Raw genomic sequence first — 109739 nt, forward strand, 5'->3', positions numbered from 1 at the left:
GCCGTCGAGCAGGAGACCCGCCACTTCAACGAGACGCACGGCAACACCGTGTCGATGCGCTCGAAGGAAGAGGAGAAGGACTACCGCTACTTCCGGGAGGCCGACCTGCCGCCACTGCGGGTCAGCCACTGGACGGACGAGGTCCCAATCCCGGAACTGCCCGACGCCCGCCGCGAGCGCTTCGTCGCCGAGTACGGCCTGAGCGAGGAGGCGGCGTCGAAGCTCACCAGTACGAAGCAGGTCGCGGACTTCTTCGAGAGCGTCGCCGAGCGCTTCGACGCCGACCTCGCGGCGACGTGGGTCGCCGACAATCTGCTGGGCGAACTGAACTACCGCGACATGGCGATCACCGACCTCGACGACCGCTTCGACGAAGTAATGCGACTGGTCGAACTCGTCGCGAATGACGACATTACCGCCAAGAACGCCCACGAGACGGTCCTGCGGGAGATGCTCGACACCGGCGACGACCCCGACGCCATCGTCGACCGCGAAGGCCTCGGCAAGACCTCCGGCGACGAGGTCCAGCAGGCCGTCGAAGCCGCTATCGACGAGAACCCCGACGCCGTCGCCGACTACCACAACGGCGAGGACGGCGCGCTCAACTTCCTCGTGGGCCAGGTCATGCAGAAGACCGGCGGGAGCGCCGACCCCGGCGACGTGAACGGACTACTGCGCGACGAACTGGACGGGTAGCATCCGTGGCCGTCGGCCACGGTTCACGGTCGTGAGCGAGCGGGGCGAGCGAACGAGCGCCTTTTGGTCCAGATTTTTCGACGAGTGGCACGCGACCGGCGGGAGCGTACCCGAGGACGAAAAAGGTGGGGCGACGTGAACGGATTGCTCCGCGAGGAACGGGACGGCTATAGTAGCCATTGGCAGTCAATGCACACCCGATCGCACGATGGCAGTGCGATCGGTGTGTAAATCGTTTCAATTGTTACTATAACGGAAGTCGGTCAACCGAGGGTGTCGATGGTCCGCAAGCGGAAGAAAAGATAGGTGGCGACCGCAGGAACGGTTGACACGGTCAATCCGAGCGTGACGACGAACTGGGTGTTCGAAGAAATCGAGTAGAGGTCGACGGCGAACGTCCCCCAGAGGATACTCACACCGACGAGTACGGCGGTCGGGAGAGCGAGGCGCTCACGGCGGAGTCCCCGAATCCCGATCGCAATCAGCACCCCGGCCGCGAGCAGAAAGAACAGGAAGACGATTTCGGCTAGCAGTCCGAGTCGATGACTGGGTGGGTCCAGGGCGTACTGCACGTACGCCACAGTCCGCCTGACTCCAAGATAGAGGCCGACGAGAACGAGCGCGATGGACGGCAGTTGCGTTCTGCGTATGTCGATCATCGGGCACGAAATCAATCCCAACTGAACTGTAAATACTTTGTCTGAACCGCCGAGCGCGAACCCCGGAGAGAGCCAGTATCGAACTGCCGCAGTGGCTACGACTGCTATCGGGAACCCCACCTTTGGGACTCTCCTTGCGCTACGAGTCGCTGGGCGCGCTCGACTCCGCGCGGTCCCGACGCTCGGCCGGGAGTAACGCGGGGTCTCTCCACAGCAAGGAGACGAAGATCGCGGCCGCGACCGCCTCGATGGTCTTGATAGCCGTCTCGGCCGGTTCAGTGTTGAAGTGGTCCAGGATCAGCAGGACGGTGCTGCCGCCGTGGTGGTGGCCGCTGCCGCCCGACGAGGGCGCGGAGAAGCCGTCGACGAGGAACGCGCCGTGGCCGGTGGCGTGCCAGAACACCCACGCGGCGATGGACGCGACCATGAGAATCATCCCGGCGAGGTAGGCGTTTCGGAGGCCGACGACGCCGCGGGTGACGAGGTACGGGCCGGCCAGCAACAGCGCGGCGAAGGCGACGAACAGGAACGGGCGGGGGTCCGGCGGCAGTCCCTGCCCGAGGAGTCCCCCCATCGCCTGCGCGTAGATGATGCTCCGCGGAAGTCCCCACCAGAGGTGAAACGCGGCCGTCGCGAACACGAGCGCCGCGGCGACGGCGCGGAGGAGTTTGCTGGTCCGACGGTCCATACCAACCGTTCGGCCATCGGCGACAAGAGTGCGTCGAAGTCGGCGGTCGTGACGGCGTTAGCTCACGACCAGTTGATTGTCGATGACGCGCACGTCGGCTCGCTCGAACACGTCCCGTATCTCCTCGTCGAGCGCGACGTCCGTGATGAAGATGTCGATGTCGTCGATGGTGGCGAACTCGCGGAAGCTCTGCTTCCCGAGCTTGCTCCCGTCCGCGACGAGGATGACGCGGTGGCCGCCGTCGACCAGCAGCGACTTGATGCGCGCCTCGTCCTCGTTGGACACCGAGAGGCTCCCGTCGTCGTGGATGGCGTCGGTCTCCAGAAAGACGAGGTCGAAGTTCGTCTTCTTCAGGTAGGACTCGCCGCTAGGGCCAACGAGCGCGTCCGAGGTGGGCCGCAGCGAATCGCCGACGACCTTCACCTCGCCGCAGGACTCCCTGAGTTCGAACGCGGTCTCCGGTGAGTTCGTCGCGACGAGGAGCGACACGGAGTCGGGGATGGCCTTCGCCACCTCCATCGCAGTCTGTCCGGTGTCGAAGAAGACCGCGTCACCGTCCTCGAGTTCCTCGACCGCTCGCTCGGCGATAGCTTGCTTCCCGCTCGGGTTCTCGACCTCGTCCTTGACTCGCCCCTCGCTCCCGTTGTGGTCCGGGGCCGGCAGCGCACCGCCGTGGAACCGCTCGATGAGCCCGTCTTCGGCCAGTGACGCGAGGTCGCGCCGAATCGTCGCCCCCGAGACGCCGAACGCCTCCGTGAGCTCTTCGACCGTCACCCGATCTGACTCGTTGACTTTCCGCACGATCTCCTTCCGACGTTTGTCAGGCAACATAGTCACGTGTCAAACCCGGGCAGACGAGCCTGTGGTCTACGTCCACGTACGGGCGTGGAACGTATATTAGTAGTTATTCGTTTCATTCTGGTCACTCATAGAGCCGGCGTTCGTGCCGTCGGTCGCGGAGGGCGCGTTCGGCGGCCGGTGGGTGTCTCAGAGATATATTGCACGTATTCTGATTCCGTATTTATATTGGTTGTGACACACATAGCTGTGCGGTCCGCGACTTAGTCGACGAGCGTCCCCAGCAGCGTCGCGACGACCGTCCCGAGACTGCTGACGATCGCGCCGCCGTAAACCCCGGACGCGTAGTTGTATATCGCGATCACCGCCAGTACGGCGGCGATGGCGAACGCCGTCAGAGAGACGCGAGACGGGACGCGGACAGTCTCTGCTCGCATCGTCAGGCGGTTACTTTCTGTTCCGAGGTCGACTCGTAGGTCAGGGACTCGCCCGTCTGCGGGTCGAAGTACTGCAGCGAGTCGCGGTCGAACCGCAGATTGACGCTGTCGCCCATCTCGACCGTCGTGTCGGGGTCGACGGCGGCCTTGATGGTCTGGTCGGTGTCGAGGTCGAGTTCGAGGACCGTCTTCTCGCCCTGCGGTTCGACGACCTGGACTGTCGCCGGGTGGACGTTCGCGGCGATACCGTCCTGGTTGAGCGAGATGTTTTCGGGTCGGATGCCCAGGACGACGCGCTCGCCGACGTACCCCTCCAGTTCGTCGGCGAACTCGGCGGGCACGTCGTGGGTGTCCGTCCCGAAGTCGAGTTGCAGTTTCCCGTCGGCGTCCCGCCCGAGCGTGCCTTCGAGGAAGTTCATGCTCGGTGAACCGAGGAAGCCGGCGACGAACATGTTCTGGGGGTTCGAGTAGACGTGCGTGGGCGCGCCGACCTGCTGGATCTGGCCGTTGTCCATGACGGCGATCTGATCGGCCAGCGTCATCGCCTCGACCTGGTCGTGGGTGACGTAGACGGTCGTCGTCGACAGTTCCTCGTGGAGCTTGTTGAGTTCGGCGCGCATCTGGACGCGGAGCTTCGCGTCGAGGTTCGACAGCGGCTCGTCCATCAGGAACACGGCCGGGTCGCGGACGATGGCGCGGCCGAGCGCGACGCGCTGTTGCTGGCCGCCAGAGAGTTCCGCCGGGCGGCGTTCGAGCAGTTCCTCGATCTGCAGCAGTTCGGCGGCCTCGGCGACGCGGTCCTGAATGACGTCCTCGGCGGTGTCGTGCTGTTCGAGGCCGAAGCGCATGTTCTCGCGAACCGTCTTGTGCGGGTACAGCGCGTAGTTCTGGAACACCATGGCGATGTCCCGCTCGTAGGCGCGCTGGTCGTTGACGACTTCGTCGCCGATGCGGATCTCGCCGTCGGTCGCCCGTTCGAGCCCCGCGATGAGACGCAGGGTAGTCGTCTTTCCACAGCCCGACGGCCCGACGAGAACGGTGAAGCTCTCGTCGGGGATGTCGAGCGAGATGCCGTCGACAGCCGTGACGTCGTCGAATTCCTTTACGAGTTCGTTGAGTTCTACGTGTGCCATAGTGATTACTCCTTGACCGCTCCTTGGGTTAGTCCGCTCACGATGTACTGCTGGAAGAACAGCCCGAACAGGATGCCGGGCAGGGCCGCGATCATCCCTCCAGCGGCGAGGTGCGCCCAGTCGACGAAGTCGTCGGCGACGAACAGCGAGACGGCGATGGGCAGCGTCTGTGCCTGTTCGGAGGACGTGAGAACGAGCGCGAAGACGAACTCGTTCCACGAGAAGATGAAGGCCAGAATCGCCGTGGCGGCGATGCCCGGTTTCGCCATCGGAAGGATGATCTTGAAGAACCCTTCCCAGCGCGAACAGCCGTCGATGCGGGCCTGTTCGTCGAGCGACTCGGGGACGCCGTCGAAGTAGTTCTTCATGATCCAGACCGCGAAGGGGAGATTGAAGAACGTGTACGTCAGGATGAGCGCGATCCGGGTGTCGTAGAGACTGCCGGTGAGTCCGCCGATCAGCGGCGGGTTCGACATGATGGTGAAGAACGGGACGATGAGCGCGATCGGCGGAATCATCCGCGCGCCGACGATCGACAGCAACAGCGTCTTGTTGCCCACGAAATCGTACCGGGAGAACGAGTACCCGGTGACGGTCCCCAGCGCGACGCAGATGATCGTCGTCGTGCTGGCGACGATGAGGCTGTTGAGCGTGTACAGTTCGAACGGCCTGTTCTGGAAGATCTCGATGTAGTTGCTGGCCGTCGGCTGGGTCGGAAGGAAGGAGATCGGGATGTCGAGGACGGCCCCGGACGGTTTGATGCTGGTGATGAAGATGAAGTAGATGGGGAACCAGATGACGAAGACGTACAGGCCCAGTAGTCCGTAGGCGACGAGGCGCTCGCGGACGACGTGGGGCCACTCGTTGTCAGTGTCCAGTCCGAGCGCCGTTATCAGTTGGCCGAGAGTGGATTGTTTCGTGCTCATTGTCAGTAGGGGGATTCACCGAAGACGTTGTACAGCACGGCCACGATCATGAACGTGACCGCGAGCAGGACGACGCCGAGCGCCGCGCCCTCTCCGGGACGGTTGAAGACCTGTGCGGTGCGGTAGAGCCAGGAGGCCCAGACTTCCGTGGACTTGCCCGGGCCGCCCTGGGTCATCACCCAGACGAGGTCGAGCGCGCGGATGTCGAAGATGATGCGGATGGTCAGCGCGACCAGGATGGACGGCTTCAGGAAGGGGTAGGTCACGTTGACGAACCGCGAGACCCGTCCCGCGCCGTCGACCTCCGCGGCGTCGTAGAGCTGTTCGGGGACGTTCTGGAGCCCGGCGAGCAGGATGATGATGATGAACGGCGTGAACACCCAGATGTCCGCGATGATGAGCGCCATCATCGCCAGCGTCCCGTCCGAGAAGAACGCGATCTTGCTGGAGAGGAGCCCGGACTGGGTGAGCAGGCCGTTGATCGCGCCGTACTCGGACTGGAACATCCAGCGCCACATCAGGCCGCTCATCACGTACGGCAGTATCCAGGGGACGATGACGGCGGTTCGGAACCAGCCCCGTCCCTTGAGGTCCTTATCGAGCAAGAGCGCGATGCCCAGTCCCAGCGCGAACGAGATACTGACGCTGAGGCCGACGTAGACCGCGGTGTGCCAGGTGATCGAGACGAAGTCAGGGGCCAGTCCGAGGAACGCACCGCCCTCCTCTGCGAAGATGAGCCGCTGGAAGTTTCGAAGCCCGACGAACTCCCGCTGTCCGTTGATGGGGTTCGTCCAGAAGACGCTGCTCCAGAACAGCTTCAGGGTCGGGTAGACGATGATGGCGGCGATCCAGAGCATCGTCGGCCCGACCGTCAGCGGCACGAACAGCCGGTCGAGTGTGCGTCGAAGCGATTGTTTTTCTGTCGACATGTGGTGAAGTGATCAGTCGGTTGGATGTGGTGTTCAGCCCGCGATCAGAGCAGTCCGATGTCCTGGTACAGGCGCTCGATGTTGCTCTGGGCGGTTTCGAGCGCGTCCTGCGGGTCCTTGTCGCCTAGCAGGGCGGGCGTGATCTGTTCGGAGAGGTAGTCGTCGACCTGTGGCTGCGCGAGGTACGTCTCGCTTTTCGCGTGTTCGAGGTTGAACTTCATGTCCTCGAGCAGCCACGAGGGGTACTGGTCCTGAATCTCCGGTTCGTCGTAGACCGACGGGATGACTGCGGGGTTGCCCTCGACCTTCATGTTCGTCTTCGAGGACGCCGGCGTGGTCATGAACTGCGCGAACTTCTTGGCCGCTCGCTTCTTCTCCGAGAACGCCGAGACGCTGATGCCGTTCGTGTCCTGGAAGGTGGCGCGCGAGTCCGGTCCTTCGGGCGGCTTCGCGCTGCCGAGGCGGTCCGCGCCCCAGTCGTCGGCGTTAAGCGCGCGGGCACCCAGCGGCGTCCAGGACTCCACGGACGCCAGTTGGCCTGCGATGAACGTGTCGCCGGCCCCGCCCTCGCCCATGCTGGAGATGCCGTTGGGGAGGAGGTCGTTCTCGCGGAGTCGCGTGAAGAAGTTCATCACGTCCATCCCGGCGTCGACGAACGCCGGCTCGTTGCTGTCGTTGAACAGCTGGCCGCCGGCCTGGTAGAGGAACTGCTTGAAGGTGAACACGTCCTTGTTCGACCACGTGAAGGCGAACGGCGAGGTGTTCTCGGTGTTGAGCTGCTTGCCTTTGGAGACGACCTCGTCCCACGTCTGGGGCGGCTCGCTGACGCCCTGCTCCTCGAAGTGAGCGGTGTCGTAGAGGTAGGTCCCCCACTTGCCGAACTCCGGGGCCATGTACGACTTGCCGTCCAGCGTGACGAGGTTCTGGAGGTTCTCCGGGAAGTTCGACATGTGGCTGTCACTCAGTTCGAGCGGTTCGAGCCAGTCGGAGGCGACGAAGTCGGCCAGCCACCACGTCGGGCCGTTGAACGCGTCGACCGTGGCGTCCTTGTTCCGCCAGATCGTGGTGAGGCTGGTCTTGAGGTTGTTCCACGGAACCTCGTTGACCTCGACGGAGATGCCCGTCTCCTCCTCGAACCGGTTGATGTTCTCCTCGGTCCCGGGGTCGTACTTCAGGCTCCCGGCGTTGTAGAAGACGATGCTGTCGGCCATCGACTCCGAGCCGGTGCCAGTGCTCCCGCCGGAACCGTCAGAGCCGTCGGAACCCTCCGTTCCGCCCGACCCGTCTGAGCCGTCGGAACCGGAGTTCCCGCCGCAGCCCGCGAGTGCGACAGTGCCGATGGTTCCCGCGCCTTTGATGAACCGCCGTCGAGTGTGACTGTGGTCTCCCTGCATACAAATACTCACGATAAAGCCATAGCATATAAATCATGTGGAATTTTGTTCGAAATTGTTCACACAGAGTGATCGAATCGATTTCTTCATAGGTATCCCAATACGGAGAATTCTGGCTATTCAGGAGCCTAGGAGGACATATGCCGAATATATTCGAGATAGTTCCATTTCGATCGCATGATCGAATTCGCTCACAAGTAGTGGCTCGACCGTGCAACAGCGATGTCAGGTCGGAGTGGCTGGCGATCCATCGAACGAGGCTGCGTCAGCGAGGGCGAGACACGACCACTTCTGGAGACACTGTGCGATGCCTGACGAGATACCACTCCGAGGATCAGATGAGACCGATATCCGTGTACAGTCGCTCGATGTTGCTCTGGGCGGTTTCGAGGGCCTCCTTCGGATCCTTGTCACCGAGGAACGCCGGCGTGATCTGTTCGGAGAGGTAGTCGTCGACCTGCGGTTGCGCGAGGTACGTCTCGCTTTTCGCGTGTTCGAGGTTGAACTTCATGTCCTCGAGCAGCCACGAGGGGTACTGCTCTTGAATCTCCGGTTCGTCGTAGACCGACGGGATGACCGCAGGGTTGCCCTCGACCTTCATGTTCGTCTTCGAGGACGCCGGTGTGGTCATGAACCGCGCGAACTTCTTGGCCGCCGACTTCCGTTTCGAGAATGCCGAGACCCCGATGCCGTCTGACTCCTGGAAGGTGGCGCGCGAGTCGGGACCCGCCGGGGGCTTCGCGCTGCCGAGGCGGTCCGTGTCCCACCCGTCGGAATCGAGCGTCCGTGCAGCCAGCGGCGTCCATGACTCCACGGACGCCAGTTGGCCCGCGATGAACGTGTCGCCGGCCCCGCCCTCGCCCATGTTGGAGATCCCTCCCGGGATCAGTCCCTCCGTCCGAAGCTCGGTGAGGAAGTCCATCACGTCCATCCCGGCGTCGACGAACGCCGGCTCGTTGCTGTCGTTGAACAGCTGGCCGCCGGCCTGATAGAGGAACTGCTTGAACGTGAACACGTCCTTGTTCGCCCACGTGAACCCAAATGCCGAGGTGTTCCCCGCATCGAGCTGCTTGCCTTTGGAGACGACCTCGTCCCACGTCTGGGGCGGCTCGCTGACGCCCTGCTTCTCGAAGTGGACCTTATCGTAGAGGTATGTCCCCCACTTGCCGAACTCCGGGGCCATGTACGTCTTGCCCTCGAACGTGACGAGGTCCTGCAGGTGCTGGTTGTAGTTCGACATGTGGCTGTCACTCAGTTCGAGCGGTTCGAGCCAGTCGGAGGCGACGAAGTCGGCCAGCCACCACGTCGGGCCGTTGAACGCGTCGACCGTCTGGTCCTGGTTCCGCCAGATGGTGGTGAGACTGGTCTTGAGATTCTCCCACGGGACCTCGTTGACCTCGACGGAGATGCCTGTCTCCTCCTCGAAGCGCTCGATGTTTGCCTCGGTGCCTGGATCGTATTTCAGGCTCCCGGCGTTGTAGAAGACGATGCTGTCGGCCATCGACTCCGAGCCGGTTCCGGTGGTTCCGCCCGAATTGGCCGTCTCGTTGCCACCGCTCGTTCCTGCGTTTCCGCCACAGCCAGCGAGAGCGGTGGTGCCCACGAGACCGGCTCCTTTGATAAACGATCGACGAGTTCGACTTCGTTTCCGTTGCATGCAGGTTCCCCGGAGATATCCACCCAATATAAATTATGAGGATTGTTGTTCATTTTCGTGCACGTGAAATTCGCTCCTACTTCGGTCAGTCCCAGGGAGAGAAAGTTCGAATTCGAGACACACAGCACCTCAAACGCATTCTTTCATCGTATTAGCCGGTTCGTCGAGTAACGAAGGCATGAACAAATTCGCTCATCTGCGGTCCAGCGTGCTCACATCCTACGTGCACGGCGGCACACCCCGCGATTCTGGGGCAATGGAGACGGATCGGTTCGGAGCGAGCAGAGAACGGGTCGTCGCCCACGCAACAGTGGGATGGTGCTCTCGCGTGCGCTCACACGTGCGACCGTGCGACCGCGAATGCGCCCGCACACCCGCGCTGTCGGCCGATTTTGCCGAAAGCTTTTAGAACGTGTCGCGGCGTAGCGACCCATAATGACAGAGACAGGTGGTGTCCGATGAGACTGATCATCACCGAGAAGGACAACGCCGCGCGCCGTATCGCGGAGATCCTCTCGGAGGGGAGCGCCTCCGCGCAGCGACGCAACGGCGTCAACGTCTATCGGTGGGGCGACACCCGCGTCGTCGGTCTCTCCGGACACGTCGTCGGGGTCGACTTCCCCGCGGAGTACAGCGACTGGCGCGACGTAGAACCGGTCGAGCTCATCGACGCCGACGTGACGAAGGAACCGACCCAGGAGAACATCGTCACCACGCTGCAGCAACTGGCAGAGAAGGCCGACGAGGCGACGATCGCGACGGACTACGACCGCGAGGGCGAACTCATCGGCAAGGAGGCCTACGAGCTCATCCGTGAAGTGACCGACGCCCCCGTCGACCGCGTGCGCTTCTCCTCGATCACCGAGCGGGAGGTCCGCGAGGCGTTCGCGAACCCCGACGACATCGACTTCGACCTCGCGGCCGCCGGCGAGGCCCGCCAGATCATCGACCTGGTCTGGGGCGCGGCGCTGACCCGCTTCCTCTCGCTGTCCGCGCGCCAACTGGGCGACGACTTCATCTCGGTGGGCCGGGTCCAGTCGCCGACGCTGAAGCTCATCGTCGACCGCGAGCGCGAGATCCAGGCGTTCGACCCCGAGGACTACTGGGAGATCTTCGCCGACCTGCAGAAGAACGGCGCTGGCTTCGAGGCCCAGTACTTCTACGACGACGACGGGAAAGAGGCCGAGCGCGTCTGGGACGAGGGCGACGCCGAGGCCGCCTACGCCGACCTCCAGGGCGTCGACGCAGCGACCGTGACGAGCGTCCGCCGCCGGACCCGCACCGACAGCCCGCCGACGCCGTTCAACACCACCGCCTTCATCTCCGCGGCCGGGTCGCTCGGCTACTCCGCCCAGCGGGCGATGTCCATCGCCGAGGAGCTGTACACCGCCGGCTACATGACCTACCCGCGGACAGACAACACGGTGTACCCCGAGGACCTAGACGAGGAGGAGCTCCTCGACGAGTTCGTCGGAGCCGGCTCCTTCGGTGAAGACGCCGAGTCGCTGCTGGAACAGGACGAGATCACCGCCACCGAGGGCGACGAGGAGACGACCGACCACCCGCCGATCCATCCGACCGGCGAGATTCCGCCGAAGGTCGACCTCTCGGACGACGAGTGGGAGATTTACGAACTGGTCGTCCGGCGCTTCTTCGCGACGGTGGCCGAGGCCGCGACGTGGGAGCACCTGCGCGTGGTCGCCGAGGCCGGCGGTCGCTCGCTGAAGGCGAACGGCAAGCGCCTGGTCGAACCGGGCTACCACGAGGTCTACCCCTACTCCAGCGCCAGCGAGAACCACGTCCCCGACGTGGAAGAGGGCGAGGAGCTGTCGATGTCTGACGTGCGCATGGAGGCCAAACAGACCCAGCCGCCGCGTCGCTACGGCCAGTCGCGGCTCATCCAGACCATGGAAGACCGGGGTCTGGGAACGAAGTCCACGCGACACAACTCCATCGAGAAGCTGTACGACCGGGGTTACATCGAGGGCGACCCGCCACGGCCGACGACGCTCGCGATGGCCGTCGTCGAGGCCGCCGAGGAGTTCGCCGACCACGTCGTCAGCGACGAGATGACGGCCCAGCTGGAGGCGGACATGACCGCCATCGCCAACGGCGAGGAGACGCTGGACACGGTGGCCGACGAGTCTCGCGAGATGCTCAAGCGCGTCTTCGAGGAGCTTCGGGACTCCCGCGAGGAGATCGGCGACCACCTCCAGGAGTCGCTGAAGGCCGACAAGACGCTCGGTCCGTGCCCGGAGTGTGGCGAAGACATGCTGATCCGGCGCTCGCGCCAGGGCTCGTACTTCGTCGGCTGCGACGGTTTCCCCAACTGCCGCAACACGCTCCCCCTGCCGTCGACCGGCGAACCGCTCGTGCTCGACGAGCACTGCGAGGATCACGACATGCACCACGTGAAGATGCTGGCCGGCCGGGACACCTTCGTCCACGGCTGTCCCCGCTGCGAGGCCGAGAAGGCCGAGGAGAGCGAAGACGAAGTGATCGGGCCGTGTCCAGAGTGCGGTGCCGGCGTTGCTCCGGAGGAGCAACGAGGCGAAGGCGGCGAAGCCGCCGAAGCGCACGACGGCGAACTCGCGATCAAGCACCTCCGCTCCGGGTCCCGTCTCGTCGGCTGTACGCGCTACCCGGACTGTGACTACTCGCTCCCGCTGCCGCGCAACGGCGACATCGAGGTGACCGACGAGTTCTGCGAGGAGCACGACCTGCCCGAACTCGTCGTCGACCCCGACAGCGACGACCCGTGGGAACTGGGCTGTCCCATCTGTAACTTCGAGGAGTACCAGGCTCGCACCGCCGTCGAGGACCTCGAAGACCTGAACGGCATCGGCTCGGCGACCGCCGAGAAACTCGAAGACGCCGGCGTGGACTCGCTGGACGCGCTCCGCGAGGTCGACCCCGACGTGATCGCCACGGAGGTCCAGGGCGTCAGCGCCAGTCAGGTCCGCGAGTGGCAGGGCGAACTGGAAGCCTGAGGCCGGTCGGGCCGTCTCCCCTCCCGGCGGCGATACAGTTAATCGGCCGGCGAGAGTGTGTCGACGCGTGCCATCGATACCCGAGGAGTTTCACGACCTGTTCGAGAAGGCCACGTTCGCGCACGTGACGACGATGACACCGGACGGAACGCCACACACGACGCCCGTCTGGGTGGATTACGACGCCGAAGCCGACCGGTTGCTCGTCAACACCGAACGCGGTCGGCGGAAGGCGCGCAACGTCGACGCCGACCCCACGGTCTCCGTGAGCATGACCGACCCGGACAACCCCTATCGGTTCCTCTCGGTGACCGGCGAGGTGGACGAGGTGACGACCGAGGGCGCGCGCGAACACATCGATACGCTTGCGAAGCGGTACATGGGCGAAGACGAGTACCCGAACCCAATCGAGACCGAGCGCGTGATCCTCCGCATCCGCGCCGACGAAGTGCTCACCGGCGGATAGCCGGGCGAGCGAGCAGACCTCGCTGGTGGCAGGTCACAGTTGCAGGTGCGACGTGGAACTCGGGCCCCCGTCGTCGTCGATGCCGCCCTCGTGAGCGAACGCGTAGTCGTCGTCGGTGAGGTACACGTCGCCGTGGGTCACGGAGACGTCGACCGAGGGGAGCGTCGTGCCGGCCGCCTCGCCGTTGTCGCAGTCGCCGTCACACGCGTCGAACAGCGAGCCGTGCCGCGGACAGATGAGCTGATCGTCGCGCATCGGGACGCCACGACCGGTGTCGAAACGCTGGGCTTCGTGCGTACACCGATTGATCCAGGCCTCGACGCCGTCCTCGCAGGGGACGAGAATAATCTCCTCCGGGTCGCCGTGCGGGCCGTCGGCGGTGAACAGGTACGACCCCTCCTCGTGGACCGAATCGACCGTCGTCAGATTGTGCACGGCGGCTCGTTGGTCACCGGACGGCATCAGCCTTCGGCCGACCGCGTCAGTCCGCCGTCTCCTCGGCGACGAGGCGCGCGACCGCATCGACGAACACCTCGAACAGCCGCCAGGCCAGCACGCCGCTGACGACGAACGCCCCGACGACGATGGCCACGAACCAGAGGAGGAGGCCAAAGCGCAACTGCGTGACCAGTCCGGTCGCCAATCCGACGGCGAATCCGCCGAGAAGCAGGCCGGCGGCTCCCTGGAGGAAGCGCCACTGCCAGTGACCGAACCCGAACTTCTGGCCCGAGCCGAGCAGCGACGGCAAGACGATTCCCAGCCCGACGCCGCCGAGCGCGAGGAGGAAGAAGACGCTCCCGAACAGATAGGCGAGTCCGCGGACGAAGCCGCCGCTTTCGGCCGTCGACGCCGGCATCGTCGCGAAGGAGTACAGCACCGCCACCGTGACGACGACGCCGGAGAGCACGAGCACGCCCCGGATGGCAGCGAGGACGTACCGTCGACTGTCAGCGGTCATCGTCAGACGTTTGTAACATAACCGTCATAAACCTTCGGAGACGTATATAGTCGACTGTTAGCGTGTTGAGTGGTCTGGGCAGTCCGACGCAGGCCAGCATCGGCGTATCCGAAGCGGTTATACGGCCACGCGCAAGTCTGAGGGATATGAGCGACTGGGCGGACTGGGATCACATCGTGAAGATCGACCCGGACAAGACGCTGGTCGACGGCGAGACCTACGAGGACGTGGCCGCGACGGGGACCGACGCCATCGAAGTCGGCGGGACGACCGGCATGACCGAGGAGAAGATGAAGCGGGTCGTCGACGCCTGCGGCAAGTACGACATCCCCGTCTACATCGAGCCCTCGAACCCCGCCTCCGTCGTCCACAGCGACCGCCACGACGGCTATCTCATCCCCGTCGTGATGAACGCCGGCGACGTGACGTGGATCACCGGCGCGCACAAGGAGTGGATCCGCATCGACGACGACATCGACTGGTCGCGCACCTTCACCGAGGCCTACATCGTCATGAACCCCGACGCGTCGGTCGCCTCGTACACGCAGGCCAACTGCGACCTGGACGCAGACGAGGTCGCCGCCTACGCCGAGGCCGCCGAACACCTGCTGGGGCAGGAGATCGTCTACGTCGAGTACTCCGGGATGCTGGGCGACACCGAGAAGGTCGGCGCCGCGGCCGACATCCTCGACGACGCCACGCTGTTCTACGGCGGCGGCATCCACGACTACGAGTCCGCCCGTACGATGGCCGAACACGCCGACACCATCGTCGTCGGCGACCTCGTCCACGACGAAGGGGTCGACGCCGTCCGCGAGACCGTCGAGGGCGCGAAAGACGCCCAGACGGCCGCCACCGCCGACCGCTGAGTCGCCCGCGCTGGCCGGAGCTCGTTTTTACTGCAGTGCTCACGGGTCGTTCCTCCCCGTTCGCCATAGTCGAGGGCGCTCCCTACGGTCGCACCCCTCGCTGCTCGCGTGTCGCTACCGTTCCCGCTCGCAGTTCCGAGGCCCCTCCCTGCGGTCGCGCCCTCGCTGCTCGCGTGTCGCTACCGCTCCCGCTCGCAGTTCCGAGGCCCCTCCCTGCGGTCGCGCCCTCGCTGCTCGCGTGTCGCTACCGCTCCCGCTCGCAGTTCCGAGGCCCCTCCCTGCGGTCGCGCCCTCGCTGCTCGCGTGTCGCTACCGCTCCCGCTCGCAGTTCCGAGGCCCCTCCCTGCGGTCGCGCCCTCGCTGCTCGCGTGTCGCTACCGCTCCCGCTCGCAGTTCCGAGGCCCCTCCCTGCGGTCGCGCCCTCGCTGCTCGCGTGTCGCTACCGCTCCCGCTCGCAGTTCCGAGGCCCCTCCCTGCGGTCGCGCCCTCGCTGCTCGCGTGTCGCTACCGCTCCCGCTCGCAGTTCCGAGGCCCCTCTCTTCGGTCGGGCCCTCGCTGCTCACGGCTCACTTCGTTCACCGTTCGCTATACCGAGGGCCCTCACTTCGTTCGGCCCCTCGTTCTGAAAGACTGTCCTTAAGTCACACCGTCCAGAACGAACCCGCATGGAAAACCGCACTTACACGGCGGACGCAGAGCCGGGCGACAGCGTAACCGTCGCCGGCTGGGTCCACGAGATTCGCGACCTCGGCGGGATCGCCTTCCTCATCCTCCGGGACACCACCGGGAAGATCCAGGTCAAGTTCGAGAAAGACGAGATGGACGAGGACCTCGTCGAGACCGGACTGAACGTCCACCGCGAGTCGGTCATCTCGGTGACCGGCGACGTGGAGGAGGAACCGCGCGCGCCGACCGGCGTCGAGGTCACGCCGGAATCGGTCGACGTCATCTCCGAGGCCGACCCCGAACTCCCGCTCGACCCGTCCGGGAAGGTCGACGCCGAACTGCCGACCCGCCTCGACAACCGCACGCTCGACCTCCGCAAGGACGAGGTCAAGGCCATCTTCGAGATCCGGGCCGAGGTCCTGCGCTCGGTCCGCGCGGCGTTCCGCGAGATCGGCTGCACCGAGATCAACACGCCGAAGATCGTCGCGACGGGGACCGAGGGCGGCACGGAGCTGTTCCCCATCACGTACTTCGGCCGCGAGGCGTTCATGAACCAGAGCCCGCAGCTGTTCAAGCAGCTGATGGTCGGCTCCGGCCTCGAACGCGTCTTCGAGATCGGCCCGATCTTCCGCGCCGAGGAGCACAACACGCCCCGGCACCTCAACGAGGCGACCTCCATCGACTTCGAGTCGGCCTTCTACGACCACACCGAGGCGATGGACGCCTGCGAGCACGTCGTCCGCTCGGCCTACGAGGGCGTCGCCGAGAACTGCACCGAGGAACTCGAAGCGCTCGGACTCGAAGACGAGTTCGAGGCCCCCGAAGGCGACTTCCCGCGACTGTCCTATCAGGAGGCCATCGACAAGATCAACGCGACCGGCGAGCTCGACGAGCCGCTCGTGTGGGGCGACGACCTCTCGACGGAGGCCGAGCACGTCCTCGGCCAAGAGGTCGGCGAGCACTACTTCATCACCGACTGGCCCAGCGAGATCAAGCCGTTCTACATCAAGGACCACGACGACGACGCCGAGGTCTCGACGGGCTTCGACATGATGCACCCGTCGATGGAACTGGTCTCCGGCGGTCAGCGTGAACACCGCTACGAACACCTCGTCGCCGGCTTCGAACAGCAGGGTCTCGACCCCGAGGCCTTCGAGTACTACACCAAGATGTTCAAGTACGGCATGCCGCCCCACGCCGGCTGGGGCCTGGGCGGCGAGCGCCTCGTCATGACGATGCTCGGCTTAGAGAACATCCGGGAAGCGGTCATCTTCCCGCGGGATCGCCAGCGTCTGAGTCCCTAAGGCCACCCAGAGACCGACCGCGACTCACTCCGGAAACAGCTCTTCTTCGCGGTCGATACCCTCGATGCGCTCGATCTCGGCGTCGGTCAGGTCGATCTCTGCGGCCGCCAGGTTGGCTTCGAGGTGGGCCCGCGACGACGCCTTCGGAATGGTCACGACGGGGTCGTAGCTGGTCACCCAGGCGATGCTGACGGCGGCCGGCGACACGTCGCGGCGCGCCGCGACATCGCGAATGACCGGCTCGTCGAAGACGCGACCGCCGGCCAGCGGCGAGTACGCGACCAGCGGGTAGCCGTGGGTTCGCGCGTCCGCCAGCAGGTCCTCGCGCCAGTACAGCGGGTGGAACTCGACCTGGTGTGCGGCGATATCGACGTACTCGCGGGCCGCCGCGAGCTGGTCCGGCTCGAAGTTCGAGAGGCCGACGTGCCGCGTGAGGCCGGCGTCGCGCACCGCCTCGATGGCCGGGAGCGTCGCCTCGGGGTCGTAGTCGCCGCGCGGTCGGTGGACGTAGAGCAAGTCGACTGCGTCGAGGCCGAGTCTGTCGAGGCTGGCCTCTGTTCCGGGCCGGACCGCCGACGGTCCGAGGCTGTCGACCCAGAGTTTGGTCGCCACGGTCAGGTCGGCCCGGTCGATGGCGGCGGCGTCGATGCCCGCGCCGACGACGGCCTCGTTATCGTATATCTGTGCGGTATCGAGGTGCCGGTAGCCGGCGTCGAGGGCCGTCCGAACGACGCGCTCGTCGTCGATACCCATGGTTCCGAGACCGACCGGTGGCAGGTCCATGCGTCACTTCTCGCCTGCAGACCGCAAAGAAATGGTGGTCGGCCCCGTCCGTCCCCCCGGACGGTGCGCGGGCCGACCGTGACCCTGTCAGAACTCGTCGCGCCGCGTGACCGCCGCCGCGTGTTCGGCCCACTTCTCGACCGTGGGTGACCCCCAGTACCGCACCGCGCCGCTGCGCTCGTCGTAGTCGAGCAGGCCGATTCGGTGGAGCGTCGGCAGGTGCTCCGTTTCGAGTTGCGTCTGCACGGTCGACGGCGACACGTCCCCGTCGGCAGCCGAGGCCCTCGACCCCCGCTCCGCGACGGCGGCCGCCAGCGTCTCCACGTCGGTTCCGTTCCCGTCACGGGTCGCGAAGTGCAGACAGACCGCTCGCCGCCGCCAGTCCGAGAGGACCTGGAACACGTCGTCGATCGCCGTTGCCGAGAGGTCTCGGTTGTCCGGCGTCATCCCCTGCCACTGTTCGCTCTTCGGACTCCCACGTGCTTGATTACCCATTATCGGCGTGTTAAACTTATCCCCTACTGTAGTATCAAATGATCGCCTAGACAGCTAGGTAGTGACGGCACCGTGGAGCGGACGGCACGCGCCGCGACCTCAGAAGTCGAACACGTCGTCGATCAGATTCCGCTCGGCGCGCCGGAGGTGCTGGTGGAGCGTCGGCGACGCGATGCCGAGCGTCTCCGCGAGTTCCTCCGCGTTCGTGTCCCGGGGCCAGGCGTAGTAGCCGGAGAGGAAGGCCGTACGGAGGACCTCTCGCTGACGGTCGGTCAGGCTGTCGTGTGGCCTGTCGTCGCCGTCGAGGACCACGCGCTCTCGTTCGCGCTCCCGCCTCGTCGTCAGCGAGAGCGGCGGGAGACACTCGGAGAGCGTCTCCTGGATCGTCCGAGAGTCGGCGTCCGGCGGGGCCTCGACGGTGATCGTGAGCGTCCCGTCCTCGACCACCAGTTCGCTGGCGCGCGCGCCGACGTCGAGCAGGCGCGACTGGAACACGTCCTCGACCTGGAGTTCGACGACGCCACCGGTCTCGTCGCCGCGGACGACTCGTCCGTCGACGATGTCGGCGATGGCGACGAGGTCGTCGAGAACAGACGCCGGCGAAGCGCCCTCGACCGAGAGGTAGAAGAGATCCTCCGCACCGAGGTCGACGTGCCCCGCGGATTCGAACCGGCAGTCGTACTCGTCGGCGACGGCGACCAACTCGTGGTCGGTCGGCTCCGACTCGAAGGTCAGTTCCAGGACCGTATCGCGGGCCAGCAACCGTCTGTTCTGGGCGGCGGTGAATGCGAACCCGATCATCTCGCCGAGGACGGCGAAGCTCTCGGCCGCCCGTGGACTGAACGCGCTCTCCTGCGTGGCGCATACGCAGAGAACACCGTGTGCCACGTCGCCCTGGACGAGGGGGATCGCCGCCGAGGCCGCCAGGTCCCGCTCGCGGAGGGCGCGTTGCCACCGCTCGTCGTCGGTCTCCGCGGCCCGCACCGTCCGGACCTCGCCGGTCCTGAGCGCCTCTGCACTCGGGCAGCACCCGTCGCCGCTCTCGTCGACGAGCGGCGGGTCGGCACCGGAACCAGCCACCGTCTTCGCGACGACCCGGTCGTTCGCCCCCGTCCGCTCGCCGATCCACGCCACCGCGAAGAAGTCGGACTCGACGATCCGGTCGCAGATCGACTCCGCGATTTCGGCTCGAGTCGTCGCTCCCCCGAGCGCTCCGATGAGGTCCTGAATCAGCATGTTGATCCGGTCGAGCGTCGCCAGTTCGTCGCGCTGTCGCTCGATGGCTCGCTGGCGCTCCCGTCGCTCGGTGATGTCCTGATGGATGCCGACCGCCCGGACAGCTTCGCCGTCGTCGTTTCGCTCGAACACCTTCCCGATGTCACGGATCCACTTCCAGTCCCCGGACTTGGTCCGCATCCGGAACTCCGTCTCGTACAGCTCGATGTCGCCCCGCTTGAGCTTCCCGAGTTCGCGTTCCGCCTCCGGCAGGTCCTCCGGGTGCACCAGGTCCGTCCACGACTGATAGCACGGTTCGAGCTCGTCGGTGGAGAAGCCGAGCATTCCCGTCCAGCGCTCGTCGAAGGTCACCTCGTTGGTCTTCGGATTCCAGTCCCAGACGCCGAGTTCGGCCCCTTCGAGCGCGAGATCCAGCCGCTCGGTCGTCTCCCGGAGCTTTCGCTCGCGCTCGCGGCGCTCCGTGATATTTCGGACCACGCCCATCAGGCCGCGGTATCGGTCGCCCTCGCCGTAGATCAGCGTGTAGTGGATCGACACCGCCTGCTCCGTTCCGTCCTTCCGGACGAACGTCAGGTCGACTGTGGTGCTCTGTTCGCCCGGCGTTTCGAGGAGGCGCTGGATGGTCCGCTGGCCCCGCTCGAGTTCGCCGGGTGCCAGAATCGTCGAGGCGTGTCGGCCCTGCAGTTCCGACGGCTCGTACCCGAGGTGGGTCGCGAACGAGTCGTTGCAGAAGTCGATGACCCCCCGCTCGTCGAGCGTGTAGAGCCCGTCCTGAGCACGGTCGACGAGGAGTTCCAGTAGGGCCGTCCTCGCCTCCCGGGTCGCGGTGTCGGTCACGTCTTCGAGCACCACGAGCGTATGCCCGCCGGCGGCGTCAGGGAGGTCGTAGCCGCGCCGGAGCAGGTACCGGTCGCCATCGCCCTCGGTCACGCGGACGGTGAGCGGTGCCGTGGGCCGGTCCCGCAACTGTTCGAGTCGCCGCTCGCTCTTGGCCGTGTCCGGCATCGCAGCAGCCAGAACGGCGTACAGTCCCTCAGCCTCCGTGTCCACCTCGCCGTCGCCCGCGACGAAGGCCGACACGGACCCGTTGGCCCAGACGATATCGCCGTGCTCGTCGACGAGGGCGGCGATTTCACCGTCAGCAGTACGCGACTCGATGGCCGACAGCGCGTCACTCAGCGCGTACTCGCGCCGGTCGACGGGCGGCGAGACGACGCTCTCGATTTTCTGGGCCAGGAACTCCCGCCGGTCGTCGGCCTGCTTCTGGACGGTGGTAGCGACGACATCGCGCAGTGCCGCGTCGAGGTCGCTCGGGTCGCGTTCGGTGTAGAGAATTACGGGGAACCGATCGTTCGAGACGAGTGAGTCCGGGAGGGCGTCGAGGCCGGCCGGGTCGACGACGAGGCAGTCGACCGACGACGACGCCGCGGCCGCCAGCGCCTCGTCGGGCGTCGCGGCGGTCGTCACCTGTATCGCTGGGCGGTGGGTCGACAGCGCGTCGTGTGTGGTTCGTCGGGCCGTCTCGTCGGCGTCGAGGACCAGCACCGCGAGTTCGCGCGCCGCGTCGTCGGGCCGCGTCTCGGGTGGCGTTGGTTCGACTGATTCGTCTCCCATGAGGGGTTACCGATACAACACGCCACGCGATGCTTAAAACTGTTCTGTGGCCGCGCGGTCGCTCTCCTCGGCGACCGACAGCAGCGTCAGCCACGTGTTGATTCCGGCGCGGAGGGCAACGAGATCGTCTGCCGCGACGCGAACCTCGACGGTTTCGGCGTCTCGGGCGAGCGTCGCCGTGGTTCGGTCGCCGTCGATCGCGCCGATTTCGGGCCGGACGCTCTGCTCGACGATGCGGGCGCGCTCGGGGCTGTCGTACTCGACGGCGAGAAGCGTCCGGTGTGGCGCGGTCAATTGACGTCGATCTCTTTGACGTCGGGCGACCGCTCTTTGAGGAGGACGCGGTGTCCGCAGTACGGACAGCGGACGCCGCCGTACTCGTCCAGCGTCACGTCGCGCTTACAGCGTGAACACTTGTAGCTCATAACTGAGAGATAGGGGTGACGGTCCTTTATTCCTCGTCTTCGGACAGCGCGGCCCGAATCGAGCGACGGACGGTCTTGCCGCCGGGGGTCTCCGGCGTGTAGCTGCCGCCGGTGAATTTGTAGTCGCAGTAGCTGCACTGCCAGATGCCCGTTCCCTTGCGGTCGACGCGATCCTCGCCGCAGTTGGGGCAGGCGTGGTCCTCGTTCATCTCCGATTCGATCTCCGCGACGCGCCGCCGGGACACACGCCCGTAGCGAGCGCCGAACCGGCCGGCGCTCCCGGTGCGTCCTTTCTTCGTGGCCATAGTGGTCTGTTGTCCGCCGAGCGTCCACATAAGGCCTTCGAGATGCGGTCCCGACGATGCCCTCGAGCGTCCCGCCGCCGGGACCGGTCGCGTGGCCACAGAGACTAACAGCCTCCGTCGGTAATCCCCGGCCGCTATGGACGAGCTACTCGACGCACTCGACCTGCTGGCGGACTCCGGTCTCGAGGGGATCGTCACGTGGCTCGTGCGCATCGTCGGTCTCGTCGCCCTGCTCGCGGGGCTGGGACTGTGGCTGTTCACCGAGATGGGACTGCTCGTCGTGCCCGCGCTGTTGATTCTCGTCGGCCTCGTCCTGCTGGTCGCGCCGAGCGTCCTCCTGTTCGCGGCGGAACTGGCGTAACAACTGAAGGTGCGGGCGGGCGAAGCGCGTGCCATGACAGCGTCCGACGCGCTCCGCCGTCGCCTCCACCGGGTCGCCCCGGCCACCAGCGGCCGGCTGACACCGGCCGAGTTCCTGCTCTCGGGAGCCGCGGCCGGCGCGTTCGGCTGGGGCGGGACGCAGGCCATCGTCTGGTTCGACCTCGCCGACGGAGCCGTCCTCGCGACGGCGCTCTGGGTCGTCGTCGCCGGCGGCTTCGTCGGCCTGACGGTCCTGCACGCGCCCGAATCGATCCGGTTCTCGGACGTGCTGTTCGTGTGGGGGGCGGTCAACGGCGGCGCGATGGCGCTGACCGTCGGCGGCCTGCTCGGCGTCGTCCCAGAAGCGGTCGCGTTCTGGCACGCGTGGGTCGCCGCGACGGCCGCCGGCTACTGCTGGACTGGCGGGGTGCTGGAAGGAGCCGGCCAGCCCGTGCGGGGCCGCGGCTATCTCGGGGCCGGCGTCGTCGGCCTCGGTCTGCTCGTCGTCGGCGTCACCGCGTTCGACCGCGTCGCTCCGACGGGCTACCTCGCCCTCGGGACGCTGCACGCGCTCCCGCTCGTCCTGGACGTGCGGACCGCGCTGCCGGCGCGCTCGCGGGCGACAGTCGTTGGAGTCGTCGTGGCCGCCGCTGTCGGCACTGGCAGTTTCGTGTAGGGGGCGGCGACTGGCCGCAGGTCAGTCCTGTAGCTCGGCCTCGCGGAGCGCGTCGTTCAGGTCCGCCCGGACGTGCTCGCCGAGTTCGCGGTCGCCGGCCGTCGTGACGACGCGGTTCTCCTGGACGCTCGACCCGTCGCGGATGAGCACCCGGACGTTGCCGTTGTCGTCGGCGCGCGTCGCCTTGGCCCGGACGCCGGTGGGCGAACTCGCGCCGCCGGCATCGATGGGACCGGGGATGACCTTCTTGACGTGCGGGTGGCCGGCGACGGTGTGGACGACCCGCTGGCCCGCCCGGCCGCCGATGAGCGTGGTGTGGCTCCCGCCCAGTTTCTCCGACGGTGCGGCGTCGACGACCTCCAGGGCCGGTTCGCCCTGCCGGTCGATGACACGCTGGACGGGGTCGTCGCCCTCGACGCGGAAGAATTCGTAGTGCAGTTGCGGGCGGACGGCCGCGATGACGTCGCGGTCGCCAGTGACGTACACCTCCTCCGGGCGCTTGCGCCGGACCTCGTCGGCGACGAGGCCGGCGAAGTTACGGAGTTCGACGACGACGGACTCCTCGCTGCCCTCGCCCTCCGGGGTCGTCGTCACGGTCCGCTGACCGACGACCGAGCCGTCGTAGATTGCGGTCACCGTCGCCCGCTCGCGGCCGAGTTCGAGGACGACGGCGTCGGCGTTGGCAGTGTGACAGACCAGGCAGTAGTCGCCCGGTCGGTCCAGCGGCGTCGCACACTGCCGGCAGTCCATATCCGTGGCTACGCGTCGGCGCGGAAAAGGAAGACGGTTCGAGGGCGCTACGCGGTGGGCGACTCGTCCTCGACGGTCGCTCCCGCGGGGTCGACCGAGCAGACGCTCGCGTCGTAGCCGGCGTCGGTGAGGCCGGTCCCGAGCGCGAACACCGTCTCGCCGAGCATCGCCATCGCGGCGTCCCCGCCGGCCTCGGCCACGTCGTCGATGACCCCCTTCACCTCGGGCGTCAGCAGGTCCGCCTCGCGGGAGAAGCGCCGCGAGGCCCGCGTGAACGTCGCCAGCGTCGGCTCCTCGACCACGTCCGAGAGCGCGCGCTCGCCGGCGTCGGTCAGCGCGTCGGTGTCGCCGCCGACCACGTCCTGGGTCGACAGTTCACCCAGGGTTACGTACTCGACGCGGCTGCGGGCCGGAATCGCGTCGAGGTAGTTGTACTGCGGGCCGCCGGGTTCGAGGCGGAGCGGGACGCCGCCGCGGGCCTGTCCCACCACGTCGCCCAGTCCAGACCCCGACTGGACCTCCGCGCCGTGGGCGACCGTCACCAGTTCGTTGTACGAGAGCCGCCGGTCGAAGACGGCGTTGGCCGCGAGCGCGGTCCCGAGCGCCAGTCCGCCGGAGACGCCGAAGCCCGACCCCAGCGGGAGCGGTGTCTCTGCGGTGACTGTCGCCGTGGTCCGCAACGCGTCCAGTACGCGCTCGACGGCCTCGACCTGTATCGCCTCGCCGTTCAGCGTGACCCGCGTGTCGTCGCTAGGGCGGACCGTGACGGCGACCCCGTCCGACAGCGCGATGCCGCCGCCGCGCGACCCGGTCTCGATGGGGTCCTCACCCCGGTCGACGGTGAAGAAGCCGGTCACGTGGCCGGGAACGAACGCGTGTGCCTCCCTGCTCATTGGCCACCCGTCGGACCGGATGTGATTAAGCGTTGGCGGTCGCGGCGTCACCTCCGCCATCCGTGCGCGCCGAGGTAGCAGAGGACGCCACCCACGCCGTGAGTCAGAGCGAGCGCCATCCAGCCGCTTTTAGCAGTTCTCTCTCAAACGTTTCGCCGCAGGATAATTTCCATCTCGCAGACAGTCGCGTTGTCGACCCGTAGTTTGATGTGCGTTTACGCCACATCACTGTGCAAACATGCCCACTATCAGCGCTCGCCTCCCCGCCGAGGAGAAAGACGAACTCGACGACGTGGCCGAACTGCTCTCGGAAGACCGCTCGACGACGATTCGGAAGGCGCTCCGCGAGGGCCTAGAGACGCTTCGCATCCGCGTCGCGGTCGAACAGTACCAGTCCGGCGACGTGTCGGCGGCCGAGGCGGCACAGCTCGCGGACCTCTCCATCGCCGAGTGGCTCGACGTGGCCCGGGAGCGCAACCTCACGACACAGCTCGAACTCTCCGATATGGAACTCGACGCCGACACGGCCGCGGAGCTATGACCCGCATCTACGTGGGACCGACGGCACTGTACTCGCTGGGACAGGTGGGGGAACTCTCCCTGCTCGACGCCTTCGACGGGGACATCGTGATTCCAGAGCCGGTGATCGACGACGTGCAGGTGGAGCCGACCGCGACGAATCTGGCCGAGTACCGCGAGGGCGGCGTCGACACGTCCGTCGACGAAGACCGCATCGAACAGGCCGAAGCGCTGCTGGGCGAGAAAAACCTCGGCTCGGCCGTGACGGTGCTCGCCGGCGTCCTCGCACACCGGGACAGCGCCGACCGTGCGGCCGTCGCCGTCGTCTCCGAGGACCGCACTGTCCGCCGCATGGCCCAGGGACTTGGGGCCGAAGTCACGAGCAGTTTCGGCGTGGTGGTCCGCGCGGCCATCGAGGACAAGTACCTGAAACCGACGCAGGCAAAGCGCATCGTCAGGCGGATTGACCAACACGGGACACATTTGACCGGGGAGCTGCGCGAGCGGGCCGTCGGCGAAGTCGCCTGACATCGATCCGCCGCGAGCACGGCGAGCGGCGGCTTTTTCGCGTAGGTTTTTCGAGGAGGGTGTGCGGTGTCCACCCGACGACGAAAAAGGTACTCCGGCATGGGACACATCTGACCGAGGAGCTGCGCAAGCGCGCCGTCGGCGAAGTCGCCTGACACCGATCCGCCGCGAGCACGGCGAGCGCCGCGCGGGTGAGCGCGTCGCCGATAGTATCGAAAGCGTGGGTTTAACAGTGCGGGCCCCGACCCTCGGAGTATGCAGGGTAATCTTCCGCCTGAAGCACAGGAGAAGCTCGAGGAACTGCAGGACCTCCAGCAGACAGCACAGCAGGTCGCGGCCCAGAAGCAGCAGGCCGAGACGGAACTGCAGGAGTCCCAGACGGCCCTCGACGAGCTCGACGACATCGACGAGGACGCCACCATGTACCGCGAGGTCGGCGAGCTCCTCGTGAAGACGGAGTTCGACGAGGCTCAGGACGACCTCGAAGAGAAGGTCAGCAGCCTCGAAGTCCGCGTCGAGACGCTCGAGAAACAGGAAGAGCGCGTCCAGGAGCAGTTCGAGGACCTGCAGGGCGAGCTCCAGCAGATGCTCGGCGGCGCGGGCGGCGCTGGCCCGGCCGGCGGCCCCGGCGCTGGCGGCGCGTAAGGCGATGCCGACCGACGACGAGGTCGTCGAGACGGCCGCGCGGGCGGCCGAGGATGTCGTCTTCTCTCGGTTCGACGCCAGCGAGGTCGAGGACCTCGACGTGACGGTGTCCTTCGAGGACGACCTGCTCGAAGTCGACGTGTACCTCAACGCGCCCGACGCCAGGCAGGACGAAGACCGGGTCGCGGACGACGCCGCGCTGGCGGCACGGGCCGCGGTCGACGACCTCTTCGAGGAGTGAGGCGGTCACACACCGCCGTTTTCTGCGTTGCTCTGCCTAGCTGTTGCTCCGTGCGTTGCGCTCGTGGCTGTTGCATAGCGGTGTTCGAATCGAGCGTGCGATGTCGTGAGACAGAGTGAGCGGTCAGTCGCCGTCCGTTCTCGGATCGCCGGTCCGGTCGCTCGCGAAGCCGGTGCGAAACGCGATCCAGCCCAGCACCGAGACGAACAGGATGGGCGGCAGGATCATGAACCCCCACAGCGGGTCGAGGCCCCAGCCGAGCAACAGCGCGAGGTCGAACAGCCCGATGGCGACGAACGGCGCGATGTACTTCGTCGCCTGCCACCGGTTCATGCCCTCCGCGTCGAGCAGGCCGTCCGACGAGTCCGCGTCGTCGCCCGCGAGCAGGTCCGCTGTCGTGCGGGACCCGGTGCCGTCGTCGCTGCGGGTGCCGGGCTCGGCGGTGTCGTCCATGCACGTCTCTCGGAGTTCAGCGGGCAAAAAAACCGCGTTTGTGCGATCGGCTATGGGGAGAGCCAGCGCGTCAGTGGGTTACTGCTCGCCGTCGGTCGGGGTTGCGTCGCCCGTGGCGGCGGTGCCGTTCGCCGTGGCGTTCGTCGAGGCCGCGTCGTCCGCGGTCTCGTCAGCGTCGTCTTCGTCCGGCGTCAGCTCGCTGATCTGCGCGCCGAGGTCGCCGGTGAGGTCACCGGCCATCTTCTGGCGGATCAGGTCGTGGATGTCACCGACGAAGTCGGGGACCTGCGCGGGGAGATCAGTGGGCGGGCCACGCCGATCGGCCGCGCTCCCGGCGTCGGCCGGCGGACCGCGTCGGTCAGCCTGCTCGGACGCGGACCCGTTCGCGGCGGGGTCGGTAGCGTCGTCGGACGCGTGGTCGTCAGCCTGTGCGTTCTCCGCGTGGTCGTCGGCCTGTGCATCTGCCGCGCCGGGCAGCGCCGCCGCCGAGCCCGTGATGACGAGCACGGCCAGCAGCGCGCCGGCGATCTGTGTGAGCTTCATCGTGATCGATTCCTCCGCTCGGCTCTCTGTCCCGGTGGCATATCAAGGGGGAAAGCGAGAAAGACGGATTAAGCCGATTTTTGCCGATTTGGGCGCGCTATTGCCCGTTTTAATTCGGCTTAATCGGGATTTATCGTTGCCGAGACGCGGCCACAGCGGTCCACTGGCGTCGAGGACGGTTTCAGTCGGTGCGCGCGTTCGGCCACCGGCGTGTTCGAGCGGTGACACCGTGACCGAGGCCCGAGCGTGGGTTGGATCGGCGTCGGGGTAGCTTTTCATACCCGCGAGCCATACCCGGTGTCATGGAACACGATGCCACGGTTGAGGGAATCGGCGTCGGCGTCAGCGAGGAAGGTGCCGGGACGCCGGTCGTTCTCCTCCGTGCGCGCGAGGAAATCGTTCCGATATTCGTCAGCACGGACCAGGCCCAGTCCATGCAACTGGCGCTGTCCGGGGAGCCCTTCGAGCGCCCGCTGACCCACGACCTCATGGTCGAGATGATAACCGAGTTCGGGAGCGCGATCGACCGGGTCCGCATCGACGACCTGGCCGACGGCACCTTCTACGGCAAGATCGACGCGGAGCAGTACACCGAGGACCGCCGGAAAGACATGGTGTTCGACGCGCGTCCGTCCGACGCTATCGCAGTTGCCCTCCGGGTGGACTGTCCGATCATCGTCTCCGACGAGGTGATCGACGAAGCGGGCCGTCCGCCGGAGCAGTTCGACCACGAGGGCGGGGAAGACCTCGGGCTGTAACGGCGCGAAACGTTTCTCACTGCCGCCGCCGTAGGCACTCCCGATGGGCTACGAATCGGTCATCTTCGACAACGACGGCGTGCTGTTGACCCTGACGGACATGGACGCCCACTACGCCGGCGCGCGGCGAGCCTTCGAGACCATGGGCGTCGCGTCGCCGACGACGGCCCACGTCGAGGCGATGAGCATCGGCGTGACCGTTCCCGAACTCACCGCTGTCTGTGAGACCTACGACATCGACCCCGAGCGGTTCTTCCGGGCCCGGGACGAGGCGATGGCTGAGGCCCAGCGGTCGCTGATCCTGGCTGGCGAGAAACAGCCCTACAGCGACGTGTCTGCGCTGGACCGACTGGACTGTCCGCTGGGCGTGGTGTCGTCGAACCAGCGCGAGACGGTGGCCTTCGCCTTCGAACACTTCGACCTCGCACGACACTTCGACAGCGTGTGGGCGCGCGAACCGACCGTCGAGAGCCTGCACCGGAAGAAACCCCGGCCGTACTACCTGGAGCGGGCGATGGACGATCTGGGCGTCGAGGACGCGCTGTTCGTCGGGGACAACGAATCGGACATCGAAGCGGCCCACCGGGCCGGCGTCGACTCGGCGTTCATCAGGCGACCGCACCGGGTCGACGCAGACCTCGGGGTCGACCCCGACCACGACGTTCGGGGCCTCGACGACGTGGTCGACCTCACCGACTGACGTCGGCAGTTCGATAGCCAGTCGATGTATATCGGTGTTGGAAACGTAACTATCTGGAACGCATTCCTGGATCAACCTTTCAACCGGCAAGTGCCGTGGTGGGGTATGGAGAAGCCGGTCAGTGGAACAGACGGGAACGAACAGGAGGACCAGCCCCCGACGCAGCAGTCACCGCCCGTCCTCCTGGAGACGCTCGCGTCGCGGATGCCGGAACCGATCGTCGTGGTCGACGCCGACGGCCAGATCCTCACGGGCAACGACCACCTCTGTGACCTCCTCGACGAAGCGCCGGGGGACGTGTTCGGCACGCGACTCGGCGCGTTCTTCCCGGCTCTGGAGACACTCGACCTCGCCGAGCACTGCGAGGCTTCGGCGGGACCAGTCACCGCCGAGTACCGCGGCGGCGACACCGAGCGATGGGTCGAAATCGCCTTCGAACCACAGGAGTGGGACGGCGAGACGCACTACCTCGGCGTCGTCCACGACGTGACCGAGCGACACGAGCGGACGCAGATGTTAGAGGAGTACGAGCGCATCTTCGAGACCATCGAGGACGGGATCTACACGCTCGACGAGTCGTTCACGATACAGACCGTCAACAGCGCCGTGGAGTCGATGATGGGCTACGAATCGGATACGCTCGTCGGGGCAAACGCGGCGCTGCTGGCCGACGACGACGTCATCGACGGCGTGGCGGAGATGACACGGCAGTTCCTCGAAGGCGAGCGCGAGGTCGGAACGCTCACGACGGAACTCAGTACCGCCGACGGGGGGACGCTCCCAATCGAGACGCGGTTCACGATGTACGACCTCGACGACGGCGGCTACCGCCAGATCGGGGTCGTCCGTGACATCTCCGACCGGAAGCGTTTCGAGGAGACGCTCGAAGCGCTGCACAAGTCGACGCGGAAGCTGCTGCACACCGAGACCAAGGCGGCCGTGGCCCGACAGATCGTCGGGACCGCCGTCGACATCCTCGAACTCCCCGACGCGTCGATCTACCTCTTCGACCGGAGCGACAACGTGTTGCGCGCGGTCGACGAGAGCGGCGACGAGGGCGACCGCGAGCGGACCGTCGGGCCCGGCGGCGGGCAACTCTGGGACGTGTTCGTCGAAGACAGCGCCGTCGAGCTGGCGGCCGGCGACCCCATCGACCTCGGGAACGGGCCGACCGCCGTCGACGCCGAGCGGCTCTGTCTCCCGCTGGCCGACCACGGCGTGTTCTACGTCGAGACGGGCGAGAAGCACGACGACGCCCGGATTCGAGAGATGGTCGACCTCCTCGCCGCCAGCGCGGAGGCCGCGCTCGCCCGCGTGGACCGGGAGACGACGCTTCGCGAGCGAGAGGCCGAACGCCGCGAGCAGAACCGGGAGCTGCGGCGGCTCAAGCAGGTCAACGCGATCATCCGACGCATCGACCGGGTGCTCGTCGACGCCGACACCTGCGAGGAGATCGAGCAGGCGGTCTGTGAGGAACTGGCCGAGTCCCAGTGGTTCTCGTTCGCCTGGCTCGGCCGGCAGGACGCGACCGAACTCGTTCCGCGGGCCTGGGCCGGCGACACCGCGAGCTACCTGGACGCCGTCTCGCTGTCGCTCGAACGCGAGGGCGGACCGCCCTCGGTCCAGACCGCCCAGTCCGAGCAGATGACGGTCATCCCAGCGATCGCGGACGGCCTCCGCGGCGAGCACTGGCGGACGGAAGCCATCTCTCGCGACTTCCAGTCGGCGCTCAGCGTCCCGCTCCAGTACGACGAGTTCGTCTACGGCGTACTGACGGTGTACGCGTCCCAGGAAGACGGGTTCGACGAGATGCTCCAGGAGGTGTTCACCGAACTCGGCGAGACCATCGCGAACGCGATACGCGAGGTCGAGTCCAGGCAGCGCCGGGCCGGCGACGGGACCGTCGAACTGGAACTGACGCTTTCGGCGCGCCAGTCGTTCCTCTCGCAGTTCGCGGACCGACTGGGCGTCCCGGTCGTCTGCGAAGGGGCCGTGCCGCGGAGCGACGACACCGTTCGGCTGTTCCTTTCGATTTCTGACTGTGACCCGTCGCTCGTCGAACGAGAGGCGTCCTCGATGACGCGCGTCGAGTCCGCCCGCCCCATCTCGACCGACCAGCGCGACGGGCTCTACGAGGTCGTGGTCTCGGGGCGGACCATCGCCGAGACGCTCCTCGAACAGGGCGGCCGACTGACGACGCTTCGGACGACGCCGGACGGGATCGAGGTGACCGTCGCCGTCTCGGGCGAGACGGACGTCAGACAGTTCGTCAGCCGACTCGGGGAGCGCTACGCCGACGTGCGGCTCGTCGCGCGGCGCGACGGGACGGACTCGGACAGCCCGCACGGGGGGCAGGCCCGGTCGGCGCTCGAAGAGCGCCTCACCGACAGACAGCTCGAAGTTCTCCAGACGGCGTACCTGAGCGGCTTCTTCGACTGGCCGCGGGAGACGACAGGCCAGGAAATCGCCTCGATTCTCGAGGTGTCCCAGCCAACGGTCAACCGGCACCTCCGCGTCAGCGAGCGGAAGCTTCTGGAGTTCGTATTCGGCGACCGCTAGTGGCGCTATACTGTTAGTGACTGCGCTGATGGGCGCGTATCAGTGTAGCCACAATCACCTTTCGAGTATGGGGTCAAGAGACGACAGAGATCCCATGTCTCAGGCAAAACTGGTCTACCGACCGTCGCCGAACGAACCGCTGAGCGAGACCATCGTCCACGCGGTTGCGGACACGCTGGGAATCGATCCTGTCGACCTCGACGACCGCATCAGTGACTGTATCGACCCCGACGCCCTGGATCGGCTGTTTCGGGCCGGGGAGCCCGGCGAGCCGAGTCCAGACGGGCTGGTCGTCTTCAGCATGGCCGGCTGTCGGATCGAAGTCGAAGGGAATCGCTCCGTGTCCGTGACGCCATGTCACGACCGCTCAGGTACGTCCGGCGTCCGAGCGTAGCTACTTCTGCGATCGCTGTCGTCGTCCACACCGCTGTAATCATTGTCAGTCTGATAGGTGAGTGACGGAGTCGATCGTCACTCGCTACAGAACGATTGTCGTCGAGCCGTGTTTCTCAAAATTGGTAGTAAGGTATCATTTCTCTGAGCAGGGCAGAGAGGTATGGAAAGAAAAACTGGTACGTATTTCATGCCAAATTCTGTCAAAGCAGCCAGTTTCTGTGTCGTTATACGTATCTTACACGTCAGTACCACTTTAAGGACTACGTTACCTCTCGAATGTATGGGCCGCGGACAACAACGTGTGATACTCGCCTCGAAATCAGGTGAGGGGCGCGAATCGACTGGACGTGCGACCGAAGTAGACACCTTCAAAGATCAGTTAATTGAATATTACTCACCCGTAGTCCGGGCGCAGCCGCTCACAGGTGGTTCTCGATGAGCGCCGACGCAGCAGCCCCGGACACGGGCGACTTCCTCGAAGAGATACGGACCACGTCGCTGCCCGACCGGGTCGAGGTACTGGCAGACGAGTACGAGCGCGTCTGTGGCGAGCGCGACCGGTTCCTCTGGCAGTGGATCTACTCGCTGTTCCCCGAGTTCACCCTCTCGTCGGTCGACCCGGCGCACGCAGACCATGTCCGCACGCAGAAGACGATCCTCACGATGTACGTCACGATCCTCGACGACATCGTCGAGAACGACGGTGACCGTGACACGTTCGAAGAGGCCCGCCGCCTCGTTCAGAACCCATCGGCCGTGGACCCGCGCCGTGCCGCGGTAAGCGACGAATACTTCGCCTTCATCGAGCGCGTCTGGCGGGAGTTCGAGAGCGGCCTCGCGGACGCCCCCCGCGTCGACGAGTTCGCGGACATCTTCCAGTACGACATGCGCCAGACGCTCAACGCGATGGACTACAGCGCGGTCGTCAACGAGAATCCCCGCATCGCGAACCTGAGCGGTGCCGAGCGCTACGGCGCGCACAACATGGTAATGTTCCCTTACGCGGACGTCGATCTGATGTACTCTCCCGATTTCGTCCACTCGGACTTCGGGACCGTCCGGGACCTCCTCTGGGACCTCCAGGAGATGGCCCGCATCGGGAACTGGCTCACGACCTGGGAGCGCGAGGTCAAAGAGGGAGACTACACCGCGGGTATCGTGGTCCTCGCACTGCAAGAGGGACTCGTCTCGCCGAGCGACCTCAGCGGCTCTGACGACCGGAAGGCCGACATCATCGAGAAGATCAAGGCCGAGCAGTTCGAGCGACGCTTCCGTGACCGATGGGCCGACCGGTACCGCGCGGTCCGCGACCGAGAGTTCGACACGGAGAGCGTTGACCTCGACGCGCTGGTCCGCGGGATGGAGACGGTGTTCCAGTACCACGAGGCCAGTCGCGGCCACAAGTAATCCGTCGCCCGCGGCGGCGACCGCGCGACGTTCCGCTGATTGTTTTTCGATGCAGTCACACGTGCTGCCGAGCACTTTCGAGAAGCGGGGATTCAGGTGGTTCGGTCTGAACTGCCGACCGAGGCGCTACGAATTGCGGTGGTGTTCGACGACCGTCTCCCACGAGACGGGGCCGTCCTCGACGATGGCCTCCGGGTCCAGCGGAGCGGCCGTCAGCGCCTCGTGCGAACTCGGAACGTTCGGGTCGAACCCCGCGAGGATTTCGGGCAGGAAGGTCTCCTCGGCCGGCGGGCGCCCAGTGTTTTCGACCGAGAGCGACGGCACCGAATCGCCGTCGGAGACGACCACGCGCATGACCATCCCGAAGACCTGGTGAGGAGGACAGTAGAAATCGTACACTCCTTCTGCGCCGAACCGGTACAACCAGGATCCGCCGACCGGGATCTGCGGGGAGGTGATCGGGCCGACTGAGTCGGGAACCCTGTTCTGGCGCCCGTGCCGTTCGTGATACGCCGCGACGGCGTGATCCGGCGTCTCGGCGCTGAAGAGGACCACGTCGCCGGGGCTGACGTGGAGCCCGGCGGGGTCGTAATGGAACCCTATCGTCTCGGTGACGAGGGTGGCGATTTCGGCGACGGTACGGGTGACGGCCCCGTCCGGCGTCTGAATCTCGACCGTGGCGTCCGGCCGGTGAAGGTTCCGAGCGACGACGTCGCCGTCCGCAGCCTCCATGTTGATGGTGGCGGTCGTCGTGTCCGAGAAGCCGCCCTGCTCTGCCAGCGCCAGGAGCAGGCCGGGAATCTCGATGTGGAGTTCGACCTCGTGGTCAGGCCGAACTGGCTCCGGGAACGACTCGAAGCAGGACGCGTCCGCGTCACCGCTACACGGGTTCGGTCCCGCCGACGCGAGACCGAAGATCGGGTCAATCGCGTTCGATTGGCTGTTCTGGGCCGCGCTGTTGTCCCCGGCGACCGGTTCCGCTGCACCGGCGGTCGTTCCGAGCCCCGCACCGGCGGCCCCGACCCCGATACTCCGTAGCAGTCGTCGCCGTGTCGTTGGTAAGTCGGTTGGTATCATTGGCTGTGTTCACCTGAGTCCCGAACCGAGAGACGCGCGTCTCGACGGCGGCCCGGCCGTTCGAATCAGTAGTCGGCCCCCGTCGAACGGGCGCGTTCCCAGTGTCTGCCATGTCCACCGCGTCGCCGCCGCCCGCGCGGTGTCCGTGCCTCTCGCTACAATCGTGTCACGGACTGACCGCGAGCCCCGTACGCCCCGTTATCGCCCAGATCCGCCATGACACCGTGCGGTTGGACCGGGAGCCACAAAATAGTTGCCTGAATTATAATTGTGTTTATTCAACATTCGTCTCGCCGGTGAAACCCAGTCCGCGAGCGGAATGCGAGCGCAGGAAGCGACGTGTCAGATCAGTCGTCCGCGACGAGCGGTTCGTCGTCGTCGGCGACGAGGCGGTCCATCGCGTCGACCATCGCGCGCACCGAGGCGCGGGTGATGTCGGAGTCGCTCGCGGTGACGACGACGTGGTCGTCGCGCCGTGACATCTCGATCTCGACGGTGACGAGCGCGTCCGTCCCGCCGGTGATGGCGTCGACGTGGTAGTCTTCGAGCGTCGCGTCGGCGGTGTGAGACAGCGCCACCTCCGCGGCGTTCATCGCGGCGTCGACCGGCCCAGAGCCGACGGCCGCTTCCTTGCGTTCCTCGCCGTCGACCGAGAGCCGGACACTCGCGGTCGGCGTATCGGAGCCGGAGACGGCCGTCAGGCCGAGCAGTTCGACCCGGCGGTCGCGCGCGTCGCCGGTCACCTCGTCGGCGATGGTCAGCAGGTCGGCGTCGGTGACGCGCTTGCCGCGGTCGCCGATCTCCTTGACGCGCGAGACGATCTGGGAGAGTTGCTCGTCGGTGACCTCGACGTCGTGTTCGTCGAGGGCGGCCCGGACCCCCGCGCGGCCGGCGTGCTTGCCGAGCGCGAGGCGGCGCTCCCGTCCCACCTTCTCCGGCGGGTACGGTTCGTACATCGAGTCGTCCTTGAGCGTGCCGTCGGTGTGAATTCCGGACTCGTGGGTGAAGGCGTTCTCGCCGACCACGGCCTTGTTCGGGGCCAGCGGGATGCCGGTCCGGTTGGCGATGAGCTGAGCGAGGTCGTGGACCTCGGTCAGGTCCATCGTCTCGACCCCGTAGCCGTGGTCCAGCGCGATGGCGACCTCCTCCAGCGCGACGTTGCCGGCGCGCTCGCCGATGCCGTTGATCGTTCCGTGGACGAGGTCCGCGCCCGCCGCGATAGACACCAGCGCGTTGGTCACGGCCAGCCCGAGGTCGTCGTGCGTATGCGTGCTGACGGGACCGAGGTCGGCGAGACGGGAGACGCATTCGAGGGCGCGGTCCGGCGTCGCGTGACCGACGGTGTCGGCCCAGCAGACGCGGTCCGCGCCGGCGTCGAGCGCCGCCCCGAGCAGTTCCTCGAGGTAGTCCAGGTCGGCGCGGGAGCCGTCCTCGCCGATGACCTCGACCCACAGCCCGTGGTCGGTCGCGTACTCCACCAGGTCGACCGTGTTCTGGACGTTGTCGGCCTTCGAGGTGCCGACCTTCTCCTCGACGTGCTTGTCGCTGGCCGGCACGACGAGGTTGATCCCGTCGACGCCACACTCCAGCGCGAGGTCGATGTCGTTCTGGATGCCGCGACAGAAGCTGGTGACCGTCGCGTCGAGGTCGAGCCCCGCGACCCGCGAGATGGTCTCTCGTTCGCCCGGGCCGGTGCAGGCGCTGCCGGCCTCGACCACGTCGATACGCGCCGCATCGAGCTTCGCGGCGATGTCGGCCTTGTCGTCGGGCGTCAGCGAGACGCCGGGGGCCTGCTCGCCGTCGCGCAGCGTCGTGTCGAGAAACTGTACCTCACCGACGTCTGAGAGCGCACGCATCGCTGGGTGCCCTCCGAATAACGTATTCTGGCTCACAGAAGATCCACTTCCATCACACAGCGTCGCGAATTTCACGGCCAGCCGCCTCGCGGCGACTTCCTCTATCCTCCGTCGGGTGTTCCGACATAGTAGTGAGTACTCTAACCCTCACGGTCTAAAAGGTGGCGAAAGCGCGGCGAACGAGGACACCCGCCGACGGCGCGCCGGTCGCGGTCACGAGTCCAGCCGGACCGTATCGCCGGCGGACACGTCCGCGGCCGCGCCGCTGGGCAGTTCGACGACCGTGTCGGCGGTCGCGTAGTCGAGCGACAGCCACGGGCGGAGCGTCGATACCTGCTGGACCTCGTCGTCGACGAGCCAGAGCACGTCGAGGGGAAACCGGACGAAGAGCATGTGGATGAACTGCCGGCTTGGCCGGTCGAACGGGAAGACGAGCGCGTAGTCGTCGGGAATCGACGAGCGGAACATCAGCCCGCGGCCCTGCTCGAACGTCGACTCGGCGAACTCCACCTCCGTGGCGAGCGGGCGGGCCGCGCCCGACGGCTCGTGGACGAGCTTCATGGCCCCACGTTAGTCGAGCGGGGCTTATGTATTCTGCTGGGCGCGAGCAAGGCCTTTACTTCGCCGGCGTGTACCGCCCGACAGATGGTGCGGAAAACGTCGCAGGGGACCTCCGTCGGCGTCGACGACCCCTACGCCCACGTCGACCGGTGCGACTTCGTCACCGACGAGGGGAAGTGTCGGTGGGCGCGCGAACACGGACACCACGACCCCGAGTTCGCGAACGCCCGGAGCGCCGACGACTTCCGCTGTCCGGCGGCCGTGGGGCCCGACGACGGGGACGACCCAGAGTGGGACTGGGCCGACTGCCCGCACTTCCGGTCGCGCAACCACGACCGGGAGTGCGTCCGCTGTGGCCTCGACGAGCGGCGGATGGCCCACTCCGACGAGCGGCCGCTACTGGAGGAACACCACCTCTCCTACGACGACGACGCATCGCTTTCACACGAGATAACGGTCTACCTCTGTCGCTGGTGTCACGCCAAGATTCACCAGTCGTGGGCTCGCGTCGACGATGACGCCAATCCCGACCCTGAAGCGATCGCTGCGCGGGAAGAGCGCCGCTCCCGGGAACAGACGGAACTCGGCTTCGAGTCGGCCGCCGACAGGTACGACGGGACGTAACCTCCAAGTATCAAGTGAGATAACAGACGGGAGAGAACTAAGTGTTCGCTCGCGGTACTCTCGAACCATCGTGACCACGCCAGCGCTTTCCAAGCAATCGCTGGGGACGGGGTACGTCGTCGCTACAGGCGTGGCACTGTCGGTCGCACTGCTCGCACACGCCGTTTCGATGGCGCAGTTATCCGTCACAGACGGCGTGATACTCGCCGTTGGGCTGACGCCGGCGCTGACGCTCGTCACCGCGAACTACTGGCTCCCGATGAGCGGCCTCGACGGCGAACAGATCTGGACCGCCGCGGAGTGGTGTGGCGGCGGCGTCGCGCTGTTTACCGTCATCAACATCGTCATCCTTCTCTCCCCACTCCCGCACAGTTCGATGGTCCCCTCGATCCTGGCGAGCGCCGTCGCCGTCGGCGGGTTCGGCGGGATGCTCGTCGGGTGGCTCCTCGAACTCAGACGGAGTCGTCGGCGACTCAGACAGAGCAACGACGTGCTGTTTCGCGTGCTTCGTCACGACCTCCGGAACGACCTGAACGTCGCGCTCGGCCACCTCGGCGAACTCCAGCGAGAGCACTCGGACCGCCAGTCGTCGGTCGGTGCGCCGGGGACGCACGTCTGCAAACTGAGCGACTCGGTCGAGGCCCTCATCGACACCACCGAGAAGGCGAGACAGATCGCGTTCGCGTTCGACGCGGACAAGCGCGCACGGCAGCCTATCGACGTCGTTCCGTACGTCAGAGAGCAGGTGGCGACCGTCGAGCGGAACCACCCGTCGGTGACGATCAACACCGACCTCCCCGACCGAGCGCCGGCGTACGCGGACTGGATGCTCGGTGTCGTCTTCGAGAACATCTTCGAGAACGCGATCGTCCACTGCGACGACACGCCGGAACTGTACGTCACGGGCGCGGAGCGCGAGGGGCGCGTCGTCGTCCAGATCAGCGACAACTGTCCGCCGATCCCGCAACACGAACTGGAGGTCTTCGACAGCGGGACGGAGACGCCGCTGCACCACTCGAAGGGTATCGGCCTGTGGCTGACGACGTGGGTCGTCGAGAGCTACGGCGGCACGCTCTCCCTCCACTCCGCCGCCGACGGCAACACCGTGCGCCTCGAACTGCGCGGCCCCACCCGCCTCGACCGCCTGTGGGAGTGGCTCCAGTCACGGCTCTGAGACGGGGCCAGAGCGCGCCTCGAACCGCATCAGGAGATATATACGCCTTCGTGGCCTTCGCGTCAGTAATGACCCGAATCGACGTGATCGACAACCACGGCCAGTTCACCCACCTCGAGCAGCGCGCGCTCAGGGACATGGGCGTCGACGTTTCGCTCCGGGACAACTCGACGCCGCCGGCGGAGATCGACGCCGACGGCATCGTCCTCTCGGGCGGTCCCGATATGGACGACATCGGCAATTGCCCCGCGTACCTCGACCTCGACGTACCCGTGCTGGGCATCTGTCTGGGGATGCAACTGATCGCCGAGGAACTCGGCGGCCGCGTCGGCAGCGGCGAGTACGGCGGCTACGCGGACGTGACGGTCGAGATCCTCGACGAGGACGACCCGCTCATCGGGTCGCTGTACCCCGAGACGCGCGTCTGGGCCAGCCACGCCGACGAAGTCAAGGAGGTCCCGCCCGGCTTCGAACGGACCGCCACCTCGGACGTCTGCGGCGTCGAAGCGATGAGCAACGCCGACGAGGACATCTTCGGCGTGCAGTGGCACCCAGAGGTCGCCCACACCGAGGAGGGCGAGGAAGTGTTCGAGAACTTCCTTTCGGTCTGCGAGCGGCGATCCGTCGCCCGTCAGTGAGTTCCGATCTCGACAGGTGACGGGATTTATATGTCGGCGTGGGGAGTGATAGGTAAATGACGGCGACACAGGGCAACCTCGCCAGCCTCTCGCGGTTCATTTTCCGGGCCCCCCGGTGGTACCGGAGTCTGGCGTTCGCGTTGCTCATCGCGGCGATGACCGGCATCGCCGCGTTCGATTCGCGGTTCGTCCTCGACGACGCCTGGCAGGGCGTGTTCCTCGTCGGCCTCCCCACGTTCATCGCCAGCGCGGTCACGCCGTGGGTCGACCGGCAGATGGGCGGCCAATTGACGCCCAACCGAGCCACCCTGCTCGCCGTCATCTGCGAACTCGTCACCATCGCCATCCTCACCGTGGCCGGCGTCATCGCCCTGCTGAGCGTCCGGCTCGGCCAGAACTTCGTCTTCGACGCCCTGCTGGTCGCGCTGGCCTCGATCTTCGCCTTCCGGCTGCTGATTCTGATGGCCGTCTCGCGGCACTCGCTGCTGAAGGCCGCGGTGCCGGCGAGCGTCCAGACCGTCGCCGCCGCCCTCCTGCTCGCGGTGTACTCCGGCGCGACGGCGTTCATCCTCGAAGACCCGATGCTCCGGGAGTACCTCTCGCGCCCCGAGGAGGTCCCCCCGCAGGTACAGGGCTTCCTCCCCCAGGACTTCATCATCCTCGCGGTCATCTGCGTCATCTACGCGCTGGCCGTCTGGCTGTTCCTCGTCGTCATCGACCAGCCCTGGCGCTCCTCGCTCGGCGTCTCCGCGCTCGACTTCCTCCGGGGGTTCATCGGCCACATCGCCGAGGGGACCCGCGAACTGGAGGAGTTCTTCGAGGAGATCGGCGAAGAGGCCGTCGTCCCTGTCACCGTCCTGTCGGTGCGACAGCCCGGCGGCACGGAGAAGGCCCGGTTCGTCCTGCCGATGATCCACCCCGGACCGATGGGCGAGATCGGCGGCGGGAACCTCCCGAAGCGCGTCGCCGAGTCCGCCGACGGGCTCGCATTCCCGCCGCACGCGACGGCCGGCCACGACTTCAACCTCGTCACCGAGCGCGAGGTCGACACGATCCTCTCGACCGCGGAGGCGGCTTACCAGCAGCTCGAATACGACAGCGAGGCGACGATGGGCCACCGCGTGACCGAGGGCGAGGCCACGCTGACGGGGCAGGCGTTCGGCTCGGACGCCCTCGTCGTGAACACCTACGCGCCCGGCTGTGCCGACGACGTGGAGTACGCCGTCGGTCTCTCGGCGATGTCCGAAGCACGCGCTGACGGGCTCGACGACGTGCTGCTTGTCGACGCCCACAACTGCAACGACGGGCTGGAAGGGGACGACCTCGGCCACGTCGTCCCGGGGAGCGAGCGCTCGTTCGACATGCTCCACGGCGCGGGCAAGCTCGGCAAGCTACTCACCGACGCCGAGACGGGGCCGATCCACTGCGGCGTCGCCTGGGACGAGACGCCGTGGGGGCCGATGGAAGGCATCGGCCCGCTTGGCATCCGCGTCTGCGTCTTCGAGGTCGCGGGCCAGCGGACGGCCTACGTCCTCATCGACGGCAACAACATGGAGCCCGGGCTCCGCGAGCAGATCATCGACGCCGTCGACAGCGTCGACACGATGGAAGTGATGACGAGCGACACGCACATCGTCAACACCGTGGAGGCCGAGAACCAGGTGGGCCAGGCCATCCCCGAGAAGGAGATCGTCGCGCTCATCGCAGATCTCACGGAGCGGGCGGTCGCCGACCTCGAACCCGTCGAGGCGGGGATGGCCAGCGAGCGAGCGCGCGTGACGGTGTTCGGCAACGACCGCACCGAGACGCTGGCGTCGACGGCGAACGCGATGGTGTCGATGGGCGGCGCGCTGGCCGCGATGTTCATCCTCGCCGTGATGACCGTCAGCGTGCTGATCTTCCTGCTGACGTAACCGGGGGCTGTCGGCGGTGCCACGTCTGCGAACACTGCCGATTCGCTGCGCTCGTCGGTTGCGTCAGCAAAACGCCGAGGAGGAGATTTGAACCACGCCCAGACGGTCCGGGCGTGCGGCGCGGCGCGCCGTTCCGGGCTGCGACTGGTCTACCTCGAAACTCCACGTATTCGTCTGCTGACGCCGACGGCTCGCGACGCTCGCCATTTGCGTCAGCAAAACGCCGAGGAGGAGATTTGAACTCCTGAGTCCGTGAGGACAGTTGCTCTCGAAGCAACCGCCTTGGCCAGGCTAGGCTACCTCGGCTCACCCGAGAGTTTCGCCGTCTGCTCTTTAGGGGTTTCGATTTCCGAGGGCGGCCGAGAACCGTTTCCGTGCCGATGCGTCGCAGTGGCGTGCGAGACACCCTCGAACGGCCGACCGCCGGCGTTCGCAATAGCAAAGTGACCGGCCCGGAAGGGTGAGGTATGAAAGCGACCGCGAAGGCACATCCGATTCAGGGGCTGGTGAAGTACCACGGGATGCGCGACGAGGAACTGCGACTACCGTACCACGACAGCATCTCCGTCTGTACCGCGCCGAGCCACTCGAAGACGACCGCGGCCTTCGAACCCGACCGCGAGGAGGACGTGTACGTCATCGACGGCGAGGAGGTCACGGGCCGCGGGGCCGAGCGCATCGACGCCGTCGTCGACCACGTCCGGGACCTCGCCGGCATCGACCACGGCGTGCGCTTCGAGTCGGCCAACGACTTCCCGACGAACATCGGCTTTGGCTCCTCGTCGTCCGGCTTCGCCGCGGCGGCGATGGCGCTGGTCGAGGCCGCCGGACTCGACATGACGCGCCCGGAGATCTCGACGGTCGCGCGCCGCGGGTCCTCCTCGGCTGCGCGTGCCGTGACCGGCGCGTTCTCGCACCTGCGGACCGGGATGAACGACAGAGACTGCCGGAGCGAGCGCATCGAGACCGACCTCGAAGACGACCTCCGCATCGTCGCCGGGATGGTCCCCTCCTACAAGGAGACCGAAGAGGCCCACAAGGAGGCCGCCGAGAGCCACATGTTCGAGTCGCGGATGGCCCACATCCACGGCCAGATCTCGGACATGCGGGACGCGCTGTACGACGCCGACTTCCACCGGACGTTCGAGATCGCCGAGAAGGACTCGCTGTCGCTGGCCGCGGCGACGATGACCGGGCCCGCCGGCTGGGTGTACTGGCAGCCCCGCACCATCGAGATTTTCAACGCGGTGCGGGACCTCCGCAACAGCGAGGACGTGCCGGTGTACTTCTCCGTCGACACGGGCGCGAGCGTCTACATCAACACCACGGCCGAGCACGTCGACCGCGTCGAGGAGACGGTCGCCGACTGCGGCGTCGACACGCGCGTCTGGGAGGTCGGCGGCCCGGCGCAGGTCCTCGACGAGGACGAAGCGCTGTTCTGAGCGGACGGCCGGGCCGCGGCCGTGCACAGGGTTAACCACGCGCCGCCCCAAGTGACGGCCACAATGCGCGTCGCCGTCCTCGGAGCCGGATACGCCGGCCTGACGCTGGCACGGAGACTCGAACAGACCCTCCCCGACGGCGTCTCGCTCGTCGTCGTCGACGAACAGGACACCCATCTCGTCCAGCACGAACTCCACCGGGTGGTCCGTCGGCCGTCGCTGGCCGAGGAGATCACCGTCGACTTAGAGGAGGTGCTGGACTGCGAGATCAGACAGGCCGTGGTTACCGACGTGGACGCCGACGCCGGCGTCGCGACCCTCGACGGCTCGGAGACGCTGTCGTACGACGTTGGCGCGGTGTGTCTGGGCGCGCGGACGGCGTACTACGATCTCCCGGGCGTCCGCGAGCACGCGACCCCGCTGAAACGGCTCGACCACGCCCGCGCCATCCGCGAGCGCTTCCTCGACCTCGACGACGGCGACCGTGCGGTCGTCGGCGGCGCGGGCCTCTCGGGCGTGCAGGTCGCCGGGGAACTGGCCGAGATGCGCGAGGGGCGAGACATCGACGTCGTGCTGCTGGAACAGGAAGCCACCGTCGCCCCGTCGTTCCCGTCGGCGTTTCAGGACGCAGTCCACGAGGCGCTGGTCGACACGGGCGTGACCGTCCGCACCGGAACGGGCGTGACAGGAGCCGACGCCGACGCGATCGCGCTCGCCGACGGGTCGGAACTGGCGGCGGCCCAGTTCGTCTGGACCGGCGGCATCACGGGGTCGCCGGCGATGGGCGACGACCGCCCCGTGGTCCGGGCAGACCTCCGACTGGGCGACGCGACGTTCGCCGTGGGCGACGCCGCGCGGGTCGTCGACGGCGACGGTGAGGCGGTGCCGGCGAGCGCGTCGGCCGCCGTCCGCGAGGCCCGGGTCGCCGCCGAGAACGTCCGCGCGCTCGTCGAGCACCGGCGCGACGGCGAGGGGGAGTTCAGGCCCCGACTCGCGCGCTACCAGTTCGACGTGCCGGGGTGGCTCGTCTCGGTCGGCGACGACGCGGTCGCGAAGGTCGGCCCCTCGGTCGTCACGGGCCGGGCTGCACTGGCGCTCAAGACGACCGTGGGCGCGGGCTACCTCGGAACGGTCGGAGCCGTCGAGAACGCGGTCGACCTCGTTCGCGAGGAGTTGCACCTCGACGACGAGGCCCTCGAAGAAGAGTCGTAGGCGAGCGCGTCAGTCCGATTCGGTCTGGGTCGCGTCGGCGAGCACTTCGTTCGGCTCGACCCAGATGACGAAGTCGCTCTCGTCGTCGCGGTCGACGACGCCGTTGATGTACTCGCCGTCGACGGGCGCGGTGTTGACGTCCGACTCCGCGACGGGGACGACCTGCCGGACCTCGTCGACGATCCAGCCCATCGCGCCCTGTTCCTCGAACACGTCCGGGTCGAAGACGACGATGAGGTTCTGGGTCCCCTCGTCGTCGATGTCCATCATCTCCTTGGGGTCGAGGATGGTCGTGATCTGCCCGCGGAGGTCGACGACGCCCTCGACGTAGTCGTCCGTGTTCGGGACGCGGGTGACGGTGTCGCGCTTGACGATCTCCTCGACGTACTCGATGTCGATGCAGTAGTACTCCTCGCCGAGCGCGAACTCCAGGACGCGGACCAGTTCCTCGGTCTGCGTGCTCTCCTCGTCGTCCAGCGCGGCAGCGCGGGACGCCCCCTCGGCGGTGGCGGCGCTGCTCGACTCCATCGCCTCCTGGATGAGCTCCTGGTCCGGCAGTTCGACGCCGGTCGGTCCCTGCATCGGATTGGCCGATACCGAGAGGTCGTCGGTGGGCTGGTCGACGGCGGTGTCGCCGCTCGCGCCGGCCAGCTGTGCGGACGCCTCGGCCGCTCGCTGAGCGGCGGCGACTGCATCGTCGGTTCCGGCGTCGTCGTCGCCGTCACCGGACTCGGCCGGGTCGGCGTCCCCCGCGGCGTCGGCCGAGTCGGAATCACCCGTTGCATCGGCCGGGGCAGTGTCCTCGGCGTCGGCCGTGAGCAGGTCGCTATCGTCGGTGAACGAGTCGTCCGACTCGTCTCCGGCGGCCGATTCGTCAGCCGGTTCGTCGGCGGCCTCTGAGTCGTCGCCGGAGTCGGCGGCTTCGACGTCGTCCGTCTCGTCGGTGGTTTCGGCTTTGTTCCCCTCGCGCATCCGGCGGATGCGCTCCGCCCTGTCCATCCGTTCGTCGTCACTCATGCTGTTACCTCGTTCTCCGTAAATCCGAACTGCTCGTCCAGTTCCGCCGCGATGTCTTCGAAGACAGCCGCCATGTCACACGACTCCTCGGTCGCGAACACCGACTTCCCCGAACTGAAGGCCCGCTGCAGGGCGACCCGCTTGCGGACCTCCCAGACGGGGCTGTCTGGGAACGCCATGTCGAACCACTCCAGCATCGTCTCGTCCTCGGAGGTCGTCTCGACGCGGTTGGCGACGACGCCGAGCGTGCGGATCGACGCGTCGGTCTGGCGCTCCATCGCCGCCGTCTGGTCCATCAGCAGCTCGATGGCGCGCTCGGAGGTCGCCTCGGTCAGCGCCGGGATGAGGACGTTCTGTGCGGCGTACATTCCGGTATCGGTCAACTTCCCGTAGAAGGGCGGGCAGTCGATGACGACGTAGTCGTACGTTCGATCGAGCGTGTCGAGCGCCCGGTCGAGCGTGTCGAGCGCGTGGGTCCCCGTCACCATCTCCGGCGTGACGTTGATGGCAAACGAGGCCAGCGCCTCCGGGTCGACGCCGCCGCCGCGGGCGTTGACGCGGGCGATGAGGTCCGCGATCGTCAGTTCGTGTTCCGCCTGGAGCATGTCGATGCTCGAGGGGATCACGTCCATCTCCTCGCCCTCGGCGATGAGGTCGCCGAGGACCGCCGGGTCGCCGGTCAACGCGTCGAACAGCGTCGGGGGCTCGGCGTCGTACTCCTCGACGAGGCCGACGCCCTCCGTGGCGTTGCCCTGCGGGTCGAGGTCGATAAAGAGGACGTCCCGTCCGCGGTCGTTCAGCGCCCCGGCCACGTTGATGGCGATCGTCGTCTTTCCGGTCCCGCCTTTCGCGTTGGTCACGCAGAAGCGAGCCGGACCGGTTTCTGATTGCCGGTTCATCGTCTAAGTGCTCTCAGGTCGAGCCCGGGCCACTATAAAAATACGGTCCCGATTATCAACGGCCGCAATTCGGGGGCGGGTCGCGGGCGACCGCGGGAACGCCCGGGAACGCGCGCAAGACGGCTGTCTGACGGTGTGCAAGATTTAAGAACGTGTGCAGTGAAGGGACAGTATCATGACGATCAACCCACGCGATTACGACCTCGACGAGCTTCGGAAGATGGCTCGCGAGCGCGGGGAGTCGGGCAACGGGATGGGCGAGGACGTGCCCGATCCGACCGACCTCGACGTGGGCCTCGACGACGGCGAGGAGGAGGTGCTCGCCGGGATTTCCTTCCGCTCGGGGCTGTACCGCGAACTGCTCCCGTTCCTCGGCGGCGAGAGCCAGGAGAAGCCCTACCTCGAATCGCTCCCCGAGACGTACGCCGCGGAGTTCGTCGTCTTCGAGTGGCTGGAGTTCCTGTTGATGCACTCGGGGTATCAGGGGGCCGGCGAGGCGCTCGACTACTACGAGTCCATCGACTGGATCACGGCCGAAGTCCAGGCCGACCTCTCTGACTACCTGCTGGGCATCGACGAGTCCGCCACCAACGACGACAACGACCTGAGCGTCGACGACCACATGTTGAGCCTGGTGTACGTCGCGAAGCTGACGGCGATGACGTGACTGGCGCTCCGACCGCAGTGTCCCGACCTGTCTGAATATATCCGCTCTTTTGCAGACACTATATCAGCGCTGATATTTGAGGGGAGGATATATACCGGGCCGTCGATAACCACCACCGTACATGAGTGACGACGACGCGGACGACGCGGGGGACGACTCCGCCGCGCCGTCCGGTGGGAGCGCGGCAGTTCCGGTCGGGGTGAAACTCGGCAGCACGCGGACTGTCATCGCCCTCCCGGGCGAACACGGCACGGAGAATCGCATTATCAAGACCCTGACGTGTATGGCGACCTACGAGGACGCGCTGACAGGCGAGGAGAAGGTCCTCTACGGCGAGGAGGCGGCCCGCGAGTACCCTGACCGCGTCCAGTACATGCTCCGGTCGGGACTGCCCGAGGACGCCGACCGCGCCGAGATGACCAAGACGTTCTTCGAGGCGGTCATCGAAGAGAACGACATCCCGGCCAACAGCGGCGTCGTCTACGCCATCCCGACCATCGACAACCCGACCGGACTGGACAACCTCCGAGGCGTCATCGAGGACTCCTCGATCGGCCTGAACCTCGTCGAGAGCTATCCCGAGTCGCTCTGCGGTTCGATTCCGGCCTTCGGCAACGATCTGGAAGCCATCGACGAAATCTTCGTGGCCGTCAACATGGGCTCGACGAACCTCGAAGCGTCCGCCTACCGCCGGGGCGAACAGCTCGCGCCGTTCACGACGGGTGCCGTGACGGGTAACGAGGTCGACCGCATGATCGCGAACTACGTCGAAGAGGAGACCCAGGGCCGGGTCAACATCGACACCCAGACCGCCCGCGAGTACAAGGAGGAACACGCGGACTTCGTCGAGTTCGAGCCCTTCACCGACATCATCCAGCAGCCCGGCGGCGGCTCACACGAGTTCACCATCGAGCGCTCCGTGATGGACGCGGTCGACGAGTACGTCGACGACGCCGTCGACGAGCTCGCGAACACCTTCCTGCCGGAACTGGCCAACGACTACATGAAGGTCTACCAGCTCGCGCTGGACCGACCCATCGTCCTCACGGGCGGGATGGCCTGCATCCCCGGTATCGTCGAGGAGTTCGAGGAGCGTCTCAGCACGGAACTGAACCGGGAGATCGAGGCCATCGCCGCCGACGAACCGGACGTCGCGCCGACGGTCGGCGCCCAGCGCATCGCCGCCCGCCTCGTCGAGAACAGCTAACGGCTGCGCCAGCAGTTCAGCCAGCGCTCGATTCGTGGCCGGGACAGGGGGCTGTCGGCCCACGGTTTCTTCGAGAGGCTCTCGAACACGTCGGTGTCGATTCGCACGTGACGTTCTGTGGTCGGTGGGCGGCTCTTCGCTTGCCGGTTCGACTCCCCACCGAGTCGGACACGAGGCATGCGACGGGCTACGAACACCTGACACCTAAAGCCAAGTCAGACGTGCGTCCGTCGGCCGGCAGACGGCCGTTCTCGTCGGGGCGTCGGCCCCCGCGGGTGAGTCGACCACAGACGGGACATCGACGGTGCGATCGGGCTTATTTTACCCCCTCAGTATCAGAATAGATAAGTGAATATCAAGTCCTCAGACGTTTTCTGTCCAGATAATGGGCAATATTATCAATCTAGATAATTTTGATGGCGATCTCCCCGACGCCCTCACCGAGACGGGCACTGGCGGGCTCCTCTCGTCGGGCTATCTCCACGACGCGCCCGCAAAAGCGGCGCTCGACGACGGCGAGACGCCGCGGTTCGTCGTCACCAGCGCCAAGCGAGGGCTGGAGATCGAACGCGGCGAAGAACTCGAGTCGATCCGACCGAGCAGGGGCTATCGCATGGTCGGTGTCGCAACCGACAAGCGCCTCCTGGTGCTGGTCGGCGACGGCGATGGCGACAGCCGGTTCGCACTCCCCTACGCCGAGATCGAGCAGGTGGACGGCGAGACCGGCCTGAGTCACGGGCGCTGTACCATCCGGCGCGGGAGCGGGGCCGTCTGGCACGTCCACTGCGGCAAGCAGGGGCTCCTCGAACTGACGGCGTACCTCTCGCACGCCACCCAGGCGTGGGTCCACGTCGAGAACACCCTCGACGAGGCGACGCGGACGCTGGTGACGGCGACCGAACGGCGCGACCGCGGCGAGTACGACGCGGCGCTGACCGCGGTCGAAGCCGCCAGCGAATGCCTCGACGAGGCGGCCGAAACGGCCGCAGACTTCGGAGCGACCGACGGGGCTAGCGCGCTCGAACGGCGGGTCCGGGCGGTCAGGGAACGTCACGCGAACGCTCTCGCCGACGTCCGTCGGAGTCGCGCCCGGCGGGCGGCGGAAGCCGGCGAGGCCCACTGGCGAAACGAGGCCTTCGAAGCGGCCTACGAAGCGTACGAGGACGCTCGTGCCGAGTACGACGCGATACTCGCCGTGCCCGAAGGACTGCTCGACGAGGCCGAAGCGATCCGGGCCGAACGCGAGCGCCTCGACAGCGTCGTCGACGCGCTCTCCCAGTCGCCACTCCGGCTCGCCGTCGAGGCCGACAACGCCGCCATCGCGGCCGACGACCCGGCCGAGGCCGCGGCGCACTGGACCGACGCACTCGAAGCGTACCGTGCCGTCCTCGAACTCGACTGGGGCGCGGACGAACGGCGATTCGCCGGCGGTCCCGAGAAGATCAGGGACCGACTGAGCGCCGTCGCCGAAAACCTCGTCGCCGCTCGCCGGACCGTCGCGACCGACGCGATGGAGGCGGGCGACTGGTACGCTGACGCCGGCCGGCCCGAGGTCGCCCTGGAGGACTACGAATCGGCCCGGGACGCATTCGAGTCGGCGCTGGACGCCGCTCGCGACTGTTACCCCGACGCAGTCGACCACCTGGAGGCCGAACTCGACGCCCTCACGCATCGTCTCGAACGGGCACGCGCCCGGACCGAGGGCGACGATGTGGACCCCGACGACCGATTCGACGACCGCCCCGAACCGGACGTCGACGTCGGTCCGTCGACCGACACGCTCGCGCCCGCCGACCCTGCCGACCTCTCTGACATCGAGCGCGCGCTCGACGGGCCGGACAGAGGCCTGGATCCGACGACGCCCGAGTCGTAGCCGACCACGCCCCATGGTAACTACCCTCTAGAATCATGTGATGAAATGCCACAATTATCGGCTCACAGCCCCTCTCTGTCGGAAACAGTGCTCCGATCGGGGGAAAGCTTATAGTCTTTAATTAAGTATATACAATTATAATGCGTTGCCCCAACTGCGGCACACGGATGTCGTACAACGACCAGACGACGAAGCTCACAGAGTTCGTCTGTCCCAGTTGCCACGACACGGTCATCGACTGGAAATCGGAAGCCCGCAGCGCCCGCGTCCACTGATAGCTGTCTCCTTCTGTCGTCGCATCATCCGTGAGCCCAGCCGTGGGCACGTCACCAGCACCTCAACGCGTGATCGAGCACTCCCCGACAACGACCGAACCATGCAATCTCGATCATACCAGTGCAGAAACGGTTACCGAACGTTTTTACCTATCACACGACCACGTTCGGGCCATGGCGCAGTCGCGACGCGTCGGCTGTCTGTACGCCGACTCCTGTACGGACGAGCAACGGGCGGCGTACGACTGGTGTAGCGACGCCTTCGACGGCGCGGAACGCCGGTCGCTCGCCGAGGTCACGCCGTCGGACTACGACGTGCTCTGGTGGCACCGGGACGAGCGCTTCGACGAGCGAGTGCTACCCGAGGAACGCGCGGCAGCCCTGACCGAGTACGTCCGCGACGGCGGAACGCTGCTGTTGACGCTAAGCGCGGTAGCCGCCGTCGAACCGCTCGGAATCGACGCGATGGGCCCGGACGCCACCGGCTGGGAGGAGATTTCCGAGCCGACCGGGCACCTGTGGAAGGCACTGTACGCCGACCACCCGATACAGGCCGACTACGACACGCTCCGGGTGCACACCCGCGGCCCGGGCGTCACCGTCCCCTACGCGCGCTACGAGTCGGTCCTGCCGGAGTCCGGCGACGTGTTCGCGAGCACGGTCCGCGGCGAGCGCGACGCGGTTTCGCAGCTGACGGTCGTCTCCTGGGAGCCCGGAAACGGACGGGTACTCGGCATCGGCTCGTCGGTGGCGTTCGCACAGCCGACTCACGACGTGTGTCAGATGAACCGGGAGACGCTGGTCGCGAACTCGCTCGCGTATCTCGCTGGGGACGAGCGCCACCCGCTGACGGGCCGGCCGGCCGACGCCGCGGCGCTCGGTCGGTGGCGCGAGCGTCTCGCCGAGGACCCGAACCGGCCGATCTATCACGTCACCCCGCCCGCGAACTGGCTCAACGACCCGAACGGGCTCATCCACTGGAACGGCCGCTATCACCTGTTCTACCAGTACAACCCCGCCGGGCCCTTCCACGGCACCATCCACTGGGGCCACGCGGTCAGCGACGACCTCGTCCACTGGGAGGACCGTCCGGTGGCGCTATCACCCTCGCCCGACGGCCCGGACCGCGACGGCTGCTGGTCGGGCTGTGCGGTCGACGACGACGGCGTCGCCACGATCCTGTACACCGGTGGTCGGGACAAACGCCAGCTCCCCTGCATCGCGACCGCGGCCGACGACGACCTCACGTCGTGGGACAAGGACCCAGAGAACCCCATCATCGAGGAGCTCCCGACCGACCCGGAGGTGTTGCGGACCGAGGACTGGGAGGGCGAGTTCCGGGACCACTGCGTCTGGCGGGAGGACGGGACCTGGTACCAGCTCATCGGGGCCGGCATGGAGGGCGGCGGCGGCGCGGCGCTGCTGTACGAGTCTGCCGACCTCCGCGACTGGGAGTACCGCGGGCCGATCCTCGCCGGCGACCGAGACACCGCCGGCACCGTCTGGGAGTGCCCCGAACTCCTCGACTTCGGCGACCGGCAACTGCTGCACGTCTCGAACTACGAGGACGTGGTGTACTTCCTCGGCACCTACGAGGACGGCGAGTTCGACGCCGACCGCCGCGACAAGCTCGACCACGGCGACTTCTACGCGCCCCAGTCGATGTGGACGGCCGACGGCCGCGTGCTGACGTGGGGCTGGATTCCCGAGGCCCGGGACCTGAGCGCCCAGTGGGACGCCGGCTGGTCCGGCGCGCTGTCGCTGCCCCGTGAGCTGTCGCTGGCCGACGACGGCGGGCTCTGCCAGCGACCGGCCCCGGAACTCACCGAGCTTCGCGGTTATGCCACGAGCCGCGACGCGGTGCGACTCGGCCCGGGAGACACGGAGCGGCTGGGCGTCGACAGCCGGTCGTTCGAACTGCGTGCGACCGTCCGCCTGGAGGACGCCGAGGCCGTCGAGGTCCGCGTCCTCGAATCGCCGGACGGGGACGAACGGACACCGATCCGCTACACATCCGAGAGCGAGATCGCCGTCGACCGCACCCGGTCGAGCGAGGACCCGCAGGCGACGGTCGACACGCAGACGATGCGCGTCACGCCGTACGACGCGCCCCTGTCGCTACGCGTCTTCGTCGACGGCAGCGTCGTCGAGGTGTTCGCCAACGAGCGCCACTGCCTGACGAGCCGCGTCTACCCCACTCGCGAGGACGCCACCGGCGTCTCCCTGGCGGCCGAGGGCGGTCGGGCGACGATCGCATCGCTCGACGTGTGGGAGTTACAGAGCGCGTGGGAGCGATAGGCGGAGAGATTCGGAGCGTGGGGAGCTCGGGCCGTTACTCGCTGTTACCGTCCCCGTCGCTCGGCTGTGTGCCGTAGCCACCGTCGCTCTCGTCGCTCGCGCTCGCCTTCCCGCGGCGGATCAGCTCGCGGTCCGTCGGCGGTAGCTCCTCGCCGGCCAGCGGGATGTGCCAGTGACCCAGCGCGCCGAGGATTCGCGTCCGCGCTCCCTCGACGTCCAGGCGGAGCGTCGGCCCGAGCGTCCCGCCGAAGCGGCGCATCTGCTCTGGCTCGGAGAGGTGCGCGATCTCGTCCAGCGTCTCGCCGGCGAAGTCGTAGTAGTTGAAGAAGCTCTGGACCAGCACCTCCTCGCCGTGGGGGAAGGCCATCCACGAGTACGACTGGAACGGTGCGTTCTCGGGGTTCGTGGCGACCAGACCGGAACCGTTCAGCGGGACGTACTCGCCCCGGAACTCCTCGGCGACGAAGCCGTACAGCGCGTCGAATCCCTCCAGTCCCGGCGCGAACGTGTGGAGGTGGCTGGAGACGAACAGGTAGTACAGGCCGTCGCGGTAGACGACGTGGGGCCGTTCGAGCTCCTGGTTGACACCGACAGCGTCGAGCAGTGGGTCTGAGAGTTCCCACTCCAGCGGGTCACCCGTCGGCGAGCGGGCGACGCCGACGCTACCGTTGAACTCCTGGAGCGCGGCGTCGCCGCCGCAGGCGTCGCTGCCCTCGGGCACCGGCGTGTTCGCCTCGAACAGGAGCCACGTCTCGCCGGTCCCGGGGTCCTCGAAGAACCACGGGTCGCGGAAGGTGTAGATCATCCCGCGGGACTGGTCCTCGCGCTCGTAGCGCTCGCCGTCGGGCGTGAGAAGTTCGTGGTGCGTCCAGGGTCCGGCTAGCTCGAAGCCGTCGTCGGTGTCGATGCGCCCGCCGCTCGCGCCGACGATGCGCTGGGCGTAGGTCAGATCCTCGCTCCCCTCTTCGCCGGCGGCAGTGTAGAACAGATAGACGCTGCCGTCGTCGTCGTACAGCGCCGACCCGGCCCACTGGCGCTGGCCGAGTGCGCGCTCGAACACCGGGCCGGCGTCGTGCCAGGTCCGGCCGTCTTCGGAGTAGAAACACCGAATCGTCGCCACGTCGTGGCGCTTGCCCGGCAGGAGGTCCGAGGGAGCGGTCAGCGAGAAACAGACCCGGTAGCCGTCGACCGAGGCGAGCGTGCCGTCGCGCTCCCGGAGAAACCACGTGTCCCAGATGTGGACCGCGGGGATTTGCTCGGTCTCGGGCGGGTAAACGATTGGCGCGACAGTGTCGTCCGTCCGCTCGATTCCCCTCGCCTGTTCGCGCGTCCAGCCGGCGCGGGCTCCCGTCCCCGGTGACCCGTCGCCGAGCGTCTCGTTGGCCATACCGAACGTTGGACCGACGAGCGCAATAAGTGTTCCTCGAAGGTACAACAGGTGTTGTATATGATTCGATCCCGTGCTCGACGGTCCGAGGGAGACCGACGACGGACGGCCAGTGAAGGGACCGCTAGTCGCGGGCGTCCTCGCTCCGCTCGACGCCCTCGGGACCGGTGATGTCCAGCGGGCGGATCCACTCGTACCAGAGGAACACGACGCCGAGCCCGTAGCCCAGCGCCCAGACGGCGCTTCCGAGCCACGGCCGACCGAGCGTGCTGAGCGCCCAGTTCGCCAGCCCCGGGAGCACGACGACGGCGATGACCGAAAGCGTTAGCACGACCGCGTCCTGGGCGTTCACGTCCGGACCCTCCCGCTCTGTCGGGCAACCATACTCGTCGTTCGGACTCGGAACAGGTGATTCTGTCGGACCGGCCCGTCGAGCGCGGTCGGCGACCGACGTTGTAGCCACCCCATTTTTATCATCGTATGCCCTACCCCGGGTGTCGGGAATGTCTCAAAACCACACAGGCCGGTCGTCTTCGGAAGACGTCGAGTGGTGCTACGATGCCGTTCACCGCGTGTCGCGGACGTTTAGTCTGACGATTTCGGAACTCAACGAACCGATGGCCCGGGACATCTGTCTGGGCTATCTCCTCTGTCGCGTCGCCGATACGATCGAAGACGCCGGTCACCTGCCGCCAGCGGTCCAGGCCGAACTGCTCCGGACGTACAGCCGCGTCCTCGAACCGTCGAACGGGACCTCCATGGCGGCGTTTCACGACGCCGTCGGAGAGTGGATCCCGGCGACGACGGACGCCGACTGGGAGGTCGTCGCGAACGCCGGCCGCGTCGTCGACGTGTTCCGCACGCTCGACGACCACTCCACGCGGGCCATCCGCGGACCGGTCCGGGAGCTCGTCGACGGCATGGCGATGTTCGTCGACCGCTACGCCGACGCCGGCGGCCTGCGCATCAAGACGCTCGACGAGCTCGAGGAGTACTGCTGGTACGCCGCCGGAACAGTCGGGACGCTCGTCACCGGCCTCGTCTCTCACGAGGCCTCCGACGAGCAGGTGGCACAGATGGAGGAGAACGCCCGCTCGTTCGCACTCCTGCTCCAGCTCGTCAACGTCGCCAAAGACGCCGCGACCGACATGGAAGAGGAGAACAACGTCTACCTCCCGCTGGAGTTGCTCGACGAGCAGGGACTCGACCACAGCGACGTGGGGAATCCCGAGAACGTCGACTCGCTGGTCCCGGTCATCGAGCAGGTCACCCAGCGCGCCGAGGGCTACCTCGACGACGCCCACCAGTGGCTCGAAGCCATGCCCGAGACCCGCGGCAACACGCTGTCGGCGTGGGCCATCCCGTTCCTGCTGGCCGTGGGGACCATCCGCGAACTCCGCGAGCGGCCCGCGGACGTGATCGAGCAGGGCAACGTCAAGATCTCCCGCGAGGAGGTCCACACCGTCTGTCAGCAGTTCGTCGGCGAGGACGAGCCCTCGCTCGCGGAACTCCGGACGAAGATCCGACAGCGCCCGCTCCACGAGTACTGACGACCGCATCGACATTCCCACTCGCTCCTGTGGCGGTCGTCCCCGATCGACCGCCGTCGTTTCTGCTCCGGTCACGTTCGTATGTCGACCGCCGACGAGCGCCCGGTATGCCGACGACCGCGCCGTCGTGGACAACACTCATGTCGGTCCTGTGTGAACGCCGGCCATGGCTACCGCGGCGGACGGGCTCGCCGAACCGCAGGTGCTCGCCCGGACCAAGGACAGGCTGTTCGACGGCGGCGCGGACGCGTACGTCGTCGCCGACACGCAGTTCGCACAGGCGCGCTGGCTGGACGAGACGCCCATCTCCGAGTCAGTTCGGGACGCGCTCGCCCCGTTCAACCACGTACAGGTCGGGACGGGCTACCCCGACCTCGTCGGCGTCGACCGGCTCGGGTCGGACCTGCTGGCCGTCGACCGACTGGGCGAGGACCCGCCGCTGATCGCCGTCGAGGCGAAGGGGTACACCGAAGACGGGACCGTCGACGCCGAGCGCGCCGTCGTCCAGGCCCACGATCGGCTCAACGAGGCCAACGTCGCCTTCGTGAGCGCGCCGCGTGCGGCCATCCCCACGGCGGCGCGGACGATGGCCCGCGAGCTCAACGTCGGCGTCCTCGGCGTCGAATCGGACGGCGTCGTGACGGTGCTCGAACGACCGCGCGTCGTCGGCCACGGCTCGACTGACGCCGCCTCGGCGATCCGGTTCCAGGCGAGCGCCCAGGGCGTCGCCGACCGGAACTTCGGCCTCAATCACCCGAAGAACTACGTCGGCGTCCCGCTGGCGGTCGCCCACGACGGCGACACGCGAGCGCTCGTCGAAGACCGGGTAGTCGGCGCGGTCGACTCGGCGGTCGCCGGCGCGACCTTCCTGAACCTCGTCGACGACGGTCGCGACACCCTCGCGCTGACGCCGCTCGGTCGGGAGGTCGTTCGCTTCGCACTGCGGACGGCCGGCTCTCTCGACGCCGCGCTCGACGGCTTCGCGGACTGGAAGCGCTCCCGGAAGCGGTTCGTCGACGTCGCACCCCGGTGGGGCGAACTGGTCCGACGCATCGTCTACAGCTACCCGGCGACGCAACTGCTCGTCGAGGAACTGTACGCCCTCCACCGCGACGGTCACGCGACGCCCTCGCTCGTCGAGTTCGTCGAGTACCTCCACGCGCTGCATCCGGAGTTCACGGTCGAGTTGTTCCTCCGCGGCGACGACGACGTTCGCCAGCGGGTCCTGACCGGAGACGGCGACCTTCGGCGAGACGCGCTCACCGACGGGAGCGTGTACCACTCCCCCACCGTGTTCCAGCTGAAGGCGATGTACTACCACGCCGGCGTCCTGACGACCCGCGGCGCGGAGCCGTCGAACCTCGACCCCGCGGCCGACGAGTGGGCGCTGTGCGACTCGCTCGCGTAGCATCGATCGCCCCGCGGGGCCAGCGTCCGCACCCGCGGAATCCTGAAAGGGCCGAGGCTCCTATCGAGGCGTATGTCCGAGACGCTGGAACTGCCCAACGGCGACGTGGTCTCGCCGGACGACGTGTTCAACTACAACGACTACCCGTACCGACTCGTCTGGCTCGACGGCGACAGCCACGCCTTCGCCTTCTCCCCGCTGTACTGGGGCGACAGCGGTATGGACATCCCGTTTCGCGACCGGGAGGCCCTCGTCGATCAGTGGGAGGCCGACGCCGAGGGCCTGCTGACGCCGGCAGAGTGGGCGGACTGGCTGGACGAGGCGGCCACAGACCCGCGGTTCAGCGACGAGGAGGTCGCCGAACTCGCCGACGAACTTCCCGGGGACTGGGACGGCGCGGACGAATCGGACGCTGGCTCCGAGCAGTCGGGGGGTGGCCTGCGCGATCGACTCGGACTCTGATCCCCGAACGGTATTATCCCCCGGACCGAGAGACCACCTATGCAACTCGTCTGGATCGCCGCCGCCGGGGGCGCAATCGCGGTGCTCGCGCTCGGCGGTCTCCTCCGGCGACGCCTCACAGACCGCAGCGCGTCCAAGCGCGCCCACGACGCCGCACAGCAGCGCGACCCGCCCGTCGAACTCGGCGAGGTCTACGAGTTCGGCGTCACGGAGTTCACCGACCACCACTCCGGCGACCGGGTCGCTGTCGGGAAGGTCGAGGGGTTCGTGCTGTTCACCGACGACGTGCCCGCGTCGGTCTCGCCCGGCGACGTGATCCGCGCGAAGGTTCTCTCGTTCAACCGCGGCCACACCTCCGCGGACGCGCGGTTCGTCGAGCGCGCGTAGTCGCGGACGACCGAACGTGTGTCGCAGCGGCCGCCATCGAGCGTCGCCGCGGCCGCCATCGAGCGGGCGCGAACCGAACCTGTCGTTACGTGAGAAAGAGTTATCACGCGCCGAGTCATATGTTAACAGTAACCATGACACCGGCCAAGATCCGCGAGCGCCTCGAAGAGTCAGGTGACCGTGTGGACACCGAGATGTTCGTCAGCGCGCTCGAGTACGTCCGCGACGACGGACGAACCCACCGCTAATCGGAGGTGACGGCAGAACCGCAACCGCGACGATAGCAGCAGCGCTCGCGCTCGTTAGTTCTCGCGCAGTCGCCAGCCGTCGCCGGCCGATTCGACGACACCGCGCCGTTCCATCTCGCTCGTGACCTCGTCCAGTCGGTTCGGCTGCGCGATCTCTAGCTCCGTTCGCGAGACGCCGTGGTGCTCCCGGAGCAGTCGCCGCACGTCGTCCTCGGTGTGGACCGACTGGTCGCTCTTCTCCATGACGCCGGCGACGAGTTCGACCATGTCCTCGACGAAGTTCCACGGGTAGACGACCCAGGCCCACTCGTCGAGGCGCTCGCCGACGAAGTCGGGTTCGTGGTCGCTGGTCTGGAGCAACTGGAGCGTCGCCGTCCGAACGCTGCTCGGGTCCCGGTCGCGGACACACTCGGCGGCCGTCTCGATGGACTGGCCGGTGTCGGCGATGTCGTCGACGACGAGCACGTCCTTGTCCGCGACCGCTCCGTCGGCCAGCGGATAGCGGATCTGCGCCTCCTCGCCCTTCTCGGCGGTCCCCACGTAGTGTTCGACCTTCAGGCTCGCCAGGTCGTCCAGCCCGAGGAAATCACAGAGACAGCGCCCGCCGAACCAGCCGCCGCGGGCCAGCGCGACGACCACGTCGGGCTCGAAGTCGGCGGCCTTCACGTCGTCGGCCACGTCGCGACAGAGCCCGTAGATGTACTCCCAGTCGGTGATGGTACACGAGAACTCGTCCGGTAGCTCGCCCATACCGGATTGCTCGGGCGACCGGACTTACCCGTTTCTACTCGCGGGAGCGGGGCCGGTGAGCGCCGGTCCGGCCCGGCCCCAACGCCGCTTCACGCGTCCGGGTCGCCCTTCCGAAACTCGCGAAGGACGACCGTCGCGTAGCTCCCCTTCGGCAGCGAAAACGAGAACGTGAGGTCGTCGCCGTCGCGGTCGACGCCGAGCTCGGTCCGAAGCAGTATCGCGCGGCAGGTTCCGTCGCTGTCGAACGCGCCCGGGAGGTCGAAGTCGCCGGGTTCGAGGCCGACGTCGTCGAGCACCTCGCGAGCGATGTCGCCCGGTTCGCCGTCGCCGAGGTCGGTCTCGGTCCCGACCAGCGGCGCGGTGACGAAGGCGCGGCCGCGCTCGCAGTGGCGCTCGACGGTCGACAGGCGCTTCGCGGTGACGCGCTGGGTGCGGTCGGGGTCCGGCACCGCGAGGTCGCTCGGCGCGTCGGCGTCCCGGAAACACACCACGTCGCCCTCGACGGGGCGGTCGAACGGCAGACCCCGTTCCAGGCGTTCCGAGAGGATCCGGTTGAACACGTACGACTGGGCGGCGTTGACGAACAGCGACTGGAGGTTCGACGGCAAGGCTTCGAGCGCCTCGCGGAAATCCGCGGGCTCGTCGGCCCCGTTCTCGACGAGGCGGTGACAGATGGAGCGCTCGTAGCCCAGCGCGCCGGGGAGCCTGTCGAGCGCCCCCGCCCAGTCGCGCGTCTCCTCGGCGTAGGCGCGGGCCTCGCGGGTGGCCGCCGGTTCGCGTTCGTGGGGGTTGCCGACGTACGCCAGGACCGCGCCCTCCCAGTCGCCGCGGGCGATGGCGAGCCCGACCTCGTGGGTGACCGGGCGGCGCGATCCGAAGCGCTGCTGGCCGAAATAGTTCGGCACGCCGACCGTCGTCTCGCCGTCTGGCAGGTCGGCGGCGGCCGTCGGCCCGTCGTCCGCGGTCGGATCCGCTCCGCCGGCGAAGGCCGCCAGGTCCGCCACGACCGCGGCGGCGTTCTCGGCCCGCTCGGCGTCGCGGACGACGATCTCGAAGGCGTTGCCCGCGAGGTCGCCGAACAGAATGGGACGGCCCGCGCGACCGACGACCTCGATCGTCGCGCCGTCGACCTCCGGGAGATCGTCGGCGTCGATTCCCTTCACCGAGAACAACTGCGTCGTGACAGCGCGCTTGTCTTTCGTCCCCGCCCAGGACACCCGCTCGCGGGAGATGCCGAGCCGGTCCGAGAGGCGACTCGCGAAGTCGTTGGTGTCCCAGTTGCGCAGTTCCGCCCGGAAAACGAGGTGGGGGTACGCGCCGGTGTCGGCGTCGACGGGTTCGGTGTCGAACGCCTCCAGTTCCCGGACGCGGAAGTCCGCGGGCCTGTCGCGGAGGCGACCGCCCACCCCCGCCGCGTCGCTGACGTAGTGCTCCATGCCGACCGCCCGCTCGATGGGGTGGGCCTCGCGCATGGTGGGGTGTTCGCGGGTCGACGCTTAGGGCTGGCGCTCTCGGTCGGCGCGGCCCTCTCGTGCGCAGACTTACCACACTGGGGGCCGGAGAGACGACTAGGTCGTCGAACGGCGGACGACCAGTGAGCACCACGATGGCAAAGATAGCATGCGAGCACTGCGGCCGACGGATCACGTTCGACAGGGACGGTCAGGAGACGCGCGCGCCGATGCGGTACTGCCCGCGCTGCGGCGAGAAGCTCCCGCCGGAAGAGGAGTGGGAGGCACTGTGAGGGCCGTTCAGGCGTACGCCTCGAACTCCCGGCCGAACGCGAGGAAGTACGCGACACCGGCCAGACCGACGACGGTCGCCGCGCCGAAGGCGAGTTCGGGGCCGGCCCGGAGCACCAGCCCGCGGACCGACACCGCCCACTCGCTGCCGTAGAGCCAGCCGCCGAGCGCGGCGCTCGGGATAACGACGACGTTTCTGACGAGGTAGTACGTCCCCGTGACGCGGCCGCCGGCGTCGCGCTCGGCCGGGCCGACGATGAGCGCCTTGTGGGCCGGCAGGCCGGCGAAGCGCAGGCCGGAGAAGGCAAAGAGCAGGAGGACGAGCCACTGGTCGCTTGGGGCGAAGATCAACAGGAGCGGGAACGTCGCGTACACCAGAAAGCCCAGCGCGACGGCGGGCTTGAGGCCGGCCCACTCGGCGAACTTCGAGACGGGGGCCATCGAGACGACGGCGACGACCATCTCGACGCCGAGGAGGACGCCGAAGAAGGCGTCCGGGCGCAACGAGACGCCGAAGCCGGTGAAACCGACCGCGAGGAAGTCGGTGACGACGATGACGAAGAAGACGTACACCATCCCGTTGGCGAACCGGATGAGCGTGTCGGCGACCAGCAGCGGCCGCAGGGTCGCCGGCATCGTCCGCAGGTCGCGAACGACCTGTGCGACGCCTTCGAACGACTTGCCGATGGAGTCCTCGCTCGCGTCGTACAGCAGGTGCTGGGCGACCGTGGCGACGAGTCCGCAGGCGACGGCGAGCAAGAGGACGCGCTGGAAGCCGCCGACGAACGTCGCGGTGGTGGCGAGCAGCGCCGCGGCGGCCAGCGGCCCGACGAGGAAGCCGATGCGCCGGAACACTTCGGTGCTGGCAAAGCCCATCGCCAGCCGCTCGGGCGGCACGCTCTGCTTGACGATGGCGAAGGTCGCGCCCAGCCCGAAGGACTTCCAGGCCTGTGCGAGAAAGAGGCCGAGGAACACCAGCCACCACGCCGGGAGCGTCCACGCGCCGACGGTGACGTCTCCGACGACGCTCGCGAGGTACCAGACCCCGAATCCGAGCGTCGCCAGCGTCGCGAAGGCGGTGAGCGCGAGGCGCGAGCCGACGCGATCCGAGACCGCCCCGCCGGGGTAGGGGTACACCGCGCTGATAAAGTTCCCGACACTCCCGTAGAGGCCGATGACGCCCGCGCTGGCCCCCAGCACGCGCATGTACTCCGGGACGTACCGGCTGGTCATCTGGAAGGCGAGGCTGAACGCCAGCATCGACAGCGAGAGGACCAGCACGTCCCGCTCTAGCGCGAAGAACTGCCGGAAGGAGTCGAGCAGGTCGACGCCCTCCTCGGCGGCGTCGGTGTCGGTAGCCATCGGCTAGCGGTACCGTCGCGCTCACCATATAGCCGGGAGAACCGGCGAGCGAGGAGCGTCGCCCCCGCCGCGTGAGGTGGGTTTATTTCGACCCGACCGGAACGCCACGGTATGACACATCGAGTCGTGGTCTCGGACACGAAAGTCATGGACGAAGCGACGCGGGCGGCCGTGCTCGACGCGGTGGACGCGACGGTCGAGACGACCGACGCGAAGGAGCCGGCGGCCGTGGCCGAGGCGGTCGCCGACGCGGACGCGCTGATCGTGGACGCCGGGACGCAGGTCACCGCCGAGGTCGTCGACGCCGCGGACTCGCTAGAGGTCGTCGGCCGGGCCGGCATCGGCGTCGACAACATCGACGTGCGCGCGGCGACCGACGCCGGCGTCACGGTCCTCAACGTCCCCGACTACTCCGTCGAGGAGGTGTCGACCCACGCCTTCGCGCTCATGCTGGCCTGCCTGCGGAAGATTCCCACGTTCGACCGCTCGGTGAAGGACGGGGAGTGGGAGTGGGCGGTCGGCCAGCCGATGCACCGCCTCGCCGGCCAGACCGTCGGCCTCGTCGCCTTCGGCAAACTGGCGAGCCGGTTCGCCGCGAAGCTCCGTGGCTTCGACGTCGACGTGATCGCCTACGACCCGTACGTCCCGGCCTACCGGATGGGGGACCTCGGCGTCGAGAAGGTCGACTTCGAGACCGTGCTGACCGAGTCGGACGTCGTCTCGGTCCACGCCCCGCTGACCGACGAGACGCGCGGGCTGTTCGACGCCGGCGCGTTCGACCGGATGCGCGACGACGCGCTGCTGGTGAACACGGCCCGGGGCGGCCTCGTCGACGAGGACGCGCTGTACGACGCCCTGACGAACGGCGACATCGCCGGCGCGGGGCTCGACGTTCGCGCCTCGGAGCCGCCCGGCGAGTCGCCGCTGCACGACCTCGACAGCGTCGTCTGTAGCCCCCACGTCGCGTGGTACTCCGAGGAGTCGCGGGCGGAACTGACCGAGACGGTGACCGAGGACGTGCTGCGCGTCCTCCGGGGCGAGGAGCCGAACAACCCCATCGACCCCGAGACCGGCTGGTTCTGAGGCCGCCGCGTCGCCCGCGTCGGTCCGCGACCCGGCGGCGGCCACGGGGTGTGTCCGCCAGCAATTCGACGGCTACTCGGCCGCGTCTGCCAGCAATTCGACGGCGAACTCGGCCGCGTCGACCGCCGTCTCGCCGAAGACGTAAGTGATGGGTTCGACGCCGAACGCGCCCTCGTGGTAGATGACCCGCGGGACGGCCCCGCGTTCGCGGAACGCCGCTTCGAGGCGGTCGGCCCGGTCCTCGTAGCCGGCGTCGAACTGCAGGGGCTCGACGCCGCGCTCGCGGGCGCTGTCGAGGACCGCCTCGTCAGTCACGACGTTGAGCGCGGCCCGGCGCGTCGGGTCGACGGCCATCGCGGCCAGAATCGTCCCGGCGACGTGCTCGGAGGCCCCGAACTCCGGGTTCGACGGGACGTTCACGCGGCCCCGGAGGTCGTGGATGCGGCCGGGGACCGCCGCCACGTCGAGCGCGTCGTCGGCGTCGGGCAACGCCATCCCGACGTTCATCCCCACGTTCGGGATGGCGGCGACCACGACGGCGGCGTCAGAGAGCAGGCGCGTCGCCCGCCGAACCGAGGAGAGGACGGTCCGCTCTTCGAGCACCGCGGCGTCCGTGCCTCGCACACAGAGGTCACAGCCCATCCCCTGGAGGGCCGGCATCTCTTCCTCGTGGACCGCACAGATGGGGCCGCGGTCCTCGAACTCGGCGACGAGCGCGAGCAGTTCGTCGAGCACCTCGTACTCGTCCATCTCGTCGGCGGCCAGCCCCGCTGCGATGCGCTCGATGGTCTGGCGCATTCGGGGGTCCTCACGAAACCGGTCCTCGACGGAGACGTCGCCGCTCTTGTACTTGCTCACCGCGGCCTGCGTGACGCCGAGCTGGTCGGCGATCTCCTGTTGGGTCCACCCCTCCGCGTCGAGTTCCGCCGCGAGCATCGCGCGAGCCGTGGGCAGGAACCGCTCGACGACGATCTCGCTCGGCAACTGCAGTGTCATTACCCCACGTGAGACGCCCCGGCCACAAGTACCCTGCCGGCCGTCGGCCCCGCTCACCGACCTACAACCCAGTTATATTAGAAGGCTATAACACGAGGGAGCGCGTTGGCTCGGCCACCAATGGCATTCAGCGACCGATTGCTCGACGCGGGCGCGGACATCTGGGCCGCCCAGAAGGCCCACCCGTTCGTCCGGGAACTGGCCGCCGGCACGCTCGACGAGGGGGCCTTCCGGCACTGGGTGAGACAGGACTACCGCTACCTCCAGGACTACGCGCGGCTGTTCGCGCTCGCCGGCGCGACGGCCCGCGAGGAAGAGACCATGACGCACCTGCTGGGCGTGGCCCACCAGGTGCTCGACACCGAGATGGATCTCCACCGGGAGTTCGCGGCCGACTACGGCATCTCCGAGTCCGAACTGGAGACGACGGAGAAAGCGCCGACCTGCCTCGCCTACACGAACTTCCTCGTTCGGACGGCCTACGAGGGTCACGAGGCCGAGATCGCCGCCGCGCTCTATCCGTGCATGCAGGGCTACCTCGACGTGGCCGAGCACATGGCCGACCTCGCCGAGGAGGAGCACCGCTACACGCCGTTCATCGAGATGTACACCGGCGCGGAGTTCCGCGAGGCGACGGACTGGTGTCGCGCGTACGTCGATCGCTGTGGCGACCGCTACCCCGGGCAACACGACGCCATGGAGGAGGCGTTCCTGACGAGCGCGAAGCTCGAACACCGCTTCTGGGAGATGGCCTACACGCAGGAGGGGTGGGAGCTATGAGCGGCGGCGAGACGTACGCCGACTACGCCGCGGGCGTCGACGATCCGCGCTTCACTGAATGGCTCCGCGACCGTGACCGAACCGCGTGGGACGCCGCCGTCGACCATCGCTTCGTCCGCGAACTCGGGGCCGGCACGCTCTCGGAGGCCGCCTTCGCGCACTACCTGGTGCAGGACTACGCCTTCGTCGGCGAACTCGTCGGGACGTTCGGCTACGCCGTCGGGCAGGTCCCCGACATGGCCGCGAAGCGCCGCCTCGTCGAGTTCCTCGACACGGTGACCGACGAGGAGGACGACTACTTCGAGCGCTCGTTCGCCGCGCTGGGCGTCGACGACTCGCGCTGGCAGAATCCCGAACCCTCGGCCGTGACGGCGCAGTTCCTCGACCTGCTCGGGCGCGCCGCCCGCGAGGGCGGGTACGCGGAGACGCTGGCCGTGCTGGTGCCCGCCGAATGGGTCTACGAGTCGTGGGCGACGGCCGCCGCCGAGCGCCACGGCGACCCGGACGCCGACGGGCCGCCGAGCGCCGGGATGGGCCTGCCCTTCTACTTCGCGGAGTGGGTCGACCTCCACGCCGTTCCCCCGTTTCGGGCGTTCGTCGACTGGCTCCGCGGCCAGTTGGACGCCGTCGGGCCGACGCTCTCGCCCCGGCGGGAGGCCCGCGTCGCGGCGCTGTTCGACCGGACCGTCGAACTCGAAGTGCAGTTCTTCGAGTCGGCCTCCGACGCGGCCGCGGACGAGCGCGAGGTGAGCCCGTAGATGGTCTCCGCGACGGTCGTGCTCGCCGCGACGGCGGTGACGGTCCTCGCTTTCACCGGCGTCGGCCTGCTGGCCTCGCGCGGTCGCGTCGACTCGGTGGAGACGTACATCTCGGCGCGCGACTCCGCGGGGAGCGGGACGCTCGCCGCGACCGTCATCGCGTCGATGATGGGCGTCTGGATCCTGTTCAGCCCGGCGGAGGCGGGAGCCGCATTCGGCGGGCTCCCGGCCGTGCTCGGCTACGCTATCGGGAGCGCCATCCCGCTCGCGCTGTTCGTTCCCGTCGGCGCGCGCATCCGCGAGGTGATGCCCGCCGGCCACTCGCTGACGGAGTTCGCCTACGCCCGCTTCGGGACCGGGATGTACGTGTTCGTCCTCGGGGTGTCGGTGTTCTACATGTTCGTCTTCCTCGCCGCGGAGATGACCGGCATCGCCGGCGCGCTGGCGTTCGTCGCCGGCGTGCCCCACTGGCAGACCGCCCTGCTCGTCGGCGGGTTCGTCCTGCTGTACACCACCTACGGCGGCCTGCTCGCGAGCATCGTCACGGACACCGTCCAGACGCTGGTCATCCTCCCGCTGCTCGCGGTGGGCTTTGCAGGCGCGCTGCTGTCGCTGGGCGGCGCGGGCGAACTCCACGCCGCGGCGGTGTCGGCCGACCCGGTGCTGCTGGACCCCGCGTTCGGCCCCGGCCTGGAGTTCGGACTGTACGTCGCCTTCGCCCTGCTCGGCGCGAACATGCTGAACCAGGGCGTCTGGCAGCGCGTCTACGCCGCCGACGGGGAACGCTCGCTCCGCCGCGGGATGGGCCTCGCCGCGGTGGTCGTCGTCCCCATGCTCGTGCTCTCCGGCCTGTTCGGCATCGCCGCGGCGGGGCTGGGCCTCACCGAATCTGGCTCCGCGAGCATCGCCTTCTTCCTCGTGCTGGCCGAGGCGTTCCCCGCGGGGGTCACGCTCGCCGTCGTCGTCCTCGCCGTCCTGCTCGTGATGAGCTCCGCCGACACGATGTTCAACGCCATCGCCAGCGTGGTCACCGCCGACCTCGCCCGCGTGCTCGACGACCCGGACGAGCGGACCCTCTGGCTCGGCGGGCGCGGCCTGACGGTCGCCGTCGCGCTCGGCGCGATGTTCATCGGCGCGCAGGGCTACAGCGTCCTCCAGCTGTTCCTGACGGCCGACCTGCTCGCCGCCGGCGTGTTCGTCCCGTTCCTCGCGGGGCTGTACACCGAGCGGCTCACCGGCCCGGGCGCGATCGTCGCTGGCCTGGCGGGCCTGGTCGTCGGGTTCGCGTACTTCCCGACGCTCCGGGGCCTGCTCGCCGCGATTTCAGGGCTCGGGAGCGCACTGCCGGCGCCGTCGTTCCTGTTCGCGTTCGCCGGGGCGACACTCGTCTCGGCGGCCCTGACCGCGGTCGCAACCGCACTCGGTAACGCGGACGCCGATCTGGAGGCGCTCGGGCGCGAGGTTCGCTCGCTGGACGAGCCGATGGCCGACGGGGGGCGCGAGCGATGAGTCTCGTCGTGCTGGCGGCCCTCGGCCCGACGGCGTTCGCGGCGCTCGCGTGGGGCTCGATCTGCCTCGTCCTCGCCGTCTTCGCCGCCGTCTGCTGGCTCGTGGTCAGCGAGCGGTAGCCGGCCGATCTGCCGCTGACGCATGGTAACGTAGGACATACTTATTATTCAGGCCCACGGGAACGGGGACATGACGACCTTCGTGCTCGCGACGAACGCCGTCTCGGTCAGCGAAACGCTGTGTTCGTACCTGCAAACGGTGCTCGACGCCGACGACGTCGTCTACGCTGTCAACTCACAGCGCGGCGGTGCGAACACGTCCGAGCGGGCCATCGCGGACGGGAAGACCGCACTGGAGGTCGTTCCCGACCGGCTCGACGACCTCGCGACGGTCGAGACCTACCAGATCATCCGGGGGAACAGCCCGGCGACCGACATCTTCGACATCGCAGAGGAGGTCGACGCCGACGAACTGGTCATCGGCGTCCGCAAGCGCAGCCGGACCGACCGGCTGCTCTTTGGCAGCGTCGCCCAGGACATCATGCGCCAGTCGGACTACCCGATGCGCGTCGTCCCACGGGAGTGAAACGGAACCGGCCGCGCGAGCGTCGTCACGCGAGCGAAAAAAGACGGCTTACGACGCCGACTCGTAGTCGTCGAAGGCGTCGACCTCGACGCCCTCGGCGGTGATCTCGGCGATGACGACGCCGTTGCCGGAGCCGGTGTCGCGCTCGGCGGCGGCCTCGACCGCCCGGATGGCGAGCGAGCGCGCTTCTTCGAGGGTCATCTCGGACTCGTACTGGCCCTCGATGGTCCCCGTCGCGACCATCGTCCCGGAGCCGGTGACGGTGTAGTCGTCCTGGAGGACGCCGCCGGCCGGGTCGATGCTGTAGACGTGGCTGCCCTCTTCGTCGACCCCGCCGACGATGGGGTTGATAGCGAAGTACGGGCCGCCGCGGGCGAAGTTACCCGCGAGCGTCGCCAGTGCGTGAATGGAGAGCGGCTCGTCCCGGCGGACCTCGTAGAGGTCGGCCTCCGCACGCAGCGAGCGGATGAACGACTGCGCGCCGCCGACGCTGCCGACCAGCGTCATCGCGGCCGTCGGGTGGATCTGCTCGACCTTCGTGACCTGCTTGTTCGAGACGAAGCGGCCGCCCAGCGAGGCGCGCCGGTCCGTGGCGATGATGACGCCGTCCTCGGTCGAGAGGCCGACGGTCGTGGTCCCGGTCTTGACGACGTTCTCCTCGTCGCGGCCCTCGTCCTCGTTGGGGAGGGTCCCGACTTCGGGCTCGTAGGCGTCGGTGAGCCGGTTCTCGGGGTCGTACATCAGTTCTCACCTCCGAGTTCGAACTCTTCGAGGCGCTCGGCGATGTCCTCCTCCGAGAGCTTCTCGAACTGCTCGGACTCCACGTCGATAGTGGCGATGTCGACGCCCGTGGCGTCGAGGCCCTCGTCGTTGACCGACGCGAGCGCCCGGAGCGCGAGTTCGATACCGCCCTCGAGGTCCATCTCCTCGGCGTACTCGTCTTCGAGGAACGACTGGATGTCCTCGCGCGAGCCGCCGATGGCGACGGCCTGCCACTCGTAGGGGGTCCCCGACGGGTCCGTCTCGAACAGCCGCGGCTGGCCGTCCTCGATGCCCGCGACGAGCAGCGCGACGCCGAACGGGCGTGCGCCGCCCGTCTGGGTGTACTGCTGGATGTAGTCGGTTATCTCCTTCGTGAGCGACTCGACCGACGCCGGCTCGTCGTAGCGCAGGCGGTTGACCTGTGCCTGGCGACGCGCCACGTCGATGAGCTGGCGCGCGTCGGCCACGTGACCGGCGCTCGCGACGCCGACGTGGGAGTCGATCTCGTGGATCTTCTCGATGCTGTCGCGCTCGATGAGCGGCGACCGGGCGTGGCGGTCGGCCGCGATGACGACGCCGTCCGCGGTGCGGACGCCGACGCTCGCGGTCCCGCGCTTTACGGCTTCCCGTGCGTACTCGACCTGGTAGAGGCGCCCGTCCGGCGAGAAGATGGTGATCCCGCGGTCGTACGCCTGTTGTTCGTTTCCTTGCATGATGTGTAGTGTCTGTTGTTCACCTGAGGTTAGGGTTACTCTTATATAGACCTATCGCGGATGCCGACTGCCCTCAGTACAGCGGCAGGTCGCCGGTGACGCGGTCCACTAGCTCGTCCTGAGCGGGGCCGACGGCCAGCGCCGTGACGGTCCCGGGATCGAGCTGTGTGTGGCCGGCGTCGCGGACGACCGCATGCGGCAGGCCCTCGCGCTCGGCCACGTCAGCGAGCTCGAACAGCTCGGACTCGCTGGTGGCCTTCAGGACGACCTTCTTCTGCCCCTCGCCCTTCCAGGCCTTCCGGGGCTTCCGACCGGCGTCCTCGTACGCCGACAGGGAGGCGTGGGCGACCTGCGCGGCGAGCTTGCCCTCGCCCATCCCGATGTCGGCCCGCGCGACGATAGCCTGCTTCATACCCTGTCATAGACACCCGGACTTAAACGCCCGTCGGAGTACCTGCACGGTTGCACATACCACAGAGTACATACGCCGTGGCCGAAGACGTGCCGGAGACGCCCGAGTGCGTCGGCGGAGCCGAGCCGCTCGCGTTCGCGTCGCCAAACACCAAGTTTAGGCTTACGGCCGCAAACGCCACTCTCATGATACTCTCAGACGCGGATATTCTGCGGCGGCTCGAGGAGGGCGACCTCGTCGTCGAGCCGCTCGACGACCCGGACATCCAGATCCAGCCCGCCAGCGTCGACCTGCGGCTGGGCCGGGAGTTCCTGGAGTTCCAGCACGCCAACATCCCGTGTATCCACCCGAACTCCGAGGACGAGGTCGCGGACTACGTCGACGAGACCATCGTCGAGGAGGACGGGGAGTTCATCCTCCACCCCGGCGACTTCGTACTCGGGACCACCCACGAGCGCGTCGCCATCCCCGACGACCTCATCGCCCACGTCGAGGGGCGGTCGTCGCTCGGCCGTCTGGCGATCGTGGTGCACGCGACGGCCGGACTCTGTGACCCCGGGTACGAGGGCCAGATCACGCTCGAACTCTCGAACCTCGGCACCGCGCCGGTCGCGCTCACACCCGGAATGCGTATCTCGCAGCTCACCTTCACGGAACTCAAGACGCCCGCCGACCGCCCGTACGGGGCCGAGCGCGGCTCGAAGTATCAGGGCCAGACGGGGCCGCAAGCGAGCAAGATACAGGGAGATCGCGAGTTCGGAGGCGACCAATGAGCGGGCCGCGAGCACTGCGAGCGGGCCGTGAGTATTGGGTTCGAGCGAGTGAGTTCGGAGGCGACCAATGAGCGGGACAAGCCACGACGGAGGGCGGCGATAGATGCGCTTCGTCGAGGAGATCGTCGTCGACGACTTCCTGCCGACGTTTCGCTCGCTGCTGGCCGACGCGCTCAGAGAGCGCGGGCTGACCCAGTCCGAGGTCGCCGGCCTGCTGGGAATCAGCCAGAGCGCCGTCTCGAAGTACGTCCACGGCGACGTGGAGCGCCACGCGGCTCTGCTCGACCACCGCGGCCTGAACGAACTGGTCGAGCGGCTGGCCGACGGGCTGGCCGAGGGAGAGATGAGCCCCGTCCAGGCGCTCGTCGAGACCGAGGTGTTCATCCGCGAACTGGAACAGGGCGGCGCGCTGGCACAACTCCACGAGGACGCCGTCCCGGAGCTGTCGGCGTACGACGACTTCGCCGTCCACGACCCCGACTCGACGCTCCGGACGGCCGAGCAGACGCTCGCCTCGGTCCGCCGCGGGCTCTCGGTGCTGGAGAACACCAGCGGCTTCGCGACGCTCATCCCGGCGGTCGGGTCGAACCTCGTCCAGTGTCTCCCCGACGCGGCGGGCATCGAGGACGTGGCGGCGGTCCCCGGCCGCATCCTCGACGTGAAGGGGCGAGCGACCATCCCGGCCGACCCGGAGTTCGGCGTCAGCGAGCACGTGGCCACGCTGTTGCTCGCGGCGCGGGCGGCCGGAAACGACGCCCGCGCGGTGCTGAACGTCCGATACGACGAGGCAGTCGTGGCCGCGCTGGCGGACGCGGGCTACACGGTCGTCGAGTTCGATGCCGACGAGAGCGTCGAGACCGCCGTCGCGGCCGCGCTGGCCGACGACCCCGACGCGGACGCGCTGTATCAGACTGGCGCGATGGGTATCGAACCGGTGGTGTACCTGCTCGGCGACGACGCCGCGTCGGTCGCCGAGACGGCGCGCGAGATCCTGTGACCGACGCGCAGTCCTTCTACGGCCGGTGGGCCGCCGTCTACGACCGACTCGCGAGCGCGCCGGGCGTCTCGTCGTGGCGCGAGCGGACCGCGGACGCCCTCGCGCTCTCGCCCGGCGACACCGTCGTCGAGATGGGCTGTGGGACCGGGGCGAACGTGCCGGTCCTCCGCGACCGCGTCGGCCCGACGGGGCGAGTTGTCGGCGTCGACGTGACCCGAGAGATGCTGGACCGGGCGCGGGAACGCCCGGAGCGAACCGGCGAGCGCGTTCACTACGTCCGTGCGGACGCCGCTCGACCACCGATCAGGGACGTCGACGCCGTGCTCGCGACGTTCGTCGCCGGCATCTTCGAGGACCCCGCGGCGGCCGTCGACGCGTGGTGCGACAGCGTCAGCCCGGGGGGACGGGTCGCGCTGCTGAACTTCCAGCGGAGTCCGAGCGCGCTCGCCGCGCCGCTGAACGTCGCGTTCGAGGGGTTCGTCAGGCTCTCAGCGCCGGGGACGCGGCTGTCGCGGCGATCCCACGCCAGCGCGTTCGAGCGCCGGGTGGCCGCGGCCCGGGAGCGACTCACCGAGCGGACGGTCGACCGGCGCTACGAGACGATGGCCGGCGGGTTCGTCGGCCTGCTCAGCGGGACCGTCGCGTAGCGCACGCGGGTTCCGGCGGGCACCGGGAGGGCCGAAACGCTTCCAGCGGATTCGGCGGGCGGAGAGGGGGCAGGGCGGCCCGGTCACGCCACCGCGGATCCCGTCGCTCGACCCATGAGCCAGACGGAGACGGCACCGAAGACGACATCGAGCGCACAGAGAACCGCGAGCGCCGGCACGAGGGTGTCGTAGACGCCGCCGAACGCCGTCACCTCGACGACTGTCAGCACGTCCCGACCGAGGACCAGCGCTCGAATCGCGTCGACGCCGTAGGTGACCGGATTGACCGTGGCGACCACCTGCACCGACTCTGGCAGCGAGGACGCGGGGAGAAACGCCGAGGAGAGAAACAGAAGCGGGAACAGCAGGAGGTTCCCGACGGCGTCGAGCGTCTCCTCGTCCCGGGTCGCCACCGCGACGGCGTTCGAGAGCGCCATGTACCAGAGCGCGAAGAGGACACAGACGAGGGCGATGCCGAACAGCCCCACGAGTCCGGTCTCGACGGTGGCGCCCATCGCCAGTCCGAGGCCGAAGATGACGAACACGTAACAGACGAGGCGGAACAGTTCGGCGGCGGCCTTGCCGGCGAAGACGGCGGTCCAGCGCATCGGCGAGACGGTCACCTTCTCGAACATCCCCGTCTGGAGGTCCTCGACCAGTCCGAGGCCAGAGGAGAGCGAGGACGACATCGACACCTGGACGACGGCCGCGGGGAGGACGAAAGGAAGGTAGCTGACGCTCTCGAACCCGGCCCGTTCGAGAGCGAGGGTGCCGACGTCGCCGAAGACGGCCGTGAACATCAGCAGGGAGAACACCGCCATGAAGAGTTCGAGGAAGACGACTGTCGGATTCCGAATCGCCTTCCGGGTCCACCGTTTGAAGTTGACCCAGATGTCCCCGACGAAGGCGTTTCCGGCCGACCGCGACGGACCGGCGTCGACGCCCGCGAAACTCATCGTGTCCCTCCGGACGGTCCCGGCCCCGTCTCGCCGTCGTCCCCGGCGTCGAAGCCATCGGTTCGCCCGTCCGCGATGGCGAAGAAAACGTCGTCGAGCGTCGGTTCGTCCACGTCGAACCCGGTCACGGCGACGCCCGCCTCGCGGAGCGCAAGCAGGTAGTCCGTGCCGCGCTCGGCGGCGTCCGTCGTCGTCACCCGAACCGTGTCGTCGACGGTTTCGACCGTCGCGTCCGGACCGAAGCGCGTCCCCTCGCGGGCCACGTCGGCCGCCGTTTCGGCGGTCTCACGGCCGCCGTCCACGTCGACTTCGAGTATCTGACCGCCGACGCGGCGCTTCAGTTCGGCGGGCGACCCCGTCGCGGCGATGCGGCCGTCCCGGAGGACGGCGACGCGGTCACAGAGCGCGTCGGCTTCTTCGAGATACTGGGTCGTGAGGAATATCGCGGTCCCCGTCTCGTTGAGTCGGCGGAAGTGATCCCACAGGCGGTTTCGCGCCTTCGGGTCCATCCCCGTCGTCGGTTCGTCGAGGAAGACGAGGTCCGGATCGTGGACGAGGGCCGTCACGGCGTCGAGTCGCTTCTTCATCCCGCCCGAGAACCGTTCGGCGGGCGTGTCGGCGACGTCACCGAGGTCCGCGAGTTCGAGCAGTTCCTCGATTCGCTCCGCTCGCCGACCGCGCGGGACGCCGTAGGCCTCGCAGGCGAACGCGACGTTCTCCCGCGCGGTCAGTTCCGCGTCGACACTCACGTCCTGTGCCATGTATCCGATGGTCTCCCTGACCGCCGTCTGCGCCGCGGTCGCGTCGTGGCCGTTGACGACGACTTCGCCCTCGGTCGGTTCCAGCAGCGTCGCCAACACCTTGACGGCGGTCGTCTTGCCAGCACCGTTCGGCCCGAGGAACCCGAAGAACTCACCGCGAGGGACGGTGAGCGACACGTCCCGGACGGCCGTCGTTCCGTCCGCGTAGGTGACGCGGAGGCCGTCGACGCGTATCGCCGCCGTCGACGCGGCGGCCGGCCGGTCGGGATCGTTCGCGACACGTCGCTGTTTCGGTTTCGTCATCGCCGTCAGAGTGGTCGCTCGCCGGTACCGAGAGCGTTCTGTGACGTATGAGAGGTGGATTTATGTGACGGTTCCGGCACACTTCGGGCATGAAACATCTCCGGGTCACCGCTCGCATACCGCCCGACTACGCGCCGGAGTTCTTCGACCTGCTGGCGAACGATCCCGAAATCGAGGAGTCGCGCATCGTCGACTGGAACCGCACCCCCGAAGGGTGTGATACCGTGCTGTTTGCCATCGACGGCGACGCGACCCGGTTCGTCGACCGCGCGCCCTCGACGCCCGGCGTCGAATCGGTGACGCTCTCGGGTGTCGAGCGGCGACGGACGTACGCACTCGTCGAGAATCGGCCGCTGTCGATGCCGATGTTCGACGCGATACACGACGCCGGCACGCGGCTCGGCCTCGTCGTCCTCAAGCCGCTCATCTATCGCGACGGCACGGTCTCCTGTCGCGTGGTCGGCGAAGCGGGGCCGCTGCAGGACGCCCTCGACGACGCGCCAGCGCCAATCGACGTACGGCTGGACAGCATTAGCGCCGTCAGCGACGGACTGGCGCGGCCGGCGTCCAGACTCAGCGAGCGTCAGCGCGAGGCCGTGAGGACGGCCCTCGCCCTGGGATATTACGACCGGCCTCGCGGTGCGACCCACGAGGACGTGGCCGCCGAGCTGGGGTGTGCCCCCGCGACGGTCAGCGACCACCTCCAGCGCGCCGAGGCGAAACTCGTCCGCGCCGTCATGGACGACTTCGGTCCGACGGTCTAGCGCCGATAGCGCTCGGCGTGGCGCGGACAGAACTCGGGGCCTCGTAACTGGGCGTCGACGACGCCGGGCTGGCGGTGGGGATTGTGGAGCCGACAGGTTTCGTCGTCGCAGAACGCCTCGCCGGTGGCGAGGTAGTGAAACGCCTGCAGGACGTAGCCCTTCAGCGCGTCGGTCGTGCGCGGGTCGTCGGCCACCAGAAAGTCGCCCTCGACCGCCTGTTCGAGCACCTCGCGGGGCGGCGCGTCGCCGGAGCGGAGGGCGTGCTTCTGCTGTTCCTTGTAGTACTGTTCGGGCTTGGCCGGCGCTTCGTACAGCCCCGGCACGGAGACCAGCGCGGGCTGGCCGAGGACGGTCACCCGCTTGTGCCAGCGGCCGTCGTGGTCGCCCCAGGTCCCGAGCACGCGGTCCAGCAGCGGGACGTGGAGGTGGTCGAGCGAGCGCTCGTCGGCGGGGAGTCGCTCGTGGAGCGCTCGCTGGACCGCCAGTCCGTCGTAGATGACGCCGCCCGCGCGTTCGGGCGAGTCCAGCGCTCGCTCCTCGTAGCGAACGACGCCGAGCATCGTGTTGCCCGTCTCCCGCTCGTGGGGCGAGAGGACGCGTGCCTCGGCGAACGACTCGGCGAGGTCCGAGTCGCCGTACAGCGAGAGGAATCGGTCCCGGACGGCGACGGCGGCGTCGATACGCTCGTCGAGCCACGCGGCGATCGCGTCGGCGTCGACCACGGCCGTCGGCGCGCGATACAGCGTGACGGACTCCATCGTATCGGCCGGTGGTATCGCTGAGTGATACCGTTTTCGCTCCCGCGTTGTCGCCCCGGTCGAGACTAAGTGCGGTCGCGGCTGGGGCGCGGGACGACGGCGAGTGGGCGGCAGATGAGTGGGACTACCGCACGGGCGTCGGCCGTCGGAGGGCCAGCGGCGTCAGGCTGGGGTCTCGTGTGGCAGCTCGGTGAGGCCGCCGTCTAGCGCGTCGAGGAAGTCGGTTATCGACCAGGTCGCCTCCCCGTCCGTACAGGGGTAGACGCCGACCAGTTCGTCCCCCTCGTAGGCGGCCGCCACCAGCATCGGGGTGCGGAGCACCTCCTTGCTCCCGCCGACAAGCAGCGACGAGGTGCGCGTCTCGAACGGCGGCCGGAGGCTGAGTCCCCGTTCGCTCGCCCAGGTTTCGTACCGCTCGACGGTGTCGAGAACGTCGCTGTGCACGCTGTGCTCCGAGACGGCGATCTCCTCGGGCCAGGTCTGGATCTCCACGTCGTCGAGGACGCCCGCGGCACGGAGTTCGGTGAGTCTATCGATGACCGTCGCTCGCGGTCCGCAGACCGGCCGACGACTCCACAACCGGACCGTGACGGTGCCCGCGTCGACGTCGTCGACGGGTTCGTCGTCCGTCCGCTGCATCTTCTCGGACATTGGTTGTCAATCACTAACATGTGCTGTCTGCTACATCATAATTGTTGTCGCTAGATCGATATTATCTGATTATACACTACTAATACCAGCTATTTCTAGGATATAGTTTCGATATTCGACACAACATTGTGTGATTGTCAAGATATATCGTCGAAACGTCCAAACGCAAAACGAGTACCCGCGTCGGATTCGGCGACGGGCAGTCCAGACGTGATCTGTCCGGTCGCGAGACGCCCCACGTTCGAGGTAGTCCGAGGCCGATCGGAGCGGACAGCACCCTGGTATCAATTCTGATTATTTCACGAATGGACTCTTACCAGTCAGCGCGAGAGATTCAGTCGGATGGACCTGTTACTCGCGCACCTTCTCGGCCTGCTACTGACAGCGGTGGTCACGGCCATCACGGCGTACTGGGTCCGACGCCAGACCGACGACAGGTCCGCGACAGTGATGGCGGCGATGCTCGTCACCCAGTCGATCTTTGCGACGCTCGTCGCGGCGCAGGTGCTCGCACCGACGCTCGGGATGAAACAGATGGTCGGTCGCCTCTGGTTCAGCCTCTTTCTAATGGGGCCGTCCATCCTGTTGGTGTTCGCGGTGTCGTTCACCGGCCGGGAGGCCTGGCTGACCAGGCCGGTCCGGTGGACGCTACTCGCCTTCGTCGGTGGGGCCGTAGCGCTTACGCTGACTGAACCGCTACACGGGCTGCTGTTCCTGAACGCACACATCGCGGCCGAGCCGTTCCCGCACCTCGCCGTCGAGACGACGGCGCTCGCGAAAGTGCTCGCGATCGGGGCGAACCTCCCGGTCGTCGTCGGTCTCGGACTGCTCTTCCACATGCACTTAGTCTCACGACGAACCACTTGGTCGCAGACCGGTTCGCTCCTGGTCGGACTACTCTTCATCGTCGTGCCAGCGCTGCTCTCGGTGACCGACTTCGTGCCGATTCGGGGGTTTCCGTACGGGGTGTTTGGTGCCAGTATCTTCGGCGTAATCGTCTCCTTCGGACTGTTCAAACGCCACCTGTTCGGCGTCGTCCCGCTCGCACGCGGCGCGGCGTTCTCGTCGCTCGACGACGCGATCCTCGTCGTGGACGGCGAACGGCGACTCGTCGATTTCAACGAGGCGGCGGCGGACCTCTCCCCCGACCTCGAGACACATCTCGGCGACCCGCTCGACGACGTCGTTCCTGCACTCGTCGACACCGACCGCCGTGCGACCGACGGAGCCGGTGTCGTTCCGATGGCAGCGGAGACCGCGGCAAAAGCGGAGACCGGCCCCTTCGCCTCGACGGTCGAGCTGACCGATGAGTCCGGGACGCGGACGCTTCGGGTGCAGTCTTCGAAGATAGCGCGCGGGGGAGAGCCCCGCGGGTACGTGCTCGTGCTCCGCGACGTGACCGAACTGGAACGGTACGCCGCAGACCTCGAACGGAAGACCGAACAGCTAGAGCAGTTCGCGAGCGTCCTCAGTCACGACCTTCGGAATCCGCTGTCTGTCGCCCACGGTCACGTCGCACTCGAGGCCGCGGACGGAGACTCGGACCACCTCGAGACGGCGCTCTCGGCGCTCGATCGAATCGACGAGACCATCAGCGACCTGTTGACGCTGGCGAAAGAGGACAGCGCGGCGGTGGAGATCGAGACGGTCGACCTCCGGGCGGTCGTCGACGCGGCCTGGGAGACCAGCGACACCGACGCCGTGACGCTGACCAACGACGTCGACGACTCGACGACAGCCGCCGCCGACCGCTCGCGGCTCCAGCGACTGCTCGAGAACCTCTTCCGGAACGTCGCGGACCACGGTGGCGACACCGTCAGAGTCGGACTGCTATCTGACGGCTTCTTCGTCGAAGACAACGGTCCCGGGATCCCGCCGGCGGACAGAGAGACGGTGTTCGAGTACGGGTACTCCGGCGACGACGGGACCGGCTACGGACTCGCGATCGTCGCCGCCATCGCCGAGACACACGACTGGGACCTGTCGATTACGGAGAGCGAGAGCGGCGGCGCTCGCGTCGACTGTACCGGGGTCGAGGTGCAGTCGACGCGAGCGATACAGTAAGGTCGGGTCCGAAGCGGGCTACGATCGATCGGCTCAGTCGTCCGCGGGCGTCGCGGCGTCGCGGCTCGTGATGTCGACGGGATCGGCGTCGACCTCCAGTTCGTCGAGCGCGACCTGCGCCGCGCGCTTGCCGGAGACGAGCATCGCGCCGAACGTCGGCCCCATGCGCGGGAGGCCGTACGTCGTCGCCGTGGCCATGCCCGTGACGACGAGGCCGTCGTGGGCGAGACCGGTGTGCTCGACGACGGCGTCCTCGCTCTCGCCGACCCACATCGAGTCGTGACCGGGCGAGTCGTGGCCGGGCGCGCCGTAGGTGTCGTCGCTCGTCTGGTCCATGCCGGAGTTGGACTTCGCGTCCTCGATGCCCGGCGCGTTCAGGACGCCGCGCTCGTCGAGTTTCTTGACGGCCATCGCGTCGTGGCCGGTGGCGTCGATGACGAGATCGGCCTCGACGGCGATGGGGTCCACGCAAGTGATCTCGCGGGGCAGCGCGTGGACCGGCGTCCAGTTCATGACGATGCCGCCGACGCGGTGGTCCTCGCGGATGACGATGTCGGTGAACTCCGTCATGTTCTGCATCTTCGCGCCGGCGTCGCAGGCGGCCTTGATGAGGCCGGAACAGGCCTCCGGGCCGTTGGCGACGTACAGGCCGTCGCTGTCCTTGGACTGCTTGTAGTCCACGTCGAGCTCTGAGAGAACCTGCTGGGCCGGGTCGCGCACGGTGACCTTGTTCATCAGGAAGCCGCCGAGCCAGAAGCCGCCCCCGAGGTAGTTGTTCTTCTCGACGACCATCGTCTGGACGCCGCGCTCCGAGAGTTCCTTCGCGGCCATCAGCCCCGAGGGGCCGCCCCCGACGATGATGACGTCGGAGTCGGAGAAGTCCATGAACTCCTCGGTCCACTCCTGTCCGATCGCGCGGGTCACTTCCGCCTCGCCGACGTCGCTGAACTGGTCGAATTCGCTCATACCACTTAGTGATATTTTGTGGTGGTACAAAGTCGTTCTGATGCGTCGCGTCGCTCGGACGAGTCGGCCGACCGCCTTTACTTATAAACCCACCCCCACACGGTGGTTTCAGGACTAACGGCCGAACAGGGGTAGTGTGTGGTAATGTCTACCGAAACGAGCGGAACGTACACGGTCGACACGGAACCGAGCGCCAGAGACATCGACGACGTCGACCTCCACGAGTACGACGCACGGCCGGTGGTGAAGTTCCTCGTCGCCTTCCTGGTCGGCGGCGTGTTCTTCCTCCTGCCCGTGCCCTACCAGGGGGAAGTCACGGTGCCGTTCGACATCGTCGTTAGCAACGTCACCGAGACGTTCCCGACCGCCGTCGGCGTCTACTCGCTCGCGATCATCGTCGCGGGCGGGGTACTGACGACGCTGGCGATGGTCGGCGACGAGGAGGTCGCCGGCTACGACCTGTCGTACTTCGAGACCTCGGGCGTCTTCTGGGCGCTCCGGGTCGCCGGCCTGCTGCTCGCGCCGGTGATGTTCCTCAAACTCGGCCCCGAGTGGCTCCACACGCCGGGCACCGGCGGCCTGATGTGGGGGACGCTCGTGTACAGCGTCGGCGTCATCATCCCCATCGGGGCCATCTTCATCACCATCTTCGTCGAGTTGGGCGGCCTGGAGTTCGTCGGGACGCTCGCTCGTCCCGTGATGCGCCCGCTGTTCAAGGTGCCCGGCCGGGCGGCGCTTGACAGCCTCGCCTCCTGGGTCGGCTCCTACAGCGTCGGCCTCTACGTGACGCGAAACGTCTTCGAGCAGGGCGGCTACCACAAGCGCGACGTGTTCACCATCGCGACGTGCTTCTCGACGGTGTCCATCGGCTTCGTCGGCGTCGTCGCCGCCACGCTGGAGATGCTGCCCCAGTTCCCGCTCATCTTCGGCGCGTACTTCCTCTGTGTCGTCGTCACCGGGGCCATCCTCGTCCGCCTCCCGCCCATCGCGACGACGCCCGAGGAGTACATCGCCGAGCCGGACCCCGAAGTCGCCTTCTCCGGGTCGCCGACAGACTACGTCCGGCTGGCCATCAGCGAGGCCGTGGGGAAGGCCGCGGAGGGCGAGACGTTCGCGCAGGCGGCCAAGCGCGGCTTCGTCGACGGGCTGAAGCTGACGAGCCTCATCCTCGGGACCATCCTCGCGGTCGGGCTGGCCGCCACGCTCCTGTCGGCGCACACGCCGGTCTTCGACATCCTCGGTCGCCCGCTGACGCCCGTCATCGCCGCCCTCGGCATCCCGAACGCCGAGGTGGTCGCGCCCGCGACCATCGTCGGCATCACCGAGATGTACGTCCCCGTCCTGCTGGTGACCGAGACGGCGACGAAGGCGAAGTTCTTCGTCGGCGTCCTCGCCGTCTCCCAGCTCATCTTCTTCTCCAGCGTCGGCCCGATGATGATGGACATGTTCAGTGACGTGCCAATCCGCTTCCGCGACCTCGTCGCGCTGTTCGTCATGCGGACGATCATCCTCGTCCCGCTCGTCGCCGGCATCACCCACGCGCTGGCCGCGCTGGGCTTCCTATAGGTACTCCACCAGCGACTCGGCCAGCTTCTTCTCCGCCCGTCGCAGGTGGTCCTCCGCGGTTCGGCGCTCCACGCCCACGCGCTCCGCGACGGCCTCGGTCGTCGTCCCGCGGGGCAGTTCGTAGTACCCGTCTTCGTACGCCGTCAGGAACACCTCGCGCTGCCGGGGCGAGAGGTCCGGCAGCACCGCGTCGACCGTCAGCAGCGGCGCGTCGGGCGTCACCGACTGCACCTCGCGCTTCGACTCGACCGTCACGTCGAACTCGGCGGCCAGCGAGCGGTACACTCCCGAGAGCGAGTCGGGGCTGAGCGCCAGCGCGCGGACCAGCTTCCCGCCCTCGGCGTACTTCAGCGGCGGAACGAGCAGGCAGCCCTCGCTCGCGAGGTAGCGCTCGACGTTGTTGTCGAGGCGCGACTTCAGACAGTCCTCGGTGACCAGCACCTGCTCGTCACCCTTCTCCAGGCGCTCGCCGATGCCGACCGTCTCGCGCACCTCCGCGAGCACGTCGTCGGCGTCGCGGCCGCTGACGTGCAGCAGGTCGCTGTGGTCGTTGCACCACAGCTCGATGACGGTCCCCGTCCCGTCCGTCGCCGCCTCGTAGGCCCCGTCGCCGTACACCCGGAACACGGCCTCGTACATAGCTAGCGTTTCACAGAACTATTTAAAAACACTTCCGAGCGGTGCGGGGTCGCTATCACGCTCGCGGCCCTTTGTCGTGGTATGGCACAGCAGTCAGCACCCGACGGCGACGCGGACGGTATCGGCTCCCCCTCCGAGCAGTGGCGCGAGTATCAGGGCGCGCCCACCGGCACCGACATCGAGTGCGAGGGGTGGCGACAGGAGGCCGCCCTCCGGATGCTGAACAACAACCTCGACCCGGAAGTGGGCGAGCGACCCGAGGACCTCGTCGTCTACGGCGGCACCGGTCGCGCGGCCCGCTCGTGGGACGCCTACGACGCCATCGTGGACGAACTCCGGGACCTGGGCGACACCGAGACGCTGCTCGTCCAGAGCGGCAAGCCGGTCGGCCGCTTCGAGACCCACGAACGAGCGCCCCGCGTCCTCATCGCCAACTCCAACCTCGTCGGGAAGTGGGACAACTGGGAGCACTTCCACGAACTCGAAGCGAAGGGGCTCATCATGTACGGCCAGATGACCGCCGGCTCGTGGGCCTACATCGGCACACAGGGCATCATCCAGGGGACCTACGAGACGCTGGCCGCCCTCGCGCGCGAGCACTACCCGGGCAACGACGGCCTGCGCGGGAAGGTCGTCGTCACGGGTGGCCTCGGCGGAATGGGCGGCGCACAGCCCCTCGCCGTGACGATGAACCACGGGGTCTGTATCGCCGCCGAGGTCGACGAGGAGCGCATCGACCGCCGCATCGAGACGGGCTACTGCCAGGAGAAGACCGACGACTTAGACGAGGCCATCGAGCGCGCACAGGCGGCCGCCGCGAACGGCGAGCCCTACAGCGTCGGCGTCCACGTGAACGCCGCCGACATGCTGGAGGCGATGCTCGAACGGGAGTTCGTCCCCGACGTGGTCACCGACCAGACGAGCGCTCACGACGAACTCGAAGGCTACTACCCCTCGGGCTACACCGTCGAGGAGGCCGACGCCCTCCGCGAGCGCGACCCCGAGACCTACGTACAGGAGAGCCTCGACACGATGGAGCGCCACGTCGAGGGTATTCTGGAACTCCAGGAGCGCGGCGCTATCGCCTTCGAGTACGGCAACAACATCCGCGGGCAGGTCGAGGACCACCGCGACCTCGACGCGGCCTTCGATTTCCCCGGCTTCGTCCCGGCGTACATCCGCCCGCTGTTCTGCCAGGGGAAGGGCCCGTTCCGCTGGGCGGCGCTCTCGGGGGACCCCGCGGACATCCACCGGACCGACGAGGCCGTCACGGAACTGTTCCCCGAGAAGGACGACCTGCACCGCTGGATCGAGCTCGCACAGGAACAGGTGTCGTTCCAGGGCCTCCCCTCGCGGGTGTGCTGGCTCGGCTACGCGACCGAGGACGGCCTGACCGAGCGCGCCCGCTTCGCGCTTCGCATCAACGAACTGGTCGCCGAGAGCGAGATATCGGCCCCTATCGTGGTCACGCGGGACCACCTCGACGCGGGAAGCGTAGCCTCGCCGAACCGCGAGACCGAGGCGATGAGAGACGGCTCCGACGCCGTCGCGGACTGGCCCATCCTGAACGCCCTGCTGAACTGCGCGGCCGGCGCGGACATCGTCAGCGTCCACGACGGCGGTGGCGTGGGCATCGGCAACGCCCTGCACACGAACAACCACGTCGTCCTCGACGGCACCGACCTCGCCGCCGAGAAGGCCCGCCGCGTGTTCACCACCGACCCAGGCATGGGCGTGATTCGCCACGCCGACGCCGGCTACGAGGTGGCCGAGGACGTGGCCGACGCCCACGACGTGGCCGTCCCGATGCGCGACCGCGAGGCCGGGCGCGAGCGATGACCGAACTGACCGATCCCGCGCCGTGGACGGGGCCGTCGAGCGACCCGAACGACGAGCAGTTCGGCGACGTGATCGAGACGGCGGCTCTCGACAGCGCCGGCGAGTACGACGCCGTGCTGGTGGGCGAACCCTACGACGGTGCCGTCATCGGTCGGCCGGGCGCGCGCGAGGGCCCGGCGGCCATCCGCCGCGAACTCGCGGGGACGAAGACCCACCACGTCGAGCGCGGCGCGGTCGACGCCGTCGCCGACCTCGGCGACGTGGAGATCCCGCCCGGGGGCGTCGAGCGCGTCCAGAACGCGGTCCGGTCGGTGACTGCGGAGGTCCACGCGACGAACACCGTGCCCGTGTTCCTCGGCGGCGACAACTCACTGACGGTCCCCAACGCCGCGCCCCTGCTGACGCACTCGACGGTGGGCGCGATCAGCTTCGACGCCCACCTCGACTGCCGGGCGGTCCGCGACGCGCCGACCAGCGGGACGCCGTACCGACAGCTCCACCGCGCCGGCCTCGATACGCTGGCCGTCGTCGGCGCGCGCCACTTCGAGACCTCGACGGCGTACCACGACTACCTCGCCGAGCAGGGCGGGCGCGTCCTGTCTCCCGACGACGTGTCCGGCGACCCGCTCGGCGCGGTCGACGAGGCGCTGGCCGCGCTGGGCGACGTGGACGCCGTCTACGTCAGCCTCGACCTCGACGTGCTGGCGGCCGCAGCCGCGCCCGGCGTCAGCGCGCCGACGCCCGGCGGGCTCTCGACGCGGGAACTGTTCCGGATGCTCGGCCACGTAGCGGGCGACCCCCGCGTGGCGGGCTTCGAGGTCGTCGAGTGCGCCCCGCCGCTGGACGACGGGACCCGGACGGCCCGCGTCGGTGCCCGCGCCGTCGCGCACTTCCTCTCCGGGCTGGGGGCGGACCGATGACCGACTTCGACGCCGTGGTCCACGGCGCGACCGAACTCGTGGTCGGCCCGGACGAGAGCGGCCGCGGCCTGGAGACCGTCGCGGACGGCGCGCTCGCCGTGGTCGACGGGTCGGTGGCCGCCGTCGGGCCGACCGACGAGGTGATCCGAGAGTACCCGCCGGAGAACGCCGCGAGCGCCGTCGACGCGAGCGGCCGGGCCGTCCTGCCGGGGTTCGTCGACCCGCACACCCACGCGCTGTTCGCCGGGGACCGCTCCGACGAGTTCGCGGCGAAACTGCGCGGGAAGTCCTACCAGGACATCCTCGCCGAGGGCGGTGGCATCCTCCGTACCGTGCGCGCGGTTCGCGACGCCGACGACGAGACGCTTCTCTCGAACCTCCTCGGCCACCTCGACACGATGCTCGCCCACGGCACGACGACGGTGGAGGTGAAGTCTGGCTACGGCCTCGACACGGAGACGGAGCTTCGGATGCTGCGGGTCATCGATCGCGCGGACGACGCCCACCCGGTCGACGTGGTTCCGACGTTCATGGGCGCACACGCCGTGCCCGAGGGTCGCGACGCCGACGCGTACGCGGACGAGGTCGTCGACGAGCAGCTCCCCGCCGTCGAGTCGCAGGGAATCGCCGAGTTCTGTGACGTGTTCTGCGAGGAGGGCGTCTTCTCCGTCGCGCAGTCCCGCCGCGTCCTCGAAGCGGGCCGCGACGCCGGGCTGACGCCGAAGGTCCACGCCGAGGAACTGGCCCACGTCGGCGGGACGCAGTTGGCGGCCGACCTCGGGGCCGCGAGCGCCGACCACCTCCTGCACGCCACCGACGACGACATCGGGGCACTCGTCGAAGCGGGCGTGACGCCCGTCCTCCTGCCGGGGACGGCGTTCGGCCTCGGAGCCGAGTACGCCGACGCCGCGGCCTTCCTCGACGCCGGCGCGCCGGCCGCCGTCGCGACGGACTTCAACCCGAACTGCCACAGCCACAGCGTGGGCTTCGCGCTGTCGCTGTCCTGCGTCGAGATGGGACTGACGCCGGCCGAGGCGCTGATCGCCGGGACGCACAACGCCGCGCTCGCGCTGGACCGCAGCGACGGCCTGGGGACGCTCCGTGCGGGCGCGCCGGGCGACGCGCTCGTCCTCGACGCGCCGACGCACGTCCACGTCCCCTACCAGTACGGGACGAACGTCGTCGACACCGTCCTCAAGGGCGGCGCGGTCGTCGCTGCTGGCGGTACCCCAACGTATCAGTCGTCGGGACCGTAGTGACGGCCATGGCAGACGACAGCACGGCCGAGGTCGTCCTCGACGGGACCTCGCTCACGCCCGCCGACGTGGTCGCGGTCGCCCGGAACGACGCGCCCGTCTCGATAGCCGCCGACGCGCGCAAGGGGATCCGGGCGTCACGCGAGCGCGTCGAGAGCGTCATGGAAAGCGGTGAGGCGGTCTACGGCGTCAACACCGGCTTCGGCGACCTCGTGGACGAGCGCATCCCCGCCGACGAACTCGAAGCCCTCCAGACGAACCTCCTGCGGAGCCACGCCGCCGGCGTCGGCCGCGAACTCGCCCGCGAGGAGGTCCGCGCGGCGATGGTCGCTCGCGCGAACACGCTCGCGAAGGGGTACTCCGGCGTCCGCGAGGCGGTGGTCGACCTGCTGGTGGCGATGCTGAACGCGGGCGTCACGCCGGTCGTCCCCTCGCGGGGCAGCCTCGGCGCGAGCGGCGACCTCGCGCCCCTCGCGCACCTCTCGCTCGTCTGCATCGGCGAGGGCGAGGCCCGCGTCGACGGCGACCGACTCGACGGCGCGGCCGCGCTCGCCGCCGCCGGGCTGGAACCGGTGACGCTGCGGGCCAAGGAGGGGCTTGCGCTCGTCAACGGGACGCAGGTGACGGTCGGCCTGGCCGCGCTCGCGCTGGTGGACGCCGAGCGACTGGTGAGCGCCGCCGACGTGGCCGGCGCGCTCTCGACGGAGGTGACGCTGGCCTCGACGGTCCCGTCCCACGAGGCCGTCACCGCCGTTCGTCCCCACGCGGGCCAGGCCGCGAGCGCGCGGAACGTCCGCCGCCTCACCGCCGACTCCGACGTGGTCGAGTCCCACCGGAACTGCGACCGCGTGCAGGACGCCTACTCCTTCCGCTGCCTTCCGCAGGTCCACGGCGCGGTCCGAGACGCCGTCGCGCACCTCCGCGAGGCCGTCGAGACCGAACTCAACAGCGCCACGGACAATCCGCTGGTGTTCCCCCGCGATCGGGTCGACGACCGGGCCTCGGGGACCGACAGCGCGGCCGTGCTCTCGGGCGGGAACTTCCACGGCGCGCCGCTCGCGCTCCGCCTCGACTACCTCGTGAACGCGCTCACCGAACTCGCCGCCATCTCCGAGCGCCGCGTCGACAGGCTTCTCAACCCAAATCTGCAGGAGCCCCACCTCCCGCCGTTTCTCACGGCCGACAGCGGCGTCCGCTCGGGCTACATGATCGCCCAGTACACCGCCGCGGCGCTGATCAACGAGTGCCGGTCGCTCGGCCGCCCCTCGATGGACAACACGCCGGTCAGCGCCAATCAGGAGGACCACGTCAGCATGAGCGCGCAGTCGGCGCTGTTCGCTCGGCGCGCGGTCCGGAACGTCGCGTCCGTCCTCGGCGTCGAACTCTGCTGTGGGACGCAAGCGGCCGAGTTCGTCGACGACGGTCTCGCCCTCGGCGTGGGGTCGGCGGCAGCCGTCGACGCCGTCCGCGAGGTCGTGCCGCCGCTCACCGAGGATCGGCCGGTCCACGAGGACATCGACGCCGCGAGCGCTCTCGCCGAGTCAGCCGCGTTCGCGGACCGGGTGGCGGCCGCGCTCGACGGCGACCTGGAGTGAGGCGGACGGCCGTCCCGCGACGGCAATCGCCTGCTCTCCGCCTCACTCGCCGATTCCGAGGTCCGCCGTGTCGCCGGCCCGCTGGTAGCGCTCGCGGTCGTCCCAGTCCGCGATGCTCGAATGGGTCTCCCGGGCGGCGGTTTCGAGGTGGGCCTGCCTGATCTCCGAGCCGTCGCGGAAGGCGTGTCTGGCGGCGTCCTCGACCAGCAGTTCGAGGTCGCTCGCGGCGTAGCCCGCGGTCAGTCCGGCGATGGCCTGTCGGTCGATGTCGTCTGCCACCGGACGGTCGCGAAGGTGGACGCCGAGGATCGCCGCCCGCGCCGCGGCGTCCGGCGGCGGCACCTCCACGCGCTCGTCGAACCGGCCCGAGCGGCGCAGCGCCGCGTCGATGTCCTCGACGAAGTTCGTCGCCGCGACCGCGACCACGTCGTCGTCGGCCGCGCCCTCCAGTTCGGTGAGCAGCTGGTTCACGAGCTGCTGTTCGCTCGCGTTCATCGACCCGCGGCGCGACCCGGCGATGCCGTCGATCTCGTCGACGAACAGCACGCACGGCGCGTTCGCCCGAGCGATCTCGAACACCTCGGCGACGTTGCGCGCCGGTTCGCCCATCCACTTGCTCGTCACGTCCGCGGGGCTGATCTCGACGAAGCTGTGCCCGAGTTCGCCGGCCAGCGCACCCGCGAGGTGGGTCTTGCCACAGCCCGGCGGGCCATAGAGCAGCAGGCCGGAGAGCACGTCGATGCCGTACTCGTCGTAGGCGTCGGCGTTCTCGATCGGATCGAGGACCGCCTCGCGGAGCCGCATCTTCAGGTCGCCCATCCCGCCCACGTCGTCGAAGTCGCGGCCCGGGTCGGACTCGACGAGCGAGGCGGCCTGCAGGTCGACGCCGTCCGGTTGGACGACGCCGTCCCCGGCGACCGTCTCGGGGTCGACCCAGTCAGCGATGCTGGTCTCCACGTCCCGGGCGGCCCGCAGCAGGTGCGCCGTCCCGATCGGCGCGTCCTCGCGCAGCGCGTGCCGAGCGGCGTCGTCCGCCACGAGTTCCACGTCGCTGGCCGCGAAGCCGGCCGTCTCCTCGACGACGGGGCCGAGGTCGAGGTCGGGCTCCGTCGGCCGCCCGGCGAGATGGATGTCGAGGATCTGCCGGCGCGCCTCGGCGTCGGGCGGCGGCACCTCCACGCGCTCGTCGAACCGGCCCGAGCGTCTGATCGCGCCGTCCACGTCCTCGATGAGGTTCGTCGCGCCCAGGACGACCACGTCGTCCTCGGCGATGCCCTCCAGTTCGGTGAGCAGCTGATTGACGAGCTGTTGCTCGCTGCTGTTCATGTTGCTGTCGCCGTCGCGAGCGCCGGCGATGCCGTCGATCTCGTCGACGAACAGCACGCACGGCGCGTTCGCGCGGGCGATCTCGAACAGCTCCTCGACCTTCTGGGCCGGCTCGCCCATGTACTTGCTCGTTACGTCCGCGGGGCTGACCTCGATGAAGGCGTGGTCGACCTCGCCCGCGAGCGCGCCGGCGACGTGGGTCTTGCCACAGCCCGGCGGGCCGTGCAGGAGGACGCCGTTGACGACGCCGATGCCGTACTCCTCGAAGGTCTCGGGCTCTTGCAGCGGCCGGACGACCTTGTGGTTGAGCGTCTCCAGCAGGTCGCTCATCCCGCCCACGTCGGCGAAGCTCCGCGATGGGTCCGGGTCGACCAGTCGCTCGGCCCGCAGGTCGACGCCGTCCGGCTGGACGACGCTGGCCTCGTCCGAGGGGCGCTCTCGGTCGATGGTCGGCGCGCCGTCGCCGCGGTCGGGTGCAGTCTCGTCGCGCCGCTCGCCGTTGTCCCGACCGGCCGGCTCGTCTGTCTCGGCCGCCCCCTCGATGCGCTCGCGGATGTTCCGTTCGAGGCGGTCGGGGTTCACGTCGTAGCCGTACTCGGCGAGCCGCCGCGGGTCGGCACTGAGGAACTGCGAGAGCCACGCGTGGCGCTTCAACTCCTCGACGGGCGCCGAGGGGTCGCGGAACGTGACGAGCTTGACCTCCTCGCTGTCCGGCGTGTGGTACTCGGCGAGCCAGAACGGGAGGTACAGCCGGTCGACGCTCGTCACCGCGTCGAACCCGTCCGGGTCGAAGTCGCCGGGGAGGCCGTAGGACTCCCGGAGCTTCCGCAGGAACACGTTCGCGGTCCCCGAGGCGGCCGTGCGCCGCTGGTCGCGGTACTCCGAGACGCGCCGGGGCAGCAGCGACCGCGCCTCGTCGTCGGTCACCTGGAACTGGAGCAGGACGGACCGACCGAGCGCCGGGTCGCCGATGCCGAAGTCGTAGTCGGCGGTGGCGCGCCGGACCACGTCCTCGGCCCCGTCGGCGTACTGGGCGACGGCCCGGTCGTTGTCGGCCCAGAGCCCGTCGAGCAGCGCCGTCGCCCGCTTGTCGTCCGTACCGAACAGCTTGCCCTTCCCCGTCTCGTAGGTGTACTCGACCACGAACACCGGGTAGAACACGCGATGGAGGCGTTCGAGTTCCTCGCGCTCACCGAACTCCGTCAGCGTTCGCTCGTCGAGTTCGGCCCGCACGGTCTCCTCGTCGGGGAGCCGGCGGTCGGCGTAGACGTACGGCGGCAGGCTCATTCGAGGTCACCCTCGCGGATGGTGCGCTCCGCGTCCGCGCGGGCGCTGTCGGCGTCGAAGTCCTCGATGGCGGCCCGCTGGGCCTCGGCGTCGCCCCGGAGGGCCCGGGCGTGCTCGGTGACGTTCGGGACCGCCCGGATGATGTTGTCGACGATGGGGACGGCCGCGACCTCTGCCGAGCGGCTCCGCGGATTGAGGTCGACGACGAGTTCGGTCTTGCCCATCTCGCCCAGCGCCTCGGCGCGGTCGCCGTCCTCGAGCGGGACCAGCACCACGTCGGCGTCGCCGATGCCGTCGGCGTCCACCTTCGCGCGCTCGTGGTCGAGTCCGGGGATGCGCCCGTCGGCGATCAGTCCCTTCACCTCGCTCGCCCCGTGCTCGCGGAGGTACTCGGCGATGGCCTCGATGCGCTCCTCCGTGCGGTTGAACAGATTGACTTCGAGGTCCGCGCCGGTCGCCTCGGCCAGTTCGACCAGTTCACCGGGCACCAGCGCGGCGGCGTTGCCGTTGACGGAAATCACGGCGTGGTCGGCGGAGAGGAGGTGAGCGGCAGCGGCCCGCTCGGCGCGGTCGGCGCTGTCGATGGTCCGCTCGCCGAGCAGGTAGTCGAAGGCCTCGCCGCGGCCCTGGGCGATCAGCCCCTGGCGGGACGTGATACCGCGGTCGACGCCGGCCTCGATGCGGTGGCGGGTCAGCAGCGATTCGTAGCGGGGGTGACTTTCGGGGACCTCCACGTCGTCACTCATGTCTTCAGGTGGGAGGGCCCCGTACAAAAGTCGCCCGTCGGGGTCGCGAACTGTGGCCCGGAAAAGGTTATCCCGGGGTCGGCACAATGCCGTGCCATGGAAACCCGACAGGCGTTGCTCGTCGACGCGTTCGCCGCCGAACCGACGGCCGGGACGCCGACCGGCGTCGTGCCGGACGCGGCGGGACTGACAGACGACCAGTTGCGGGCCGTCGCCAGCGAACTGGGGGCGAGGGCGACGGCGTTCGTGCTGCCGGCGGAGGAGGCCGACCGGCGACTCCGCTTTTTCACGCCCTCCGGCGAAGTCGGGCGGTCGGCCACGGCGACGGTCGCCGCCCACGCGGCGCTGTTCGAGCGCGGACTCGCCGAGGCCGACGAGTGGACGGGCGCCACCGGCGGCGGCACAGTCGACGGGGAGACGAAGGAGGACGGGACGGTGTGGGTCGACCTGGGCCGCGCCGAGGTGACCGAGGTCGACCTCGCGTACGACGACGTGGCGGACGCGCTGGGCGTCGACCCGGCGGCGCTACAGGACGTGGGGGCGGACCTCCCGCTCGCGACGGCCGACGCCGGCGAGTCCTGGCTCGCCGTCCCGGTCAACTACTTCGAGCACCTGAGCGGACTGTCCGTGGACGCCGCCGCCGTCGACGACCTGTGCGACGCCGTCGACGCCGACGGCGTGTACCCGTTCACCTTCGACACAGTGGGCGGCGACGCGACCCGCCGGTCGACGCTCCACGGGCGGGCTTTCCGGGCCGGCGCGGGCGGGACCGAAGACCCGATACTCGGGACCGCGGCGGGTGCGGTGGCTGCGTTCGTCCGTCGCCACGGCGCGCTCGATTCGACCATCGAGCAGGTCGTCGTAGAAGGGGGTCACTTCCGTGACCGGCCCGGGACGGTGTCGGTCGACACCGACGGCGACGAGGTGTGGGTCGGCGGCCGCGGCGCGACGGCGCTGGACGGGTCCGTCTCGGTCCCCGAGGCGAGCGACGACGACATCATCGAGGTCTGAGCGACGAGCGGAGACGCCGTCGAGAGGGTCTGGTTCACTCGGTATCGAGTGAATTAGGATGGCGGCAGGAATCAGACCGGAAGGTCCTTACTTGTCGTTGAAGATGATACAGGTGAGTCCATGCCAACACTGTGGCTCGACGAGATAGGTGCCGACGACCTCGAGCGGGTCGGCGGCAAGGCGGCGTCTCTCGGAGAACTGACCGGAGCGGGTCTGCCCGTTCCGTCGGCGTTCGTCGTTACTGCCGACACGTATCGGTCGTTCATCGAAGCAACTGAGATAGACGAGGAGCTCTTCGAGACCGTCGACATCGACAGCGACGACTCGCAGGCGCTGGCCGAGGCGGCCGAGCGCGCCCAGGAACTGATCCTCGAAACGGACACCCCGCCGTCGGTCCGGGAGGACCTGCTGGCGGCCTACGACGAGATGGGCGACGAGGACGTGGCGGTCCGCTCCTCGGCGACGGCCGAGGACCTCCCCGACGCCTCTTTCGCCGGACAACAGGAGACGTACCTCAACGTCTCGCGCGCGGACCTCCTCCAGCGCGTCAAGGAGTGCTGGGCGTCGCTGTTCACCCAGCGAGCCATCTACTACCGCAACGAGAACGGCTTCGCCCACGACGCCGTCGACATCGCCGTCGTCGTCCAGCAGATGGTCGACGCGGAGAAGTCCGGCGTCATGTTCACCAGCCACCCCTCGACGGGCGGCCCGACGGCGATTCTGGAGGCCGCGTGGGGGCTCGGCGAAGCGGTCGTCTCCGGAGCCGTCTCGCCCGACAACTACGTCGTCGACCGCGAGACCGGCACCATCGAGGAGGTCACCGTCGCCGACAAGAAGGTGATGTGCGTCCGCGGGGAGGACGGCGAGACCATCGAGCGCGCCGTGCCCGAGGACAAGCGCGACGAGCGCGTCCTCTCCGACGAGGAGATCCACCGCCTCATCGAGGTCGGCGAGCGCGTCGAGGACCACTACGACACGCCCCAGGACGTGGAGTGGGCGATCTACGAGGACGAGGTGTACCTGCTCCAGTCCCGGCCGATCACCACCATCGACGAGAGCGGTGAGAGCGCCGACGCGACCGCCGACGCGGAGAGCCAGCCCGACGGCGCCGACTCCGGCGTCGCCGACGGCGGCTCGATGCAGAGCCAGTCCGAGCCCGTCAGGATCTCGGGGATCGGCTCCGCGCCCGGTCGCGTCACCGGCGTCGTCCGCATCGTCGACAAGCTCGACAACCTCGACAAGGTCGAAGACGGCGACATCATCGTCGCCGAGATGACGACCCCCGACATGGTGCCGGCGATGAAACGCGCCAACGGCATCGTCACCGACGAGGGCGGGATGACGAGTCACGCCGCCATCGTCTCGCGCGAACTCGGCGTCCCGGCCGTCGTCGGCGCCGAGGACGCCACCGAGAAACTCCGCGACGGCGAGACCGTCACGCTGGACGGCGAGCGGGGCACGGTCGAGAAGGGGGCCGAGGTCCCCGAGACGACCGAGGAGGAGACCGCCGACCCCGTCGAGCAGCACTCGCCGGTCAAGCCGATGACCGGGACCGAGGTCAAGGTCAACGTCTCCATCCCGGAGGCCGCCGAGCGCGCCGCCGCGACGGGGGCCGACGGCGTCGGGCTGTTGCGCACCGAGCACATGATCCTCTCGACGGACAAGACGCCCTCGCGCTACGTCGAGGACCACGGCGAGCGGGCCTACATCGACGAGATCGTCGACGGCGTCCGCTCGGTCGCCGAGGCGTTCTACCCGCGGCCCGTCCGCGTCCGAACGCTCGACGCCCCCTCCGACGAGTTCCGCCAGCTTGAGGGCGGCGAGGACGAGCCCAGCGAGCACAACCCGATGCTCGGCTACCGCGGCATCCGCCGCTCGCTCGACCGGCCCGGCGAGTTCAAGCTCGAACTCCGCGCCTTCGAGCGGCTGTACGACCTCGGCTACGACAACGTCGAACTGATGCTCCCGCTGGTCACCGACGCCGAGGACATCCTGCGGGCGAAGGCCCTCATGCAGGAGGTCGGCATCGACCCCGAGAAGCGCGACTGGGGCGTCATGGTCGAGACGCCGGCGAGCGCCCTCTCCATCGAGGAGATCTGCGAGGCCGGCGTCGACTTCGTCTCCTTCGGGACGAACGACCTCACCCAGTACACGCTGGCCGTCGACCGCAACAACGGGAACGTCGCCGACCGCTTCGACGAACTGCATCCGGCCGTCCTCGAACTCATGAGCCAGGTCATCGGGACCTGCCGCGAGCACGACGTCTCGACGAGCATCTGCGGACAGGCGGCTTCGAAGCCACAGATGGTGAACTTCCTCGTCGACGAGGGCGTCACCTCCATCTCGCCGAACATCGACGCCGTCCGCGACGTCCAACACGAGGTCAAGCGCGTCGAGCAGCGCCTCCTGCTGGAATCGATCCGGTAGTCGTCGCGGCCGCGGACAAGCTTTTTCCTGCCGTTCGCCGTCGTTCGAGTATGACGTCAGACCCGACGACGACTGCCAAGGGGATCAGTTCCGGCGTCTCCTACATCCCGTTCGGGATTCCGGGGCTCGACGGTCACGTCAGGGGCATCCCGACCGGGAGCACGGCCCTGCTGGCGGGGGCGTCCGACGCGGGGGGCGACGCCTTCACCTACACAAGCCTCGCGACGCTGATGCTCGCGAAACACCGCCCGGAGATGGTTCCGAACGGCGTCGCCGAGCGCGCCGCGGCGATTCCCGAATCGGTGACGTACGTCACGCTCTAGCACGACCGTGACCACCTCTACAGCGAACTCGACGCCGTGCTCGACGGGTATCAGTTCGAGGCGCTGACGGCGAACATGACCGTCGCGGACTTCTCCCAGCGGTACATGGAACTGCTCCCTGTCCCGAATCCCCTGTTCGACGCGCGGCGCTCGGGCGACGACATCGAACAGCCCGAGACGGAGCCGGACCCGGCGGCGTCGGAGCCGTCGGACGAGACCTTCGAGAAATTCCTGGAAGATATCAGCGAGCGGGTGACTGACGCCGCGGAGACCCTCGTCGTCATCGACTCGCTGACCGATCTGGAGCGAGCGACCGAGTTCGGTCTTCCGAGGAACCACGAACTGGCGTTCCTGATGGGGCTTCGCGAGGCCGTCGTCAACTGGGGAAGCGTCGCGTTCGTGAAGCTCGACCGGCCCGCGAGCGCCGTTCGCTCCGACGAACTCATCCACGGGCTGCTCCACGGGAGCGTCTACTTCTACTCCAACGACAAGGGGTTCGAGACGTACCGGACGATGCGGGTCGGCTCGTTCGGCGGCGCACTGGACACCGAGCGACAGACGGTGTTCGAGTCCCGCATCGGCCCGGCCGGCTTCCGGGCGAAGGCGACCAAAAAGATCGGGCCCTCGAACTGGTAGCTCCGAGCACAACGCATAAAACGACCACCCCCCATATGAGGGATAGATGCTCCAGCGGGCCGAGCCACAGGATTTCGACCGCGTTCTCTCGTCGATGTGTACCGTCCCTCACCCCGCGGCCCGCGAGGCGGCCGAGCGCTTCCTCGCGACGAATCCGGGCGACCCCGGGACCTACGAGACCGTCGCGGACCTGGAGCGCGAGGCCGTCGAGTACCTCGGCGAAGTTACCGGGCTGTCGGATCCCGCGGGCTACGTCGCCTCGGGCGGGACCGAGGCCAACATCCAGGCGATTCGCGTCGCCCGGAACCGCGCCGACACCGACGACCCGAACGTCGTCGCGCCCGTCCACGCGCACTTCTCCTTCACCAAGGCCGCGGACGTGCTCGGCGTCGAACTCCGCACAGCGCCCGCGCGAGGTCACCGCGTCCATCTCGATGCGATGGCCGAACTCGTCGACGAGGACACGGTCTGCGTGGTCGGCGTCGCCGGGTCGACCGAGTACGGCTACGTCGACCCGATTCCGGCCATCGCCGACCTCGCCGAGACGGTCGACGCGCTCTGTCACGTCGACGCGGCCTGGGGCGGCTTCTACCTCCCCTTCACCGACCACGACTGGCACTTCGGCCACGCCGACGTGGACACGATGACCATCGACCCCCACAAGGTCGGGCAGGCGGCGGTCCCTGCCGGCGGCCTGCTGGCCAGGGACCGGACGCTGCTGGACGAACTCGCCGTCGAGACGCCCTACCTCGAATCGACGGACCAGTTGACCCTGACCGGCACGCGGTCCGGCGCGGGCGTCGCCTCGGCCGTCGCGGCGATGGAGGCGCTGTGGCCGACGGGCTACCGACAGCAGTACGAGACCTCGATGGCCAACGCGGACTGGCTGGCCGAGCAGTTGTCGGCCCGGGGCCACGAGGTCGTCGGCCCGGAACTCCCGCTGGTGGCCGCGGACCTCTCGATGCCGATGACCGACGAACTCCGCGAGCGCGGCTGGCGGGTCTCGAAGACCGGTGCGGGCGAGATGCGCGTGGTGTGTATGCCCCACGTGACGCGGTCGATGCTGCGGTCGTTCGTGGCGGACCTCGACTGGTATTGAGGGACTGCGGCGGAACGGAGCGCCGGCCGAGCGTTTGCCTCGCTATAGAGCGCTCCGGAGAAAACATACGAACATTTAGGACCCGTTGTTTGCTAGAGAGTGCTGTGGACCTGGTAGCCTCGACACCGATGTTCGTCGCGTTCGTCGGCGACTGTACGACGACCGGCTCGGCGCTGACCCTACTCGAGGATGCCGTCTGTACGGCCACTGGCCCGACCGGCCTCGGCATCATCGCGGTCTACTCGTTTCTCATCGCGTTCATCCTGCCGCTCCCGAGCGAAGTCGTGCTGGTCCCGGCCGAAACGCTTCGGCTCGGCCTCTCGACGACCGGCAATCTGGCGGCGATCATCGTCGTCAGCGCCCTCGGGAAGGCCGTCGGGAGCCTCGTCGCCTTTCACATCGGCCAGGAAGCCAAGGAGTACGGCCCGCTCGTCCGCCGGATCAAGGAATCCCGGTTCGACATCATCGAGTGGTCGGAACGCACGACCATCCAGCTGGCGAAGAAGTACGGCTACGTCGGCCTCGCACTCGCGCTGTGTGTGCCGTTCTTCCCCGACACGCTCTCGATCTACGCCTTTACCGTCCTCGAGGAGGACTACCTCCGCTTCGGGGCGGCGACGTTCGCGGGGAGCGCGGGTCGACTGCTCGTCACCCTCGGACTCGCCGGCGGCACGCTCGCGCTCCTGTGAGCGGCCGGCGCACAGATTTATGTAACCTGTTTGAGTAGACGAGGCATGGCCCGAAGCCGTCTGACGGCCCAGACCCTCCTCGGCGGAATCGTCGTGCTGATCGGCCTCGCGCTGCTCGGACGGTCGACCGGCCTGTTCGACCTCGGCGCGCTGTTCGTCTACGTCCCGTCGCTGTTCGTCCTCCTCGGCCTCTACGCGCTCGTGACCGGCGGACTGCGCAATCTCGTCGGCCCGCTGCTGGTCATCCTCGTCGCGGGCGCGTGGCAACTGGTCGCGCTGGGCGTCCTCGCGGCCCGCGACGTGTTACAGTTCTGGCCGCTGTTGATCGTCCTGTTCGGGCTCTCGCTGCTTCTCGGACAGTATCGGGCGAGAGCGCGGGCGGACCAGAGCGACCACGTCCTGCTGTTCGCGTTCTTCGGCGGGTCGGAGCGACGCGTCACGGCCGACGCGTTCAGGAGTGCCGATCTGACGGCGCTGTTCGGCGGGGTCGAACTCGACCTTCGGGACGCGGGCATCGCCGACGCACCGGCGCACGTCAGCACGACCACCATCTTCGGCGGTACCGAGATACGGGTCCCGCGGGAGTGGAACGTCCGCATCGACGTGTTGCCGCTGTTCGGCGCGGCGGAGGACTCGCGCCCCCGCTCCGAGGAGAGCCACGAGGACGTGGACCTCGTCGTCACCGGGTTCGTCGCCTTTGGCGGCCTGGAACTGCTGGACTGACGGGCGGGCAGGCGCGCCGCGACGGCCCACAGGCCTCGCGCGCGACGGCGAAACCAACCCCCTTTTGACCCGTGGGCGGCACACGAACAGGTATGAGCCACGACGAGTTCCCGACGGAGCGCCCGGCGGTCGTGACCTGCGGGTTGCCCTACGCGAACGGCGACCTGCACGTCGGTCACCTCCGGACGTACGTCGACGGCGACGCGCTCTCGCGCTCGCTGCGACGCATCGGTCAGCAGACGGCGTTCGTCTCCGGGTCGGACATGCACGGCACGCCCGTGGCGGTCAACGCCGCCGAGTCGGGCGTCGAGCCCCGCGAGTTCGCGCTGGACTTCCACGAGACCTACGCCGAGACGTTCCCGCAGTTCAACATCGAGTTCGACAACTACGGCCACACCGACGACGCGACGAACGTCGAACTCACCCAGGAGTTCGTCCGCTCGTGGGTCGAAAACGACCACGTCCACGAGAAGGAGATTCAGGTCGCCTGGGACACCGAAGAGGACCAGCCCCTGCCCGACCGGTTCGTCGAGGGCACCTGTCCCTACTGCGGCGAACAGGCGCGCGGTGACGAGTGTGACGAGGGGTGTCAGCGCCACCTCGAACCCGGTGAGATCGAGGACCCGGTCAGCACGATCACCGGGAACCCCGCCGAGTACCGCACGCGCGAGCACAAGTTCCTCCGTCTCTCTGACTTTCAGGAGTACCTCCAGGGATTCCTCGACCGCCTCGAAGGGACCGACAACGCACAGAACCAGCCCCGCGAGTGGATCGAGGGCGAGCTGCAGGACCTCTGTATCACGCGGGACATGGACTGGGGCGTGGATTATCCCGACGAGGCCGACGGTGGCGACGACCTGGTGCTGTACGTCTGGGTCGACGCGCCCATCGAGTACGTCGCCTCGACCCGGCAGTACTCCGAGCGAGTCGGCACCGACGAGTACGACTGGGAAGCGGTCTGGAAGGTCGGCGGCGAGGAGCGCCACGGCCCCGAGTGGGACGACGACTGGACCGACGAAAGCGGCGAGATCATCCACGTCATCGGCCGCGACATCATCCAGCACCACGCCGTCTTCTGGCCTGCCATGTTGCGCGGCGCGGGCTACAACGAACCCCGCTCCATCCTGGCGACCGGCTTCGTCGGTATCGACGGCAAGGCCCTCTCGACCTCTCGCAACCGCGCGGTCTGGGCCGACGAGTACCTGGAGGCCGGCTTCCACCCCGACCTGTTCCGGTACTACATCGCGACCGGCGCGGAACTGGACACCGACGTGGACTTCTCGTGGGACCGCTTCCAGGAGCGGGTCAACGGCGAACTCGTCGGCAACGTCGGGAACTTCATCTACCGCTCGCTGCTGTTCGCCGAGCGCAACTACGACGGCACGCCCGACGCGCCCGTCAGCGACGACGTGCGCGAGCGCATCGAAGAGGCCATCGACGACTTCGAGGCCGCCGTCCGCGAGTACGACGTGCGCGACCTCGCCGAAATCGCCATCGAGCTCTCGAACTACGGCAACGAGTACATCCAGCGCAACGAGCCCTGGAACCTGGTGGACGACGACCCCGAGGAGGCCGAGCAGGTCATCCGCGACTGCGTCCAGTTGACGAAGGCCGTCGCGGTGCTCATGCAACCCGTCCTGCCGGGCAAGGCCGAGCGCCTGTGGGGCCAACTTGGCGAGCAGGGGTCGGCCGCCGATGTGACGCTCGACGCCGCCCTCGACGCGCCGCCGGCCGAGTTCGACGAGCCGACGGAGCTGTTCGAGCAGGTCGAGGACGACCACATCGAGGCGCTGAACGAGGAACTGGCGGAGCGGGTCGAGAGCGAGGCGTCGGCAGACGCCTCGAACGGAGACGGCGAAGCCGCCGGAGATGAAGAGAGCGGCGAGGTCGACCTCGAACCGCTGGTCGAGGAGCGCATCGGCTTCGAGGACTTCGAGGGCGTCGACATGCGCGTCGGCGAGATCCGCAGCGCCGAGCCCGTCGAGGGCGCGGACAAGCTGCTCCGCCTCGAAGTCGACATCGGCCACGAAGTCCGGCAGGTCGTCGCCGGCCTCCGACAGTTACACGACGCCGAGGAGCTGCCCGGAACGCGGGTCATCCTGCTGGCGAACATGGAGAAGGCGGAGCTGTTCGGCGTCGAGTCCGACGGGATGGTGCTGGCGGCCGGTGACGAGGCCGACCTGCTGACCACCCACGAGGACGCCCCGCTGGGGACCCGCGTCAAGTAACGGCGGTCGCCAGCGCTTTTGTAGCCGCGGGCCGTATCCCGGGTATGGACGACGACGCCGGCCGCGACGAGACGGCCGCTCGCGACGGCGGGTTCACCGAGGAGTACGAACTGGCCACCGAAGCCGACGTCATCGAAGTCGAGGACGACGAGGAGGAGGGCGCGGTCGCGGGTTCGTTCGCCCCAGACCTGGAGGTGACGCCTGGCACGCCGAAAGCGGAGAACGTGGTCTTCGTCGCCCTCGGCGTCATCTTCGCGATTCTCGCGCTCGGCCGGATGTTCCTCGGCCCGACGATGTACGCGCCGACGACGCTCGCCGGCGTGATTCTCGCCGTGCTCGTCGGGACCGCGGCCCTGTACGGCCTGTTCGTCCGGACCGGCGACGCGTGACCGACGCGCGTTGTGGCCCGATGGCGATTACGTGGCCGCTACTCGTCAGCAGGTGGTCCTCGTCTCACCAGCCGCTGCTTTCACTCCCGTCAAACGCCGTTTGAACGGCCGACCGACCCCGACACTTAATCCCGCGCCGACCCAACAGCGAGACATGGTGAACCCGCTGGCGGCGCTCGCCCCCCTGCAGGCCGAACCGCTGCTGAGCATGTCGCTCTCCATCCTGCTGTTTCTGGCCGGCGCGGGACTCATCGTCGGTGAGGCGCTCGCGCCCGGGACGCACTTTTTCGTCCTCGGCGTGGCGCTGCTGACGGCGGGGCTGGTCGGACTGTTCATCCCGGCGAGCCTGGGCATCTTCGCGCCGCTCATCCTCACCGTCGTGGTGCTGGCGACGACGGCCGCGACGCTGTGGGGCTATCGAAAGCTCGACTTCGCCGGCCAGGGCCGCGGCCAGACGCTCAGTTCCGACTCGCTGCGGGGCCAGTTCGGGACCGTGACCGAGCGCGTGACCCGGAGCGACGGCGAGGTCAAACTGGAGGACGGTGGCTTCAATCCCTACTATCAGGCCCGTAGCGACGGCGACCCCATCGAGGAAGGGGCCGAGGTGATGGTCCTCGACCCCGGCGGCGGAAACGTTCTCACCGTCGAAGCCGTCGAATCCGGAACCGACAGCATCGACCGTGAACTGGCGCGCGAACGGAGCAAAAGCGACGCGAATTCAGACACCGAAACGGAGCGCGAGTCCGAGCGGGCGTAGGAATCGTGTACCTCGGTAGTATGTGACACAGACACCGAAGTCTTTTCCTTGCGCGCTCCGGAGTTCTGACTGTCATGTTCCCCGCGACAGTACCGCTGCAGTCAGCGCTCGGAGGGATTATCGGCTTTGTCACGGTAATCTTCCTCCTGCTCGCTATCGCGCTCGTCTATTCGAGCGTCGTGATCATCCGCCCGTACCAGAAAGGTGCCTACACCGTCCTCGGGACCTATCGCGGCGTCCTCGACCAGGGGATTCACTTCATCTACCCCTTCGTCTCCGACGTGACCCGCTTCGACATGCGTACCCAGACGCTCGACGTGCCGCGTCAGGAGGCCATCACCCGCGACAACTCGCCGGTGACCGCCGACGCCGTCGTCTACATCAAGGTGATGGACCCGAAGAAGGCGTTCCTCGAAGTCGACAACTACGAGCGCGCCGTCTCCAACCTCGCCCAGACCACGCTACGCGCCGTGCTCGGCGACATGGAACTGGACGACACGCTCAACAAGCGCGGCGAGATCAACGCCCGCATCCGGAAGGAACTGGACGAACCGACCGACGAGTGGGGCGTCCGCGTCGAGAGCGTCGAGGTCCGCGAGGTCAACCCCTCGAAGGACGTCCAGCAGGCCATGGAGCAACAGACCTCCGCCGAGCGGAAACGCCGCGCCATGATCCTGGAAGCCCAGGGTGAGCGGCGCTCCGCCATCGAGACGGCGGAAGGTGACAAGCAGTCCAACATCATCCGCGCCCAGGGTGAGAAACAGAGCCAGATCCTCGAAGCGCAGGGTGACGCAATCTCGACCGTCCTGCGTGCGAAATCCGCCGAATCGATGGGCGAGCGCGCCGTCATCGACAAGGGGATGGAGACGCTCGCCGAGATCGGCCAGGGCGAGTCGACGAAGTTCGTCCTCCCGCAGGAACTCACGTCGCTCGTCGGCCGCTACGGCAAGCACCTCCAGGGCTCGGACGTGAAGGAGAACGGCCACACGCTCGACGCGCTGGACTTCGACGACGAGACCCGCGAGATGCTCGGTCTCGACGACATCGAGGAGATCCTCGGCCAGATCGACGAGGAAGCGCAGGTCGACGTGGAAGCGATGGAGGAGGAAGCCCAGAAGATCAAACACGGCGAGGACTCCGGCGTCGACAACGCCGACGACGTCATCGAGGAGATGGACGCCGAGTTCGAGGGCGGGTCCCAGACGGACGTGGCCGGCGGGCCCGACGACACGGCCCAGCCCTCCGAAGTCGACAAGGATAGTCAATCCTGATAGCAGGCGAAGACGTTTTATCACCGACCCGCCTTTTCGGTACCAATGAGCCGCGAGGGCGAGGTCGACGAGGACAAGCGGGCCACGCTCCGCCGCTTCGCCGCCCTCGGCGCGGCGAGTCCGCTCGCTCGCTTCACCGACGACGGGAGCGACAGCGACGCGCCCGACGCCATCGCGGGCTACGTCTCGGCCCGCCCCGGCACCCACTTCTCGAAACTCCGTGACGACCTCAAACTCGGGACCGGCGAGGCCCAGCACCACCTCCACCGACTGGAGAACGAGGGCATCGTCGCCTCGCGCAAGGACGGCGACTACCGCCGCTACTTCCCGGCCGGCCAGTTCTCCGCGTTCGAGCAGGTGACGCTGGGCTACCTCCGTCGCTCGACCGCGCGGGGGATGCTCGTCACGTTGCTCCGACGCCCGGACGCGACCGCCTCCGAGTTGGCGAGCGAACTCGACGTGTCGCGCCCGACAGTGAGCAACTACGCCGCCGACCTCGAAGCCGCCGACCTGCTCTCGCGCGAAGACGGCTACGCCGTCACGGAACCGGAGACGGTACTCACGCTCGTCATCAGGTACGCCGACTCCTTCGGCGACGACGCCGCCGCGCTGGCAGGCGAAGCCGACTCGCTGTTGCGGTACGACCCCTGATATCGCGAGCCGCGACTTAGCCGAGGAGGTACCGCATCCACGGGTAGCGCTCGACCAGCGGCGTGCCGCCGACCTCGTACTGCTCGATGTACGGATCGAGTCCCAGGATTCGCCCGGCCCCGAACGCGGCGACGGCGAGGAAGACGAGCATGTACGCGAAGTCACCGTTGATGTAACCGTGGCCGATGTCCCAGTTCCCGAAGTAGAACAGCAACATCATGAACGCGCCCCAGAACGCCGCGAGGCGGGTAAACGCGCCGACGAGCAGACCGAGACCGATGAACACCTCGCCCCACGGGACGGCGACGTTCACGAAGTCGACGAACCACGGCGTGTTCCCCATCGCGACGAAGACGCTGGCGACGGGGCTCCCGTTCGCCGGCGGGGCGTTCTGGAGGTAGCCCGCGGCGCCGAAACTGCCCGACAGTACCTTGTCGATCCCGCTCTGGAAGAAGGCGATCCCCATCATCAACCGCAGCGCCAGGATGAACCAGACGCTGAGCGTGTGGAGTTTCCCCTCCGCGGTGAATCCCGCGACCGTGCTAGTGAGCGTGACTTCCTCCGAAGACATATTGCCACAATCATCACCGATTCTAATAAATCCAGTTCACGATTTCCGATGGGCGAACGGGCCGTTCATGGAATAACGCATGAGAATATAACTTGGATCCTACACGAATGAGACGGCCCCGTGGGTGGGTGCCGACAGACGGACTCAGGCGTCGACCATCCACGTCGTCGAAGAAGAGTAGCCCCACTTCTCGACGGCCAGGTCGTGGTCGCCGTTCGCGATGGCGGTCATGTTCGTCCCGACTTCCTTGGCCGAGAGACCGAGTTCGTCGCCGATGAGCCGCGACTTGAAGTACGTCTGCTCGTCGGCGTTGTCCCGCAGGTACTCGAGGATGCGACGCTGCTTGTCCGAGAGGGGACTGTCGGTGGTCTGTGCGGTGGCGCTCATTGCTCTGTCTAGGTGCAGAGCCGAGACGCCCTTAGGGGGTTTGGTACAGTCGGTTAACGCCTCGCCGTCGTGCGGTTTCTGCACATATCGGTGGCCGATAGCCCCGCCAGTCGGACCGCGCGAGGGGGCGTTGGTACAGGTGGGAAACACCGATCGAGGTGCCGGTAAGTGGGTACGACGCCGGTCGTTCCCTCCGGCAGTTCTTTAGTAATGGGCCGTTTTGTGGGCGAACGGAGGTCTATCACATTGGAAATCTCGGATCAACTGCTGTGTCTGTTCAGTGCTGACGTCCGCGAGGAGGGGGACCGCTACGTCGTCGAGATACCGCGACGCGAGGTCAAGACCGGCGGCGTCGACCCGAACGGGACGTACCGCGTCGCACTCATCTCCGCGGACGACGGGTCGGAGTCGAGCGAGGAGTCTGCGACGGAGACGGAGACGCCGCCGGACCAGCCCCAGCCGCCGGTCGAACCGGGCGAGACGCGCTACGTCGAGATCGAGGACATCGGCAAGCAGGGCGACGGCATCGCGCGGGTCGAGCGCGGCTACGTCATCATCGTTCCGGGCGCCGATATCGACGAGCGCGTCAAAATCGAGGTCACCGAGGTCAAGTCGAACTTCGCCGTCGGCGAGATCATCGACGAGGTCTGAGGTCACCGCTCGTAGGGCGTCCCGTCGGGCCGTTTCGCTCCCTCCGAGTCGTGGACGACGACCTCTCCGTCGGCCGGGTCCGCCGGCCGGTAGCTGTCGCGAACGCCGATCGCTTCTTCCAGTTCCCGCACCGCTCGCTCCTTGAGCGCCGCGGCCAGCGCCGCGGCCTCGTCGCGCGAGATATCGCGGCCCAGCCCCTCGCACTCGTGGGCCCTGACCAGTCCCTCCTCGTCGACCGCCTCGCCCATCGGCTGGCTCGTCCCACCGAGTGCGACGCTGAACGGGTAGGTCCGACAGATGAGCGGGCGGTCCTCGTGGACCGTACAGGCCCCCGTTCCGTCGTCGGCCTCGGCGTAGAACGTACAGTCGCCGCAGTCGTCGGTCTGGAGCGCCCACTCGAAGGTCTCGCCCTCGGGACCGTCCGGGCCGTCGTCCAGCCCGTACGGCATCGGCCGGGCCACGTCGCGGAAGTCGTAGTCTCCCGCGGCCTGTAACTGTCGAATCTCGTCGGGGAACACCGTCGCGGTGTGAGGGGCGCTCTCGCTTCGGTCGTCGGTGTCCCCGCCACAGCCGCCCGATTCCGCCTTACAGCAGGCCCCGCAGCGCGTGCACTCGAACCCGATGGTCTCGATGGCGTCGGCGAGCGCCGACTCGTCGAGGTCGCGGGCGCGTTCGAGTTCGGATTCGAGCGAGTTCACACCCGCAGTAGCGCCCGGACGGACAAAAGGGCGTCACCCCGCGGGCGAACCGCGGTCGGCAGACTCGATCGAGCGGGCGCGCTCGCCGTTCCACGTAATCTTGCCCTCGACGGCGAGTTTCTCCAGGTGTGCGTGCACCGTCGCCCGCGCGAGGTCGCGGACGCCGGAGAGGTCTTTCGCGTAGGCGGCGTCGAGAATCTCGTCGAGCGACTGTGCGCCCGAGCGGATCGCCTCGCGTACCCGGTCCTCGCGGTCGAGTCGGTGGGCAATCAGGCGCTCGCACGTCGCTCGCGGGTCCTCGATAGCGGGACCGTGACTCGGGAGCAGTCGGTCTGGGTTCCGAGCGTGGAGCCGGCGAAGCGATGTCAGGTACGCGCGAACGTCGCCTTCGGGCGCACCCACCACGACGCTCCCCTCGGCGACGGCCAGGTCGCCGGCGACGACGCGTCCCCCGGCCGCGAACGCGACGTGTTCCGGCGCGTGGCCCGGCGTCTCGACGACGGTCACCGGACCGGCGTCGGTCGGAATCGTCGTCCCCTCGCCGAAGACGCGGTCCGGTCGGACGCCGGTCGCAGCCTCGAACGCCGCGACGCGACCCCGGCGCGCCCAGACGGTGGCGTCGGTCGCTCTCGCGTAGTGAGCGACGCCGCCGACGTGGTCGGGATGGTGGTGCGTGACCGCGAGGTGAGAGACCGTGCGGTCGATGAGAAGGTCGTCCAGCGTGACGGTCGCGTCGGCGGGGTCAACGAGAAGTGCGTCGTCGGAACCGAGGAGGTACGCCGCCGTTTCGCCGGTCGGGGCACGTGTCGGAACGGACGCGTTGGTCCGCTGCCAGTCCATGCCGGCGGGTCAGACCGTGAGGAAATAAACCTGTTTGCGCGCGTCCGTGAAGCTGTATCGGGAGTCCACCAGCCCGGACTCTTCCAGGCGGTTCAGAGCGTACCGGACCGTCCGGTCCGGCAGCAGCGAGTCTTCGGCCAGTTGGCCCTGCGACAGCGGCGCGTCGTCTTCCAGCACCTTCGCCACGAGCTTGGCGCTCGGTGGGAGTTCCCGGAGCGTCTCGCGGAACTCCTCGTCGGTGAAGGGGGCTGGCGCGGCATTTTCAGTAAGTGCGCTCATACTCTGTGATATTCAAGTCTTGATGGTAAAACTTGGCTATATGTATGACCAAACAATACAGATTCTATAGAGTGTTTAATGTACCCTTATACACGCCTGTCATCATGTGGTTTCGGTCGTGGCATCGGTGAGGACATCGTGCGCCGGACCCGAACAGTCTGGCGTCGACCGGTCGACGGACCCGCCCGCCGAGACGGGATTCCAGTATCGTTTTATCCCCCGCGGGGTGAGCAATAGAGCGTGAAAGGGCAGGAGTGGTATCAGGCCGACACCGTGGCCGAAGAGTACGAGGCCAAGCGATTCTCCCGCGGAGGTCGGTTGATCGACCGCCGCGAGAAACAGGCGGTGCTCGACGCTATCGGACCCGTGGCCGACAAGAACGTGCTCGAAGTCGCCTGCGGGACCGGCCGGTTCACGGTGATGCTCGCCGAACGCGGCGCGAACATTACGGGACTCGACATCTCCGGGCCGATGCTCCAGCAGGGCCGCGAGAAGGCGCAAGCGACGGGTGTCGACGACCACGTGGAGTTCATGCGCGGCGACGCGGCCCGCCTGCCGTTCCCCGACGACCACTTCGATACGGTGTTCGCGATGCGATTCTTCCACCTCGCCGATACGCCGGCGGCGTTCCTCGCGGAGATGCGCCGCGTCTCGAAGGAACAGGTCTTCTTCGACACCTTCAATCGGTTCTCGACCCGGTCGATCTACAACTGGGCGCTCCCGATGGGGTCGCGGCTGTACTCCCGGTGGGAGATCGACCGGCTGCTCGACGGGGCCGGCCTCGAACTGACCGACGCCGACCACGACTGGCTGCTGCCCTACGGCTTTTACCGGAAGATCCCGAACGAACTGGCCGCTTCATTTCGCTCCATCGACACGGCGCTGGGGGGAACGCCGCTAGGCGAGAAGATGGCCTCGGTGTCGTACTGGAACACCCACGTCTAACGCTGACGGCGTCGTTTCCCGGACGGAGCCACTCACTGTGTGTCACACGCGGACGTTCGGCCCGCGACTTTTATGCGCCTTCGCCGACGTACCCTGAAACATGACTATTTCGGTAGTGGTCCCGACGCTCAACGGCCGTGAGGAGCTGGCCGGCTGTCTGGACGCACTCGCCGAGCAGGTCCCCGACGCCGAGACCATCGTCGTCAACGGACCGTCCGCCGACGGGACGACGGGGATGGTCCGGGACCGCGACGACGTGTCGGTCCTCGTCGAGATCGCGGACCGCTCCGTCACCGTCGCCCGCAACGCCGGCCTCGATCGGGCCACCGGGGACATCGTCGCGTTCGTGAATCAGGGACTGTCCGTCGAAGACGGCTGGGCCGACGCGATTCGCGAGGGGCTTTCGGGGGTGACCGAGGCGGTGACCGGGCCGACGCACGAGCGGCTCAGAGCCGGGATGACAACCGAATCGAAGGAGGCACGGACTATCGCCGGCCGCGAGGTGACGTACTTCAACCCCGGCAACGTGGCGTTCGACGCGGAGGTGCTGGAGCGCCTCGACGGCTTCGACGAGTACCTCTCGATCGGGAGCGCGCGCGACTTCGCCCACCGGATGGCGGCGGCCGGCCACGACCTCTCCTGGAGTTCCGAGATGTGCGTCAGCCGCGAGTTCGAGGCCGACGGCGGCATCCGCGAGACGGACTGGACCCCGAAGTACCGCTCGCTCACCTACCGGCTGGTGAAGAACTACAACCTCAGGCCGACCGTCGCCCGCCGCATCGCCGGGCACGCCGCGGCCGACGCGAAGGACGCGCTGTTCGACGTGGTTCGCGGGGACGCGACACCGTCACAGTGGCTCGGCACCGGCCAGGACGTGTTATCGGGCGTCGGCGCGGGCGTCGCGGACGGGGTCCGTGCCCGCCTCGGCGACCGCAGCGCTCGGCGGAATCCGAACGGTCGCTCCGCGCGGGCGGACCGCGCGGTGACGGTGTACGACTGGCGGTAGCCCCTCTGCCCTCCGCACGGACCGCATAGGGTCCGCACAGGGACCGCTCACGGAGCGAGTTCTTCGACGACGCGACTGGGATTGTTCGAGAAGACCTTTCGCATCGCGTCCTCGGGCACGTCGAGGGTGAGAATCTCCATGACGGCGACGTTCGGGTGGACGCTCGGAACGCCGCTGCCGAAGAGGACGCGGTCGGGGTGTTCGAGGATCGCACGTTCCATGGGCCGGCGGTAGCGGACGGCGCTGGTGTCGAGATACAGCTGGTCGTGCGAGTCGAGCAGATCGATGGCCGCGTCCATCAGGTCCCGGCGGAGCGGATGGGCCCCGAAGTGCGAGAGGACGACCGGGAAGTCGTACTGTAACAGCGTCTCGGCGACCGTCTCGGGCGGGAACCCCTCGCCGCCGTGGACGATGACCGGGAGCGACACGGCCTCCAGTTGTGAGAGCACGTCCTCGTCGGGCAGGCCGTCGGCCGGCGGGTGGAGCTTGAAGCCACAGAACCGGTCGTCGTAAGCGTACTGCTCGACGTCGTCCGGCGACGTGTGGGCGTCGGTCCTGCTGCTCGTGAGGTTCCGCAGGGCCGATCCGGGACCGCTGCCGGGGTCCCGAGCGCCGTTGACCCTGGCGAGTGCCACCATCGGCCGCTCGACGGTCATCCGGGCGACGGCGTTGTTGGCTTTCAGGTACGACCCCTCGCGCTCGCCGGGAAAGACCACGGCCCGGACGACGCCGGCCTGGTGCATCTCCCGTTCGAGTTGCTCGGGGTCGCCCATGCCGTCACGGGGACGGCGCTGCTCGTCGGGTTCGAGGCGCGCGTGCGTATCGACGACGCGGAACCCGTGCTCCAGCTCGAGCATCTACAGTACCGTGTGTATACCCCTCTATTAAAACATGCGTAGGCGTCCCCGAATCCGGGGCCGGGGCGGCGCTGTCACGGGATGTCGCGGCCCGTTACGTTAGAAAGATTTATATAGAACCGCTTGCCTTGTCTTAGGTGAGGTTCAATACACATGTCATCTGGCCAGCGACGCATGGGCGGCCAGCCTCTTTTCATCCTTGATGAGGACGCCCAGCGCACACACGGGAAGGACGCACAGTCGTCGAACATCTCTGCCGGCAAGGCCGTAAGCGAGTCCGTACGGACCACGCTCGGCCCCCGCGGCATGGACAAGATGCTCGTCTCCGACGACGGCGACGTGGTCATCACCAACGACGGGGCGACCATCCTCTCGGAGATGGACATCGAACACCCCGCCGCACAGATGATCGTCGAGGTCGCCCAGACCCAGGAGGACGAGGTGGGCGACGGCACGACGACGGCGTCTGTCCTGGCCGGTGAACTGCTGGCGAAGGGCGAGGACCTGCTCGACGACGACGTGCACCCGACGACCATCGTCGAGGGGTACTCCGCCGCCGCGAAACTGGCCCAGGAGGCCGTCGACGAGGCCGTTCTCGACGTCGACCTCGACGACGAGACACTGGTCGAGGTCGCCGAATCCTCGATGACCGGCAAGGGCACCGGCGACGTCGAGGCCGAGCGCCTCGCCGAAGTCGTCGTCGACGCCGTCCGCCACGCCAAGAGCGACAACGGCGTCATCCGAGACAACATCGAGGTCCACGCCCAGACGGGCGCGGCCTCCTCCGCGACGGAGCTCGTCGAGGGCGTCATCGTCGACGAGACGGCCGTCCACGACAACATGCCCCGCTCCGTCGAGGACGCGTCCATCGCCGTCGTCGACGCCGAACTCGACGTCCGCGAGAGCAACATCGACGCCGAGTACAACGTCTCCAGCGTCGACCAGCTCAACGCCGCGCTCGACGCCGAGGAGCAGGAGCTCAGCGGCTACGCCGAGGCCATCCTCGACAGCGGTGCTGACGTGGTCTTCGTCACGGAAGACGTAGCCGACCGCGTCGCCTCCCAGCTCGCCAAGGCGGGCGTCTTCGTCGTCGAGAGCGTCAGCTCCTCGACGGCCAAGGACATCGTCGAGGCGACGGGCGCGAAGCGGGTCGGCTCGCTCGACGCGCTCGACGAGGACGCCCTCGGCCACGCGGATGCCGTCGAGGTCGAGAAGCACGGCGACGACGAGGCGACGGTCATCACCGGCGGCGCGACCGCCGAGTCCGTCACGATCATGGCCCGCGGCTCCACCGAACACGTCGTCGACGAGATCGAGCGCGCGCTCAACGACGCGCTCGACACCGTCGTCGCCGCGCTCGACGCGGGCGGCGTGGTCCCCGGTGCCGGCGCGACCGAGATCGCCGTCGCCGACCACATCCGCTCCGAGGCGGCATCCATCGAGGGCCGCAAGCAGCTCGCCGTCGAGGCGTTCGCCGACGCCGTCGACGTGCTGCCCCGCACCCTCGCGGAGAACACGGGCCTCGACGCCATCGACGCGCTCGTCGACCTCCGCGCGGAACACGAGAGCGAGGGCATCGCCGGCGTCATCAGCGAAGGCCAGACCGGCGTCGTCGGTGACCCCGTCGAGTACGGCATCCTCGACCCCGCCGCGGTCAAGCGCGAGGCCATCGAGTCCGCGACCGAGGCCGCGACGATGATCGTCCGCATCGACGACGTTATCTCGTCTAGTTAGACAATCGAGCGTTTCAGCGCGAGGTCCTAACTCGACGAGAGTTCGAGTCGAGGTACGCGAGGTCGCTTCGCGACCTCGAAGCGAGCGGTTTCACCGCGAGGTCGCCTCGCGACCGCGTCGGCCTAACATCTGCATTCTTTCGGAGTACGAACGGCGAGCGACAGCTGTCGCACTTCCTCGATCGACTCCGAAACGTACGCGAGGGCGGTCAGTCCGTCGATTCGACCGTCAGCGTCAGCGTCGCGTCGTGGCCGTCGGCGAGCGCGGAAA

Annotated in this window: 113 protein-coding genes and 1 tRNA gene (2 of these 114 cut by a window edge); 63 read left to right on the plus strand and 51 right to left on the minus strand. The window is 68.0% G+C overall.

The genetic code is table 11. From position 1 onward, the window contains the following. Positions 1-696: the 3' portion of an Asp-tRNA(Asn)/Glu-tRNA(Gln) amidotransferase subunit GatB gene (gene gatB, locus ACOZ4I_RS11880; protein ID WP_423999777.1), read on the plus strand. The gene continues 822 nt to the left of window position 1, outside the view; only the last 696 of its 1518 coding nucleotides appear in the window; the start codon falls outside the window, past its left edge; it ends in the stop codon at positions 694-696. 263 nt (positions 697-959) lie between these two features. Here gatB and ACOZ4I_RS11885 read toward each other — a convergent pair whose 3' ends face one another. From ACOZ4I_RS11885 to ACOZ4I_RS11925, 9 genes are all read right to left on the minus strand, one after another. Further along, on the minus strand, positions 960-1355 hold the full coding sequence (locus ACOZ4I_RS11885; RefSeq protein ID WP_423999779.1) for a hypothetical protein: 396 nt from the start codon (positions 1353-1355) through the stop codon (positions 960-962). A 139-nt stretch (positions 1356-1494) separates the two neighbouring features. Next, positions 1495-2043 carry a hypothetical protein gene (locus tag ACOZ4I_RS11890; RefSeq protein WP_423999781.1) on the minus strand — a complete coding sequence of 183 codons (549 nt, stop codon included), beginning with the start codon at positions 2041-2043 and terminating at the stop codon, positions 1495-1497. 57 nt (positions 2044-2100) lie between these two features. Further along, positions 2101-2874 (minus strand): HTH-type transcriptional regulator GlpR, encoded by a 774-nt coding sequence (gene glpR, locus ACOZ4I_RS11895; protein WP_423999783.1) that lies wholly within the window; start codon positions 2872-2874, stop codon positions 2101-2103. A 230-nt stretch (positions 2875-3104) separates the two neighbouring features. After that, a complete protein-coding gene (locus ACOZ4I_RS11900) occupies positions 3105-3278 on the minus strand; it encodes a hypothetical protein (protein WP_423999785.1) in 174 nt (57 codons plus the stop codon). A gap of 2 nt (positions 3279-3280) precedes the next feature. After that, a complete protein-coding gene (locus ACOZ4I_RS11905; RefSeq protein WP_423999787.1) occupies positions 3281-4411 on the minus strand; it encodes an ABC transporter ATP-binding protein in 1131 nt (376 codons plus the stop codon). Positions 4412-4416: 5 nt separating this feature from the next. Next, on the minus strand, positions 4417-5337 hold the full coding sequence (locus tag ACOZ4I_RS11910) for a carbohydrate ABC transporter permease (protein ID WP_423999789.1): 921 nt from the start codon (positions 5335-5337) through the stop codon (positions 4417-4419). 2 nt (positions 5338-5339) lie between these two features. After that, complete coding sequence (locus ACOZ4I_RS11915; protein WP_423999791.1) at positions 5340-6266, minus strand: carbohydrate ABC transporter permease; 927 nt, start codon at positions 6264-6266, stop codon at positions 5340-5342. Positions 6267-6310: 44 nt separating this feature from the next. After that, entirely contained in the window at positions 6311-7660 is a 1350-nt protein-coding gene (locus tag ACOZ4I_RS11920; protein WP_423999793.1) for a sugar ABC transporter substrate-binding protein, read from the minus strand. A gap of 334 nt (positions 7661-7994) precedes the next feature. After that, positions 7995-9263 carry a sugar ABC transporter substrate-binding protein gene (locus tag ACOZ4I_RS11925; RefSeq protein ID WP_423999795.1) on the minus strand — a complete coding sequence of 423 codons (1269 nt, stop codon included), beginning with the start codon at positions 9261-9263 and terminating at the stop codon, positions 7995-7997. A 512-nt stretch (positions 9264-9775) separates the two neighbouring features. Between ACOZ4I_RS11925 and ACOZ4I_RS11930 the strand changes: the two genes are divergently transcribed. Both ACOZ4I_RS11930 and ACOZ4I_RS11935 read left to right on the plus strand, forming a co-directional pair. Beyond that, a complete protein-coding gene (locus tag ACOZ4I_RS11930) occupies positions 9776-12307 on the plus strand; it encodes a DNA topoisomerase I (protein ID WP_423999797.1) in 2532 nt (843 codons plus the stop codon). 67 nt (positions 12308-12374) lie between these two features. Next, positions 12375-12773, plus strand: coding sequence for a pyridoxamine 5'-phosphate oxidase family protein (locus tag ACOZ4I_RS11935; RefSeq protein ID WP_423999799.1), 399 nt, complete (start codon positions 12375-12377; stop codon positions 12771-12773). Positions 12774-12806: 33 nt separating this feature from the next. On the opposite strand, the gene ACOZ4I_RS11940 is transcribed toward ACOZ4I_RS11935, so the two are convergent. Together ACOZ4I_RS11940 and ACOZ4I_RS11945 are read right to left on the minus strand one after the other, a co-directional pair. Continuing rightward, positions 12807-13208, minus strand: a complete 402-nt coding sequence (locus ACOZ4I_RS11940) for a Rieske (2Fe-2S) protein (protein ID WP_423999801.1) — start codon at positions 13206-13208, stop codon at positions 12807-12809. Between the two features lie 46 nt (positions 13209-13254). Further along, entirely contained in the window at positions 13255-13731 is a 477-nt protein-coding gene (locus ACOZ4I_RS11945; RefSeq protein ID WP_423999803.1) for a hypothetical protein, read from the minus strand. Positions 13732-13877: 146 nt separating this feature from the next. On the opposite strand from ACOZ4I_RS11945, the gene ACOZ4I_RS11950 reads away from it, so the two are divergent. Together ACOZ4I_RS11950 and aspS are read left to right on the plus strand one after the other, a co-directional pair. Continuing rightward, positions 13878-14600 carry a phosphoglycerol geranylgeranyltransferase gene (locus tag ACOZ4I_RS11950; protein WP_423999805.1) on the plus strand — a complete coding sequence of 241 codons (723 nt, stop codon included), beginning with the start codon at positions 13878-13880 and terminating at the stop codon, positions 14598-14600. Positions 14601-15265: 665 nt separating this feature from the next. Continuing rightward, positions 15266-16570, plus strand: coding sequence for an aspartate--tRNA(Asn) ligase (aspS, locus tag ACOZ4I_RS11955; RefSeq protein WP_423999807.1), 1305 nt, complete (start codon positions 15266-15268; stop codon positions 16568-16570). A 24-nt stretch (positions 16571-16594) separates the two neighbouring features. Here the strand turns inward: aspS and ACOZ4I_RS11960 are convergent, their stop codons facing one another. From ACOZ4I_RS11960 to ACOZ4I_RS11985, 6 genes are all read right to left on the minus strand, one after another. Further along, positions 16595-17353, minus strand: coding sequence for an aldo/keto reductase (locus ACOZ4I_RS11960; RefSeq protein WP_423999809.1), 759 nt, complete (start codon positions 17351-17353; stop codon positions 16595-16597). Between the two features lie 87 nt (positions 17354-17440). After that, complete coding sequence (locus tag ACOZ4I_RS11965; RefSeq protein WP_423999811.1) at positions 17441-17848, minus strand: DUF7344 domain-containing protein; 408 nt, start codon at positions 17846-17848, stop codon at positions 17441-17443. Between the two features lie 99 nt (positions 17849-17947). Further along, positions 17948-20698 (minus strand): PAS domain S-box protein, encoded by a 2751-nt coding sequence (locus ACOZ4I_RS11970; RefSeq protein WP_423999813.1) that lies wholly within the window; start codon positions 20696-20698, stop codon positions 17948-17950. Between the two features lie 33 nt (positions 20699-20731). After that, a complete protein-coding gene (locus ACOZ4I_RS11975) occupies positions 20732-20992 on the minus strand; it encodes a KEOPS complex subunit Pcc1 (protein ID WP_423999815.1) in 261 nt (86 codons plus the stop codon). Next, complete coding sequence (locus ACOZ4I_RS11980) at positions 20989-21123, minus strand: DNA-directed RNA polymerase subunit P (protein WP_162316872.1); 135 nt, start codon at positions 21121-21123, stop codon at positions 20989-20991. The genes ACOZ4I_RS11975 and ACOZ4I_RS11980 overlap by 4 nt, the downstream gene beginning before the upstream one ends. Positions 21124-21149: 26 nt before the next feature. Then, on the minus strand, positions 21150-21458 hold the full coding sequence (locus ACOZ4I_RS11985) for a 50S ribosomal protein L37ae (RefSeq protein ID WP_423999817.1): 309 nt from the start codon (positions 21456-21458) through the stop codon (positions 21150-21152). 106 nt (positions 21459-21564) lie between these two features. Between ACOZ4I_RS11985 and ACOZ4I_RS11990 the strand changes: the two genes are divergently transcribed. Both ACOZ4I_RS11990 and ACOZ4I_RS11995 read left to right on the plus strand, forming a co-directional pair. Beyond that, positions 21565-21789, plus strand: a complete 225-nt coding sequence (locus ACOZ4I_RS11990; RefSeq protein ID WP_423999819.1) for a hypothetical protein — start codon at positions 21565-21567, stop codon at positions 21787-21789. Between the two features lie 33 nt (positions 21790-21822). After that, positions 21823-22464, plus strand: a complete 642-nt coding sequence (locus ACOZ4I_RS11995; RefSeq protein WP_423999821.1) for a hypothetical protein — start codon at positions 21823-21825, stop codon at positions 22462-22464. A 21-nt stretch (positions 22465-22485) separates the two neighbouring features. Here ACOZ4I_RS11995 and ACOZ4I_RS12000 read toward each other — a convergent pair whose 3' ends face one another. Both ACOZ4I_RS12000 and ACOZ4I_RS12005 read right to left on the minus strand, forming a co-directional pair. After that, entirely contained in the window at positions 22486-23214 is a 729-nt protein-coding gene (locus ACOZ4I_RS12000) for a DUF2103 domain-containing protein (protein WP_423999823.1), read from the minus strand. A gap of 47 nt (positions 23215-23261) precedes the next feature. Next, the gene (locus tag ACOZ4I_RS12005) at positions 23262-24107 is read right to left on the minus strand and encodes a pantoate kinase (RefSeq protein ID WP_423999825.1); all 846 of its coding nucleotides are present in this window, start codon (positions 24105-24107) and stop codon (positions 23262-23264) included. Between the two features lie 238 nt (positions 24108-24345). Between ACOZ4I_RS12005 and ACOZ4I_RS12010 the strand changes: the two genes are divergently transcribed. The 4 genes from ACOZ4I_RS12010 to ACOZ4I_RS12025 all read left to right on the plus strand — a co-directional run bounded on the left by ACOZ4I_RS12010 (position 24346) and on the right by ACOZ4I_RS12025 (position 26040). After that, the gene (locus ACOZ4I_RS12010; protein WP_423999827.1) at positions 24346-24648 is read left to right on the plus strand and encodes a UPF0175 family protein; all 303 of its coding nucleotides are present in this window, start codon (positions 24346-24348) and stop codon (positions 24646-24648) included. Beyond that, a complete protein-coding gene (locus ACOZ4I_RS12015; protein WP_423999829.1) occupies positions 24645-25154 on the plus strand; it encodes a hypothetical protein in 510 nt (169 codons plus the stop codon). The genes ACOZ4I_RS12010 and ACOZ4I_RS12015 overlap by 4 nt, the downstream gene beginning before the upstream one ends. A 255-nt stretch (positions 25155-25409) precedes the next feature. Beyond that, positions 25410-25799 carry a prefoldin subunit beta gene (locus tag ACOZ4I_RS12020; RefSeq protein WP_423999831.1) on the plus strand — a complete coding sequence of 130 codons (390 nt, stop codon included), beginning with the start codon at positions 25410-25412 and terminating at the stop codon, positions 25797-25799. A gap of 4 nt (positions 25800-25803) precedes the next feature. Then, positions 25804-26040, plus strand: a complete 237-nt coding sequence (locus ACOZ4I_RS12025; RefSeq protein WP_423999833.1) for a DUF3194 domain-containing protein — start codon at positions 25804-25806, stop codon at positions 26038-26040. 123 nt (positions 26041-26163) lie between these two features. Here ACOZ4I_RS12025 and ACOZ4I_RS12030 read toward each other — a convergent pair whose 3' ends face one another. Next, complete coding sequence (locus ACOZ4I_RS12030; protein WP_423999835.1) at positions 26164-26493, minus strand: hypothetical protein; 330 nt, start codon at positions 26491-26493, stop codon at positions 26164-26166. Positions 26494-26571: 78 nt separating this feature from the next. Then, positions 26572-27036: a hypothetical protein gene (locus ACOZ4I_RS12035; RefSeq protein WP_423999837.1), complete on the minus strand. Its 465-nt coding sequence runs from the start codon at positions 27034-27036 to the stop codon at positions 26572-26574. 302 nt (positions 27037-27338) lie between these two features. Here ACOZ4I_RS12035 and ACOZ4I_RS12040 point away from each other — a divergent pair, with 302 nt between their 5' ends. The 5 genes from ACOZ4I_RS12040 (at position 27339) to ACOZ4I_RS12060 (ending at position 32856) form a co-directional block, all read left to right on the plus strand. Continuing rightward, positions 27339-27794, plus strand: a complete 456-nt coding sequence (locus tag ACOZ4I_RS12040; RefSeq protein WP_423999839.1) for a bifunctional nuclease family protein — start codon at positions 27339-27341, stop codon at positions 27792-27794. Positions 27795-27837: 43 nt separating this feature from the next. Next, positions 27838-28494 (plus strand): HAD family hydrolase, encoded by a 657-nt coding sequence (locus ACOZ4I_RS12045; RefSeq protein ID WP_423999841.1) that lies wholly within the window; start codon positions 27838-27840, stop codon positions 28492-28494. Positions 28495-28599: 105 nt separating this feature from the next. Further along, positions 28600-31053, plus strand: a complete 2454-nt coding sequence (locus ACOZ4I_RS12050; RefSeq protein WP_423999843.1) for a bacterio-opsin activator domain-containing protein — start codon at positions 28600-28602, stop codon at positions 31051-31053. Between the two features lie 94 nt (positions 31054-31147). After that, entirely contained in the window at positions 31148-31447 is a 300-nt protein-coding gene (locus ACOZ4I_RS12055; RefSeq protein WP_423999845.1) for a HalOD1 output domain-containing protein, read from the plus strand. Positions 31448-31884: 437 nt separating this feature from the next. Beyond that, positions 31885-32856, plus strand: a complete 972-nt coding sequence (locus ACOZ4I_RS12060) for a terpene synthase family protein (RefSeq protein WP_423999847.1) — start codon at positions 31885-31887, stop codon at positions 32854-32856. A 126-nt stretch (positions 32857-32982) separates the two neighbouring features. Here ACOZ4I_RS12060 and ACOZ4I_RS12065 read toward each other — a convergent pair whose 3' ends face one another. From ACOZ4I_RS12065 to ACOZ4I_RS12075, 3 genes are all read right to left on the minus strand, one after another. After that, the gene (locus ACOZ4I_RS12065; protein ID WP_423999849.1) at positions 32983-33933 is read right to left on the minus strand and encodes a cupredoxin domain-containing protein; all 951 of its coding nucleotides are present in this window, start codon (positions 33931-33933) and stop codon (positions 32983-32985) included. 347 nt (positions 33934-34280) lie between these two features. Then, positions 34281-35789: a (R)-citramalate synthase gene (locus tag ACOZ4I_RS12070; RefSeq protein WP_423999851.1), complete on the minus strand. Its 1509-nt coding sequence runs from the start codon at positions 35787-35789 to the stop codon at positions 34281-34283. Positions 35790-36002: 213 nt separating this feature from the next. After that, the gene (locus ACOZ4I_RS12075; protein WP_423999853.1) at positions 36003-36350 is read right to left on the minus strand and encodes a DUF192 domain-containing protein; all 348 of its coding nucleotides are present in this window, start codon (positions 36348-36350) and stop codon (positions 36003-36005) included. A gap of 84 nt (positions 36351-36434) precedes the next feature. On the opposite strand from ACOZ4I_RS12075, the gene ACOZ4I_RS12080 reads away from it, so the two are divergent. The 4 genes from ACOZ4I_RS12080 (at position 36435) to ACOZ4I_RS12095 (ending at position 40699) form a co-directional block, all read left to right on the plus strand. Continuing rightward, positions 36435-36974 (plus strand): DUF7097 family protein, encoded by a 540-nt coding sequence (locus ACOZ4I_RS12080; RefSeq protein ID WP_423999855.1) that lies wholly within the window; start codon positions 36435-36437, stop codon positions 36972-36974. Between the two features lie 70 nt (positions 36975-37044). Further along, positions 37045-38148 (plus strand): ATP-binding protein, encoded by a 1104-nt coding sequence (locus ACOZ4I_RS12085; RefSeq protein ID WP_423999857.1) that lies wholly within the window; start codon positions 37045-37047, stop codon positions 38146-38148. Positions 38149-38216: 68 nt separating this feature from the next. Beyond that, positions 38217-38786, plus strand: a complete 570-nt coding sequence (locus ACOZ4I_RS12090; protein WP_423999859.1) for a GMP synthase subunit A — start codon at positions 38217-38219, stop codon at positions 38784-38786. 56 nt (positions 38787-38842) lie between these two features. After that, the gene (locus tag ACOZ4I_RS12095; RefSeq protein WP_423999861.1) at positions 38843-40699 is read left to right on the plus strand and encodes a DUF2070 family protein; all 1857 of its coding nucleotides are present in this window, start codon (positions 38843-38845) and stop codon (positions 40697-40699) included. Positions 40700-40920: 221 nt separating this feature from the next. On the opposite strand, the gene ACOZ4I_RS12100 is transcribed toward ACOZ4I_RS12095, so the two are convergent. After that, a tRNA-Ser gene (locus ACOZ4I_RS12100) sits at positions 40921-41005 on the minus strand. A 161-nt stretch (positions 41006-41166) separates the two neighbouring features. Between ACOZ4I_RS12100 and mvaD the strand changes: the two genes are divergently transcribed. After that, entirely contained in the window at positions 41167-42141 is a 975-nt protein-coding gene (gene mvaD / locus ACOZ4I_RS12105) for a phosphomevalonate decarboxylase MvaD (RefSeq protein WP_423999863.1), read from the plus strand. Between the two features lie 63 nt (positions 42142-42204). Beyond that, the gene (locus tag ACOZ4I_RS12110; protein ID WP_423999865.1) at positions 42205-43353 is read left to right on the plus strand and encodes an NAD(P)/FAD-dependent oxidoreductase; all 1149 of its coding nucleotides are present in this window, start codon (positions 42205-42207) and stop codon (positions 43351-43353) included. Between the two features lie 9 nt (positions 43354-43362). Here the strand turns inward: ACOZ4I_RS12110 and ACOZ4I_RS12115 are convergent, their stop codons facing one another. Both ACOZ4I_RS12115 and ACOZ4I_RS12120 read right to left on the minus strand, forming a co-directional pair. Continuing rightward, positions 43363-44370: a chemotaxis protein CheW gene (locus ACOZ4I_RS12115; protein ID WP_423999867.1), complete on the minus strand. Its 1008-nt coding sequence runs from the start codon at positions 44368-44370 to the stop codon at positions 43363-43365. Then, positions 44367-45269, minus strand: coding sequence for a ParA family protein (locus ACOZ4I_RS12120; protein ID WP_423999869.1), 903 nt, complete (start codon positions 45267-45269; stop codon positions 44367-44369). The genes ACOZ4I_RS12115 and ACOZ4I_RS12120 overlap by 4 nt, the downstream gene beginning before the upstream one ends. A 175-nt stretch (positions 45270-45444) precedes the next feature. Between ACOZ4I_RS12120 and ACOZ4I_RS12125 the strand changes: the two genes are divergently transcribed. The 4 genes from ACOZ4I_RS12125 to ACOZ4I_RS12140 all read left to right on the plus strand — a co-directional run bounded on the left by ACOZ4I_RS12125 (position 45445) and on the right by ACOZ4I_RS12140 (position 51589). Further along, complete coding sequence (locus ACOZ4I_RS12125) at positions 45445-45936, plus strand: FlaD/FlaE family flagellar protein (RefSeq protein ID WP_423999871.1); 492 nt, start codon at positions 45445-45447, stop codon at positions 45934-45936. 121 nt (positions 45937-46057) lie between these two features. After that, complete coding sequence (locus tag ACOZ4I_RS12130; RefSeq protein WP_423999873.1) at positions 46058-47143, plus strand: hypothetical protein; 1086 nt, start codon at positions 46058-46060, stop codon at positions 47141-47143. 385 nt (positions 47144-47528) lie between these two features. After that, positions 47529-49016: a hypothetical protein gene (locus ACOZ4I_RS12135; protein ID WP_423999875.1), complete on the plus strand. Its 1488-nt coding sequence runs from the start codon at positions 47529-47531 to the stop codon at positions 49014-49016. 449 nt (positions 49017-49465) lie between these two features. Continuing rightward, a complete protein-coding gene (locus ACOZ4I_RS12140) occupies positions 49466-51589 on the plus strand; it encodes a GH32 C-terminal domain-containing protein (protein WP_423999877.1) in 2124 nt (707 codons plus the stop codon). Between the two features lie 34 nt (positions 51590-51623). Here ACOZ4I_RS12140 and ACOZ4I_RS12145 read toward each other — a convergent pair whose 3' ends face one another. Both ACOZ4I_RS12145 and ACOZ4I_RS12150 read right to left on the minus strand, forming a co-directional pair. Then, the gene (locus tag ACOZ4I_RS12145) at positions 51624-52976 is read right to left on the minus strand and encodes a glycoside hydrolase family 68 protein (protein WP_423999879.1); all 1353 of its coding nucleotides are present in this window, start codon (positions 52974-52976) and stop codon (positions 51624-51626) included. Between the two features lie 124 nt (positions 52977-53100). Beyond that, on the minus strand, positions 53101-53328 hold the full coding sequence (locus tag ACOZ4I_RS12150; protein ID WP_423999881.1) for a hypothetical protein: 228 nt from the start codon (positions 53326-53328) through the stop codon (positions 53101-53103). Between the two features lie 151 nt (positions 53329-53479). On the opposite strand from ACOZ4I_RS12150, the gene ACOZ4I_RS12155 reads away from it, so the two are divergent. The 4 genes from ACOZ4I_RS12155 to ACOZ4I_RS12170 all read left to right on the plus strand — a co-directional run bounded on the left by ACOZ4I_RS12155 (position 53480) and on the right by ACOZ4I_RS12170 (position 56783). Further along, entirely contained in the window at positions 53480-54526 is a 1047-nt protein-coding gene (locus ACOZ4I_RS12155) for a phytoene/squalene synthase family protein (protein ID WP_423999883.1), read from the plus strand. Positions 54527-54692: 166 nt separating this feature from the next. Continuing rightward, positions 54693-55934, plus strand: a complete 1242-nt coding sequence (locus tag ACOZ4I_RS12160) for a hypothetical protein (protein ID WP_423999885.1) — start codon at positions 54693-54695, stop codon at positions 55932-55934. A gap of 72 nt (positions 55935-56006) precedes the next feature. Next, positions 56007-56396 (plus strand): hypothetical protein, encoded by a 390-nt coding sequence (locus ACOZ4I_RS12165; protein WP_423999887.1) that lies wholly within the window; start codon positions 56007-56009, stop codon positions 56394-56396. Positions 56397-56435: 39 nt separating this feature from the next. After that, the gene (locus ACOZ4I_RS12170; protein WP_423999889.1) at positions 56436-56783 is read left to right on the plus strand and encodes a TRAM domain-containing protein; all 348 of its coding nucleotides are present in this window, start codon (positions 56436-56438) and stop codon (positions 56781-56783) included. A gap of 302 nt (positions 56784-57085) precedes the next feature. Here ACOZ4I_RS12170 and ACOZ4I_RS12175 read toward each other — a convergent pair whose 3' ends face one another. After that, positions 57086-57781: a phosphoribosyltransferase gene (locus ACOZ4I_RS12175; protein WP_423999891.1), complete on the minus strand. Its 696-nt coding sequence runs from the start codon at positions 57779-57781 to the stop codon at positions 57086-57088. Between the two features lie 89 nt (positions 57782-57870). Further along, entirely contained in the window at positions 57871-59253 is a 1383-nt protein-coding gene (gene truD, locus ACOZ4I_RS12180) for a tRNA pseudouridine(13) synthase TruD (RefSeq protein ID WP_423999893.1), read from the minus strand. Between the two features lie 134 nt (positions 59254-59387). On the opposite strand from truD, the gene ACOZ4I_RS12185 reads away from it, so the two are divergent. Next, a complete protein-coding gene (locus ACOZ4I_RS12185; RefSeq protein ID WP_423999895.1) occupies positions 59388-59525 on the plus strand; it encodes a hypothetical protein in 138 nt (45 codons plus the stop codon). A 7-nt stretch (positions 59526-59532) separates the two neighbouring features. Here the strand turns inward: ACOZ4I_RS12185 and ACOZ4I_RS12190 are convergent, their stop codons facing one another. Continuing rightward, a complete protein-coding gene (locus ACOZ4I_RS12190; protein WP_423999897.1) occupies positions 59533-60885 on the minus strand; it encodes an MFS transporter in 1353 nt (450 codons plus the stop codon). A 111-nt stretch (positions 60886-60996) separates the two neighbouring features. Between ACOZ4I_RS12190 and ACOZ4I_RS12195 the strand changes: the two genes are divergently transcribed. Then, positions 60997-61968: a C-terminal binding protein gene (locus ACOZ4I_RS12195; RefSeq protein WP_423999899.1), complete on the plus strand. Its 972-nt coding sequence runs from the start codon at positions 60997-60999 to the stop codon at positions 61966-61968. Between the two features lie 72 nt (positions 61969-62040). On the opposite strand, the gene ACOZ4I_RS12200 is transcribed toward ACOZ4I_RS12195, so the two are convergent. Further along, positions 62041-62964 (minus strand): thiamine-phosphate synthase family protein, encoded by a 924-nt coding sequence (locus ACOZ4I_RS12200; protein ID WP_423999901.1) that lies wholly within the window; start codon positions 62962-62964, stop codon positions 62041-62043. Positions 62965-63084: 120 nt separating this feature from the next. Here ACOZ4I_RS12200 and tenA point away from each other — a divergent pair, with 120 nt between their 5' ends. The 5 genes from tenA (at position 63085) to ACOZ4I_RS12225 (ending at position 66596) form a co-directional block, all read left to right on the plus strand. Beyond that, positions 63085-63744, plus strand: a complete 660-nt coding sequence (gene tenA / locus ACOZ4I_RS12205; RefSeq protein ID WP_423999903.1) for a thiaminase II — start codon at positions 63085-63087, stop codon at positions 63742-63744. Next, positions 63741-64502: a TenA family protein gene (locus tag ACOZ4I_RS12210; protein WP_423999905.1), complete on the plus strand. Its 762-nt coding sequence runs from the start codon at positions 63741-63743 to the stop codon at positions 64500-64502. The genes tenA and ACOZ4I_RS12210 overlap by 4 nt, the downstream gene beginning before the upstream one ends. Continuing rightward, positions 64503-66011 carry a sodium:solute symporter family transporter gene (locus ACOZ4I_RS12215; RefSeq protein WP_423999907.1) on the plus strand — a complete coding sequence of 503 codons (1509 nt, stop codon included), beginning with the start codon at positions 64503-64505 and terminating at the stop codon, positions 66009-66011. Next, positions 66008-66130 (plus strand): hypothetical protein, encoded by a 123-nt coding sequence (locus ACOZ4I_RS12220; protein WP_423999909.1) that lies wholly within the window; start codon positions 66008-66010, stop codon positions 66128-66130. Before ACOZ4I_RS12215 ends, ACOZ4I_RS12220 begins: the two co-directional genes overlap by 4 nt. A gap of 70 nt (positions 66131-66200) precedes the next feature. Then, positions 66201-66596 carry a universal stress protein gene (locus ACOZ4I_RS12225; RefSeq protein WP_423999911.1) on the plus strand — a complete coding sequence of 132 codons (396 nt, stop codon included), beginning with the start codon at positions 66201-66203 and terminating at the stop codon, positions 66594-66596. A 48-nt stretch (positions 66597-66644) separates the two neighbouring features. Here the strand turns inward: ACOZ4I_RS12225 and psmB are convergent, their stop codons facing one another. The 3 genes from psmB to pth2 all read right to left on the minus strand — a co-directional run bounded on the left by psmB (position 66645) and on the right by pth2 (position 68483). Then, a complete protein-coding gene (psmB, locus tag ACOZ4I_RS12230; protein ID WP_423999913.1) occupies positions 66645-67337 on the minus strand; it encodes an archaeal proteasome endopeptidase complex subunit beta in 693 nt (230 codons plus the stop codon). Next, positions 67337-68071, minus strand: coding sequence for an archaeal proteasome endopeptidase complex subunit alpha (psmA, locus tag ACOZ4I_RS12235; RefSeq protein ID WP_423999915.1), 735 nt, complete (start codon positions 68069-68071; stop codon positions 67337-67339). Before psmA ends, psmB begins: the two co-directional genes overlap by 1 nt. A 73-nt stretch (positions 68072-68144) precedes the next feature. Further along, complete coding sequence (pth2, locus tag ACOZ4I_RS12240) at positions 68145-68483, minus strand: peptidyl-tRNA hydrolase Pth2 (protein ID WP_423999917.1); 339 nt, start codon at positions 68481-68483, stop codon at positions 68145-68147. A gap of 185 nt (positions 68484-68668) precedes the next feature. Between pth2 and dcd the strand changes: the two genes are divergently transcribed. The 3 genes from dcd to ACOZ4I_RS12255 all read left to right on the plus strand — a co-directional run bounded on the left by dcd (position 68669) and on the right by ACOZ4I_RS12255 (position 70900). Next, entirely contained in the window at positions 68669-69256 is a 588-nt protein-coding gene (gene dcd / locus ACOZ4I_RS12245; protein WP_423999919.1) for a dCTP deaminase, read from the plus strand. A gap of 103 nt (positions 69257-69359) precedes the next feature. Further along, a complete protein-coding gene (locus ACOZ4I_RS12250) occupies positions 69360-70253 on the plus strand; it encodes a thiamine-phosphate synthase family protein (protein ID WP_423999921.1) in 894 nt (297 codons plus the stop codon). Further along, the gene (locus ACOZ4I_RS12255; protein WP_423999923.1) at positions 70250-70900 is read left to right on the plus strand and encodes a class I SAM-dependent methyltransferase; all 651 of its coding nucleotides are present in this window, start codon (positions 70250-70252) and stop codon (positions 70898-70900) included. Before ACOZ4I_RS12250 ends, ACOZ4I_RS12255 begins: the two co-directional genes overlap by 4 nt. 83 nt (positions 70901-70983) lie before the next feature. On the opposite strand, the gene ACOZ4I_RS12260 is transcribed toward ACOZ4I_RS12255, so the two are convergent. Then, positions 70984-71856 carry an ABC transporter permease gene (locus tag ACOZ4I_RS12260; RefSeq protein ID WP_423999925.1) on the minus strand — a complete coding sequence of 291 codons (873 nt, stop codon included), beginning with the start codon at positions 71854-71856 and terminating at the stop codon, positions 70984-70986. Next, positions 71853-72920 (minus strand): ABC transporter ATP-binding protein, encoded by a 1068-nt coding sequence (locus ACOZ4I_RS12265; RefSeq protein ID WP_151103664.1) that lies wholly within the window; start codon positions 72918-72920, stop codon positions 71853-71855. The genes ACOZ4I_RS12260 and ACOZ4I_RS12265 overlap by 4 nt, the downstream gene beginning before the upstream one ends. A gap of 89 nt (positions 72921-73009) precedes the next feature. Between ACOZ4I_RS12265 and ACOZ4I_RS12270 the strand changes: the two genes are divergently transcribed. After that, positions 73010-73684, plus strand: a complete 675-nt coding sequence (locus ACOZ4I_RS12270) for a helix-turn-helix domain-containing protein (protein WP_423999927.1) — start codon at positions 73010-73012, stop codon at positions 73682-73684. Here the strand turns inward: ACOZ4I_RS12270 and ACOZ4I_RS12275 are convergent. Both ACOZ4I_RS12275 and ACOZ4I_RS12280 read right to left on the minus strand, forming a co-directional pair. Next, the gene (locus tag ACOZ4I_RS12275; protein WP_423999929.1) at positions 73681-74442 is read right to left on the minus strand and encodes a DUF7001 family protein; all 762 of its coding nucleotides are present in this window, start codon (positions 74440-74442) and stop codon (positions 73681-73683) included. The two genes, ACOZ4I_RS12270 and ACOZ4I_RS12275, sit on opposite strands and share 4 nt — an antisense overlap. Positions 74443-74604: 162 nt before the next feature. Further along, the gene (locus ACOZ4I_RS12280) at positions 74605-75081 is read right to left on the minus strand and encodes an HTH domain-containing protein (protein ID WP_423999931.1); all 477 of its coding nucleotides are present in this window, start codon (positions 75079-75081) and stop codon (positions 74605-74607) included. 354 nt (positions 75082-75435) lie between these two features. Here ACOZ4I_RS12280 and ACOZ4I_RS12285 point away from each other — a divergent pair, with 354 nt between their 5' ends. Then, complete coding sequence (locus ACOZ4I_RS12285) at positions 75436-77157, plus strand: histidine kinase N-terminal 7TM domain-containing protein (protein ID WP_423999933.1); 1722 nt, start codon at positions 75436-75438, stop codon at positions 77155-77157. Between the two features lie 33 nt (positions 77158-77190). Here the strand turns inward: ACOZ4I_RS12285 and ACOZ4I_RS12290 are convergent, their stop codons facing one another. After that, positions 77191-78123 (minus strand): sulfide-dependent adenosine diphosphate thiazole synthase, encoded by a 933-nt coding sequence (locus ACOZ4I_RS12290; RefSeq protein WP_423999935.1) that lies wholly within the window; start codon positions 78121-78123, stop codon positions 77191-77193. 144 nt (positions 78124-78267) lie between these two features. Between ACOZ4I_RS12290 and ACOZ4I_RS12295 the strand changes: the two genes are divergently transcribed. Next, complete coding sequence (locus ACOZ4I_RS12295; protein ID WP_423999937.1) at positions 78268-79689, plus strand: YjiH family protein; 1422 nt, start codon at positions 78268-78270, stop codon at positions 79687-79689. Here the strand turns inward: ACOZ4I_RS12295 and ACOZ4I_RS12300 are convergent. Beyond that, complete coding sequence (locus tag ACOZ4I_RS12300) at positions 79684-80328, minus strand: helix-turn-helix domain-containing protein (RefSeq protein WP_423999939.1); 645 nt, start codon at positions 80326-80328, stop codon at positions 79684-79686. The genes ACOZ4I_RS12295 and ACOZ4I_RS12300 overlap by 6 nt on opposite strands. An 81-nt stretch (positions 80329-80409) precedes the next feature. Here ACOZ4I_RS12300 and hutU point away from each other — a divergent pair, with 81 nt between their 5' ends. From hutU to hutH, 4 genes are read left to right on the plus strand one after another with little or no spacing between them, the layout of a single operon-like run. Further along, positions 80410-82167 (plus strand): urocanate hydratase, encoded by a 1758-nt coding sequence (gene hutU / locus ACOZ4I_RS12305; protein WP_423999941.1) that lies wholly within the window; start codon positions 80410-80412, stop codon positions 82165-82167. After that, on the plus strand, positions 82164-83087 hold the full coding sequence (hutG, locus tag ACOZ4I_RS12310; RefSeq protein WP_423999943.1) for a formimidoylglutamase: 924 nt from the start codon (positions 82164-82166) through the stop codon (positions 83085-83087). Before hutU ends, hutG begins: the two co-directional genes overlap by 4 nt. Then, the gene (hutI, locus tag ACOZ4I_RS12315) at positions 83084-84343 is read left to right on the plus strand and encodes an imidazolonepropionase (RefSeq protein WP_423999945.1); all 1260 of its coding nucleotides are present in this window, start codon (positions 83084-83086) and stop codon (positions 84341-84343) included. Before hutG ends, hutI begins: the two co-directional genes overlap by 4 nt. A gap of 8 nt (positions 84344-84351) precedes the next feature. After that, on the plus strand, positions 84352-85938 hold the full coding sequence (gene hutH / locus ACOZ4I_RS12320) for a histidine ammonia-lyase (RefSeq protein ID WP_423999947.1): 1587 nt from the start codon (positions 84352-84354) through the stop codon (positions 85936-85938). Between the two features lie 42 nt (positions 85939-85980). On the opposite strand, the gene ACOZ4I_RS12325 is transcribed toward hutH, so the two are convergent. Both ACOZ4I_RS12325 and ACOZ4I_RS12330 read right to left on the minus strand, forming a co-directional pair. Beyond that, positions 85981-88551, minus strand: a complete 2571-nt coding sequence (locus ACOZ4I_RS12325) for an AAA family ATPase (RefSeq protein ID WP_423999949.1) — start codon at positions 88549-88551, stop codon at positions 85981-85983. Beyond that, positions 88548-89297 (minus strand): 4-phosphopantoate--beta-alanine ligase, encoded by a 750-nt coding sequence (locus tag ACOZ4I_RS12330; RefSeq protein WP_423999951.1) that lies wholly within the window; start codon positions 89295-89297, stop codon positions 88548-88550. Before ACOZ4I_RS12330 ends, ACOZ4I_RS12325 begins: the two co-directional genes overlap by 4 nt. Positions 89298-89393: 96 nt before the next feature. On the opposite strand from ACOZ4I_RS12330, the gene ACOZ4I_RS12335 reads away from it, so the two are divergent. The 12 genes from ACOZ4I_RS12335 (at position 89394) to ACOZ4I_RS12390 (ending at position 101501) form a co-directional block, all read left to right on the plus strand. Further along, the gene (locus tag ACOZ4I_RS12335) at positions 89394-90308 is read left to right on the plus strand and encodes a PhzF family phenazine biosynthesis protein (RefSeq protein ID WP_423999953.1); all 915 of its coding nucleotides are present in this window, start codon (positions 89394-89396) and stop codon (positions 90306-90308) included. A gap of 120 nt (positions 90309-90428) precedes the next feature. Continuing rightward, positions 90429-92735 (plus strand): phosphoenolpyruvate synthase, encoded by a 2307-nt coding sequence (gene ppsA / locus ACOZ4I_RS12340; protein ID WP_423999955.1) that lies wholly within the window; start codon positions 90429-90431, stop codon positions 92733-92735. 50 nt (positions 92736-92785) lie between these two features. Beyond that, positions 92786-93058 carry a hypothetical protein gene (locus ACOZ4I_RS12345; protein WP_423999957.1) on the plus strand — a complete coding sequence of 91 codons (273 nt, stop codon included), beginning with the start codon at positions 92786-92788 and terminating at the stop codon, positions 93056-93058. Between the two features lie 36 nt (positions 93059-93094). Further along, positions 93095-93694: a hypothetical protein gene (locus ACOZ4I_RS12350; protein WP_423999959.1), complete on the plus strand. Its 600-nt coding sequence runs from the start codon at positions 93095-93097 to the stop codon at positions 93692-93694. 46 nt (positions 93695-93740) lie between these two features. After that, a complete protein-coding gene (mfnA, locus tag ACOZ4I_RS12355; RefSeq protein ID WP_423999961.1) occupies positions 93741-94793 on the plus strand; it encodes a tyrosine decarboxylase MfnA in 1053 nt (350 codons plus the stop codon). A 104-nt stretch (positions 94794-94897) separates the two neighbouring features. Then, a complete protein-coding gene (locus tag ACOZ4I_RS12360) occupies positions 94898-95482 on the plus strand; it encodes a YqaA family protein (protein WP_423999963.1) in 585 nt (194 codons plus the stop codon). A 45-nt stretch (positions 95483-95527) separates the two neighbouring features. Further along, complete coding sequence (locus tag ACOZ4I_RS12365) at positions 95528-96205, plus strand: LiaF transmembrane domain-containing protein (protein WP_423999965.1); 678 nt, start codon at positions 95528-95530, stop codon at positions 96203-96205. 92 nt (positions 96206-96297) lie between these two features. Then, a complete protein-coding gene (metG, locus tag ACOZ4I_RS12370) occupies positions 96298-98433 on the plus strand; it encodes a methionine--tRNA ligase (protein WP_423999967.1) in 2136 nt (711 codons plus the stop codon). Between the two features lie 44 nt (positions 98434-98477). Next, a complete protein-coding gene (locus ACOZ4I_RS12375) occupies positions 98478-98822 on the plus strand; it encodes a DUF7312 domain-containing protein (RefSeq protein WP_423999969.1) in 345 nt (114 codons plus the stop codon). Positions 98823-98976: 154 nt separating this feature from the next. Continuing rightward, a complete protein-coding gene (locus ACOZ4I_RS12380) occupies positions 98977-99579 on the plus strand; it encodes an NfeD family protein (protein WP_423999971.1) in 603 nt (200 codons plus the stop codon). 74 nt (positions 99580-99653) lie between these two features. Continuing rightward, positions 99654-100850: an SPFH domain-containing protein gene (locus ACOZ4I_RS12385; RefSeq protein WP_162412715.1), complete on the plus strand. Its 1197-nt coding sequence runs from the start codon at positions 99654-99656 to the stop codon at positions 100848-100850. A gap of 45 nt (positions 100851-100895) precedes the next feature. After that, positions 100896-101501: a winged helix-turn-helix transcriptional regulator gene (locus ACOZ4I_RS12390; protein ID WP_423999974.1), complete on the plus strand. Its 606-nt coding sequence runs from the start codon at positions 100896-100898 to the stop codon at positions 101499-101501. 16 nt (positions 101502-101517) lie between these two features. Here the strand turns inward: ACOZ4I_RS12390 and ACOZ4I_RS12395 are convergent, their stop codons facing one another. After that, complete coding sequence (locus ACOZ4I_RS12395; protein ID WP_423999976.1) at positions 101518-102072, minus strand: DoxX family protein; 555 nt, start codon at positions 102070-102072, stop codon at positions 101518-101520. 144 nt (positions 102073-102216) lie between these two features. After that, the gene (locus ACOZ4I_RS12400) at positions 102217-102459 is read right to left on the minus strand and encodes a DUF7123 family protein (RefSeq protein ID WP_162412712.1); all 243 of its coding nucleotides are present in this window, start codon (positions 102457-102459) and stop codon (positions 102217-102219) included. A gap of 246 nt (positions 102460-102705) precedes the next feature. Between ACOZ4I_RS12400 and ACOZ4I_RS12405 the strand changes: the two genes are divergently transcribed. After that, positions 102706-103110: a TRAM domain-containing protein gene (locus ACOZ4I_RS12405; protein WP_423999978.1), complete on the plus strand. Its 405-nt coding sequence runs from the start codon at positions 102706-102708 to the stop codon at positions 103108-103110. A gap of 2 nt (positions 103111-103112) precedes the next feature. Here the strand turns inward: ACOZ4I_RS12405 and ACOZ4I_RS12410 are convergent, their stop codons facing one another. From ACOZ4I_RS12410 to ACOZ4I_RS12420, 3 genes are read right to left on the minus strand one after another with little or no spacing between them, the layout of a single operon-like run. After that, positions 103113-103808 (minus strand): YkgJ family cysteine cluster protein, encoded by a 696-nt coding sequence (locus ACOZ4I_RS12410; protein WP_423999980.1) that lies wholly within the window; start codon positions 103806-103808, stop codon positions 103113-103115. A 33-nt stretch (positions 103809-103841) separates the two neighbouring features. Further along, positions 103842-104648 (minus strand): MBL fold metallo-hydrolase, encoded by an 807-nt coding sequence (locus tag ACOZ4I_RS12415; RefSeq protein WP_423999982.1) that lies wholly within the window; start codon positions 104646-104648, stop codon positions 103842-103844. A gap of 9 nt (positions 104649-104657) precedes the next feature. Continuing rightward, positions 104658-104927 carry a helix-turn-helix domain-containing protein gene (locus ACOZ4I_RS12420; protein ID WP_162412708.1) on the minus strand — a complete coding sequence of 90 codons (270 nt, stop codon included), beginning with the start codon at positions 104925-104927 and terminating at the stop codon, positions 104658-104660. A gap of 240 nt (positions 104928-105167) precedes the next feature. On the opposite strand from ACOZ4I_RS12420, the gene ACOZ4I_RS12425 reads away from it, so the two are divergent. After that, positions 105168-105872 (plus strand): class I SAM-dependent methyltransferase, encoded by a 705-nt coding sequence (locus ACOZ4I_RS12425; RefSeq protein ID WP_423999984.1) that lies wholly within the window; start codon positions 105168-105170, stop codon positions 105870-105872. A 100-nt stretch (positions 105873-105972) separates the two neighbouring features. Continuing rightward, positions 105973-106878 carry a glycosyltransferase family 2 protein gene (locus ACOZ4I_RS12430; protein WP_423999986.1) on the plus strand — a complete coding sequence of 302 codons (906 nt, stop codon included), beginning with the start codon at positions 105973-105975 and terminating at the stop codon, positions 106876-106878. A 47-nt stretch (positions 106879-106925) separates the two neighbouring features. Here the strand turns inward: ACOZ4I_RS12430 and ACOZ4I_RS12435 are convergent, their stop codons facing one another. Further along, positions 106926-107735 carry an amidohydrolase family protein gene (locus ACOZ4I_RS12435; protein WP_423999988.1) on the minus strand — a complete coding sequence of 270 codons (810 nt, stop codon included), beginning with the start codon at positions 107733-107735 and terminating at the stop codon, positions 106926-106928. 174 nt (positions 107736-107909) lie between these two features. On the opposite strand from ACOZ4I_RS12435, the gene thsA reads away from it, so the two are divergent. Further along, positions 107910-109469: a thermosome subunit alpha gene (gene thsA / locus ACOZ4I_RS12440; RefSeq protein WP_424004805.1), complete on the plus strand. Its 1560-nt coding sequence runs from the start codon at positions 107910-107912 to the stop codon at positions 109467-109469. Between the two features lie 208 nt (positions 109470-109677). On the opposite strand, the gene ACOZ4I_RS12445 is transcribed toward thsA, so the two are convergent. Further along, positions 109678-109739, minus strand: the final stretch of a protein-coding gene (locus ACOZ4I_RS12445; RefSeq protein ID WP_423999990.1) for a DUF371 domain-containing protein. It continues 367 nt past the right edge of the window; only the last 62 of its 429 coding nucleotides appear in the window; the start codon falls outside the window, past its right edge; it ends in the stop codon at positions 109678-109680.

This window comes from Haloarcula salina (assembly GCF_049603855.1).
Lineage (GTDB): Archaea > Halobacteriota > Halobacteria > Halobacteriales > Haloarculaceae > Haloarcula > Haloarcula salina_A.

What these genes read in the sequence shown, in the direction of transcription:
- ACOZ4I_RS11885 (WP_423999779.1), bottom strand. Translation starts at nt 1,355, where the DNA reads ATGATCGACATACGCAGAACGCAACTGCCGTCCATCGCGCTCGTTCTC.
- ACOZ4I_RS11890 (WP_423999781.1), bottom strand. Translation starts at nt 2,043, where the DNA reads ATGGACCGTCGGACCAGCAAACTCCTCCGCGCCGTCGCCGCGGCGCTC.
- glpR (WP_423999783.1), bottom strand. Translation starts at nt 2,874, where the DNA reads ATGTTGCCTGACAAACGTCGGAAGGAGATCGTGCGGAAAGTCAACGAG.
- ACOZ4I_RS11900 (WP_423999785.1), bottom strand. Translation starts at nt 3,278, where the DNA reads ATGCGAGCAGAGACTGTCCGCGTCCCGTCTCGCGTCTCTCTGACGGCG.
- ACOZ4I_RS11905 (WP_423999787.1), bottom strand. Translation starts at nt 4,411, where the DNA reads ATGGCACACGTAGAACTCAACGAACTCGTAAAGGAATTCGACGACGTC.
- ACOZ4I_RS11910 (WP_423999789.1), bottom strand. Translation starts at nt 5,337, where the DNA reads ATGAGCACGAAACAATCCACTCTCGGCCAACTGATAACGGCGCTCGGA.
- ACOZ4I_RS11915 (WP_423999791.1), bottom strand. Translation starts at nt 6,266, where the DNA reads ATGTCGACAGAAAAACAATCGCTTCGACGCACACTCGACCGGCTGTTC.
- ACOZ4I_RS11920 (WP_423999793.1), bottom strand. Translation starts at nt 7,660, where the DNA reads ATGCAGGGAGACCACAGTCACACTCGACGGCGGTTCATCAAAGGCGCG.
- ACOZ4I_RS11930 (WP_423999797.1), top strand. Translation starts at nt 9,776, where the DNA reads ATGAGACTGATCATCACCGAGAAGGACAACGCCGCGCGCCGTATCGCG.
- ACOZ4I_RS11945 (WP_423999803.1), bottom strand. Translation starts at nt 13,731, where the DNA reads ATGACCGCTGACAGTCGACGGTACGTCCTCGCTGCCATCCGGGGCGTG.
- ACOZ4I_RS11950 (WP_423999805.1), top strand. Translation starts at nt 13,878, where the DNA reads ATGAGCGACTGGGCGGACTGGGATCACATCGTGAAGATCGACCCGGAC.
- aspS (WP_423999807.1), top strand. Translation starts at nt 15,266, where the DNA reads ATGGAAAACCGCACTTACACGGCGGACGCAGAGCCGGGCGACAGCGTA.
- ACOZ4I_RS11960 (WP_423999809.1), bottom strand. Translation starts at nt 17,353, where the DNA reads ATGGACCTGCCACCGGTCGGTCTCGGAACCATGGGTATCGACGACGAG.
- ACOZ4I_RS11965 (WP_423999811.1), bottom strand. Translation starts at nt 17,848, where the DNA reads ATGGGTAATCAAGCACGTGGGAGTCCGAAGAGCGAACAGTGGCAGGGG.
- ACOZ4I_RS11970 (WP_423999813.1), bottom strand. Translation starts at nt 20,698, where the DNA reads ATGGGAGACGAATCAGTCGAACCAACGCCACCCGAGACGCGGCCCGAC.
- ACOZ4I_RS11980 (WP_162316872.1), bottom strand. Translation starts at nt 21,123, where the DNA reads ATGAGCTACAAGTGTTCACGCTGTAAGCGCGACGTGACGCTGGACGAG.
- ACOZ4I_RS11985 (WP_423999817.1), bottom strand. Translation starts at nt 21,458, where the DNA reads ATGTGGACGCTCGGCGGACAACAGACCACTATGGCCACGAAGAAAGGA.
- ACOZ4I_RS11990 (WP_423999819.1), top strand. Translation starts at nt 21,565, where the DNA reads ATGGACGAGCTACTCGACGCACTCGACCTGCTGGCGGACTCCGGTCTC.
- ACOZ4I_RS11995 (WP_423999821.1), top strand. Translation starts at nt 21,823, where the DNA reads ATGACAGCGTCCGACGCGCTCCGCCGTCGCCTCCACCGGGTCGCCCCG.
- ACOZ4I_RS12000 (WP_423999823.1), bottom strand. Translation starts at nt 23,214, where the DNA reads ATGGACTGCCGGCAGTGTGCGACGCCGCTGGACCGACCGGGCGACTAC.
- ACOZ4I_RS12005 (WP_423999825.1), bottom strand. Translation starts at nt 24,107, where the DNA reads ATGAGCAGGGAGGCACACGCGTTCGTTCCCGGCCACGTGACCGGCTTC.
- ACOZ4I_RS12010 (WP_423999827.1), top strand. Translation starts at nt 24,346, where the DNA reads ATGCCCACTATCAGCGCTCGCCTCCCCGCCGAGGAGAAAGACGAACTC.
- ACOZ4I_RS12015 (WP_423999829.1), top strand. Translation starts at nt 24,645, where the DNA reads ATGACCCGCATCTACGTGGGACCGACGGCACTGTACTCGCTGGGACAG.
- ACOZ4I_RS12020 (WP_423999831.1), top strand. Translation starts at nt 25,410, where the DNA reads ATGCAGGGTAATCTTCCGCCTGAAGCACAGGAGAAGCTCGAGGAACTG.
- ACOZ4I_RS12025 (WP_423999833.1), top strand. Translation starts at nt 25,804, where the DNA reads ATGCCGACCGACGACGAGGTCGTCGAGACGGCCGCGCGGGCGGCCGAG.
- ACOZ4I_RS12030 (WP_423999835.1), bottom strand. Translation starts at nt 26,493, where the DNA reads ATGGACGACACCGCCGAGCCCGGCACCCGCAGCGACGACGGCACCGGG.
- ACOZ4I_RS12035 (WP_423999837.1), bottom strand. Translation starts at nt 27,036, where the DNA reads ATGAAGCTCACACAGATCGCCGGCGCGCTGCTGGCCGTGCTCGTCATC.
- ACOZ4I_RS12040 (WP_423999839.1), top strand. Translation starts at nt 27,339, where the DNA reads ATGGAACACGATGCCACGGTTGAGGGAATCGGCGTCGGCGTCAGCGAG.
- ACOZ4I_RS12045 (WP_423999841.1), top strand. Translation starts at nt 27,838, where the DNA reads ATGGGCTACGAATCGGTCATCTTCGACAACGACGGCGTGCTGTTGACC.
- ACOZ4I_RS12050 (WP_423999843.1), top strand. Translation starts at nt 28,600, where the DNA reads ATGGAGAAGCCGGTCAGTGGAACAGACGGGAACGAACAGGAGGACCAG.
- ACOZ4I_RS12055 (WP_423999845.1), top strand. Translation starts at nt 31,148, where the DNA reads ATGTCTCAGGCAAAACTGGTCTACCGACCGTCGCCGAACGAACCGCTG.
- ACOZ4I_RS12060 (WP_423999847.1), top strand. Translation starts at nt 31,885, where the DNA reads ATGAGCGCCGACGCAGCAGCCCCGGACACGGGCGACTTCCTCGAAGAG.
- ACOZ4I_RS12065 (WP_423999849.1), bottom strand. Translation starts at nt 33,933, where the DNA reads ATGATACCAACCGACTTACCAACGACACGGCGACGACTGCTACGGAGT.
- ACOZ4I_RS12070 (WP_423999851.1), bottom strand. Translation starts at nt 35,789, where the DNA reads ATGCGTGCGCTCTCAGACGTCGGTGAGGTACAGTTTCTCGACACGACG.
- ACOZ4I_RS12075 (WP_423999853.1), bottom strand. Translation starts at nt 36,350, where the DNA reads ATGAAGCTCGTCCACGAGCCGTCGGGCGCGGCCCGCCCGCTCGCCACG.
- ACOZ4I_RS12080 (WP_423999855.1), top strand. Translation starts at nt 36,435, where the DNA reads ATGGTGCGGAAAACGTCGCAGGGGACCTCCGTCGGCGTCGACGACCCC.
- ACOZ4I_RS12090 (WP_423999859.1), top strand. Translation starts at nt 38,217, where the DNA reads ATGACCCGAATCGACGTGATCGACAACCACGGCCAGTTCACCCACCTC.
- ACOZ4I_RS12095 (WP_423999861.1), top strand. Translation starts at nt 38,843, where the DNA reads ATGACGGCGACACAGGGCAACCTCGCCAGCCTCTCGCGGTTCATTTTC.
- mvaD (WP_423999863.1), top strand. Translation starts at nt 41,167, where the DNA reads ATGAAAGCGACCGCGAAGGCACATCCGATTCAGGGGCTGGTGAAGTAC.
- ACOZ4I_RS12110 (WP_423999865.1), top strand. Translation starts at nt 42,205, where the DNA reads ATGCGCGTCGCCGTCCTCGGAGCCGGATACGCCGGCCTGACGCTGGCA.
- ACOZ4I_RS12115 (WP_423999867.1), bottom strand. Translation starts at nt 44,370, where the DNA reads ATGAGTGACGACGAACGGATGGACAGGGCGGAGCGCATCCGCCGGATG.
- ACOZ4I_RS12120 (WP_423999869.1), bottom strand. Translation starts at nt 45,269, where the DNA reads ATGAACCGGCAATCAGAAACCGGTCCGGCTCGCTTCTGCGTGACCAAC.
- ACOZ4I_RS12125 (WP_423999871.1), top strand. Translation starts at nt 45,445, where the DNA reads ATGACGATCAACCCACGCGATTACGACCTCGACGAGCTTCGGAAGATG.
- ACOZ4I_RS12130 (WP_423999873.1), top strand. Translation starts at nt 46,058, where the DNA reads ATGAGTGACGACGACGCGGACGACGCGGGGGACGACTCCGCCGCGCCG.
- ACOZ4I_RS12135 (WP_423999875.1), top strand. Translation starts at nt 47,529, where the DNA reads ATGGGCAATATTATCAATCTAGATAATTTTGATGGCGATCTCCCCGAC.
- ACOZ4I_RS12140 (WP_423999877.1), top strand. Translation starts at nt 49,466, where the DNA reads ATGGCGCAGTCGCGACGCGTCGGCTGTCTGTACGCCGACTCCTGTACG.
- ACOZ4I_RS12145 (WP_423999879.1), bottom strand. Translation starts at nt 52,976, where the DNA reads ATGGCCAACGAGACGCTCGGCGACGGGTCACCGGGGACGGGAGCCCGC.
- ACOZ4I_RS12155 (WP_423999883.1), top strand. Translation starts at nt 53,480, where the DNA reads ATGTCTCAAAACCACACAGGCCGGTCGTCTTCGGAAGACGTCGAGTGG.
- ACOZ4I_RS12160 (WP_423999885.1), top strand. Translation starts at nt 54,693, where the DNA reads ATGGCTACCGCGGCGGACGGGCTCGCCGAACCGCAGGTGCTCGCCCGG.
- ACOZ4I_RS12165 (WP_423999887.1), top strand. Translation starts at nt 56,007, where the DNA reads ATGTCCGAGACGCTGGAACTGCCCAACGGCGACGTGGTCTCGCCGGAC.
- ACOZ4I_RS12170 (WP_423999889.1), top strand. Translation starts at nt 56,436, where the DNA reads ATGCAACTCGTCTGGATCGCCGCCGCCGGGGGCGCAATCGCGGTGCTC.
- ACOZ4I_RS12175 (WP_423999891.1), bottom strand. Translation starts at nt 57,781, where the DNA reads ATGGGCGAGCTACCGGACGAGTTCTCGTGTACCATCACCGACTGGGAG.
- truD (WP_423999893.1), bottom strand. Translation starts at nt 59,253, where the DNA reads ATGCGCGAGGCCCACCCCATCGAGCGGGCGGTCGGCATGGAGCACTAC.
- ACOZ4I_RS12185 (WP_423999895.1), top strand. Translation starts at nt 59,388, where the DNA reads ATGGCAAAGATAGCATGCGAGCACTGCGGCCGACGGATCACGTTCGAC.
- ACOZ4I_RS12190 (WP_423999897.1), bottom strand. Translation starts at nt 60,885, where the DNA reads ATGGCTACCGACACCGACGCCGCCGAGGAGGGCGTCGACCTGCTCGAC.
- ACOZ4I_RS12195 (WP_423999899.1), top strand. Translation starts at nt 60,997, where the DNA reads ATGACACATCGAGTCGTGGTCTCGGACACGAAAGTCATGGACGAAGCG.
- ACOZ4I_RS12200 (WP_423999901.1), bottom strand. Translation starts at nt 62,964, where the DNA reads ATGACACTGCAGTTGCCGAGCGAGATCGTCGTCGAGCGGTTCCTGCCC.
- tenA (WP_423999903.1), top strand. Translation starts at nt 63,085, where the DNA reads ATGGCATTCAGCGACCGATTGCTCGACGCGGGCGCGGACATCTGGGCC.
- ACOZ4I_RS12210 (WP_423999905.1), top strand. Translation starts at nt 63,741, where the DNA reads ATGAGCGGCGGCGAGACGTACGCCGACTACGCCGCGGGCGTCGACGAT.
- ACOZ4I_RS12215 (WP_423999907.1), top strand. Translation starts at nt 64,503, where the DNA reads ATGGTCTCCGCGACGGTCGTGCTCGCCGCGACGGCGGTGACGGTCCTC.
- ACOZ4I_RS12220 (WP_423999909.1), top strand. Translation starts at nt 66,008, where the DNA reads ATGAGTCTCGTCGTGCTGGCGGCCCTCGGCCCGACGGCGTTCGCGGCG.
- ACOZ4I_RS12225 (WP_423999911.1), top strand. Translation starts at nt 66,201, where the DNA reads ATGACGACCTTCGTGCTCGCGACGAACGCCGTCTCGGTCAGCGAAACG.
- psmB (WP_423999913.1), bottom strand. Translation starts at nt 67,337, where the DNA reads ATGTACGACCCCGAGAACCGGCTCACCGACGCCTACGAGCCCGAAGTC.
- psmA (WP_423999915.1), bottom strand. Translation starts at nt 68,071, where the DNA reads ATGCAAGGAAACGAACAACAGGCGTACGACCGCGGGATCACCATCTTC.
- pth2 (WP_423999917.1), bottom strand. Translation starts at nt 68,483, where the DNA reads ATGAAGCAGGCTATCGTCGCGCGGGCCGACATCGGGATGGGCGAGGGC.
- dcd (WP_423999919.1), top strand. Translation starts at nt 68,669, where the DNA reads ATGATACTCTCAGACGCGGATATTCTGCGGCGGCTCGAGGAGGGCGAC.
- ACOZ4I_RS12250 (WP_423999921.1), top strand. Translation starts at nt 69,360, where the DNA reads ATGCGCTTCGTCGAGGAGATCGTCGTCGACGACTTCCTGCCGACGTTT.
- ACOZ4I_RS12260 (WP_423999925.1), bottom strand. Translation starts at nt 71,856, where the DNA reads ATGAGTTTCGCGGGCGTCGACGCCGGTCCGTCGCGGTCGGCCGGAAAC.
- ACOZ4I_RS12265 (WP_151103664.1), bottom strand. Translation starts at nt 72,920, where the DNA reads ATGACGAAACCGAAACAGCGACGTGTCGCGAACGATCCCGACCGGCCG.
- ACOZ4I_RS12270 (WP_423999927.1), top strand. Translation starts at nt 73,010, where the DNA reads ATGAAACATCTCCGGGTCACCGCTCGCATACCGCCCGACTACGCGCCG.
- ACOZ4I_RS12275 (WP_423999929.1), bottom strand. Translation starts at nt 74,442, where the DNA reads ATGGAGTCCGTCACGCTGTATCGCGCGCCGACGGCCGTGGTCGACGCC.
- ACOZ4I_RS12280 (WP_423999931.1), bottom strand. Translation starts at nt 75,081, where the DNA reads ATGCAGCGGACGGACGACGAACCCGTCGACGACGTCGACGCGGGCACC.
- ACOZ4I_RS12285 (WP_423999933.1), top strand. Translation starts at nt 75,436, where the DNA reads ATGGACCTGTTACTCGCGCACCTTCTCGGCCTGCTACTGACAGCGGTG.
- ACOZ4I_RS12290 (WP_423999935.1), bottom strand. Translation starts at nt 78,123, where the DNA reads ATGAGCGAATTCGACCAGTTCAGCGACGTCGGCGAGGCGGAAGTGACC.
- ACOZ4I_RS12295 (WP_423999937.1), top strand. Translation starts at nt 78,268, where the DNA reads ATGTCTACCGAAACGAGCGGAACGTACACGGTCGACACGGAACCGAGC.
- ACOZ4I_RS12300 (WP_423999939.1), bottom strand. Translation starts at nt 80,328, where the DNA reads ATGTACGAGGCCGTGTTCCGGGTGTACGGCGACGGGGCCTACGAGGCG.
- hutU (WP_423999941.1), top strand. Translation starts at nt 80,410, where the DNA reads ATGGCACAGCAGTCAGCACCCGACGGCGACGCGGACGGTATCGGCTCC.
- hutG (WP_423999943.1), top strand. Translation starts at nt 82,164, where the DNA reads ATGACCGAACTGACCGATCCCGCGCCGTGGACGGGGCCGTCGAGCGAC.
- hutI (WP_423999945.1), top strand. Translation starts at nt 83,084, where the DNA reads ATGACCGACTTCGACGCCGTGGTCCACGGCGCGACCGAACTCGTGGTC.
- hutH (WP_423999947.1), top strand. Translation starts at nt 84,352, where the DNA reads ATGGCAGACGACAGCACGGCCGAGGTCGTCCTCGACGGGACCTCGCTC.
- ACOZ4I_RS12325 (WP_423999949.1), bottom strand. Translation starts at nt 88,551, where the DNA reads ATGAGCCTGCCGCCGTACGTCTACGCCGACCGCCGGCTCCCCGACGAG.
- ACOZ4I_RS12330 (WP_423999951.1), bottom strand. Translation starts at nt 89,297, where the DNA reads ATGAGTGACGACGTGGAGGTCCCCGAAAGTCACCCCCGCTACGAATCG.
- ACOZ4I_RS12335 (WP_423999953.1), top strand. Translation starts at nt 89,394, where the DNA reads ATGGAAACCCGACAGGCGTTGCTCGTCGACGCGTTCGCCGCCGAACCG.
- ppsA (WP_423999955.1), top strand. Translation starts at nt 90,429, where the DNA reads ATGCCAACACTGTGGCTCGACGAGATAGGTGCCGACGACCTCGAGCGG.
- ACOZ4I_RS12345 (WP_423999957.1), top strand. Translation starts at nt 92,786, where the DNA reads ATGACGTCAGACCCGACGACGACTGCCAAGGGGATCAGTTCCGGCGTC.
- mfnA (WP_423999961.1), top strand. Translation starts at nt 93,741, where the DNA reads ATGCTCCAGCGGGCCGAGCCACAGGATTTCGACCGCGTTCTCTCGTCG.
- ACOZ4I_RS12365 (WP_423999965.1), top strand. Translation starts at nt 95,528, where the DNA reads ATGGCCCGAAGCCGTCTGACGGCCCAGACCCTCCTCGGCGGAATCGTC.
- metG (WP_423999967.1), top strand. Translation starts at nt 96,298, where the DNA reads ATGAGCCACGACGAGTTCCCGACGGAGCGCCCGGCGGTCGTGACCTGC.
- ACOZ4I_RS12375 (WP_423999969.1), top strand. Translation starts at nt 98,478, where the DNA reads ATGGACGACGACGCCGGCCGCGACGAGACGGCCGCTCGCGACGGCGGG.
- ACOZ4I_RS12380 (WP_423999971.1), top strand. Translation starts at nt 98,977, where the DNA reads ATGGTGAACCCGCTGGCGGCGCTCGCCCCCCTGCAGGCCGAACCGCTG.
- ACOZ4I_RS12385 (WP_162412715.1), top strand. Translation starts at nt 99,654, where the DNA reads ATGTTCCCCGCGACAGTACCGCTGCAGTCAGCGCTCGGAGGGATTATC.
- ACOZ4I_RS12390 (WP_423999974.1), top strand. Translation starts at nt 100,896, where the DNA reads ATGAGCCGCGAGGGCGAGGTCGACGAGGACAAGCGGGCCACGCTCCGC.
- ACOZ4I_RS12395 (WP_423999976.1), bottom strand. Translation starts at nt 102,072, where the DNA reads ATGTCTTCGGAGGAAGTCACGCTCACTAGCACGGTCGCGGGATTCACC.
- ACOZ4I_RS12400 (WP_162412712.1), bottom strand. Translation starts at nt 102,459, where the DNA reads ATGAGCGCCACCGCACAGACCACCGACAGTCCCCTCTCGGACAAGCAG.
- ACOZ4I_RS12415 (WP_423999982.1), bottom strand. Translation starts at nt 104,648, where the DNA reads ATGGACTGGCAGCGGACCAACGCGTCCGTTCCGACACGTGCCCCGACC.
- ACOZ4I_RS12420 (WP_162412708.1), bottom strand. Translation starts at nt 104,927, where the DNA reads ATGAGCGCACTTACTGAAAATGCCGCGCCAGCCCCCTTCACCGACGAG.
- ACOZ4I_RS12430 (WP_423999986.1), top strand. Translation starts at nt 105,973, where the DNA reads ATGACTATTTCGGTAGTGGTCCCGACGCTCAACGGCCGTGAGGAGCTG.
- ACOZ4I_RS12435 (WP_423999988.1), bottom strand. Translation starts at nt 107,735, where the DNA reads ATGCTCGAGCTGGAGCACGGGTTCCGCGTCGTCGATACGCACGCGCGC.
- thsA (WP_424004805.1), top strand. Translation starts at nt 107,910, where the DNA reads ATGGGCGGCCAGCCTCTTTTCATCCTTGATGAGGACGCCCAGCGCACA.